The organism is Enterococcus moraviensis ATCC BAA-383, assembly GCF_000407445.1.
GTDB lineage: Bacteria > Bacillota > Bacilli > Lactobacillales > Enterococcaceae > Enterococcus_L > Enterococcus_L moraviensis.
Window position 1 is genome coordinate 230686 of sequence record NZ_ASWB01000004.1, and the last position, 115343, is coordinate 346028.

The 115343-nt window shown below is 35.0% G+C and carries 114 protein-coding genes (2 of these 114 only partly in view); 94 read left to right on the plus strand and 20 right to left on the minus strand.

The window, feature by feature from the left end:
• The 4 genes in view from I586_RS14555 to I586_RS14570 are tightly spaced (at most 17 nt apart) and all read left to right on the plus strand, a layout consistent with a single transcriptional unit that may run on beyond the window.
• Positions 1-981, plus strand: partial view of a metallophosphoesterase family protein gene (locus I586_RS14555; protein WP_010763628.1) — the 3' portion only. 252 nt of this gene lie to the left of the window's left edge; the window shows 981 of its 1233 coding nt (coding positions 253-1233); the start codon falls outside the window, past its left edge; its stop codon occupies positions 979-981.
• Positions 978-3674, plus strand: a complete 2697-nt coding sequence (locus I586_RS14560; RefSeq protein ID WP_010763629.1) for an ATP-binding protein — start codon at positions 978-980, stop codon at positions 3672-3674. Before I586_RS14555 ends, I586_RS14560 begins: the two co-directional genes overlap by 4 nt.
• A gap of 2 nt (positions 3675-3676) precedes the next feature.
• Positions 3677-4621, plus strand: a complete 945-nt coding sequence (locus I586_RS14565; protein ID WP_010763630.1) for a 3'-5' exoribonuclease YhaM family protein — start codon at positions 3677-3679, stop codon at positions 4619-4621.
• Positions 4622-4638: 17 nt separating this feature from the next.
• The gene (locus tag I586_RS14570) at positions 4639-5100 is read left to right on the plus strand and encodes an ASCH domain-containing protein (protein ID WP_010763631.1); all 462 of its coding nucleotides are present in this window, start codon (positions 4639-4641) and stop codon (positions 5098-5100) included.
• Between the two features lie 42 nt (positions 5101-5142).
• Here the strand turns inward: I586_RS14570 and I586_RS14575 are convergent, their stop codons facing one another.
• From I586_RS14575 to I586_RS14585, 3 genes are all read right to left on the minus strand, one after another.
• Positions 5143-6171, minus strand: coding sequence for a peptidylprolyl isomerase (locus I586_RS14575; RefSeq protein WP_010763632.1), 1029 nt, complete (start codon positions 6169-6171; stop codon positions 5143-5145).
• Between the two features lie 301 nt (positions 6172-6472).
• Positions 6473-6814, minus strand: a complete 342-nt coding sequence (locus I586_RS14580; protein ID WP_010763633.1) for a YtxH domain-containing protein — start codon at positions 6812-6814, stop codon at positions 6473-6475.
• The gene (locus I586_RS14585) at positions 6814-7242 is read right to left on the minus strand and encodes an HIT family protein (RefSeq protein WP_010763634.1); all 429 of its coding nucleotides are present in this window, start codon (positions 7240-7242) and stop codon (positions 6814-6816) included. The genes I586_RS14580 and I586_RS14585 overlap by 1 nt, the downstream gene beginning before the upstream one ends.
• A gap of 135 nt (positions 7243-7377) precedes the next feature.
• On the opposite strand from I586_RS14585, the gene I586_RS14590 reads away from it, so the two are divergent.
• The 7 genes from I586_RS14590 to I586_RS14615 all read left to right on the plus strand — a co-directional run bounded on the left by I586_RS14590 (position 7378) and on the right by I586_RS14615 (position 13106).
• Positions 7378-8115, plus strand: coding sequence for an ABC transporter ATP-binding protein (locus I586_RS14590; RefSeq protein ID WP_010763635.1), 738 nt, complete (start codon positions 7378-7380; stop codon positions 8113-8115).
• Between the two features lies 1 nt (position 8116).
• Positions 8117-9334 (plus strand): ABC transporter permease, encoded by a 1218-nt coding sequence (locus tag I586_RS14595; RefSeq protein ID WP_010763636.1) that lies wholly within the window; start codon positions 8117-8119, stop codon positions 9332-9334.
• 2 nt (positions 9335-9336) lie between these two features.
• On the plus strand, positions 9337-10200 hold the full coding sequence (gene dat, locus I586_RS14600) for a D-amino-acid transaminase (RefSeq protein WP_010763637.1): 864 nt from the start codon (positions 9337-9339) through the stop codon (positions 10198-10200).
• 110 nt (positions 10201-10310) lie between these two features.
• A complete protein-coding gene (locus I586_RS14605) occupies positions 10311-11090 on the plus strand; it encodes a phosphotransferase family protein (protein ID WP_010763638.1) in 780 nt (259 codons plus the stop codon).
• Between the two features lie 146 nt (positions 11091-11236).
• Positions 11237-11893 carry a tRNA (guanosine(46)-N7)-methyltransferase TrmB gene (gene trmB / locus I586_RS14610; protein WP_010763639.1) on the plus strand — a complete coding sequence of 219 codons (657 nt, stop codon included), beginning with the start codon at positions 11237-11239 and terminating at the stop codon, positions 11891-11893.
• Positions 11894-12267: 374 nt separating this feature from the next.
• Positions 12268-12435: a P-loop NTPase family protein gene (locus I586_RS17305; RefSeq protein WP_155854786.1), complete on the plus strand. Its 168-nt coding sequence runs from the start codon at positions 12268-12270 to the stop codon at positions 12433-12435.
• A 38-nt stretch (positions 12436-12473) separates the two neighbouring features.
• Positions 12474-13106 carry a TMEM175 family protein gene (locus I586_RS14615; RefSeq protein WP_010763640.1) on the plus strand — a complete coding sequence of 211 codons (633 nt, stop codon included), beginning with the start codon at positions 12474-12476 and terminating at the stop codon, positions 13104-13106.
• Positions 13107-13160: 54 nt separating this feature from the next.
• On the opposite strand, the gene I586_RS14620 is transcribed toward I586_RS14615, so the two are convergent.
• Positions 13161-13502, minus strand: a complete 342-nt coding sequence (locus tag I586_RS14620) for a PepSY domain-containing protein (RefSeq protein WP_010763641.1) — start codon at positions 13500-13502, stop codon at positions 13161-13163.
• Between the two features lie 252 nt (positions 13503-13754).
• On the opposite strand from I586_RS14620, the gene pepA reads away from it, so the two are divergent.
• The 4 genes from pepA (at position 13755) to ytpR (ending at position 16493) form a co-directional block, all read left to right on the plus strand.
• Entirely contained in the window at positions 13755-14831 is a 1077-nt protein-coding gene (gene pepA / locus I586_RS14625) for a glutamyl aminopeptidase (RefSeq protein WP_010763642.1), read from the plus strand.
• Between the two features lie 10 nt (positions 14832-14841).
• A complete protein-coding gene (locus I586_RS14630; protein ID WP_010763643.1) occupies positions 14842-15156 on the plus strand; it encodes a thioredoxin family protein in 315 nt (104 codons plus the stop codon).
• Between the two features lie 54 nt (positions 15157-15210).
• Positions 15211-15681, plus strand: a complete 471-nt coding sequence (locus I586_RS14635) for a universal stress protein (protein WP_034702639.1) — start codon at positions 15211-15213, stop codon at positions 15679-15681.
• A 194-nt stretch (positions 15682-15875) separates the two neighbouring features.
• Positions 15876-16493: a YtpR family tRNA-binding protein gene (gene ytpR / locus I586_RS14640; protein WP_010763645.1), complete on the plus strand. Its 618-nt coding sequence runs from the start codon at positions 15876-15878 to the stop codon at positions 16491-16493.
• A 53-nt stretch (positions 16494-16546) separates the two neighbouring features.
• Here the strand turns inward: ytpR and I586_RS14645 are convergent, their stop codons facing one another.
• Together I586_RS14645 and I586_RS14650 are read right to left on the minus strand one after the other, a co-directional pair.
• Positions 16547-16831: a hypothetical protein gene (locus I586_RS14645; RefSeq protein ID WP_010763646.1), complete on the minus strand. Its 285-nt coding sequence runs from the start codon at positions 16829-16831 to the stop codon at positions 16547-16549.
• A 141-nt stretch (positions 16832-16972) separates the two neighbouring features.
• Positions 16973-18283, minus strand: a complete 1311-nt coding sequence (locus I586_RS14650; protein ID WP_010763647.1) for a S1C family serine protease — start codon at positions 18281-18283, stop codon at positions 16973-16975.
• Positions 18284-18705: 422 nt separating this feature from the next.
• Between I586_RS14650 and rlmH the strand changes: the two genes are divergently transcribed.
• From rlmH to I586_RS14705, 12 genes are all read left to right on the plus strand, one after another.
• Positions 18706-19185 (plus strand): 23S rRNA (pseudouridine(1915)-N(3))-methyltransferase RlmH, encoded by a 480-nt coding sequence (gene rlmH, locus I586_RS14655; protein ID WP_010763648.1) that lies wholly within the window; start codon positions 18706-18708, stop codon positions 19183-19185.
• A gap of 25 nt (positions 19186-19210) precedes the next feature.
• On the plus strand, positions 19211-19663 hold the full coding sequence (locus I586_RS14660) for a hypothetical protein (protein WP_010763649.1): 453 nt from the start codon (positions 19211-19213) through the stop codon (positions 19661-19663).
• 359 nt (positions 19664-20022) lie between these two features.
• The gene (locus I586_RS17310) at positions 20023-20187 is read left to right on the plus strand and encodes a hypothetical protein (RefSeq protein WP_010763650.1); all 165 of its coding nucleotides are present in this window, start codon (positions 20023-20025) and stop codon (positions 20185-20187) included.
• A 299-nt stretch (positions 20188-20486) separates the two neighbouring features.
• On the plus strand, positions 20487-20948 hold the full coding sequence (locus tag I586_RS14665; protein ID WP_010763652.1) for a DUF1310 family protein: 462 nt from the start codon (positions 20487-20489) through the stop codon (positions 20946-20948).
• Positions 20932-21162, plus strand: coding sequence for a hypothetical protein (locus I586_RS14670; protein ID WP_010763653.1), 231 nt, complete (start codon positions 20932-20934; stop codon positions 21160-21162). The genes I586_RS14665 and I586_RS14670 overlap by 17 nt, the downstream gene beginning before the upstream one ends.
• Before the next feature lie 173 nt (positions 21163-21335).
• Entirely contained in the window at positions 21336-21788 is a 453-nt protein-coding gene (locus tag I586_RS14675; RefSeq protein WP_010763654.1) for a DUF1310 family protein, read from the plus strand.
• Positions 21789-22086: 298 nt separating this feature from the next.
• Positions 22087-22530 (plus strand): DUF1310 family protein, encoded by a 444-nt coding sequence (locus I586_RS14685; RefSeq protein WP_010763656.1) that lies wholly within the window; start codon positions 22087-22089, stop codon positions 22528-22530.
• Positions 22523-23245 carry a DUF2974 domain-containing protein gene (locus tag I586_RS17495; RefSeq protein ID WP_010763657.1) on the plus strand — a complete coding sequence of 241 codons (723 nt, stop codon included), beginning with the start codon at positions 22523-22525 and terminating at the stop codon, positions 23243-23245. Before I586_RS14685 ends, I586_RS17495 begins: the two co-directional genes overlap by 8 nt.
• A gap of 57 nt (positions 23246-23302) precedes the next feature.
• Positions 23303-23809, plus strand: a complete 507-nt coding sequence (locus I586_RS17500; protein ID WP_244147891.1) for a hypothetical protein — start codon at positions 23303-23305, stop codon at positions 23807-23809.
• A 13-nt stretch (positions 23810-23822) separates the two neighbouring features.
• Positions 23823-24146 carry a hypothetical protein gene (locus tag I586_RS14695; RefSeq protein WP_010763659.1) on the plus strand — a complete coding sequence of 108 codons (324 nt, stop codon included), beginning with the start codon at positions 23823-23825 and terminating at the stop codon, positions 24144-24146.
• A 3-nt stretch (positions 24147-24149) separates the two neighbouring features.
• Positions 24150-24428, plus strand: coding sequence for a hypothetical protein (locus I586_RS14700; protein ID WP_010763660.1), 279 nt, complete (start codon positions 24150-24152; stop codon positions 24426-24428).
• Between the two features lie 69 nt (positions 24429-24497).
• Positions 24498-24743 carry a hypothetical protein gene (locus I586_RS14705; protein WP_010763661.1) on the plus strand — a complete coding sequence of 82 codons (246 nt, stop codon included), beginning with the start codon at positions 24498-24500 and terminating at the stop codon, positions 24741-24743.
• A gap of 334 nt (positions 24744-25077) precedes the next feature.
• Here the strand turns inward: I586_RS14705 and I586_RS14710 are convergent, their stop codons facing one another.
• Positions 25078-25869, minus strand: coding sequence for a helix-turn-helix domain-containing protein (locus tag I586_RS14710; protein WP_010763662.1), 792 nt, complete (start codon positions 25867-25869; stop codon positions 25078-25080).
• An 88-nt stretch (positions 25870-25957) separates the two neighbouring features.
• Here I586_RS14710 and I586_RS14715 point away from each other — a divergent pair, with 88 nt between their 5' ends.
• Positions 25958-28132 carry an alpha-galactosidase gene (locus tag I586_RS14715; RefSeq protein ID WP_010763663.1) on the plus strand — a complete coding sequence of 725 codons (2175 nt, stop codon included), beginning with the start codon at positions 25958-25960 and terminating at the stop codon, positions 28130-28132.
• A 52-nt stretch (positions 28133-28184) separates the two neighbouring features.
• Here the strand turns inward: I586_RS14715 and I586_RS14720 are convergent, their stop codons facing one another.
• Both I586_RS14720 and I586_RS14725 read right to left on the minus strand, forming a co-directional pair.
• Complete coding sequence (locus I586_RS14720) at positions 28185-29798, minus strand: glycoside hydrolase family 13 protein (protein ID WP_010763664.1); 1614 nt, start codon at positions 29796-29798, stop codon at positions 28185-28187.
• The gene (locus I586_RS14725; RefSeq protein ID WP_010763665.1) at positions 29788-31749 is read right to left on the minus strand and encodes a sucrose-specific PTS transporter subunit IIBC; all 1962 of its coding nucleotides are present in this window, start codon (positions 31747-31749) and stop codon (positions 29788-29790) included. The genes I586_RS14720 and I586_RS14725 overlap by 11 nt, the downstream gene beginning before the upstream one ends.
• Positions 31750-32002: 253 nt before the next feature.
• Between I586_RS14725 and I586_RS14730 the strand changes: the two genes are divergently transcribed.
• From I586_RS14730 to I586_RS14775, 10 genes are all read left to right on the plus strand, one after another.
• Positions 32003-33484, plus strand: a complete 1482-nt coding sequence (locus I586_RS14730) for a sucrose-6-phosphate hydrolase (protein WP_010763666.1) — start codon at positions 32003-32005, stop codon at positions 33482-33484.
• Between the two features lie 13 nt (positions 33485-33497).
• A complete protein-coding gene (locus I586_RS14735; protein WP_010763667.1) occupies positions 33498-34481 on the plus strand; it encodes a LacI family DNA-binding transcriptional regulator in 984 nt (327 codons plus the stop codon).
• Positions 34482-34502: 21 nt separating this feature from the next.
• Positions 34503-35375 (plus strand): ROK family protein, encoded by an 873-nt coding sequence (locus tag I586_RS14740; protein ID WP_010763668.1) that lies wholly within the window; start codon positions 34503-34505, stop codon positions 35373-35375.
• 339 nt (positions 35376-35714) lie between these two features.
• A complete protein-coding gene (locus I586_RS14745; protein ID WP_010763669.1) occupies positions 35715-37484 on the plus strand; it encodes a hypothetical protein in 1770 nt (589 codons plus the stop codon).
• 233 nt (positions 37485-37717) lie between these two features.
• Positions 37718-38647 (plus strand): ROK family protein, encoded by a 930-nt coding sequence (locus I586_RS14750; protein ID WP_010763670.1) that lies wholly within the window; start codon positions 37718-37720, stop codon positions 38645-38647.
• Between the two features lie 48 nt (positions 38648-38695).
• Positions 38696-39451 carry a MurR/RpiR family transcriptional regulator gene (locus I586_RS14755; protein ID WP_010763671.1) on the plus strand — a complete coding sequence of 252 codons (756 nt, stop codon included), beginning with the start codon at positions 38696-38698 and terminating at the stop codon, positions 39449-39451.
• A 196-nt stretch (positions 39452-39647) separates the two neighbouring features.
• Positions 39648-40958 (plus strand): PTS sugar transporter subunit IIC, encoded by a 1311-nt coding sequence (locus tag I586_RS14760; RefSeq protein ID WP_010763672.1) that lies wholly within the window; start codon positions 39648-39650, stop codon positions 40956-40958.
• A gap of 31 nt (positions 40959-40989) precedes the next feature.
• The gene (locus tag I586_RS14765) at positions 40990-42429 is read left to right on the plus strand and encodes a 6-phospho-beta-glucosidase (RefSeq protein ID WP_010763673.1); all 1440 of its coding nucleotides are present in this window, start codon (positions 40990-40992) and stop codon (positions 42427-42429) included.
• Between the two features lie 248 nt (positions 42430-42677).
• Positions 42678-43274, plus strand: coding sequence for a PTS sugar transporter subunit IIA (locus tag I586_RS14770; protein WP_010763674.1), 597 nt, complete (start codon positions 42678-42680; stop codon positions 43272-43274).
• Between the two features lie 61 nt (positions 43275-43335).
• A complete protein-coding gene (locus I586_RS14775; protein ID WP_010763675.1) occupies positions 43336-43521 on the plus strand; it encodes a hypothetical protein in 186 nt (61 codons plus the stop codon).
• A gap of 106 nt (positions 43522-43627) precedes the next feature.
• Here I586_RS14775 and I586_RS14780 read toward each other — a convergent pair whose 3' ends face one another.
• Complete coding sequence (locus tag I586_RS14780; RefSeq protein WP_010763676.1) at positions 43628-44518, minus strand: tyrosine-type recombinase/integrase; 891 nt, start codon at positions 44516-44518, stop codon at positions 43628-43630.
• Positions 44519-44608: 90 nt separating this feature from the next.
• On the opposite strand from I586_RS14780, the gene I586_RS17315 reads away from it, so the two are divergent.
• Complete coding sequence (locus I586_RS17315) at positions 44609-45316, plus strand: class I SAM-dependent methyltransferase (RefSeq protein ID WP_010763677.1); 708 nt, start codon at positions 44609-44611, stop codon at positions 45314-45316.
• Here the strand turns inward: I586_RS17315 and I586_RS14790 are convergent.
• Positions 45311-46315: a hypothetical protein gene (locus I586_RS14790; protein WP_010763678.1), complete on the minus strand. Its 1005-nt coding sequence runs from the start codon at positions 46313-46315 to the stop codon at positions 45311-45313. The two genes, I586_RS17315 and I586_RS14790, sit on opposite strands and share 6 nt — an antisense overlap.
• Positions 46316-46759: 444 nt before the next feature.
• On the opposite strand from I586_RS14790, the gene I586_RS14795 reads away from it, so the two are divergent.
• The 32 genes from I586_RS14795 to I586_RS14945 all read left to right on the plus strand — a co-directional run bounded on the left by I586_RS14795 (position 46760) and on the right by I586_RS14945 (position 80508).
• Positions 46760-47182: a hypothetical protein gene (locus I586_RS14795; protein WP_010763679.1), complete on the plus strand. Its 423-nt coding sequence runs from the start codon at positions 46760-46762 to the stop codon at positions 47180-47182.
• Between the two features lie 24 nt (positions 47183-47206).
• The gene (locus I586_RS14800; RefSeq protein WP_010763680.1) at positions 47207-47509 is read left to right on the plus strand and encodes a hypothetical protein; all 303 of its coding nucleotides are present in this window, start codon (positions 47207-47209) and stop codon (positions 47507-47509) included.
• A 9-nt stretch (positions 47510-47518) separates the two neighbouring features.
• Complete coding sequence (locus I586_RS14805) at positions 47519-48193, plus strand: DUF5081 family protein (RefSeq protein ID WP_010763681.1); 675 nt, start codon at positions 47519-47521, stop codon at positions 48191-48193.
• Positions 48183-48479 (plus strand): hypothetical protein, encoded by a 297-nt coding sequence (locus tag I586_RS14810; protein ID WP_010763682.1) that lies wholly within the window; start codon positions 48183-48185, stop codon positions 48477-48479. Before I586_RS14805 ends, I586_RS14810 begins: the two co-directional genes overlap by 11 nt.
• A gap of 31 nt (positions 48480-48510) precedes the next feature.
• Positions 48511-49719, plus strand: a complete 1209-nt coding sequence (locus tag I586_RS17005; protein WP_016249984.1) for a pre-toxin TG domain-containing protein — start codon at positions 48511-48513, stop codon at positions 49717-49719.
• A gap of 19 nt (positions 49720-49738) precedes the next feature.
• Positions 49739-50128 carry a hypothetical protein gene (locus I586_RS14820; protein WP_010763685.1) on the plus strand — a complete coding sequence of 130 codons (390 nt, stop codon included), beginning with the start codon at positions 49739-49741 and terminating at the stop codon, positions 50126-50128.
• A gap of 547 nt (positions 50129-50675) precedes the next feature.
• Positions 50676-51086 carry a deaminase domain-containing protein gene (locus tag I586_RS14825; RefSeq protein ID WP_010763686.1) on the plus strand — a complete coding sequence of 137 codons (411 nt, stop codon included), beginning with the start codon at positions 50676-50678 and terminating at the stop codon, positions 51084-51086.
• Positions 51087-51104: 18 nt separating this feature from the next.
• Complete coding sequence (locus I586_RS14830) at positions 51105-51503, plus strand: hypothetical protein (protein WP_010763687.1); 399 nt, start codon at positions 51105-51107, stop codon at positions 51501-51503.
• 269 nt (positions 51504-51772) lie between these two features.
• Positions 51773-52051: a hypothetical protein gene (locus I586_RS14835; protein WP_010763688.1), complete on the plus strand. Its 279-nt coding sequence runs from the start codon at positions 51773-51775 to the stop codon at positions 52049-52051.
• A gap of 176 nt (positions 52052-52227) precedes the next feature.
• Entirely contained in the window at positions 52228-53229 is a 1002-nt protein-coding gene (locus I586_RS14840; protein ID WP_010763689.1) for a pre-toxin TG domain-containing protein, read from the plus strand.
• A 2-nt stretch (positions 53230-53231) separates the two neighbouring features.
• Complete coding sequence (locus tag I586_RS14845) at positions 53232-53705, plus strand: DUF2247 family protein (protein WP_010763690.1); 474 nt, start codon at positions 53232-53234, stop codon at positions 53703-53705.
• Between the two features lie 351 nt (positions 53706-54056).
• Positions 54057-54521, plus strand: a complete 465-nt coding sequence (locus I586_RS14850; RefSeq protein WP_139242695.1) for a hypothetical protein — start codon at positions 54057-54059, stop codon at positions 54519-54521.
• A gap of 35 nt (positions 54522-54556) precedes the next feature.
• Complete coding sequence (locus tag I586_RS14855; RefSeq protein ID WP_010763692.1) at positions 54557-54781, plus strand: hypothetical protein; 225 nt, start codon at positions 54557-54559, stop codon at positions 54779-54781.
• Between the two features lie 281 nt (positions 54782-55062).
• Positions 55063-55338 (plus strand): hypothetical protein, encoded by a 276-nt coding sequence (locus tag I586_RS14860; protein ID WP_010763693.1) that lies wholly within the window; start codon positions 55063-55065, stop codon positions 55336-55338.
• Positions 55339-55347: 9 nt separating this feature from the next.
• The gene (locus I586_RS14865) at positions 55348-55836 is read left to right on the plus strand and encodes a hypothetical protein (RefSeq protein WP_010763694.1); all 489 of its coding nucleotides are present in this window, start codon (positions 55348-55350) and stop codon (positions 55834-55836) included.
• A 193-nt stretch (positions 55837-56029) separates the two neighbouring features.
• On the plus strand, positions 56030-56206 hold the full coding sequence (locus tag I586_RS17320; RefSeq protein WP_155854787.1) for a hypothetical protein: 177 nt from the start codon (positions 56030-56032) through the stop codon (positions 56204-56206).
• Between the two features lie 799 nt (positions 56207-57005).
• Entirely contained in the window at positions 57006-59417 is a 2412-nt protein-coding gene (locus I586_RS14870) for a J domain-containing protein (protein WP_010763695.1), read from the plus strand.
• A gap of 76 nt (positions 59418-59493) precedes the next feature.
• Positions 59494-60705: a TPM domain-containing protein gene (locus tag I586_RS14875; RefSeq protein WP_010763696.1), complete on the plus strand. Its 1212-nt coding sequence runs from the start codon at positions 59494-59496 to the stop codon at positions 60703-60705.
• A gap of 64 nt (positions 60706-60769) precedes the next feature.
• Positions 60770-62329 (plus strand): hypothetical protein, encoded by a 1560-nt coding sequence (locus I586_RS14880; protein ID WP_010763697.1) that lies wholly within the window; start codon positions 60770-60772, stop codon positions 62327-62329.
• 412 nt (positions 62330-62741) lie between these two features.
• On the plus strand, positions 62742-64685 hold the full coding sequence (locus tag I586_RS14885) for a BglG family transcription antiterminator (RefSeq protein WP_010763698.1): 1944 nt from the start codon (positions 62742-62744) through the stop codon (positions 64683-64685).
• Positions 64666-65145 (plus strand): PTS sugar transporter subunit IIA, encoded by a 480-nt coding sequence (locus I586_RS14890; RefSeq protein ID WP_425250070.1) that lies wholly within the window; start codon positions 64666-64668, stop codon positions 65143-65145. The genes I586_RS14885 and I586_RS14890 overlap by 20 nt, the downstream gene beginning before the upstream one ends.
• Before the next feature lie 21 nt (positions 65146-65166).
• On the plus strand, positions 65167-65496 hold the full coding sequence (locus I586_RS14895; RefSeq protein ID WP_010763700.1) for a PTS fructose transporter subunit IIB: 330 nt from the start codon (positions 65167-65169) through the stop codon (positions 65494-65496).
• A 25-nt stretch (positions 65497-65521) separates the two neighbouring features.
• Complete coding sequence (locus I586_RS14900; protein WP_010763701.1) at positions 65522-66586, plus strand: PTS fructose transporter subunit IIC; 1065 nt, start codon at positions 65522-65524, stop codon at positions 66584-66586.
• Positions 66587-66624: 38 nt separating this feature from the next.
• Positions 66625-67893 (plus strand): class II D-tagatose-bisphosphate aldolase non-catalytic subunit, encoded by a 1269-nt coding sequence (locus I586_RS14905; protein ID WP_010763702.1) that lies wholly within the window; start codon positions 66625-66627, stop codon positions 67891-67893.
• A gap of 134 nt (positions 67894-68027) precedes the next feature.
• Positions 68028-68732 carry an HAD family hydrolase gene (locus tag I586_RS14910; protein ID WP_010763703.1) on the plus strand — a complete coding sequence of 235 codons (705 nt, stop codon included), beginning with the start codon at positions 68028-68030 and terminating at the stop codon, positions 68730-68732.
• A 422-nt stretch (positions 68733-69154) separates the two neighbouring features.
• Entirely contained in the window at positions 69155-70045 is an 891-nt protein-coding gene (locus tag I586_RS14915) for a helix-turn-helix domain-containing protein (RefSeq protein ID WP_010763704.1), read from the plus strand.
• 386 nt (positions 70046-70431) lie between these two features.
• Complete coding sequence (locus I586_RS14920; protein ID WP_010763705.1) at positions 70432-72783, plus strand: DEAD/DEAH box helicase; 2352 nt, start codon at positions 70432-70434, stop codon at positions 72781-72783.
• A gap of 280 nt (positions 72784-73063) precedes the next feature.
• The gene (locus I586_RS14925) at positions 73064-74815 is read left to right on the plus strand and encodes a hypothetical protein (RefSeq protein ID WP_010763706.1); all 1752 of its coding nucleotides are present in this window, start codon (positions 73064-73066) and stop codon (positions 74813-74815) included.
• A 223-nt stretch (positions 74816-75038) separates the two neighbouring features.
• Positions 75039-76466 carry a 6-phospho-beta-glucosidase gene (locus I586_RS14930; RefSeq protein WP_010763707.1) on the plus strand — a complete coding sequence of 476 codons (1428 nt, stop codon included), beginning with the start codon at positions 75039-75041 and terminating at the stop codon, positions 76464-76466.
• A 46-nt stretch (positions 76467-76512) separates the two neighbouring features.
• Positions 76513-77349, plus strand: coding sequence for a BglG family transcription antiterminator LicT (gene licT, locus I586_RS14935; protein ID WP_010763708.1), 837 nt, complete (start codon positions 76513-76515; stop codon positions 77347-77349).
• Positions 77350-77442: 93 nt separating this feature from the next.
• Positions 77443-79368 (plus strand): beta-glucoside-specific PTS transporter subunit IIABC, encoded by a 1926-nt coding sequence (locus I586_RS14940; protein WP_010763709.1) that lies wholly within the window; start codon positions 77443-77445, stop codon positions 79366-79368.
• Positions 79369-79998: 630 nt separating this feature from the next.
• Positions 79999-80508 (plus strand): DinB family protein, encoded by a 510-nt coding sequence (locus I586_RS14945; RefSeq protein ID WP_010763710.1) that lies wholly within the window; start codon positions 79999-80001, stop codon positions 80506-80508.
• Between the two features lie 69 nt (positions 80509-80577).
• On the opposite strand, the gene I586_RS14950 is transcribed toward I586_RS14945, so the two are convergent.
• The gene (locus I586_RS14950) at positions 80578-81588 is read right to left on the minus strand and encodes a LacI family DNA-binding transcriptional regulator (RefSeq protein ID WP_010763711.1); all 1011 of its coding nucleotides are present in this window, start codon (positions 81586-81588) and stop codon (positions 80578-80580) included.
• Between the two features lie 210 nt (positions 81589-81798).
• Between I586_RS14950 and rpe the strand changes: the two genes are divergently transcribed.
• The 5 genes from rpe (at position 81799) to I586_RS14975 (ending at position 86273) form a co-directional block, all read left to right on the plus strand.
• Positions 81799-82446 carry a ribulose-phosphate 3-epimerase gene (rpe, locus tag I586_RS14955; RefSeq protein WP_010763712.1) on the plus strand — a complete coding sequence of 216 codons (648 nt, stop codon included), beginning with the start codon at positions 81799-81801 and terminating at the stop codon, positions 82444-82446.
• Between the two features lie 53 nt (positions 82447-82499).
• On the plus strand, positions 82500-82937 hold the full coding sequence (gene rpiB, locus I586_RS14960) for a ribose 5-phosphate isomerase B (RefSeq protein WP_010763713.1): 438 nt from the start codon (positions 82500-82502) through the stop codon (positions 82935-82937).
• A gap of 126 nt (positions 82938-83063) precedes the next feature.
• The gene (locus tag I586_RS14965; protein ID WP_010763714.1) at positions 83064-83990 is read left to right on the plus strand and encodes a sugar phosphate isomerase/epimerase family protein; all 927 of its coding nucleotides are present in this window, start codon (positions 83064-83066) and stop codon (positions 83988-83990) included.
• Between the two features lie 50 nt (positions 83991-84040).
• Positions 84041-85414 (plus strand): PTS transporter subunit EIIC, encoded by a 1374-nt coding sequence (locus tag I586_RS14970; protein ID WP_010763715.1) that lies wholly within the window; start codon positions 84041-84043, stop codon positions 85412-85414.
• Between the two features lie 121 nt (positions 85415-85535).
• Positions 85536-86273, plus strand: a complete 738-nt coding sequence (locus tag I586_RS14975; RefSeq protein WP_010763716.1) for a DeoR/GlpR family DNA-binding transcription regulator — start codon at positions 85536-85538, stop codon at positions 86271-86273.
• Between the two features lie 91 nt (positions 86274-86364).
• On the opposite strand, the gene I586_RS14980 is transcribed toward I586_RS14975, so the two are convergent.
• The 3 genes from I586_RS14980 to I586_RS14990 form a co-directional block, all read right to left on the minus strand.
• The gene (locus I586_RS14980; protein WP_010763717.1) at positions 86365-87135 is read right to left on the minus strand and encodes an ABC transporter permease; all 771 of its coding nucleotides are present in this window, start codon (positions 87133-87135) and stop codon (positions 86365-86367) included.
• A gap of 76 nt (positions 87136-87211) precedes the next feature.
• A complete protein-coding gene (locus tag I586_RS14985; RefSeq protein WP_010763718.1) occupies positions 87212-88165 on the minus strand; it encodes an ABC transporter ATP-binding protein in 954 nt (317 codons plus the stop codon).
• Positions 88166-88492 carry an ArsR/SmtB family transcription factor gene (locus I586_RS14990; RefSeq protein ID WP_010763719.1) on the minus strand — a complete coding sequence of 109 codons (327 nt, stop codon included), beginning with the start codon at positions 88490-88492 and terminating at the stop codon, positions 88166-88168.
• 236 nt (positions 88493-88728) lie between these two features.
• Here I586_RS14990 and truA point away from each other — a divergent pair, with 236 nt between their 5' ends.
• Both truA and I586_RS15000 read left to right on the plus strand, forming a co-directional pair.
• On the plus strand, positions 88729-89466 hold the full coding sequence (gene truA, locus I586_RS14995) for a tRNA pseudouridine(38-40) synthase TruA (protein ID WP_010763720.1): 738 nt from the start codon (positions 88729-88731) through the stop codon (positions 89464-89466).
• Between the two features lie 301 nt (positions 89467-89767).
• The gene (locus tag I586_RS15000; RefSeq protein WP_010763721.1) at positions 89768-92767 is read left to right on the plus strand and encodes an LTA synthase family protein; all 3000 of its coding nucleotides are present in this window, start codon (positions 89768-89770) and stop codon (positions 92765-92767) included.
• A 114-nt stretch (positions 92768-92881) separates the two neighbouring features.
• Here the strand turns inward: I586_RS15000 and I586_RS15005 are convergent, their stop codons facing one another.
• Positions 92882-93757 (minus strand): alpha/beta hydrolase, encoded by an 876-nt coding sequence (locus tag I586_RS15005; protein WP_010763722.1) that lies wholly within the window; start codon positions 93755-93757, stop codon positions 92882-92884.
• 233 nt (positions 93758-93990) lie between these two features.
• Between I586_RS15005 and I586_RS15010 the strand changes: the two genes are divergently transcribed.
• The 9 genes from I586_RS15010 to I586_RS15050 all read left to right on the plus strand — a co-directional run bounded on the left by I586_RS15010 (position 93991) and on the right by I586_RS15050 (position 101837).
• Positions 93991-94650: a DUF998 domain-containing protein gene (locus I586_RS15010; protein WP_010763723.1), complete on the plus strand. Its 660-nt coding sequence runs from the start codon at positions 93991-93993 to the stop codon at positions 94648-94650.
• A 177-nt stretch (positions 94651-94827) separates the two neighbouring features.
• Positions 94828-95217, plus strand: a complete 390-nt coding sequence (locus I586_RS15015; protein WP_010763724.1) for a DUF1307 domain-containing protein — start codon at positions 94828-94830, stop codon at positions 95215-95217.
• 200 nt (positions 95218-95417) lie between these two features.
• A complete protein-coding gene (locus I586_RS17010; protein ID WP_010763725.1) occupies positions 95418-96383 on the plus strand; it encodes a DUF4767 domain-containing protein in 966 nt (321 codons plus the stop codon).
• Positions 96384-96566: 183 nt separating this feature from the next.
• Positions 96567-97487, plus strand: coding sequence for a phosphatase PAP2 family protein (locus tag I586_RS15025; protein ID WP_010763726.1), 921 nt, complete (start codon positions 96567-96569; stop codon positions 97485-97487).
• A gap of 205 nt (positions 97488-97692) precedes the next feature.
• Positions 97693-99006, plus strand: a complete 1314-nt coding sequence (locus I586_RS15030) for an NCS2 family permease (protein ID WP_010763727.1) — start codon at positions 97693-97695, stop codon at positions 99004-99006.
• Between the two features lie 145 nt (positions 99007-99151).
• Positions 99152-99520: a MarR family winged helix-turn-helix transcriptional regulator gene (locus tag I586_RS15035; protein ID WP_010763728.1), complete on the plus strand. Its 369-nt coding sequence runs from the start codon at positions 99152-99154 to the stop codon at positions 99518-99520.
• An 85-nt stretch (positions 99521-99605) separates the two neighbouring features.
• Complete coding sequence (locus I586_RS15040; protein WP_010763729.1) at positions 99606-100709, plus strand: NADH-dependent flavin oxidoreductase; 1104 nt, start codon at positions 99606-99608, stop codon at positions 100707-100709.
• A 227-nt stretch (positions 100710-100936) separates the two neighbouring features.
• Entirely contained in the window at positions 100937-101212 is a 276-nt protein-coding gene (locus I586_RS15045) for a hypothetical protein (RefSeq protein WP_010763730.1), read from the plus strand.
• A gap of 142 nt (positions 101213-101354) precedes the next feature.
• On the plus strand, positions 101355-101837 hold the full coding sequence (locus I586_RS15050) for a GNAT family N-acetyltransferase (RefSeq protein WP_010763731.1): 483 nt from the start codon (positions 101355-101357) through the stop codon (positions 101835-101837).
• 14 nt (positions 101838-101851) lie between these two features.
• On the opposite strand, the gene I586_RS15055 is transcribed toward I586_RS15050, so the two are convergent.
• Both I586_RS15055 and I586_RS15060 read right to left on the minus strand, forming a co-directional pair.
• A complete protein-coding gene (locus tag I586_RS15055) occupies positions 101852-102877 on the minus strand; it encodes a YdcF family protein (RefSeq protein ID WP_010763732.1) in 1026 nt (341 codons plus the stop codon).
• Between the two features lie 105 nt (positions 102878-102982).
• On the minus strand, positions 102983-103579 hold the full coding sequence (locus I586_RS15060; RefSeq protein ID WP_010763733.1) for a lipoprotein BA_5634 family protein: 597 nt from the start codon (positions 103577-103579) through the stop codon (positions 102983-102985).
• A 201-nt stretch (positions 103580-103780) separates the two neighbouring features.
• Between I586_RS15060 and I586_RS15065 the strand changes: the two genes are divergently transcribed.
• On the plus strand, positions 103781-104998 hold the full coding sequence (locus tag I586_RS15065) for a DUF998 domain-containing protein (protein ID WP_010763734.1): 1218 nt from the start codon (positions 103781-103783) through the stop codon (positions 104996-104998).
• Between the two features lie 73 nt (positions 104999-105071).
• On the opposite strand, the gene I586_RS15070 is transcribed toward I586_RS15065, so the two are convergent.
• Positions 105072-105929 (minus strand): sce7725 family protein, encoded by an 858-nt coding sequence (locus I586_RS15070; RefSeq protein ID WP_010763735.1) that lies wholly within the window; start codon positions 105927-105929, stop codon positions 105072-105074.
• Positions 105929-106600, minus strand: a complete 672-nt coding sequence (locus I586_RS15075) for a hypothetical protein (protein WP_010763736.1) — start codon at positions 106598-106600, stop codon at positions 105929-105931. Before I586_RS15075 ends, I586_RS15070 begins: the two co-directional genes overlap by 1 nt.
• A gap of 387 nt (positions 106601-106987) precedes the next feature.
• Between I586_RS15075 and I586_RS15080 the strand changes: the two genes are divergently transcribed.
• The 6 genes from I586_RS15080 to I586_RS15105 form a co-directional block, all read left to right on the plus strand.
• Entirely contained in the window at positions 106988-111430 is a 4443-nt protein-coding gene (locus I586_RS15080; protein ID WP_010763737.1) for a bacterial Ig-like domain-containing protein, read from the plus strand.
• Positions 111431-111533: 103 nt separating this feature from the next.
• Complete coding sequence (locus I586_RS15085; protein ID WP_010763738.1) at positions 111534-112145, plus strand: bacterial Ig-like domain-containing protein; 612 nt, start codon at positions 111534-111536, stop codon at positions 112143-112145.
• Positions 112146-113573, plus strand: a complete 1428-nt coding sequence (locus I586_RS15090) for a helix-turn-helix domain-containing protein (RefSeq protein WP_010763739.1) — start codon at positions 112146-112148, stop codon at positions 113571-113573.
• A gap of 646 nt (positions 113574-114219) precedes the next feature.
• The gene (locus tag I586_RS15095; protein ID WP_010763741.1) at positions 114220-114543 is read left to right on the plus strand and encodes a nitrous oxide-stimulated promoter family protein; all 324 of its coding nucleotides are present in this window, start codon (positions 114220-114222) and stop codon (positions 114541-114543) included.
• Complete coding sequence (locus tag I586_RS15100) at positions 114540-114938, plus strand: YbaN family protein (protein ID WP_010763742.1); 399 nt, start codon at positions 114540-114542, stop codon at positions 114936-114938. Before I586_RS15095 ends, I586_RS15100 begins: the two co-directional genes overlap by 4 nt.
• A protein-coding gene (locus tag I586_RS15105; protein WP_010763743.1) for an ABC transporter ATP-binding protein/permease crosses the window boundary here: on the plus strand, positions 114931-115343 show its 5' portion. Its footprint extends 1306 nt past the window's final position; only the first 413 of its 1719 coding nucleotides appear in the window; it begins with the start codon at positions 114931-114933; its stop codon lies beyond the right edge, outside the window. The genes I586_RS15100 and I586_RS15105 overlap by 8 nt, the downstream gene beginning before the upstream one ends.

The window sequence follows — 115343 nt, forward strand, 5'->3', positions numbered from 1 at the left end:
CCTGTGTTCATGTCCTTTGGCAATCATGATTACTATGTAGCAGAACGTTATTGGTTTGATTTTCCAAAAAATATGTTTCTTTTTCAGAAAGAACAAGTTGAGACGCATTATTTTATGACGAAAAACCAGGAGAAAGTAGCTGTTTCTGGATTTAGTTATGAACATCCATGGATCAATACAGATAAGTTAACAGAGTTTCCTGTAAAAGATCCTGCTGCAGACCTACATATTGGCATGTATCATGGCGATACGACGAATAATGGGCAACAGAATTATGCTCCGTTTTCATTTAGCGAAATGAAAACAAAAGGCTATGACTATTGGGCGTTAGGCCATATTCATCAACCCCAAGTTGTGAGTGCGGATCCTTTGATCGTGTATCCTGGAACACCACAAGGCCATACAAAAAAAGAGCGAACAGTACAAGGCGTTGCGATTGTATCAGTTGAATCTGGTCATGCAACTGTTCGATTTGAACCGGTAGCCCAAATTACTTGGCAGACAGAGCAATATTCAATGAGTCAAGCTAGAAATTTACAAGAAGTACTAAGCCTGTTAACCAAATTATTGTTGGAAAATCGATTGGATCAAGACCAGGTAGTGTTAAAGCAGATTCAATTGACGGATATTGATCAGTTGGGTGAAGAATTCCAGATATCATATGAAAATGGCGAATTACTTCAATACTTACAAACTATGTTACTTCAGAAAACAAATGAGTCTCTCTTTTTATTTCAAGTAGAAGTTTTGTCCGATGATGTTGAAAAAAAAGTCAGGATCAATGCTGCGCCGGAACTGTTAAATCAGCTGGAGAAGAATTATTTGCAGGCCGATATATTTTCAAATACGTTACAAGAATTAATGCAAAATCCGTTGTTCTCTTCTGTTGTTTCACTAAACGAAGAATGGCGTGGGCAGACGCTCAAGCAAGCTGACCAAAAAATACAAGAAGATTTTGTTATTCAGGAGGATCAGTTATGAGACTCATTTCAATAGAAATTGTTGGCTTTGGCAAATGGCAGCAACGTAAAATCGAGTTTACACCTAAAAACCAATTACTATTTGGCGCTAATGAAGCAGGAAAGTCAACGATTTATCAATTTATTCAAGCAATCCTTTTTGGGTTTCCTGCTAAAGGAAAACGAAAAAAAGATTACCAACCTAAGAATGGTGGAGCCTACGGAGGACGTTTATGGTTTTCTCATCCTGTATATGGAGAAGTACAGGTAGAACGTTTTAAGGGGCAAAATAAAGGACAAGCAAAGGTTTATTTTAACGATCAGATTGGCGATGAAAAGACATTAGAGAAGATGCTTCACCCACTGACGAAAGAGCTGTTTCAGTCCGTGTTCACCTTCCAACAAGAGCAGCTCAGCCAATTGGAAAAGTTAAATGAAGAAGAACTACAAACCTCCTTACTTTCGTTAGGGTTATCTGGAAGCCAGCAGCTGTTGGTTAGCAGAGAAGACTATTTTAAAAAGGCACAAGCGATTTATAAAGGGAAAGGTAGTCAACCACCGTTAAATCAAAAATTGAACGACTATCAAGCATTACAAAAGCGTATTAATGAAAAAGAATTGCACGAACGTCCTTTCCAGCAATTGTCTATGGAACTTGTGGATACGCAACAACAGATAGTGGAGAAGCGTCAAGCAGCACATGAGATGAAGACTCAATTGGCACTTGTTGAAAAACAAGTTATGAATTTACCATTATACGAAGAGCTGCAAGCAATCGATCAATCAAACATAACGAATGTATTAAGACCAGATGAACAAGAAAACTTACTTTCTATTTATCAGCAACATCGTTTTTTAAGTGAAGAGTTAACGCGTTTGAATCAAAGTATTGCGGCACAAAGTGACACGGAAGAGCAATCAGATGATTACCAGTTTTATTTAAAGGAAGAAGAGCATATCCAACAATTACTTAATCAACGATATGACATTGACAAGCTACTTTCTGAAATCAATTGGATGACGCAATCGTTACAGCAAAATCTAGAAGAGATGACGCCTTTAGAGAAACAATGGGGGTGGAACGCGAAAACACCGCCGCAACTGACCTTTGAGGAACAAACAGTCAACGAAATGAAAGATGAAATCGTTACACGAACAGTTAAGTTGCAAACGATGCAGACTGATTTGCAGATGCTAGAAGAAGAGATTTCGACACGAGAAGAAAATCTAAGTACATTTGAAACAATCAATAAGGAAATGTTTCGGAAAAATCACCGACAAACGAAGAAAACAATCAATTGGTTTTTTTGTGGAATTGCAGGGATTATTCTACTCTTGAGTTTCTTTTTACCTGTACCACTTCGGTATGGAATGCTTGTTTTAGGTGTTGGTTTTTTGGCTGGGGGATTATTACCGCTGTTTTATCAACCAAAAGATGCGTATGCGAATGAAAAGCGACAGTGGCAGGAGAAATTATCTCAGTTGGACTATTTAAACGATCAGCTGCTAAAAATAAAAAACGAAATCAAAACGATCCGAGAAGAAGAAAAGGAAATGTCTCGATATATTGCTGAAAAAGTAACTGAAAATCATTTAGGACGAATGGATCAAGTTGATTTTTGGTTGACACATCGAACAGATATTACACGCTATTTGATTTTACTAAATACAAACCAAGAACTTGAGCATCAATTAAAAGAAGACCAAGATCGTGTAGCCGAGCTAGCCAAACAGACTGAACGCTATACAGCGAGATTGCCTATTGCTGGAACGTCATTAGCAGAACGAATACGTGTACTCAGTAATTTTGCTGATAGGATGGAAAAAGTTCGTTTTGCTCAAGAATATCAGGCAGATGCCTATTCACGACAATCGATTCGCGAAGTCAAAGAAAAACAACAACAAGTAATGGAACAAGCTAAACCATTGTTACAACGGTTCCAAATAGCATCCATAAACGAAATACCAATTAAAATCCAAAGCTATCAAGAAAGTACAGCAAATCAAAAGCGAAAACAAGAACTACAGACAATGTTGGTCGGTCTATATTCAGAGTCTAGTGATACGAAAAAACTACCAGCTATGCAAATAGAATTAACACAACAACTTAATGAAATAGAAAACACGATTCAACAATTACAGGAAAAAGAACAAAAAATTCTTTATCAACGTCAACAAATGCTGGCGGATGGTACATTGGATGAACTTTATCAAGAACAAGCCGAACTAAAAACTGAGATTGAAGAACTTGGAATAGAATGGTCGGCCTATCAGCTAGCTGGTCAGTTACTGATGGATCTATTAACAGAATTGTCAGAGAAGCAACTACCTAACTTGTTGAAAAAAGCGACGGATTATTTCAAACTTTTGACACAAAGTAAGTATCGGGGGATTCAACTAGAAGAAAGCCAATTGATTGTGATTCGTGAAGATCAACAACGTTTTATGCTACATGAATTATCTACTGGTACAAGGGATCAAGTGATCATGGCTGTTCGTTTTGCTTTTCTTTCTCTGCAGGAGCAACATAGTTTATGTCCGATTATGATCGATGATGGTTGGCTGCATTATGATAGCCAAAGAAAAGAACAATTAGCACAATTATTTGCTGTTTTTTCTGAACATCAACAAGTCATTTGTTTTTCTTCAGACCAAGAAATGGTAAGCTATTATAAAGAATTGAAACAACCAATTATGGAACTAGAAGGAGCATAAGTATGAAAAAAATCCGTGAATTAACTGTAGATGAAACGTTTGAATTGTTTCTATTAATCAAAAATGCAGATGTGCGCATTGCAAAAAATGGCAAAAAATTTATTGCATTCACTTTCCAAGACACGTCAGGTACCATTGATGGGAAATATTGGGATGCTTCAGAGGAAGAAATCAGTCGCTTCACACCGGGAAATGTCATTCTCTTGAATGGAAAGAGAGAAGTGTACCAAGGAAATCCACAAGTAAAAATCATTCATATGCGTGTGGCTCGTCCAGATGAACCAAGTCAACCAACGTTATACATGGAACGTGCACCATTAAAACGTGAAGATATGGTGGAAGAAATCAACCAAACTGTGTTTGACATCACCAATGCACATTGGCAAAGAATCGTCCGTTATTTGCTCACACAATACCAAAAAGAATTTTTTGACTATCCTGCAGCTAAAAGAAACCATCATGCATTTGCAAATGGGTTAGCGTATCATACGGTATCTATGCTTCGTTTAGGTAAAGCGATTTGTAAAGAATATACTGAGCTGAATGCGGCATTATTGTATTCGGGAATCATCTTACATGATTTGGGGAAAGTAAAGGAACTTTCTGGTGCCATGACGACTGAATATACGCTGTCTGGGAATTTGATTGGTCATTTAGTTCTTGTGGATGAAGAAATTACCAAAGCTTGTATTGCATTGAAAATTGATGAAAATGACGAAGATGTAATCGTGTTACGTCATATGGTTTTAGCCCATCATGGTTTGTTAGAATATGGTTCGCCAGTTCGTCCGAGAATCATGGAAGCAGAGGTATTACATCAAATTGACAATATCGATGCATCGATCCAAATGATGCTAGGATCAGTCCGCCAAACAGAACCAGGACAATATACAGATCGAATCTTCGGATTGGATAATAGAAGTTTTTATGTCCCAAAAGATATTTAAAGGTTTAGGAGATAAGTATGAATCAATCAGCGATAGAGTTATGGTCACGATACAAAAAGGAATCTGATCTCACGCATGATCACTATGAAGCTTGGGCTTTCGGTAATTCGCCTGAAATGGCTGATGAGCTACTAGCGCATGTTTTGAACGGTGAAAAGACGGGCACATCCTCGTTACATATGTTGTATGAGTTAGATTTAGAAGAAGAAAAAATGCCCGAAGTTGGAAACTATAGTGTGCTTTTAGATGGAAAAGAGCAAGCACAAGCCGTTATCTGTACAAAAGTAGTAGATATACTACCTTATTCGCAAATATCAGAAGTGCACGGCTATCTTGAAGGTGAAGGTGATCGATCATTAAACTATTGGCGTCATGTACATCAGCCTTTTTTTGAGCAAGAGCTAAAGAAATATGATTTAACATTTTCAGAAGATATGTTGATCGTATATGAGTTGTTCGAAGTTGTTTTTGAAAAATAGTGTAAAAAAAAGAGATGACTAGTCATCTCTTTTTCTATTTGATTATTTAGAAGATTCTTCTGTTTTACTTGAAGATTCTTCTGTTTTGCTTGATGAATCTTTAGATTCTTTTTCTTTAGAAGATGATTCTTTTTCTTCTTTCTTAGAAGAGTCACTTGATTTAGAAGAATCTTTTGTTTCAACTAAACCAGCTAAGACATCTTTGAACGCATCATCTTTGATTTTAACGTTTGCTTCAGTTAAGACTTCAGAAGTTACTTTTTGAGTAAATTCTTGATCTGTTAATTTTGTTTCTTCAGCAATTTTTTTCAACTCTTTTTTGTAAGGAGCCATGTCGTTGCCTTTTTCTTTATTTTTCACCATTTTTACAATAGTGAATGTTGATTGGTAACCAGTAGCATCTGTTGCTTGGATTGGTTCAGAAACTTCACCATCTTTTAATTTAAATGCTGCTTCTTTTACAGCTACTGCAACTGTTTCAGATTGAGAATCAAATTTAATTTTGCCGCCATCTTTTGAAGTAGTTGTATCTGTTGATTTTTCTTTAGCGATTTTTGCAAAGTCGCCGCCGTCATTCAATTGTTTTTTGATTTCTTTTGCTTCATCTTCAGTAGCAACTTGGATAACTTGTGCTTCTACTTCTGGATGGAAAGATGCCCAAGCAGTTTTTAGATCTTCATCAGTAATTTTGATGTGCGCTTTAAGTCCAGCTTGATAAGCAAGGCTTTGTTTGATTTGTTCTTTGTAGCTCTTTTCTGTAAGGCCAGCTTGTTTAAGTTGATCTACAAATACGCCGCCTTGTTCTTCAATACTTTTCTTCGTTTCATCGAATTTAGCTTGAACTTCTTTATCAGAAACGTCTTTACCATATTTTTGATCAAATACTTTGAAGATGATCATTTGTTGAACAGTTTGTTGGCTTTGTTGGCTTGTTTTTGTTTGGTTGTAAAAATCATCAACAGTGATTGTTCCACCTTTCATTGTTGCGATGTCTTGTGAACCACCTGTACAAGCAGCTAAAGCAAATACGCTGAACAGACCTGCTGCAGCTAAGATTAATTTTTTCTTCATTCTTTTAAGCACTCCTAAGATTATTTTATTTTTTATTATGTAGAAATTAATTCTCACGGTTATAACTATACCACACTATGTTTCATAAAAGAAATACGTAAGTAATAGTTTCAAAGAATTTTCGAATTTAGGACACAATTTCATCTATAAAACTGAGGAATTCTAAAAAACATCGTTTTTATTACACATTTAAATGATGAAATGAACGAGTTTTACTATTTAAAAAAAGGATAATTATTTGAGAAAAATAAAAAATAAGGGATAAAATATAATAAGGCTGGATTTTATCCCTCACAAAAAATTATTTTTTTTCAGGCATTTCTGGTAATTCTGCTTGAATTTTTTCAACTTGTTCTTGAATTTGATCTAGTCTTGGCTCCGCTTGGAACATAAAGTTTTCGACGTCTCGGTTAATGCCCTCAATAAATGGATCAACATAGATATCAGCTGCTTCTTGTAAGGCTTGCGCAGATGCTTTAAACTGATCTAATTTATCGTTAAAATCTTCTTTTAAATCTGACCAATCTTCTAATTCATCAACAAATTTTTGCCGAGTGGCTTTCCCACTTCTTGGGGCGAAGAGTAATCCGCTAGCAGCACCAACGACTGCACCAAATAAAATACCTTTAGAAAATTTTCCCATTATTGTTCCACCTGCTTCATAATTTTTTCTGCTATTTCCTGCATTTCTTCTGAAGCGTATACGCCTTGATTGTTGCCAAAATGGATAGAAAAATCGTCCGACTTGCCATAGCGCGGGATCAAGTGGATATGAGAATGGAAAACAGATTGATAGGCTAATTCTTTATTATTATTGATAATATTTAATCCTTGTATTTCTGGAAAAGCTTTTTCTAAGGCGCGTGCTACTTTAGGCACTCGCGCAAACACTTCGCCAGCTAATGCTGGTTCGTATTCAAAGATGTCTGTCACATGTTCTTTAGGAACAAGTAAGGTATGTCCTTTTGTTACTTGAGTAATGTCTAAAAAAGCATAAACCTTGTCATCTTCATAAACTTTATAACTTGGAATATCTTGATTGACGATCTTACAAAAAATACAATCTGTCATGGTGTCCCTTCTTTCTTTTTACTGTTTCTTTTACTTTACCATACCTTGAAATTTATTTGGGAGGAAAAGTTCATGAAACCTTCAAAAAGTTCGTGGTATAATAGATTCACGATAAAAATAGTTGGAGGTATAGGAATGAGTTTAGTAATTGAACATTTAACAGGCGGCTACGGTCATATTCCTGTTTTAAAAGATATTAATTTTGAAGTGAAATCTGGTGAGATGGTTGGCCTGATTGGCTTGAATGGAGCCGGTAAAAGTACGACGATCAAAAATGTGATTGGTTTATTAACACCGCAGAAAGGGAAAATTTCAATTGATGGGGAAACGTTGAGACAACAACCTGAAAGTTACCGTAAAAAGATTGGTTACATCCCTGAAACACCTTCTCTATATGAAGAATTAACATTACGAGAACATATCGAAATCACTGCTATGGCGTATGATATCCCGATAGAAGAAGCCTTTAAGCGAGCTGATACGTTATTAAAGACATTCCGGCTAGAAAATAAATTAGACTGGTTTCCTGCTAATTTTTCTAAAGGAATGAAACAAAAAGTGATGGTTTTATGTGCATTCTTGATTGAACCTAGTTTATATATTATTGACGAACCCTTTTTAGGATTGGACCCATTAGCGATCCATGCATTGTTGGAATTGATGGATGAAATGCGTAATCAAGGGGCCGCGATTTTAATGTCGACACATATTTTGGCAACTGCCGAACGCTATTGCGACCGTTTTGTAGTTTTACATGATGGAGAAGTTCGAGCTGTTGGCTCTATGGAGGAACTGCGTGAAGAGTTCAGTTTACCAGGTTCTTCTTTGGATGATATTTATATCGCATTAACAAAAGAAGAAAAGGTGGGTTAATATGTCTGGATTTTTTGGCATTCGTTTAGCACGCCATTTGAAAAAAATGATGAAGTATATGCGCTATGTTTTTAACGATCATTTTATTTTGGTTTGTGTCTTTTTACTAGGGGGATTAGGTTTTTATTATTCTCAAGTATTAAAGACATTACCAGAAAATTTTGTTTGGGGAAGACCAATCATTTTAGTTCTTTGGCTAGTGTTGTTGCAAATCGGTCGTATCGCGACTTTAGCGGAAGAAGCAGATAAGGTATTTATCTTACCTAAAGAGCCAGAGATGAATAGTTATTTAAACCGTTCGATGCGTTATTCATTTTGGCTACCATTAGTGATGTTGTTCTTAATGGGCGGTATGTCAATGCCGTTGGTGGTTGTATCAACGGGATGGGCATTTTCAACGTTTAGTTACTTCATTGTCATGTTGGGGATTTTAAAGGTCAGCCATTTGCGCTTGCAAAAATACGAGTTGTATCAAGTTTCTTCAAAAGAATATTATCAATGGTTTGTGTTGTGGCTCGTTACAAGTTTAGTTGCAATTGCTCTTAGTTTATATGTGGCACCGATAGTAGGACCACTAGTCGCTATCGTACAAGCGTTGTTTTTCTTCCTAGTATTGAACAAAAAAGAACAAAACGTATCATTGGACTGGGAACGGATGGTTCAAAAGGAAAAAAATCGGCTACATCGCATCTATCAATTTATTCATTTGTTTACAGATGTCCCAGAGATTTCTAGTAGTGTTAAGCGTCGTAAATTTCTTGATCCATTGTTGAGTAAAATTAAAAAAACAACCCAAAATACTTACCTGTATCTGTATGCCCGCAGCTTTTTAAGAGGCTCTGAATATAGTGGCTTGTTTGTTCGTCTAGTATTAGTGGGTGGCGTGGTTTTATTTTTCCTAGAAGAATTTTGGATTTCGATGGGGGTTTCGGTTCTGTTCATTTATTTGATTGGATTTCAGTTGATTCCGATATATACGCAATTTGATTACATGGTGATGACGCACTTATACCCTGTAGCGAATGGACAAAAGAAACAAGCGGTGAGTAAGCTTGTAACGATTTTATTATTTGTAGCGGCAGCATTGTTTAGCGTATTTGTTTTGATTGCTCTCCCAGATGTGAAAGAAGGATTATTAGTCGTTTTAGTGTTGGCTGTAGAAGTTATATTATTTGCTAAGTTTTATGTTCCGTATCGTTTGAAGAAAATGGAGGCGTAATGATGCATATTTTATGGAATAATCAGATTGTTGAGCGTGAACAAGTAAAAATCGATATAGAAGATCGAGGCTATCAGTATGGAGATGGCTTGTATGAAGTAGTTCGTGTATACAATGGTCACTTGTATATGATGGAAGAACATTTGAATCGTTTATGGAGCGGTGCTGAAAAAATCAGAATGACGCTACCGTTCTCAAAAGAAGAAGTAACAACCAATTTAAAAAAATTGGTAGAAATTGAAGGAATCAAAGAAGGAAAACTCTATTTTCAAGTCACAAGAGGTATCGATTCACCGAGAAATCATGCATTGCCAGACCCAGAAAAAGTCAAAGGCGTTTTAACGGCTAATATTAGACCATATGAACGTCCTGTAGCGAAAATGGAAGAAGGAATCACAGTTGCTGTAGTTCCTGATACACGTTGGTTACATTGCGATATAAAGTCATTAAGTTTATTGGGCAATGTGTTATCACTAGATGAAGCTCGTCGCAAAGGGTTTGATGATGCTGTTCTTGTTCGGGATGGTAAAGTGACCGAAGCTTCAGCGGCTAATTTTTGGGTTGTCAAAGAGGGAACAGTGTATACTCATCCAGATGGTAATTTGATTTTACCTGGCATCACTAAAATGAAAATTATAGAACTAGCAAAAGAATTAGGAATTCCAGTCAAAGAAGAAGCTGTTGCTGAAGAAGAACTATTTACAGCAGACGAATGTTTTGTATCAGGTTCATTAACGGAGCTTGTACCTGTTGTAAAAGTGAACGATCATATCGTTGGAACAGGAAAACCTGGAAAAATCACAAAACAGCTGTTAAATGCCTACATCGCAAGTGTTGAGAACGTGTGCGGAGCTTCGGAAATCTAATAATGGTGTGAAAAGAACAAGAGAGATGCTTGACGTTGAACGCTATGGAAGCTAAAATGATACTTACTGTAAATAATTATTAGAAGTTGTTAGGATAGGAGATAATTTCCATGGCATTTCAGTTGGATAAGGAATGGCGCTTGCAGCCAATAAAAGGCGCAACTGGCCAAACTTTCATGGGTATACGTGCGACTGAAAGAGTATTTATTAAAAGAAATACTTCTCCTCTTTTGGCTGCATTGTCTAAAGAAGGAATTGCCCCTAAGCTAGTTTGGACAAAACGAACAGTGACAGGCGATATTTTAACGGCACAAGAATGGCTAGACGGCCAAGTACTTAAAGCCCAAGAAATCGGTCAAAGAAATGATGTTGTGGATGTCCTTTATCATTTACACCATTCACATATGCTGAAAAGCATGCTGGGAAAAATCGGCGGTCAGATCCAGACACCTGCAATGATGCTTCAAGCGTACGGCGAGCGATTGCCTATAGAACTTCAAAATAATTCGTATCTTGCTAGAGTGTATCGTTATCTGCAAGAAAATATACCAAATTACTCTATTCATAATTATATGGTCGTCCATGGTGATGTTAATCACCGTAATTGGATCGTATCGAATAATTATCTGTATTTAGTTGACTGGGATTCAGTGATGATTGCTGACCCTGCGCTTGATTTAGGAATGTTGTTAGGACACTATGTTCCGCGGGCAAGCTGGAATAAATGGCTATTATCTTATGGCATGCGCCCAAGTGAGGAAGCGTTGACGCGAATCAAGTGGTATGCGTTATTCAATTTTTTACAAGAAATTCTCCGCCATTACCAATCAGGTGAAAAACGAGAAATGAACGCTGAAATTTTGAAGTTGAAACAAGCTTTTGGGTATTAAAGAGACGAGGAAAGAGCGTAGGTTCTTCTCTTCCCGTCGTTTACTTGAATAATAGAGGGCAGCGAGTCTCAGACAAAACGTAAATTAGTTTTGTCTCGGTCTCTCTACCCTCTTAAAATTTGCGATAAAGAAAGGAAACAGAAACTATGAGAATGAGAAAAAGACCTGGAGCAGCTGAATTGCTGGCTAACCATCCAGAATTAGTCGTAGATGAGCCAGAAAAATGGCAAGGGCGTTGGGCGGAACGTTTTGGGAACAATCACCCTATCCATATTGAAATCGGTTCTGGTAAGGGGCAATTTGTCGTTGGAATGGCAAAAGTACATCCAGAAATCAATTATATTGGGATTGATATGCAATTAAGTGTTCTTTCAATTGCGTTAGAAAAAGCGCTGGAAGAGGAATTACCCAATTTACAATTGCTTCATGTCAATGGAGAAGAGTTGACACAATATTTCGCAGAAAATGAAGTGGATCAAATTTATTTAAACTTTTCTGATCCGTGGCCAAAAACAAGACATGAAAAACGTCGTTTAACATTCAAAACCTTTTTAGCTACAGATGAAAAAATTCTAAAACCGAATGGCGAAATTCATTTTAAAACAGATAATCGTGGCCTGTTTGAGTACTCATTAAGCAGTTTTTCAAAATATGGTATGATCTTAGAACAAGTTTGGTTAGATTTACATGCGAGTGATTATGAAGGCAATATCATGACGGAATACGAAGCCAAGTTTTCGGCAAAAGGACAACCAATCTATCGTGTAGAAGCAAGATTTCAGGCTGAAACACAGGATAAATAGAATGAATTGAATATGGAAAAACTACCCATCTAACACAGTTATTTCGATGGGTAGTTTTTTTAGTGAAATAAAACAGGTACCTACATATTTTTGTTGACATTTAAAACAGGTACCTTTATAATTAATTTTATAAGGTACCTGTTTTAAATGGAGCGAACGGATAAAAATATAGTAGGAGATGATTTTCATGATAGCTTGTCTATTTTTGATTTATGACTTTTATAAAAAATATCAAGTATCCAATAAACTAAGACCAATGGCATGTAGTTGATAAGAGAAATAGAAACTAAAAATGTTGATTATGGATAAAAGAACAACAACTAAAGATACACGAACAGAAATACTCACACAAAAACAATGAGCCTCCGTAGTTAGTGGGGAGAACGAGTTTTGTCAGTGAACATCGTTTGTCGACGATTTATGATCCAGACAAAATCGTCTTCATGAATCATGGAGATGAAATTGACTCAAAAGAGCATCCAGAACTGCTAACAGCTGGAGATGTGTATTCGGATCGTTATAATAGCCGATATTTAAACTGATATAGCTTCATTAGAAATAGAAAAAAGATAGGAGTAATATGAAATTAGCCGATGAAAAATTAAGAATCGAATTGTTTAGTGATGCGGTTATCGCAATCGTTATTACAATTGCAGCTTTGGAAATTCCAATTCCTCATGATGGTAATTATAGCCAATTTATAGAAAGTTTGGTTACTTTTGCAATTAGCTTTTTTATCATCGCAAGTTATTGGAACGACCATCGCAAGCTATTTGAACAAATAAAAAAGAGCAATGAACGCTTTGTTCTTAGAAATACCTGTTTCCTTTTTTCCCTTGTTTTGATTCCGGTCTTTACGAAGTGGTCGATGGAAGCGGCAGATAAGCAGCTTCCAATGCTCGCTTACGGAGTATTGTTGATGTTTATTAATGCAACATTTAGTGGTTTATTTATCGCGGGGATTCCATTAGCAAAAGAACTAACAGAAGAGGATGGCTATTTAAAAAAACTGTATCAAAATCGTGATCGTATCTATTATTTAGCAATTCTTTTGGTAATGGGTATCGGTTATTTTATCCCACAACTAGCATTACTTTTATTTATTGGATTGCCGATTGTCAGTTACTTCTTAAAAATGAACTTTGATGGTAAATTTGAAGAAAAACAGCCGATAGGGCATAGAAGAAACAACCGACGTAAGAAAATGAGATAGGTACAAAAAGAACAGTTGAAACGAAACTCTGAGTTGTCGTTTCAACTGTTCTTTTTAATCTTTGATACGATTTACATCAATCACTGTCCCGGTATAGGCATCAGCAGTAAATTCATATTGCACCATGATCCCATCTTCTAATCGTGAGATCCCACCATTGTAAGTTTTGGAGTGAATGGCAAATTTCCTTAACGGTTTTTTCTCAAATTCAATCCATGATCCTTCGATCGGACCTTCTTTTAAAAATGCATCTTTAACGTTTTCTAAAACCAAATCAGCATCTAATGTCCTTTTCTTTTGATACCATAAAGTTGAAGCAATCCCGCTCAATATGCCAAGACTCACACCGATTGCCAAGCCACCTTTAAAATAGCTTAATTCATTTTCTTCATTCATGGGGAATAACCTCCGCGTATTTTCAAATGTTTGCCAAAAAAACTTAGGCTTTAACTCTATTCTAACACATTGTATGAAAATATCGAAAAACAAAAAACGTGGGCAATTGAAAAAATTTGCGTTATAATGAATGTGAAATCATATGAAAGGAGTATCTGCCGTTTTTGTTTAAAAATCATGTTATTTTTTACAAAAAAGAACGGTTGAACCTGAAGAAAGTCGTAAACAGGCGAACTGGCAGATAATACAACAATGGAAGAAAAAACTTTTCAACGCATCAAAGAACTAACAGAACTACAAGGAACAAGCGGATTTGAAGATGATATTCGTGCGTATATGAAAAAAAATATGGCACCATTAGTAGACGAGATTCAATATGATGGTTTAGGTGGGATTTTTGGTCTAAAAAGAGCAAAAGAACAAGATGCGCCACGCGTTATGGTTGCCGCTCACATGGACGAAGTTGGTTTTATGTTGACACAGATTAAAGATAATGGATTATTCCAAGTGGTTCCTTTAGGTGGTTGGAATCCCTATGTCGTCTCAGCACAACGTTTTACATTAAAAACAAGTAAAGGCAATTATCCATGTATTTCTTCTTCAGTTCCGCCACACTTATTACGTGGAACAGGCGGTCAAAAACAACTAGAAGTAACGGATGTGTTATTTGATGCAGGTTTTGAATCTAAAGAAGAAGCAGAAAGCTTCGGCGTTCGCCCAGGTGATTCGATCGTACCTCAAACAGAAACGATCAAAACGGCTAATGGCAAAAATATCATTAGTAAATCATGGGATAATCGCTACGGTTGTACTTTAGTATTGGAAGCATTAGAGGCATTACAAAACGAACAATTAGGCCACACATTAATTGCGGGTGCTAATGTTCAAGAAGAAGTTGGCTTACGTGGTTCTAAACCTTCTGTTCATAAATTTAATCCTGATCTATTCTTTGCAGTGGATTGTTCAGCAGCAGATGATATCCAAACGAAAAAAGGCACATACGGTCATTTAGGTGAAGGAACATTATTACGTATTTACGATCCAGGAATGATCACATTACCTCGTGTACGTGAATATTTATTAGACACAGCAGCAACACATAACATTCCTTACCAATATTTTGTTTCTAAAGGTGGAACGGATGCAGGTGCTGCCCATACAACAAATAATGGTGTACCAAGTACTGTGATCGGCGTTTGCGGACGTTATATCCATACACACCAAACGATGTTTAACATCAAAGACTTTGAAGCAGCTCGTGAGATGTTGATTCAAGTCCTAAAAGGATTGGATAAAACAACGGTTAACACAATCATTTACGGAAAGTAGAGGATAGTTTATGATTATTCCAACTTCTTATGAAGAACTAGCAAGCTATGTAAAACAAGATAAAAGTGTTTTTTTCTTCACTGCAGATTGGTGTGGCGACTGCCGTTTTATCAAACCGGTGATGCCTGAACTCGAAGCAGAATTTCCAAAATTTCGTTTTGTTGAAGTAGACCGTGATAAATTTATGGACCTTGCTTCTGAATGGAATATTTTTGGTATTCCGAGTTTTGTAGTCACAGATCAAGGCAAAGAATTAGGTCGCTTGGTCAATAAAGAGCGTAAAACAAAAGAAGAAATTTCATCATTTTTAAACAGTATTAGCTGAAAACAAGACAATACTAGCAAACTGATTCAAGAGAGAAAATAAAACAATCGGGAGATGAGTACTGTGTTAACACAAACCTATAAAAATATTTTAGTTGGTGTAGATGGCAGTGATCAAGCAAATTTAGCTTACGAACAAGCGATTGAAGTAGCTAAAAGAAATAATGGACGTGTAATCGTCGCCCATATTATAGAAAATAAAGCCTACGCAATGATGGGTTATTCTTCTTTAAATGATAGTTTATTAGATCAAGAAACAGAAAATGCTAAAGAATTACTCGATGATTGCAAAGAATATGCAAAAAGCGTAGATTTTACGCAGGTCGAAACAGTTGTAACTTATGGTTCGGCAAAAGACGTGATGTGCCAAGATTTACCTAAGAAATATGAAGTTGATTTGATCATGGTAGGTCAGTCAGGATTAAATGCCGTAGAGCGCTTAATGATTGGTAGTGTCAGCAGCTACATCATACGTCATGCACCGTGTGATGTTTTGATCGTTCATCCTGAGCTAAATGAAAAATAGATGACGCATGTAAAATAGGTGAAGCAAGGCGTAACCGTTTTGTTTCACCTATTTTTTCTGGATAAAGCGAGTATAAGAAAAAATGTCATGCAGTTGATCTGTTTTTTTGTTAAGATAGGACAGGAGATATCGTGCATGGAAAGGTTTTTACGCAAGTATCTTGGAAAATGAGAAAAATGGAGTGAGGAAAAGAAATGATTTTTGCTTATAATAAGGAACATGTCGGCGATGTCTTGATGGTCATCGTGTCTGATGATAAAGGGCTAGATAATCAAGTAGAACGTAAAGGAAATGTAGCACGAGTAAGTGTTGTAGAAGATGATCAAACCGTTGCTTGGAATATCTTTGAAGCATCTGCCGTTTTAGGTGATATAAAAGGCGTTGGTCAAATAGAATTAACAGATGAGCAATTGACTAAAGTGAATGAGGAACTTGCTAGAGCTGGATTTTCAGAAACATTAGTTAATGAAACGGATCCAAAAATCGTTATTGGGTTTGTAAAATCTTGTAAAAAACACCCAGATTCAGATCATTTATCGATCACTCAAACAGAAGTGAATAATGGTGAAGTGCTGCAAATCGTTTGTGGTGCACCAAATATCAAAGCAGGACAAAAAGTAGTTGTCGCAAAGCCAGGTGCTATGATGCCAGATGGATTAATGATTTGGCCGGGCATTTTACGCGGCGTTGAAAGCTTTGGGATGATCTGCTCGGCAGGAGAATTACGTTTGCCGGATGCACCTGCCAAAAAAGGAATTTTGGAATTACCATTTGATGCAGTAGTTGGGGATGCCTTTCCTGTAGGGAAATAAAAATAGAAAGCCGCAGCAACTCTGAAATTGGGTTTGCTGCGGCTTTTAGTATATTAGTCACCATTATATTCGGCAAAACTTGGACTAGTTGAGCGAACTTGATTTTGTTCCTCTTCGTCTAATGCAGTAAATAAGGTGCTATCATTTAAAAAGGTATTCCAATCAGCATACATCATTGCATTTAAAGCATCCACAGAACTGTGGCCTAAAACTTCAGTATTTATACCTTCATCCGTAATAAAATGACCATTTTTATCATGCTTAGCTTTTTTCAATTCGTCTAAATCATGTTTTTTACCAAATAATTTATCCCATTCCTCACGCAACTTATGAGTCATAGCGAATCCCTCTTTCTAAATTTTTATTTACCCTTAGTGTATAATAGAATTATATTTATTGCTCGTATAAAGGAATCTTTTAAAGAAAAGCGAGGCGATACTTTCTGATTAGAAGAAAGTATCACCTCGCCTTTTTTGGATCTATGGATTTTGTGAATTGTTTGAATTTTGTTTAAGTGCAGATTGATCGATCGTTAAATCAACAGTGACAGTTTGCTCTTTGCCATCACGATAGAACGTTACTTTCATTTTGTCTCCGACTTTTTTCTTGTAAAGAGTGCTTTGTAAATCAGTTACAGACTCAATATCTTTGTCGTCGATTTTCGTAATCACATCATATCGTTCGATTCCTGCTTTATCTGCTGGTGTAGCTGTTTGAACTGTGCGAACAAGGACACCCATTTGGACAGATTCAGGTAGCTTCAAGATTTCTTTTCTTTGTTGTGTTGAGACGTTGGTTAATTCTTCCATTGAAATACCTAAAGCTGGACGAGTAACTTTTCCGTCTTTTTCTAATTGATTAATGATATTTACAACGTCATTACTTGGAATGGCAAAGCCCATTCCTTCAACGCTGACTTGGCTTTCTGATTGGACGATTTTAACAGAGTTGATCCCAATTACTTGTCCTTCGATGTTTACTAAAGGACCACCTGAGTTACCAGGATTGATTGCTGCGTCTGTTTGAATCGCATTGATGTTGATTGCTTGACCATTATTTTCATTTTGGATATTTCTGTTTAATGAAGAAATGATCCCTTGTGTTACTGAATTCGCATAAGCTGAACCTAATGGAGAACCGATCGCTAAAGCAGGTTCTCCGATTTTCAAGTTATCAGAATTACCAAATTCAGCAATTGAATCTACTTTATCAGAAGAAATCTTGATTACGGCAAGGTCAGTATAAGAATCTGTACCAACTAATTCGCCTTCAACTTTAGTCCCGTCGTGTAAAACAACTTCTAATCCTTTAGCTTGATCTACCACGTGATTATTTGTGACTACGTAAGCAGTTTTACCATCTTTTTTGTAGATAACGCCACTACCTTCACTAGCAGCTTGTAAGTCACTACCATCAGACTCAGCCTCATCAGAGCCACTACCATCATTTCCGCCAAAGATACTGCCGAAACCACTAGCATCGCTGTTTTGACTAGGGCTTTGTAAATTGATAACAGAAACAACAGAATCTTTCACTTTATCCACAGCCTTCGTAACATCACTATTTACGTCTAAACTAACATTGGTTACTTTCGTATCCCCTTTATTATCTTTTACCGAATTTGTTGTTGTGCTTGAATTAGATGAGGATGGATTTTGGCCCATGATAGCATACGCACCACCAAAAGCAAGTGCACCACCAAGTAAGCCCCCAACTAAACCAATCCCAAATTTCTTGAACAAGCTGTTTTGTTTTTTATCTGAATTAGGTGTAACATCTTTTTTTTGCATACAAGCAACCTCCTATTTAATTATCATTATTTATTATATTTAGTATAGTCTTTCAAGACACCTTTAGTCTACCTAATAGCTTTGAATTTTTTATGAACAAGTTTGGGAGAAAAACAGATACAAATCATGAAAAATCGGATTATAGAAATACTTATACACATGAAAGTGTGAAAAACTTTTGAAAAACAGAGGAAAAGTGCTGTGAAAAAGTTATCCACAAAATGTGGATAATGTGGATAAATAAATGGGAATATGTGTTTGTATCTCGAAATACTATGAAATAAAGGAAAAATAGACATCAACCTGTGGATAAGTCTGTGCATATGTGCATAACTTTGTGGGAAAGTATGTGGAAGAGTCAAAACATTCATGATAAACTTGTTAACAAGTGAAACAATTAAATCGAAAGAGACGTGAATCTGTTGAAAATAAAAATTATTACTGTGGGAAAACTGAAAGAGAAATATCTAGTTCAAGGAATCAATGAATATTTAAAACGTCTACAAAGCTATGCAAAAGTTGAAGTCATTGAAGTGGCAGATGAAAAAGCACCAGAAAATTTAAGTGACGCAGAGATGCTACAAGTTAAAGGAAAAGAAGGCGAACGAATTTTAGCCAAAATCAATGATCAAGATCATGTTTTTGCGCTCGCAATCAATGGAAAACAGTTCAGTAGCGAGGATTTTTCAAAGGAGATCGAACAACTTGGGATCAACGGTAAAAGCCAGTTGGCCTTTGTAATCGGGGGTTCACTTGGATTGAGTGATGCAGTGCTGAAAAGAAGTCAACAACAGATGTCATTTGGAAAGTTGACTTATCCACATCAGTTGATGCGGTTGGTTTTGGTAGAGCAGATTTATCGAGGATTTCGGATTATGCGAGGGGAACCGTATCATAAATAGGGATATTTTTTGGAAAGGATGACTAATGGATAAACGTATATACAAGACGATGGACTATATTTCATTTAACGATATGACTATCACAGATGCTTTATTTCAAAATCATGTACTTATAATTAAGTTTGATGGAGTATATTGCTTTTTAGAAAATAATAATGAGAAGGGGGTCTTTGTATCTAACGGTCAACAAAAATTAGTTATAACTGTTAGAAATATTTTGAATTGGCATGACTGGGAGAATGAACGTCAAAGTACTGATGATTTCTCTGTTCTTAATGGTAAAACCTTTTTAGCTTTAGAAAGTAAGGAAGAAAAAAAGATCAAACTAATTTATAGTATAGGCGAAATCGAAATAGAGATAACAGAGATTTTTTCTGAAATACTGCTTACGGATCTGTATTGGTATAGAGGACTGGATGCTGAAGAGAGAAAATATATGAATCTACCAATCTCCTCGTTACCAGTTTCATTTTTTTGAAATTTGGTAAATATAGATGACGGTATTTTTTATTAAAGTTAAAAATAGAATCAACTAGCCTATTTGATAGAGAGGATTACTTCTCTATTAAAAAATAAATTTATATTATAATCATGGAGCCTAATCATCTAAGTGTGATTAGGCTATTTTGTGTCCAAAGAAAAGAGATAGGATAGTTAAAACCAGAGAAATCGTTATATCATGAAAGAAGTGACATAGAAACCAAACTGACGTATTTACGAGACTTTGAATATAACCATAACGTCAAGCGATTAAGATCACTCTTCTAGCTATTATGCAGTTTTATGAATCTAAGCGCTATGCTACAATTATCTTACTTTTACTTTAAGGAGAAATAAATGAAACCCAAAAAAAGCATAGTTCTAGCTATAATAATTTTCGTAGTAATTGGAGGAGCATGGTATATGAAAAGAGAAAAAGATTTAGCCGAGTTACATGATATTCAAACAGATTTAGCTAATTATTTGTATAACAACATAGAACATTATCAAAAAAGTATATGATATTGTTCTTGACACCATTGACACGAACAAAGACAGTTTAAAGATAGATTAAGCACCTTGGAAAAATAGGATGCAAGCGATGGCTGTGGCAGAAATTAAAGACGAGTATAAAAATAAAGTGGATGCCGATTTAAAAATAGTACCTGGTTATCCAGAAAAATAAAGCCCACCAATCCTGCGATTGGTGGGCTACTTGTATTAACGTGAATGATGTCTGTAAGATAGTTAAATAAAAAATGTATTCTTTTTCGAAAGTATGATATAATTTACTTTAGAAAAATAATTTTGAGGTGTCTTAGATGGAAAATGATAAAAAAGAGAATGAACGAGCACTCTCTGAGATAAAAAAAATCAAAAAAAGGACGTTTTCTTCTATTTTAGGAATATTTTTAGTGATTGTTATAGGAATAGGAGGAAAAGTGTATATGGATAACAACCGATTCAATGATGAAATGATGAACATAGTAAAGAGTGATCAGGCAAGAAAAATTTTTGAAGAAGGGTTAAAAAATTTAGACTCGAAAGCATTAACAACAGATGGCACTATTCAATCTTACGAAGTGGATTATAATAGCATTGAACATAATCCGATGGGGGGAATCATGAATAAACTTATTATTAATAAAAATGAAAAGCTTTATGTACGTGTTACTTTGTCAAAGAATTCTAATAACGAATTAGAAGAAAGTGGAGGAGGAGTATCTAGAGATTTAAGAGAATTATTAGACAAGGAGATAAAGGTCGATGGTGAAAACAGATAAAGAAAATGTTGAACTCGCTAAACAAGAGTATGACCAATATGAAGTTGGAGAGACTGTTACTATTGGTAAAGGGGACAGAAAAAAAACAATAGGCTACGTATCAAAAGTAGTAAATAATAAAAAAACAGGAGAACAAGCGTTTATCATCACTGACGGAGATCCTAAAGTACAAAAACCGTCTGAAGTGAATTGTATGAAGGCTCTACAAGCCTAGAGAAAATAGGCGGTCAGGCAAGAGAAGTGAAGCGTGATTGGTGGGATAACGATAAGCAAATCTTAAGTAATATTGAGAAAAGTTATAAGAACCCTAATACTATATTTGATCTACCAAACAAATTAGAAGAATGTCATAGTTTACTTATGAAAGATAATTTTGAGGTGTCTTAGATGGAAAATGATAAAAAAGAGAATGCACGAGCACTCTCTGAGGTAAAAAAAATCAAAACAAGGACGTTTTATTCTATTTTAGGAATATTTTTATTGATTGTTATAGTAATAGGAGGAAAAGTGTATATGGATAACAAACGATTCAATGATGAAATGGTGAATGTAGTGAAGAGTAGTCAAGCAAAACAAATAATTGAAGACGGATTGAAAAATTTAGATTCTAATGCGTTGACATCAGAGGGAGTTATAAAGTCATACGATATAGAGTATGAAAGTATTGAACATAATTCTATGGGTGGGATTAATGGTAGATTATATATAAATAATACAAAAAAATTGTATGCTACGTTCATTTTAGATGTTGATTCTGAAGGGAATTTAAATAGAAATCATGGAATTTCAAGTTATTCGTCTGAATTAGATAATATGTTAAAGGAGAAAAATAACGGGTAAAGCATATACAGATGATGAACGTGTTCAAATAGCAAAAAAGAGTATGATAATTTGAATGAGAATGATCCAGTGACCATTAATAACGGAGAAACAATAGGTTATGTATCAAGGCTCTACAAGTCCAGAGAAAATAAGCAGTCAAGCAGGAGAAGTAAAGCATGATTGGTGGGATAATAATAAGGAAATTTTAAATAATGTCAAAAATAGTTATAATAGGCCTAATACTATATTTGATCCGACAAACAAATCGCAAGTATGTTATAGTTTACTTATGGAAAAAAATTTTGAGGTGTCTTAGATGGGAAATGATAAAAAAGAGAATGCACGAGCACTCTCTGAGATAAAAAAAATCAAAAAAAGGACGCTTTATTCTATTTTAGGAATATTTTTAGTGATTGTTATAGGTGTAGGAGGGAAAGTGTATATGGATAACAAACGATTCAATGATGAAATGGTCAATGTGGTGAAGAGTGGTCAGGCAAAGAAAGAAATAGAAGTAGGGTTAAAAAACTTGGATTCAAAAGCTTTAACACCAGAGGGAATTATCAAATCCTATGAAATAGATTATGAGAGTATAGAGCACAATCCTATGGGTGCTATTATGTTTGATGTGATTATTAATAAAGATGATGAACTTGTTGCTCAATTTGATTTAAATAATCACTCAAATACATTAGAAGTTGGTGGAATTGTACTATCAGAAAAGTTATCAGGTTTAATTGACGGGGTGACATATGACTAATTATACAGATGAAGAACGTAAACTTATTGCAGAACAAGAATATAAAGATTTAGAGATTAATAAAAAAGTAACAATTAATAAAGGGAAAACATCAATAGGCTATGTATCAAAAATAGTAAATAATAAAAAAACAGGAGAACAAGCGTTTATCATTACAGACGGCGATCCAAAAGTACAAAAACCATCTGAAGTAAAGAATGTAACTGTACTGTATCAAGGCTCTACAAGTCCAGAGAAAATAAGCAGTCAAGCAGGAGAAGTAAAGCGTGATTGGTGGGATAATAATAAGGAAATTTTAAGTAATATTGAGAAAAGTTTTAAGAAACCGAATACTATATTCGATCCGACAGTACAAATGAAATCTTCTGCTAAAACGCTAAATAAGGCGATGGGCAAGTATTCAAATGCTCGTTTTGATGTGTATGGGCATTCTCAAGCATCTTCAAATGCTCAATATGCTTTAGGCGCATTGGATTCACAAGATAAGTTAGACCGAGTGAATGGTGCTTTTCTTTATCAAGGACCGAATGCTTACTGTATGATGACAGAAAAACAACGAAAGCGAGTGGCTCAGTTAAAAGACCGTATCTTTAATTTCGTAGATGAAAAAGATATTGTGCCTATTGGCTATAGACATACAGATTGGAACATTAAATTGCGACATGTAGGAATGCTTATTTTTGTTGATTCAAAGAAAAAAGGAATGATTGATTAACATATGTGGGGTGGGTATCAGTTTAAGAACGGAAACCTACAAGTAACGAAGGAATCGTTGGTACAATTCCAACAAGCAAAACATGCGCATAATATGTTGATTATGCGTGATCAGTTGAAGAACTTGGAACAATTAAAGAAGAAATTTACAGCAAGTGGTGGCGGTTTGTCATCTAGTGAACAAATTTATTTAGATGATAGTCAAGCCTTAGCGGTTGTGAGCCATGCTTCCTCAGAATTTGAAACCGCGATGTTATCAGTTGTGATGGTGTATCATACAGGCATACAAAACGCAGAAAAATTATGGACAGAAACGTTAACGGATGCTCGATCGATTGGGACTGATTTATCTGAAGGAGAAATCAAATCTGCCTTAGCGGAAGGTGGTTGTACAGAACAAAGTATTGTGACAGAACCCGTGAATGAGTATAAAAAAAAGATAAATAAAGCCAAAAAAATGTCTGAAAAATTCCAACAGTTAGCACAAGAAATACGAAGTAAAATCAATGAGCTTGTTCAAAGAGACAAAGAATTAGCGAACCAATTAAAAGGGCTTGTTTCATAGAGGGGAAATAAAAATGACTACAGATACAGAAGAAGAATTATTCCGAAATTATCAGAGTGCTAGAGTAGAGTTGGAGGAGCAAGAAGATAGAGTCAAAGAATATATCCGAAATGGAGAGGATTATACGCAAGAATTGTTGCATCAAGTACGACAAGTAGTGGGAAAAAGAGAGCGTTCTATGGATTCGTTAATGGATATGCAACGAGAATTACAACGCAATGAAGCGAATTACTTAGAAGAATTAATTCAGGAACGAAAAATTTTGATTCAACAACAAGACGAAGCGGAATATGATTATCGAAAGAAACATCAAGAATTAATCCTAAAGGAGGACTAAAAGGTGTCAAAAGAAGCAAAAGAACGGGAGCAAAAAGCACGAGAAAAAGCGTTCCGAAAAGAAAGTCAAAAAATAGCGCTACGTGGACTTGGGAAAAGTGCAAGTAGCCAAATGAACACGGATAAAGAATCAGTCAAAACAAAAGGAGAAAAAGGGATGAGCGAAGCATCTACGATGATTGGCTCAACAGGAAGCTCCTTTCAAGAATCAGTGAAAGGTCAATTTAGTAAAAAGGTAACGCAAGTATTTGAGGAACAAAAACAAACGTTAGATTCTTTTTAATAGGTATTTTCCCGAAAGTTCATTACTCCTGCGATAATCGGTATAGAATAAACAGTAAAGGAGTAACAAATGAAAAAAGTTTTTCTTCTAAGCCAAGTATTATTTGCTATTAATATAATTATACTCATAATCATACCTGCAATTTTTTTAATTCTTTTTAATATTTTTCCTAATCTGGATTCAAGCGAAAATGGATTAGGTGCCTATCCGTTGGCGTGTTTTATATGGGGGATTGCTGGACTGATGCTAACTATTCCATTTGCCGTGGTTATGGCAATTACATACGCTATTTATAAAAAGTATAACAACCATTGAAAAAGCTGGCTCTGTTTGGTATCTTGAGTAAACTGATGTATCTAGCTCAAAAATAATTATATAGTATATCTATGAGATCAATCATCTTAATCGATGATTGGGCTATTTTTGTGTTTTAAAGAGGGATAAAATGTTTAATAACAAAGAAAATCGTTACATCACGAGAGGAGTGAACGAACAAGTACCAAAAGAAATCCAACTCTATTGCTAGCAATTAATCAACAAAAAAAGAAGTGAAACTGAAATAGAATTAGACTATTTAAAAATAGAGTACTACTTTGGGCAGTTATATTAAGCATTTCGCAATCTAACTTGATTGAAAATAAACTATGTCTTAATAGTAGCGTGATTTTCTATTTTTATACTCACTAGGAGAAATTCCCATTTCTTTTTTAAATACTTTACTAAAATAGTTTCCTGTAGAAAAACCAACTGATTTTGCGACAATATCCACTGCGTTATCTTCCCATAATAGCGATAATGAATGAAGGATGCGCACTTTTTTTAAATAGTGTATTGGTGGCGAGTTATAAGCTACTTCGAATTGCCGAATCAATTTGTATTTTGAGAGTTCGTATTTTTCAGATAAAAACTCTAGGCTAATGTCTTCGAAATAGTGTTCATCAATATATTTTTTTACAGTCTCGATAATATCTGTTTTTTGTTGGGTTTCTTTTTGCACCTCTTCTTTAATATCTAAAAAAAGTGAAAATGCAGCTTTAGCATTTTGTGTAACCGTTAATTCCTGTGTTTTTACATCAAGAATAAATCTTCGTAACAGTTCAATGAATGTCTCTGATAATTCAACAATGGTAATCGATGTATCTAACCATTGCAGCATACTTCCTGAAAACTCTACAAATAGAAAGTGCCAATCTTCACCAAAATAGCGATAATTTCCAGGAATCTTAGCAAAAAAGGCTTTATTTTGTGTTAAGGTAACGGTTTTGTCTCCTATTTGTATAAATCCTTGCCCTCTTAATGTCACTTGCAAAACAATTAGTTGTTCTTTTCGATTACGTGCATCCCAATCATAATGAATACTTCCTTGGCCGACACCAATGCCTCGGATGAGTGGTAAATGTCGGTCATCGATGTAATGGAATTGACGTACAAAATTCTGCAATTTATTACCCTCCATGAAATAATTTCTTCTTGTTACTTCTGATTATACTCGATATCATGAATATAATAAAAGAAGAGGGATGATAAATATGTCGATCTATTTTGATGCAGCACAGAATTTTTTTCACCTAAGCAATAATGAAATCAGTTATATCATTGGTATCGAAAAAGAACAATATCTTACCCATAGATATTTTGGTCCTCGTTTGGCAGAGTATCATCAAGTCAATCAGCTGCAAATGATCGATCGCGGTTTTGCTACGAATCCAATCAGTGAAGAACGTACTTTTTCGCTAAACACGCTACCACTTGAAACGAGTACGCAAGGTAACTTAGATTATCGAGTGAGTAATTATCAGTTTCGGAATATAGACGGACATTGTATTACTAATTTTGTGTATGATCATTTTGAAATTTCAGAAGGCAAGCGACCTTTAGAAGGTCTCCCTTCACTGAGGGGAGACCAAGGACAAACCTTAGCAATTTATCTTGTAGATTCTATCCAGTCACTTGAAATGGTGTTGTATTATACGATATATGAAGATCTTCCTGTCATTACACGTAGCGTATCATATACAAACAATGGGACACAGATAGTCTATATAGAAAATGCTGGTTCGATGCTCTTAGATTTTCCCCGTTGTGACTTTGACTTACTAACACTTAACGGGGCGCATACAAATGAAGCAACAATCCATCGCCAAGCTCTCCATCCTGGTATACAAAAAATCGCATCGACCAGAGGAACGAGCAGTCCGCAGCATCATCCGTTCTTAGGGCTTGCTGATCGGTATACAAATGAAGATCAAGGGGATGTTTATGGTTTTCATTTTATTTATAGTGGAAATTTTGTTGCTCAAGCTGAAGTAGAACAGTATGGAAGCACACGGGTTCAAATCGGAATCAATCCAGAGACATTTGAATGGAAATTGTCACCTGGAACAACTTTTCAAACGCCAGAAGTTGTGTTGAATTTTAGTAGGCAAGGATTTAATCAACTTTCTCAGACGTTTCATACGTTATACCAAACCTATCTGATTCCTAAGCAATGGCAACAGGAGGAACGTCCCGTATTACTTAATTCTTGGGAAGGGAATTATTTTGATTTTACTGAAGAGGACTTGATTCGCCAAGCTCAATTAGCGAGTACATTAGGGATTGAATTATTTGTTTTAGATGACGGGTGGTTTGGACAACGTGCAGATGATACAACTTCTTTAGGCGATTGGTATGTGAACAACGCAAAACTTCCAAATGGGATCGAGCATCTTGCGGATGTTATTCACCAACAAAAGATGAAATTTGGTTTATGGTTTGAGCCAGAAATGATTTCTGTAAAAAGTCGTTTGTTTGAAAGACATCCAGAATGGAGTTTACAGGTTCCAAATTACCCACAAACACAGGGGAGACAACAGCTGGTCTTAAATTTAAGTTTGCCAGAAGTACAAGATCACCTCATTCAAATGCTGACAGCGTATCTGTCATCAAATAAAATCGATTATATAAAATGGGATATGAATCGACATTTAACGGAAGTGGGTAGCTTTCTTTTACCTCATGATCAGCAAAAAGAAGTTAGCCATCGTTATGTCTTAGGACTGTATCGTATTCTATCTGAAGTAACAGAACGATTTCCCAAAGTCCTTTTTGAAAATTGCTCTAGTGGTGGAGGTCGATTTGATCCAGGAATGGTTGCTTATATGCCTCAAACTTGGGCAAGTGATAACACAGATGCGCTATGTCGCTCGAAAATCCAATATGGTTATAGCTATCTGTATCCGCCGATTATGATGGGGGCTCATGTTTCGGATAGTCCTAATCATCAAGTAGGGCGAAATACTCCCTTAGAAAGTCGATTTTTAATTGCAATGAGTGGAAACTTTGGCTACGAATTAGCAATCGAGAAACAAACGCCGCAAGAACTCGAAATGATAAAAGAGCAAATTATATTTTATAAAAAGCATCGTAAACTGTTACAGTTTGGTCAATTCTATCGTTTAAAAGAACTTGATGCGTCTTATTCTACTGCTTGGCTATTTAAAAACGAAACAGAAGCGCTTCTTGTCTATTCCAATGGACTAGCTCAACCAGCACAAACGGTTCAATACTTAAAAACAAAATATCTTGAGGAATCAACTCTTTATAAGGATACGAATACAGGGGAAATATATAGTGGTAGTGAATTAAATCATGCCGGTATTCTTGTACCGAGGATCAAAGGGGATTTCAATTGTTTCTATATTCATTGGACTGTTTTTAGGTAAATGATACATTAAAACGATCCACTACGGCAAACTGCTGTAGTGGATCGTTTTGTTAATTTAGTAAAACAGCATAGGCTTCGTAAGGGAGAAGGGTTTGACTAATTTCTTTTTCATAATTATGAATCAGGATTTCTTTGATTTGTTGTGTTGCATCCAATAAGAATTGATCTGGCTTCTCGGAAAAATTGACGACAACTAATAATTTTTGTCCTTGATACTTACGAATATAGGCCAATACTGCTGTGTCTCCAGTTGAAATACTCTCAAATGTTCCTTCTGTAATCACTGGTAATTCTTTTCGGAGTTGAATCAGTTTTTTATACGTATAAAATAAGGAGTTTGGATCATCTAAAGCGGCTGCTACGTTGATTTCACTTGAATCTCCTACAGGTAACCAAGGAATACCAGTTGTAAAGCCCCCTTGCTTAGAATTATCCCACTGCATCGGATGGCGTGCGTTATCACGTCCTTTGGCATTGATAGAGGTAATGATTTCCTCTTCTGTATAGCCTAAAGTGATGCGTTCATCATACATTCTACGACTTTCAATATCATCGACTTCATTGATGGATGTAATTGGATGATTGATCATCCCGATTTCTTCACCTTGGTAAATATAAGGAGTTCCTTGAAGAAAATAAAGATAGATAGCTAACATTTTACCACTAAGCACCCTGTACTCTTGATCATTGCCCCAACGAGAAATGATTCGTGGCAAATCGTGATTATTCCAAAATAGGGAGTTCCAGCCTTTATCAGTTAATTCAGTTTGCCATTTAGAAAAAACATGATGTAGTTCTTGTGGATCAAGTTTTTTTAGATCCCATTTTCGTTTGCCCGGTTGTTTATCCAAATTGATATGCTCAAATTGGAAAACCATCGATAATTCATTTCTGTCCTCGTCAGAATAAAGCTGAGCAATTTCGGGTGTCGCGCCCCATGTCTCGCCGACTGTGACCAAATCATATTCTCCAAAGGTATTTTGGTTCATTTCCTGTAATAGTTCATGGAGTTTTGGTCCATTTTTAGTAATGAATTGGTCGGGTTCTTTTCCAATTAAATCAATAACATCTAGACGAAATCCGCCTACTCCTTTTTCAATCCAGTAATTCATCATACGATAAATTTCGTAGCGCATCGTTTTATTTTCCCAATTTAAGTCAGGTTGCTCTTTGGCGTGTAAGTGAAGATAATATTCTCCAAGTTCTGGAACCAATGTCCAAGCAGAACCGCCGAAGTTTGACTGCAGGGTGTTCGGCGGTCGTCCGTCAACGCCCCTTCTCCAAATATAGAAATCATGAAACTCGCTCTTTGGATCGTGAAGCGCGGATTGAAACCACGGATGTTCAGAGGACGTATGATTGACGACTAAGTCCATGATGATCTTGATATTCCTCTTTTTGGCTTCTTCAATTAGTGTGTCCATATCCTTCATTGTTCCATAATCTAGATTGATCGCTTGATAATCACTGATATCATAGCCATTATCTTCATTAGGGGATTGATATACAGGACTTAACCAGATTGCTTCTATTCCTAGAAAAGCAAGATAATCTAACCGTTGAATAATTCCAGGAAGATCCCCGATGCCATCTGCGTTCGTATCTTGAAAGCTACGTGGATAGACTTGATAGATCGTTGCTTTTTTCCACCAATTAGTTTTCATAACGCACACTCAATGCTAGTAGATCTTGGTTTCCATCGGCACTTAATGTGTCAATTACTTCAACGGCTTCATAGTCGTTCGTATTGGTCACGATCATCATCACTGTTGGGTCAAAGCCGGCTTGTTTGACAGCGTCTAAATCGACTGTTCCTAAGATATCCCCTTTTTTCACTAAGTCTCCATATTTTTTAGTCGTTTCAAAGAATTCTCCATTTAATTTTACCGTATCGATCCCAATATGGATCAGGACTTCTGCACCATGGGTTGTTTTTAATCCATACGCATGTTTTGAATCGTATACGACCGTTAATTCCCCATCGGCTGGGGCGTAAATAATCCCTTTTTCTGGAATTACCGCAATGCCTTTCCCCATCATTTCTTGTGCAAAGACAGGATCGTTGACTTCTTTTAAAGCAATAGGTGTGCCTTTGACTGGTGCAGCTAAGATTTCATCTTGAACCGCGATCACTTCCGCTTCAGGATCTTCATTGATTGCAACCGCAACTTCACCTGCACTAGTGTCATCATCTGCAAATACAGCCATATGACGTTTACCATAAGCATATGTCGTAACGAAACCAACTAAAATGCTGATGACGATCCCAATCATGAAATAAGGAATTGATTTTGGTGCGATTGAAATGAATCCGATCACACTTGCAGGGCCCATTGCAACGGATAAAACATGAAATGCACCGATAAATACACAAGCAACTGCTGAAGCAATCATACCGCAGATAAATGGAAATTTAAGTTTTAAATTGACCCCAAAAATTGCTGGTTCCGTAATTCCTAGCATCGCTGAAATACTTGCTGAGGTCGCTAAACTTTTTTGTTTTTTATTTTTAGTTAATAACATAATGGCAAGTGTTGCTGCACCTTGACCAACGTTTGCCATAGAGGCAACTGGGAAAATGAAGGAACCGCCAGTGCGTGCAACATCTGCTAACAAGGTAGTCTCAATTGCTGGAAAACTTTGATGTAGTCCTGTAATAACAATTGGTGAATAAAACAGTCCGAATACACCTAAACCAATTGCTCCTGTTGTATTATACAACCAAACAAGTCCATCAGTTAAACCATCTGAAACGATTCTCATCACAGGTCCCACAACGATAAAGGTTAAAAATCCAGTAATAATAATGGCTAGCATTGGGGTGAAAGTAAAATCAAATGCATTTGGAATGCGTTTGTGGAAGAATTTTTCTAAGGTTGCTAAAAGCCAAGCAACCACTAATACTGGCAATACAGAACCTTGATAACCTGCTTGGGCAACGTTCATCCCAAAGATATGCCAATAATTCATACTGCCTTCCGCAATTGCATTCGCCACACCATAACCATTAACTAAATCAGGCATAACCATCGCCATTCCAATGGCAGCACCTAGATAAGGATTACCACCAAAGCGTTTGGTTGCAGAAAATCCAACTAAGATAGGTAAAAAGGCAAAAGGAGCAGAGGCCAACAAATTAATGATGCTAGCAACATCCGTTACAGCTGGAAACATTTCTACAACGGATTGCGGGCCAAACAAATGTTGTGCAGTTAACACATTATTCAAGGCCATCAATAAACCACCCGCAACTAAAGCAGGAACAATCGGAACAAAAATATCAGATAATACTTTAATAAAGGCCATAATTGGATTGTTCTTCTTACCGTTTGCCGCGACTGCTTTCAAATCAGCGGTGGATGCTTCTTTGACATTCGTTATTTTTATCAGTTCATCATAGACATTGTTGACATCACCAGCCCCAATAATGATTTGAAACTGGTCATTAGCTTCAAAGGTTCCTTTAACAGCATCATTATTGTCTAAAGCTTTTTGATCCACCTTACTTGAATCTTTTAAAACTAACCTTAGTCGTGTCGCACAATGCGCTGCAGCTTGAATGTTGTCTTCGCCGAGTGCTTGCTTGATTTCCTCTGCTACTTTTTTGTAATCCATTCTCGTTCCTCCTAAATGTCATTTAAGCGATTTCAATAGAAGTGGCCATCTTGTGTATGAAAGATAGAAATGAAATCGCTTTTTCACATCCAAAGTATACCATTTTTTATAAAATTGTCAAACGTATAACAATAATTAAAATCCCTTATTAAAGGGGAAAATACATTTTTTTATTATGGATTGATTAACGTTTGACATTGTGTGTTTTTAAAGCTAAACTATATGCAAGAATACGCTTACGAGGAGAGTACATATGTCTGTAAAAAAAGCTTGGACAAAAGAAGAACGTTATCGTCCATATCAAGAATGGGATAAAACGCACGTGGCCTTATTGAAAGAGAAAATTGTTAATTCTAAATGGCGTTTTGGGTATCATATCCAGCCAAATACTGGCTTACTAAATGATCCAAATGGTTTTTCATATTTTAATAATCAATGGCATGTTTTTTATCAATCCTACCCAATGGGAGCCGTTCATGGGTTAAAATCTTGGTATCATCTGACATCCGATAATTTAGTGGATTGGAAAGAAGAAGGGACGAAAGTATTTCCAGATAGTTTGTATGATAGTCATGGTGTTTATTCGGGGTCTGCTTTGCCTGTTTCGGACCAGTTGTTTCTTGCTTATACAGGAAATGTTCGTGATGAAGAGTGGGTTCGCCATTCCTATCAGTTAGGTGCCTGGATGGATGACTCTGGAACCGTTCGGAAAATCGAAACGCCACTGATTACTGAACCACCGGCAGGTTACACATCTGAATTTAGAGACCCCCAAGTGTTCCGTTCCGATGATGAGTACTTGATGGTCATAGGTGCTCAAAATGAGGCTGAAAAAGGAAAGATTCTTACTTATCAGAGTTCTGATTTGCTTACATGGCAGTGCAAGGGTGAATTAGAGTTTACCGATAAAGAAATGGGTTTTATGATTGAATGTCCTAATTTACTAGTAACGAAAGATGCTACATTACTTATTTTTTGTCCTCAAGGTTTAGAACCAGCTATTTGTTCTTATGGAAATATTTATCCTAATACTTATGTGATTGGGGATTCTTACGATAGCGAATCGAATCGTTTGATTCAGCCTACTGCATTAAAAAATCTAGATGAAGGGTTTGATGTATACGCTACACAAGCCTTTCAAGCACCAAATAACCGTTTATTGTCTATTAGTTGGGTAGGTTTACCAGAAATTGAGTATCCAACAGATCAAGAAGAATGGGCTCATTGTTTAAGTAGTGTAAAAGAGCTACTTATAAAAGATAAAAAATTGTATCAACGTCCTGTCGTAGAAATGAAACAATTACGTGAAGGTGAAGCGATTGAGTTCAACCAAGATTCTGATTCTTTTTTTGAAACAGACACAAATCAGTATGAATTAATGCTATCATTTGACCCGCTTTCCTGTGGAACGCTTACTTTGTGTACGAATAAAGAACAAAATAAAGGATTAAGGATTAATTTTGACTCGCAACATGGTAAAATAACGATAGACCGTAGTCAAGCTGGTGCTGTTTTTGGAGAAGAATATGGATTTGTCCGATCGTTTTCTGTTGAACAAAAGCCTTTGGAACTACAAATCTTTGTAGATTCTTCGATTGTTGAAGTCTTCGTCAATGAAGGTGAAAAAGTAGCAACAATGCGAGTATTTCCAGAAACACATCAGACAGGAGTCTATCTAGATTGTGATGGAGGCTATCAAGGGAAATTATGGCAACTGCGGAAAACTAACCAATAAAGGATGAATGAACATGGTTGTCAAACTAACAGATGTAGCAAAGAAAGCTGGTGTTTCTCCTACTACTGTTTCTCGTGTTATTAATAATTATGGGTCCTTAAGCCAAAAAACGATTGATAAAGTAAATTTGGCAATGAAAGAGCTGAATTATCAACCAAATTCTTTAGCTCGCTCCTTACAAGGAAAAAATACACAACTGATTGGATTGATTTTTCCAACTGTTGCCAATCCTTTTTTTGGTGAGCTCGTTGAAAGAATCGAAGGAAAACTATTTGACTTAGGCTACCGTGTTATTTTGTGCGATAGTGCTAATAATAAAGAAAAAGAGCGTCATTATATTAATATGCTTGCTGCGAATAAAGTAGATGGGATCATAGCTGGTGCTCATAACTTAGGAATTACCGAATATGAAGATATCGAGCTTCCCATTGTTTCTTTTGACCGTTATTTAGCTGACAATATTCCAATCATTGGCAGTGATAATTTTCAAGGGGGCTATCTAGCTACTGAAACATTATTTGTCAAAGGTGCTCGAAAAATTGCGATTCTTACAGGATCACAAGAATCCAATTCGCCTACAAATTTTCGTTTAAATGGGTATTTAAGTTTCTTAGAGAAACACGAATTAGAACCTAAAATTTTTCAGATTCAAACAACGGCTAGATCAACAACGTTGAAAAATTTAGAAATCAAACATATTTTAGAAACAGAAGAAATTGACAGTTTGTTTTGTACAGATGATTTAACGGCTATCCTAGCATACAATCAATGTCAGCAGTTGAAGATAGATGTTCCTGAACAAATCAAGATCATTGGGTATGATGGAACCAAATTCATTCAAAATTATTTTCCTCAACTATCAACGATTGCCCAACCAATGGCTGATTATGCAGATATTTTAGTAGATTTGTTGTTACAACGAATCCAAAATCCAGAAAAAAAACTTGAAAAAAATTACCTACTACCGGTAAAACTAATTCAAGGTCAAACAACATAACCCTTAAAAGGAGTGAACAATATGTTATACGGTGCAATCGAGGCTGGAGGCACGAAATTTGTTTGTGCAGTAGGAAATGAAAACTTAGAAATAATTGAGCGTGTATCGTTTCCTACAGAAACACCTGAAAAAACGATGCGCTCTGTGATTGATTTTTTCAAGAAATTTGAAACCCTCTCAACGATCGGAGTCGGATCATTTGGTCCAATCGATGTTAAACGAGAGTCTGAAACGTACGGCTATATTACATCTACACCGAAACTTGCATGGAAGAATTTTGATTTTGTTGGGTACTTAAAAGACCAGTTAGCTAACATTTCTGTTGCTTGGACAACGGATGTAAATGCGGCTTGTTATGGGGAATATATTGCGGGATGCGGTAAAGGCTTATCAAATGTAGTGTATTATACTATTGGAACGGGCGTTGGTGGTGGTGCTTTAGTAGATGGGCAATTCGTTGAAGGCTTTAGCCATCCCGAAATGGGCCATGCGATGGTTCGACGGCATCCTGAGGATACATTTATCGGTAGTTGTCCGTACCACAAAGACTGTTTGGAAGGATTGGCTGCAGGACCTGCCATCGAGAAAAGAACAGGTACTAAAGGTCAGGATTTACCTCCTGAAGATGCATCATGGGATATTGAAGCATACTACATTGCACAATGTGCGTACAATACAACCTTACTTTTTTCCCCACAAATAATTATTTTTGGCGGTGGGGTTATGAAGCAAGAACAATTAAGAAAAAAAGTCCAAGAACAATTCGCTAAGCTCATGAATGATTATGTGAAGTATCCAGATTTATCGACTTATATCGTTACCCCTCAATTGGGGGATAATGCTGGCGTGATTGGTTGTCTCGCTTTAGCAAAGGATTTATATTTGCAAGCTTAATCAAAGGTGACAAAGAAGAAGCCATTATAGATTATCGTTCAATGACTGATAATTTAATCGATGTTTGATCTTTTTTTCATATTATTGATTTGACAGTCTATCCAACTATTATTCACTTCTAATACGCAGAGTAATATCATAACTAGGAATATTTTTAGAAATCTCGCCATAAATATACTAAATAATAAATGAAAAATGATACACTTACAATCAGATCAAGATTACAACAATAGACATTGTAAGTAAAAATACAATCTTGTATAATAAAATGAATCAGAAAAGCTACTTCTACTCCTTAGTAGAAGTACTTTTTTTATCTAAGTTTAAAGGAGGAAAAGTATGTTTTTAAATTTTATCGGGCTAACGTTATTTTTTGGTATAGGGATATTAGTTGCAAATGGTCTTAGTTTAATGATCACAAAAGGGAAAAACATTAAAAAAATCATTGTGTTAGTAGTGCTTGAGCTACTCTTGTTGGGCAGTTTCTTATTTATTGCCTTACCTAGCAAAACACTATCAACTATTTTATGGATCAACCTAATAGGAGCGGTACTTGCAAGTAGTTTGTTAGTGGCAAGTCGCTCTCTCAGTCAAGCTTCCAATAAAATCTTGCACAAAGGGCATAAAACGACCGTGACAAATGGAGTGAATGATTGGTCTGGGCGTGTATTGGGTATTAGTATTGCTGCGATGGTTTTATTATTTATTGTTAGTTCTGTAACGAAGGTAACGGCGATTGATGCTGTCTACCAAACGATTCCGTTAAAGACTGAAGAGAAAGCAGAAGTTTTAACCTCTACCAAAGAAACACCGATTGCTATTGCACCAAAAACAGCAAAACGTAAAATGTTACAAAAGTTCTCAGTGATTCCAAACTCCAATATGTTTACATTGGATGGGATTACGGCGCAAGTTGTGAATGGGGAATACGTCTATGTTGCGACAGTGGAATTTAATGGATTTTTCAAATGGTCAAAATTAGGAGCAGTTCCTGGCTACTTCATTATTAGCGCAACGGATATTAATGCTCAGCCAACATTTGTAGAAAAACCGATCATTTACACACCTTCAGCTTATTTTGGGAAAGATGCTGCACGTAAAATTTATGCTGCTTATCCTGATTACGCGGCTACTGGGAAAATCAATTTGGAAATCGATGAAGAGGGGAATCCTTTTTATATCCAAACCTTATATAAAGAATACGGTGTTTCTGGTCGAATGAATTATAACGAATTTAAAACAGCTATTTTAAATGCCACAACGGGTGAAGTGAAAGTCTATGACAGCAAAGATGCGCCTAAATTTGTCGATGCGCCAATCACTAGTTCTGCTGCCAACAGTATCAATGAATACTTTGGTCGTTATAGTCAAGGCTGGTGGAATCAAACAATGTTTGGTGCTAAAAAAGATGTTAAAATCCCAACGGAAAACGGTATCTATGCATCAGGACAAATCACGCCGATGATGAATAAAGAAGGCAGTCAATTGTTGTATTTTACGGACTTTACAAGTGGAGATGAGGATCAAGATTCTGCTTTAGGTTATTCACTGATTAATGCCAGAACAGGTCAAGTAACTTATTATCGTGATACAAAAGTAGGGATCATGGATAGTGACGGTGCTATTTCGATTGCAGCGAAAATTTATCCAGAGAAAAAATGGAAAGCCAGTATGCCAGTGCTATATAATATCGATGGTGTTCCAACTTGGATTGTTTCTTTAATGGACAGTAAAGGGATTTTCAAAAAATATGTGTATGTGAATGCCGTTGATAATGATATTGTGGTAGATGCTGATGCAGCCCAAAATGCATTGGATGCTTACCGAATTGAATTAGCAACAAAAGGTAGTAATAATACAAGTAGTGAAGCAGCTAATTTAAAAGAAATCAAAGGAAGTGTTTCTCGTGTAACGATCGTTGCAAGTGAAGCACAAACCGTTGTCTCCTTTTTGTTGGAAAATGATAAAACCATCTATAGTGTGACAACGAATAACAGTCCAATGGCTCTTTTCCTGAAAGAAGGAGATAAGGTGGCGTTCAAAGCGGCTGTTACAGTAGATGCAAAAGCTGCTAGTATTGAAAATTTTGTGATAGAAGGACTAGAATAGCATTATAGAGAAGTTTGCCAAATCTAGAGGAATAACAGTCCTCTAGGTTATTTTGATAGATAAATGAAACCAATTTATTATTTAGTATTAACTGAATACAGCTGTTAAACAATTTGGATTGATACAAAGAGATTTAGAAAGGAAAAAAATCCATAACAAGATATGATACAATACTTCTCAAATGAAGGCGTTATCTTTAATTCTTCAAATAAATAATAGAGGAAGTTGAATTTATGTATGTAGGATTTGATATAGGCGGAACGACCATTAAATATGGTGTTTTGGATGAATGTGGTACTATTTTAGAAAAAGGAAGTATTGAGACAAAATATGAACCAAGTGCATTTTATGCAAATCTCCTAAAAATCATTGAAGAAGCACAAAGAAATTATCAAATAAATGGAATTGGTATAAGTGCTCCAGGAATCGTGCAAAAAGATGGGTTTATGCTAACTGCTGGAGCCATCAAACCATTATATGGCGAAAACTTCAAACAAAAACTTGAGGAATTAACGGGGCTGCCTGTTACTGTTGAAAATGATGCAAATGCAGTTGCTATAGCAGAAAAATGGATTGGCAATGCAATTGATTTGGAGAATTATTTGTGTTTAGTTCTAGGTACTGGAGTTGGTGGTGGAATCGTCATTAACGGGAAAGTATATCGTGGAGCTCATGGTATGGCTGGGGAATTTGGTTGGATGATGATCGACAAATTGCCGGAAACGGGTAATCTTGAGGCAGTTTCGATTAATAGACGAGCTTCTGTCGTCGACGGTCTTGTTCGTTTGTATAATGAAGCGCGGCAAAGTGAGGACGAAACAGCTGTGCCTGTTCGAGATGCAAGGGAGATATTTACCTTAGCTGAAAGTGGTGACGAACGTGCAATAGAAATGACGAAACAATTTTATGTGGATCTTTCAGTCGGTCTGGTAAATTTAATTAGTTGTTTTGATCCAGAAGTGATTCTGATTGGCGGCGGTGTGAGTGCGAATGAACATTTTCATAGAGAGCTTCAAAAAACGTTGGCAGAAGTAGAAAAGAATCATGCAGCTATCAATTATTTAAGAGGAAAGACTATTGCACCTGTTAGACCAACCAAATTAAAAAATGACGCAGGACTTATCGGAGCAGTTTATCAAGTACATCAAGTTGTCAGCAAGTAAATTTTTTATGGTATAATTTTCTTAGCGAATTAAAGGAGATTAACATAAATGGCGATATTTGATTATCTGAAATTAAACGATCTATCCTCTGTGGAACAAGAAATTTATCGATTTGTTGTGAATAACCTAGATAAAATCCCTTATATGCGTGTTCGAGATATTGCGGACGGTGCTCACGTGTCGTCAACCTCTGTTTTTCGCTTTGTTCAGAAAATAGGGTTTCATTCTTTTCCAGAGTTTCGTTTTTATATTAAATCTCATTTAGATAATGTTCGCCAAGCAGAGAATAAAAAACATATTGGCATTGAAGAGCGAGTGAACTCCCTTAATATGGAAATTTTTCATCCCGATGTAGAATATCAAATAAAAAAGATGGCACAAGAGTTACGAGATAGTGACCTGATATTGTTTATGGGAATGGGCGCTTCTGGTGCAATCGCACAGTATATAGCTAGAAAATTAGCGAGCTTAGGTTATTTATCCATCAGTTTGGATGATCTGACCTATCCTATTCGTAGTTTTTTACGCAAAGATCAAAAAAATGTCATCGTATTTTTAAGTGTCTCTGGTGAAACAAAAGAATTGGTAGAAGTAATTGCGGGTTTACAAGATAAGAACAGTGTCAAAAAGTATTGTATTACGCTAAACAAGAAAAGTACGCTAGCTCAACTTTGTGACTACTCTATTGAGTATGAAATCAAAGAAGAACGCAAAGATATTTTTCTGGATTTGACTAGTCAGTTACCAGCGATTGCAATCTTGGAAACACTGATCAGCTATCTTAAAGACTTTCGTAATGATTAAATCAACTATAGTACAGCAAATTAACTAGAGGGGAAAACGTACTTTAGTTAATTTTTTTTGTCTAAAATATGGAACGACTTGTTCCGTACAAGGAATTTGTTCTATTTCCCAAGAATTTATTTTTAAAAAGGAGGCGCTTACTTTTTTTCGGATTAATTTATGTATAATACGTTTATAAATGAAAGGAGTTTTATCTATGCAAAAATTTAATGACATCATTGATCGTTCATTAGTACCGATTGCGACAAAGTTAAATAATCAACGTCACATCGCAGCGGTTCGAGATGCGTTTATGTTGATTTTTCCATTAACGATTTCTGCGTCACTGGTTATTCTAGTTAACAACATTTTATTTTCAAATGACAGTTTTGTCGTGCAATTATTACGTTTATCTAGTGTTTTTCCAAATTTAGAAGACGCTCAACAGGTTTTGTCCTCTGTGGCAAATGGAACAATCAATATCATGAGTATTTTTATCACGTATCTTGTGGCTCAAATCTTAGCAAAACATTTTGAAGCTGATTCAACTTTGGTCGGGTTAACAAGTATTGCAAGTTTTATGATCTTATATCCTAAACCTTTTAATGCAGACGATATGAATGTGATCAGTACACAATACTTAGGAGCGCAAGGCTTGTTTGTTGCGATGATCGTTGGTTGTTTAGTAGGGGAGTTTTTACCAAAGTTATTCAAAGTAAAACGTCTACAAATTAAAATGCCAGAAATGGTTCCGCCAGCGGTTTCTCGTTCCTTTTCAAGTATGATTCCAATCGTTATTGTAGTGGGGATTTCAGCAATTATAAACTTTTTAGTATTGATGATTGCACCTGAAGGGGTGAACGAACTTATCTATAAAGGAATTCAAAGTCCATTACGTGATCTTGGTGGAAATGTTGTTGGAGTAATGTTATTAGCCTTTATTCAAACATTGCTATTTTCTATCGGTATTCATGGTCCAAATACGTTAAATGCTGTTCGTTCTGCTATTTTTACAGAGCAAGATTTAGCTAATCTGGATTTTATCAATAAAGGTGGTTCACTTTGGGATGTTCCTTACAAAGAAACATGGGGAATTCTAAATGATATGTTTGCGAATATGGGTGGCACGGGGATGACAATGGGCTTAATCATCGCGATTTTTATTGCATCACGACGACCTGAACAAAGAGAAATTGCGAAGATGTCATTAGTTCCAGGGATTTTTCAAATTAATGAGCCCATTATATTTGGGTTACCAATTGTTTTAAATCCACTATTGATCGTTCCGTTTATATTGGTTCCAATGGTTAATATCATGATTGGTTATTTTGTTACGGTGGTATGGCCGATTATGCCGTCACCCGCAATAGGTGTTCCATGGACCACACCTGGGATTATTAACTTATTCTTAGGGACAGGTGGAAATATTGTTGCAGTTTTAGTAGGCGTCATTTGTTTGGCAGTGTCTGTTTGTATCTATTTACCATTCGTTATTGCCTCTAATCGTGCACAGAAGATAGATTTATAAACGAAGTATTTTTGATTGAAGGAGCTTGGTTATGACGAATAAAATAGCAGAAAATTTTTTATGGGGCGGTGCGATTGCAGCCCATCAGGCGGAAGGGGCTTGGAATATAGATGGTAGAGGGCCTAGTACCGCTGACGTGATGACCGCCGGCGGAAATGGTATCCCTCGGAAAATAACGAAAGGGGTTTTGGATGGAGAATACTATCCAAACCATGAAGCGATTGACTTCTATCATCATTATAAAGAGGATATACAACTGTTTAAAGAATTAGGCTTGAACTGTTTGAGAACGTCTATTTCTTGGAGCCGTATTTTTCCTAAAGGAATCGAAGAAGAGCCAAATGAAGCAGGTCTATTATACTATGATCGTTTGTTTGATGAATTACTAAAAAATGGTATTGAACCTGTTATTACCCTATCACATTTCGAAATGCCTTATTACATTTACGAAAAATTTGGAGGGTTTGCCAACAAACAAGTTATCCCCTTATTTGTAAAATTCGCTAAGTGTGTGTTTGAACGGTATAAAGATAAAGTAACTTACTGGATGACATTTAATGAAATCAATAATCAAGCGGATGGACAAGAGCCCCTTCATGTTTGGACGAATTCAGCGATGATTATTGAAGATGAAGACAAAAAAGAAGAACTTGTTTTTCAAGCGGGAATCAACGAATTGATTGCTAGTGCCGCCGCTGTGATCGAAGGGAAAAAAATAAATCCTCAATTCCAAATTGGTTGTATGATGGCGTATGTTCCAGTTTATCCGTACTCGTGTAATCCTGAGGATATGATGGCCTCTGTTAAAGCGAATGAGCGAAGATTTTTCTATAATGATATCCATGCTCGAGGAAAAATCCCAACCTATGCGACAAAATATTGGGAACGGAAAAACTACAACATAGCTATTAGTGAGAGTGAATTAGCTATTTTGAAAGAAGGAACGGTCGATTATATCGGCTTTAGTTATTATATGTCTGGTACGATTTCCACGCTTAAAGATGTCGAAGGGATGCAGACAGAAGATATTCCGAATGCAAAAATAGTAAAAAATCCATATATAAGTGTGTCTGACTGGGGTTGGCCAATCGATGAAGTGGGCTTACGCTATGTTTTGAATACCGTTTATCAACGCTATGATCTACCATTGTTTATTGTAGAAAATGGCTTTGGTGCGTATGATAAATTAACGAAAGAAAATACCGTCCATGACGACTATCGGATCGACTATTTGGGTAAGCATATTGAACAAATGAAAAAAGCCATCATAGAAGATGGTGTTCCAGTTATTGGGTATACGCCTTGGGGAATCATCGATATCGTTAGTTTTGGTAGTGGGGAAATGGAAAAAAGATACGGTATGATTTATGTGGACAAGGATAACGAAGGAAAGGGAACACTTCAACGTTTGAAAAAAGACTCATTTTACTGGTATCAGAAAGTGATTGAAACGAATGGTGAAGAGGTTTAAGTGTTAAGTAACGAACTATCTTTTCGTATTTAAGCGCAGTAAGATGATCAATAGATTGTTAAAAATAAAAGACAACGGTATCTCATTTTCGTAGAAACCGTTGTTTTTTTAGATGAATTCAGAATAATTAAATGAGTTATATGGCAATAGTAGTTGCTTTTACTTCAACTTTATCTCTTATGTGTTTTTCCATTAAGCAGACTTCATAAAAGAGCACCCTAGTTGGTGCAAAATCCGTAGATACTTTAATGAAATTTTATTCTACTTTCTTAGTGGTTTCAGCAGAGATTGCTTTTGTCGCTACTTTTGCCATTCAATGGTATTTAGGCTTTGATGATATTGAAAATGACAACGAAATATTAAGCAAAAAGGCGGAGTCTAAAAAAGTTGAGTCAATTCAAGAAATTTATAGCCCACTTAACGGAACGGTTATTCCATTATCTGAATTTCCAGATCCTGTATTTGCCAATGAAATGATGGGAAAAGGTGTAGCCATTTTACCCAAGGAGAATAAAGTCTATTCTCCTGTTGTTGGAAAAGTGGTAAGTATTTTTGAAACAAAACATGCTATCGGAATTGAGGATAGTAATGGGGTAGAAGTGTTGATTCATATTGGCTTAAATACAGTTGAGCTGAAAGGAAAGTATTTTGAATTGTTTGTTCAGGTCGGAGATTCGATTAAAATGGGGGATACATTAGCCCATTTTGATAGAGAAGAAATCGAAAAAGAAGGATATTCAATGATCACGCCTATAATTATTACAAATTCAGCTGATTATCAAGAAGTTTTAGTAGTAGCTAAAGGAGAAATTCAACCGGGGATACCGCTGATAACTGTGTACTAAAAGGAATTATATCATTTATTTGTAATGACCAATCATCTTAAATGGTGGTTGGTCTATTTTAATGTTAGGAGGTGAAAATAAGAAAGTCTATTATTATATAGCGAATAATGGTGTTGATGCAACTACTGGTACTGAGAATGCTATAAGTTTTGGAGAAGTAAATATAGATGATATGTGGAAATCGCAGTCTAATATTAACGATTTTGGTACAGTAAATAAAATTGTAAACAATATCATTATGGAGTAGAATAGCAGTCCTTATTCTATAAAACCGTATTTGTTGAAAAAAGAAGTGAGATAAATATATAAATAGAAATTAGGATAATTGCGCATTTACAATTACCCTAATTTCTTTACGAGTTGTTTCTAAAACCATAGAGAGTAAGAACTTTCTGTTTCCGCGTAGAAGAAACACTTGTGTAAATTTCCGTTGTAGAGATATTGGAATGTCCTAAAAGTTCTTGAATATCTCTTAAGTTAGCACCATTATTCAATAATTGAGTTGCAAAACTGTGACGTAAATAGTGAGGAGTAGATAAAGAATTAATTTGAGATAAATATCTATATTTTTTGTAGATATTTGAAATTCCAAAGATAGATAAGCGATTACCATATTTATTTAAGAAGAAAGAATCTTCATTGGGCGAAGGGGTATACTCTTTGCGACAAAACAAATAATCATTGATTATTTGTTTTGATATATCAGTGGTTAAAAAAAGTATTCTCTCTTTGTTATTTTTACCATGAATAATTAAATCGCCATTATTATAGTCGCTCAAATTGATATTACTGATTTCGCTAATTCGAAGACCTAAATTAATCATTATCTCGATGATTGCTTTATCTCTTAAGTGATCACGTCTTTTTTTATCAGACGAGGGCAGGTAGTCATTAACGCTACTAGTTAATCGACGGAGTTCGAGCACACTTAGTGTTTTGGGCAATCTTTTTTCTTTACGTATAGCTATAGTAGGTAAGGCCATGAGTTGTAAATTCTCTTGATCAGTTAAAAAATTCCAAAACATTTTTATTGTAATCAATTTTCTTTTTTTTGTGTTGGACTTATAGTTGTTTGTTTGAATTAAAAAATCAGTATAATTAACAAAACAATCATCAATTGTACCATTAGTTGGATCATAGTGATTTGTAAGTTGATTTAAATCAGTTGTATATGCACGAATTGTTTTAGGCGAAAGGTTTTGCATTTTTTTATAAATAATAAATCTATTGATATAGTTTTTCATAGGTTCTCCTTATTGAAAGTTGGTATTTTTTACAAAATATATGATATAATAAAACTACTAATAATACGCAATTATTTGGAGGTTTTTTATTTGAAAAAAATTGATACAGAAAAAGTGAAACAATTTTATGAAGAAGTTAATGACGTTTGGCAAAAAGATAAATGGTATACATATTCAAGAAAAATTATTGAAAAATTTATACTTAATCAAAATATACCAACTAACCACTATATTTTGAATGCAGGTTCTGGAGGAAGTGTCTATAATTTATCAAACAAAATGGAACATTTAGACTTAGCTGAAAACAAAATCAACATTTTTCCAAATTATACCGTGGGAAGTATTGAAAACACAATATATCCAGATAATAGTTTTGATTGTGTCATTTGTGTAGGTAGCGTCCTCAATTACACAGATGCATTAGCAAGTATTTCCGAAATATCTAGAGTTCTAAAAAGGAATGGACAACTTATATTAGAATTTGAGAGTAGTTGGGGATTTGAGCACCTTAAAACAAAAGCCTATAAAAAGGATGCTGAAATATTGGATTTAAAATATTATAATTCATATCATAAACAGTGGGTTTATTCGCCTTCTTACATTGAAAATATTTTAAATAGTTATGGCTTTAAAATTACTATGGACAAAAAATTTCATATACTTAGCTCATTACACTTTAGGTTTTCTCAAAATGAAAACAAGGCAGCATATTTTGATAAATTTGACTCTCTCTTAGAAAAAATTCCTTATTTTAAAAATCATTCAGATAACCTAATAATATCAGCTATAAAGTTATAATTTATTTTTGCTTTTTCCAATTAAAATGGAAACTATTGGTGCGAATATTATCGTGAGAACACTTCCTACTATTGAATTAATTTCACTCATTTTTATACCAAGATAATCAAGTAGTTTGTTCATACCAAATATCAGTCCAACCCCAATTGTTAGTCCCATGATTACAAACAAGAAGATTTTTTTATTAGAAATGTTTTCTTCTGATGGAAGAAGCTTACTTGTATTTTCACTGTAATCTTTGTTTTTTAAACTACCATAGTTAGAATATTCAATATGCACTTTAGGATTGTTCTTCGTAGATTTTTCTATTTCTATCAAGTTCTTAGCGGTTTTTTCTTCAAATTTATTGGACAAGTTATCACTATTAAAAATTTTAAACCATTCAACTGAATAAGAATAAACACTTTTCACTATTTGTATATATGTTTGCCGTGAAAGTGTAGGAACATTGTCATCTGCTTGTATGTATAATTTTGCTTCAAATGAACTTTCAAAGTTATCAAAACCAATTTGTAGAGTATGATATAAAGCTTTTAATTCACCAAAGTTTTCTAAATACAAAAGTTTTCTAAAAAATCTACTTTCCTTGTCCACATTTTTTCCATTGTCTTTATTACTAATTTCAACTATCCAGTATGCAACATCTAGAGGTAGTTCAGAAATAAAGGTTTGCAATAAATTTAAGTAGGTTAAAAACGATACATTATTACGAATAGAATTTTCAATAGCAATATACTCAATCAAAATACTTTTCGAGTCTTCTAAGTACGATAAAATTGCTAGACCACTAACTTTATCACTATACTTCAGAATAAACCCCAATACTTTAAAATCTTCTTTTTCTTCATTTTCAAGCATCTTCGTGATTTCATTAGAATCTGTTTTTATTTCACGAGGAGTAACCATATTGTATATTTTTAGAGCTTCTATATAGTCTCGGCTATTTGTTTTACTGATTCCTGTAATTGAAAAATTAATTGAAATAGTTCTATTTTCCACTTTAAAACCTCCAAATAATTGCGTATTATTTGGAGGTTTTAAATTAATTTAGATTTTAGAAAACTATCATTCACTTCTGATACACAGAACTGTATCATAAATAAGGAAATTTTTTGAAAAGAAGGTATTCAGGTGAGTAATAGGTGCGATTTTCTGAAATTCATTATGAAAAGATGAGTTTCACTCTTAAGGAGTAGAAAAAAAAAATTTAATAATAAAAAAAGAGGTTGAATTGAAAAATAATATCGGTTGAATAAAAGAGCACCTAAAAAGATGTTTCTGTTAAAGAATACATTTTAGGTGTTCTTTTCTATGTCCTGATAAACAGAAAGTGCAATAACGTTATTGAAAAATCTTGTTTGCGTATCAGCCTGTTATTGTTATTAGTCATTAGGTTTGGTAAACTTTAAATTATAACCTGACTTTATGTAAAGGAGTAAATACATGTTTTTTACCAGTGAATTTCTAGAAAAGAAGCAGAAATATACCACACTTAAAACAGAATTATCGACTGCTTTAACAGAACATTCTTCCTATTTAGAGCAATTGGAAACTACGATCTCTTCAGCTGAGGGAAAGTTTACTAGTATTTCTACCGCAGACGGAATTCCGAATCAAGATACGTTAAATAAAATAAACGAACTGATATATGAACTACAGATAGTAAGTAAAAAAATAAAAAGTCGAAATGACAGTATCTCAGATGGTGTTGCTGCAGCAGAAAAAAAAGCGAAGGACTATGGAGAGCGTTATACGGCAGAGAAGAAGCGTGAAGATGATTATCGTCAAGAAATAGCGAGAAAAACACAAGAAAATATACGGAAACAACAAGAAGCACTTGAAAACAACAAAATTATCCCAAGATAGTTAGAGTGAGGAGGCAACACACGAATGAGTAATGTTGAGATAAAATCAGGCGATCTCTCTGAAGTGATCAGTAGTGCATCGAAAGCAGAAAGTGCAATGCGTGCTTCTCTGGATGTAGCGAAAGCTCTTGTTTCTAGCAGCAGTGGCTATGATCAGACATGGACAGGTGAATCGAAAGATAGCTATCTGATGTATTTAGGAATCGTTAAACAATACCATGAAGACTTAGCGAAATGCGTGAAGAGTTATAAAAAAGCGGTCACAGAACTACAAAAGGACATTGATTCGTTTGATTCGTCGGAAATGGGCGAAATACGAGGGATTTAGGAGGAAACTATGACCATTTTTTCTGAAGAAGAGTTAGTAGTATTAGCCGATATGGTGGGACAAGTGGAACTATTTGGTGTGCCACAACTAACGGCCTATCGCTTAAACCACACGACAGTTGTTCCGAAAGGCATCGAGCAGTTGGAAAAGAAAGAGCTGTTAGCAGAAGGAAAACTAACCAAAAAAGGCTATTTGGTTGCTTCGTTGATTGAGCGCTATGGGCAATCGGAAACCTATATCTGTTTAGATAAAACGTACTATGTCGCTACAGGCGAGCAAGCGATCGTTTTAAAAAGAGAAGAAGAGGGCTACCAATTGACCATTCAAGAACCAGAAACCCTTTTAGGACAATGGCTTGTGGAGTATTCTATTTTGCGCAGAAAAGGCACAGAAGAGGAAAAGGAATTTCGTTCAAGACGAGCGCGACTAACTTTAGAAGAGTTGCAAAAACAAGGAATTGAGGCGGCAGTCGTTCTAGGCAGCATTCAGAAGCAGGAAAAGAACTTGGCTAAATCTGAATATGCTTTGTTATTGTCTCAAGGGACGTTGTATCGATTGGATAGTGAGCAATTAAAAAAAGTCAGTCAGTTTTGGGTCAATAAATGGCTAGTTGACCAACTAAAAATTCCTTATGAAGGACCAAAAGATAAAACAGAAGGGTTGGCGAATTGGTTTGGCAGATAAAATCACGGTAGATCCTGGTGAGTTATCCGATATTACAAGTAAGATTCAAAGCGTTATTAGCGAATTAGAATCATCCTATAGTTCCTTACAAACTATCACAGGAAGTGAGTATTATGTGGAAGGAATGGCGCAAGGACAAGTCGCACTGTTCAATGTTGTAACAGTTCGCATGGAAGAATTGATTTCCCACTACGCTCGATTAGGAGAGTATGTGACCTATGCAGGAGAAACCTTTGTGGAATTGGATCAATCGGTCAGTAGCGACATAAAGTCAAAGGAGAAATAATAGTTAGTAGCTTTAGGAAATGAGGGTAGGTATGAAAGATGTAAAGTTTAAATCAGGTGACTGGAATTCGTTGGTAAATGGTGTGAATTCCTTACAAGATCTGGATATTGTGACATTAGTTCGAGAACTTGGGACGATTACTACCAATGCTAAAGACTCCTGTGATCTATACGATGTAGACAATGCTATCTATATACAATCAATGGATGGTGTACTAGTGGATGATTTAGATGAGAGAATAGCGAAGTTAGCGCAAAAAACATTCACGATCCAAGATACACTTCCAGCGGATATCGATCAGCCGTTTTATGATTCTATGGATTCTTTGATAGAGAAGTTAAGCAACATGAACATCATGGGCTATGAGACAATGGCGAGAGGTTCATTCTCTAACGGAGTAAATAGTGCAGGAGTCGCCATGCCTAAAATGAAAGTGACGTTAGAAGATCTTTTAGGCAATAGTTCTCCCCTAACGGACTATCTTCGTGTAGAATATAATCAGATGAAGCAACAAATCGGTGATGTCAGTTTTGAAGACTATAAGAATATGGCTTTTGCAGATAATTCCTTTGATTATTATTCTAGGAATGAAGAAATAAGAGACCTAGCAGTGACCCTAGTGATAAATGGTGCAGTTCTAGTGATCGGAGGAACGTTGCCATGGCCGCTAATGGTAGCATTAGGACTGACATCCGGTGGAAAGAATATTAGTGATGCATGGCGAGGAAAAGATCTGTTTACAGGGAAGAAACTTTCTACAGGAGATCGTATCTTACGAGGGTTATCAGGAGTTGCCGATGTAGCATTAGCGGGATATGGAACGTATAAAGGGCTTAGACCACGAAAAGGAACAACGAAGGTTGTTGTTTCGGATAAAGGTAGTGGGGCTAATAAGCTGTTAAAACCTGATTTATTAGATGAGCTTTCAAAAAGTGGTGTAAAGTATAATCCAGATGATGTGATTATGGTTGGAAAAGATTCTTCAGGTAAATTACTTTGGCTAGAAAAAGGAAATGATAAAGCAGGATTAAAGCACATTATTAATGGGCATGTAGAAGATTTCAATGCCAAAGGTATTCAAGATATTCCCAACTTTTTACAGGATACTTTAAAAATAAATCCTATAAAACAAGGAACAGGACCTAAAGGACCATATTCAGTTTATGTTATTGATGGACAAAAATATACTTTGGCATATGGGAATAATGGATTTATAGTTTCTTTTTATCCAAGTAAATAATTAAACAAGGAGGATACTCATGTACAAACTACTTTCTATAGAAGAATCAGTTGCAACAAGAAATTTAGAATTGAAAAATTTGAATACAAATACAATTGATTTATGTTTTGATGATGCAGCTGTAACCAGTTTTAAAAATTTTGATTTTATGGAAATCAATGAAATATACGATTGTAAAATTTATCTTTTTGGTGAATTAGATGATGCTGGTGAGAATTTAAAGTATATTAAAGATGTAGCGATTGGGAGTAGAGATTTATCAGAAGTAGCAAACGAAAAAGGAGATGTGTACTATATTGACAAAATTTCTGTAAGTAAATTTATCAATGCAGAAAAAGCATTGAATTACAAGTACACTAGAAAAGATATCATTCAAGTGAATAATGTTGTACATCCAGACTTTGAATAGAAATTATTTTTTAACTAAAAAAATTTACTTTATCATACGATTGGTGTTGGGGAGCAAAACCTTGACTAGTAAGCAGAATCTCACCAATCAAGTTGTCAATAGCTAACCAAAGCTAATTGTGTTTATTGAACAAAAATTCAGAGGACTTTTCTAGTCTTTTCGAATATTTATTCAATGTACAGTAATTTAAGCTAGAAAAATGTGAAACTATTGAAACGGTATTAGTGTGGAAACAACCACTGATACCGTTTTTTCGTGTATCAAAAAATTAAAGGAGTGAAGAAGAGGAGGAAATCTATTTGCATAGGAGAAACTTTCTACAGGAGATCGTATTTTACGAGGATTATCAGGAGTTGCCGATGTAGCCTTAGCGGGGTATGGAACGTATAAAGGGCTTAGACCGCGAAAAGGAACAACGAAGGTTGTTGTTTCAGAGAAAGCTAGTGGGGCTAATGTTGGTAAGAACTTACAAAATCAATCAAAAAATCTGAGAAATAATCTAGATGATTTTATAAAAAACTACAAAAATTCTGATGAATACCTAAACTTGTCTAATTCCCAAAGAAAAATAGTTAATCGTAAATTAGATAGATTAGGAAAAGGAAATGTTGCAACAGCTGAAGTTGATATTCCTGGATTAAAAAAAGATTTTAAAGCTCATAGCCAAGTACATTCTAATGATTCATTAGGATACATGGACGATTTTTCAATTGCACCAAGCGAAAAAGATAGAGTTTTAAAAAATTATGTTGAAGATGGTTATCCAAGATATAATGATACAGAAGCTAAAATATTAGAAGATATAGCGTCTAAGATAAAAGATCCTAATATAAAAGGAGAAATTAATCTGTTTTCAGAATTAGATTGTTGTCAAAGTTGTACAAATTTGATACTAGAGTTTAGAAAAAAATATCCTAATATTAAGATAAATGTAATAACAAATAATACTTTGAAATAAATGAAGGGAGTTTTTATCTTGAAAGAAAATTTACCAACTTATGATGATATAGTTGAGGCTGTTCAACTAGATTTGGATGAATATGTTAATGAAGATGGGCTAACTATTGCGCAAGCAAGTGCAAAAATTCTTGAAGAAGAGTGGCAAGATATTAATGAAGATGAATGTGTAAAATATTCATATCTGCTTACTTTAGCATTAGATGGAATTAAACAAAAACAACTTTCTGATTTTTTGTATGACAAACTTGAATTTTATGGTAATAACATTCTAAAAATGGATAACAATGAATCAAGTCAATTAAAGCAAGATTTTCTAACATATCAAGAGAAACTAAAAGAACAAAATTTTGATATGATAGAAACTAATGTTAATACTAAGTCAAGAGTTGATTACATTCTTAATCAAAATCAGTAAAATAAAAAGGCACTTTACTATCTGATTGGCGTCGGATAGTAAAGCCTTGAATAGTAAGCACAATCTTACTAATCAAGTTGCCAGTAGCTAACCAAAGCTAGCTGTATTTATTGTACAAAAATTTAAGAGACTTTTCTAGTCTTTTTGAATGTTCATTAATTGTACAGTAATTTCAGCTAGACAATGTAAAAGTTATTGAAACGGTATTAGTGAGGAAATAACCACTGATACCGTTTTTTTGTGTATCAACAATTAAAGGAGTGAAGAAAATGATTCAAACAGAAAATAAGCAACTAATCAAAGAAATCAGTCACCAAGATATTTACGCACTTTATGATGTATGTGAACAACTTCAATCATGGCAAGAAGTGTTATCAGTTCTAGAAAAGTTCTTCAAAGACGAAAACAGACCCGTCAACAAGCAACAAATCGCCAGAAAATATTATGCCTGTTCACAAGTTTTCATGCTGTTTTACCTAGATTTTAAACAAACCATGCAAAAGATGGAAAAACAATTGTTAGAGTTGCGAAGCAAGAAAAAGGTTTAGAAATCTTTCACTGTTATTTTGCTAGATTCTGAGGGTGGAAAAAGAAGAATTTAGAAGAGCCGATTCAAGTGGTAAAGCAAACGGTGGGCATGTTATGCTAAAAAGCTCGAGGAACTAGCCAAAGTGATAGCTATTTTGTGAGTTCCTCGGGCACTTATAAAAGCACATGCCTACTAATGAAAGTCAATGGCGATGGAATCGACGAAGTGAACCATTTACTTTTATTAGAGTGTTATTCAGTGGGTGGATTGACAACAATATCCATGGATGGTGTACTTACGGATGATTTAGATGAGAGAATAGCGAAATTAGCGCAAAAAACATTTACGATTCAAGATACACTTCCTGCGGATGACGCCATGCCTAAAATGAAAGTGACGTTAGAAGATCTTTTAGGCAATAGTCCTCCCCTAACGGACTATCTTCGTGTAGAATATAATCAGATGAAGCAACAAATCGGTGATGTCAGTTTTGAAGACTATAAGAATATGGCTTTTGCAGATAATTCCTTTGATTATTATTCTAGGAATGAAGAAATAAGAGACCTAGCAGTGACCCTAGTGATAAATGGTGCAGTTCTAGTGATCGGAGGAACGTTGCCATGGCCGCTAATGGTAGCATTAGGACTGACATCTGGCGGGAAAAATATCAGTGATGCGTGGCGAGGAAAAGATCTGTTTACAGGGAAGAAACTTTCTACAGGAGATCGTATCTTACGAGGGTTATCAGGAGTTGCCGATGTAGCATTAGCGGGATATGGAACTTATAAAGGGATTAAACCTGTGAAGGGCACGAAGAATGTTGTAGTTTCAGATAAAGCTAGTGGGGCTGAACCATCTTCAAAGGATTTATCTCAATTTGAAAATCTGAAGGGAGAGTATGCTTCCAAAGAAATACCTAATGCAGATAGGGTTGGTAGTGGTCTGAAAGAAGATCCCGGTCATAGAGCTGCAAGCTTTATAACAGAAGAACAACTGGCTAATGGAAGAGTCACAAGTTTTACTGGTGGTGATGGTAAGTCCTATTCAGTACTTCAAACACAAGGTAATTTTAATGGGTTGGATGGGATATATGAATATGTTTTGGATACAACTGGAAAAATAACTCATCAGAGATTTATTGAAGGTGGCAAAATCACAGGTTTTCCAAATCAAAAAGTGCCTAAAGGAGGTTATTAGATTTGAGCAAAAAATACGATTTTTTTGAATTTTCTCAAGCAAAAATTAAATGGACTTGGCAGGAATTATTATTTGGAATGGAAGACAAAATAATCGGACGAGAAGATATCATAAATTATGCTACACATATTCTCAATGAAGGAATTTTAGGATTTGATTTAGTTCTAAAAGTAGCAATTGCCGATGAATATGAGGACATTCTACCATACATCCATGAATTAATTAATTTAGAGACTTTTGAGGGAAACAGTATTATACAAGATAAATGGAGATATGTAATTTTAAAAGAACTTCATAATAAAAAATCTGATTATGATAATTTTAACGAAAAAGTTGAAGAAATTTATGCAGATTTTGATTATCCAGAAGACATGGCAGGGTTTATTGGATATATGCCATCAATAGATGGAAAAAGCATGGAAGAATCTTGGCAAGAATATTTAAACAAAGCTAAAGAAAATTTTAAATCTATATAAAAACATTATCTGATTAGTGTTGAATAGTGACTAGTAAGTATTCATCTGCTAGTCTTTAATATGCTATTTTGCTAGATTCTGAGGGTGAAGTAGAATAGGTTTGAAAGAACAAATTCAAATACTGAAGCAAACGGTGGGCATGTTATGCTAAAAAGGCTCGAGGGACAAATCAAGGTACTAGCTATTTCATGAGTTCCTCGGGTACTATCAAAAACACATGCCCAATAAAGAAAGTCAATAGCGACGTTAGGAGAGCTTAACGGTCTATTGACTTTCTTTATAGTGTTTTACGGATTAGAAGAGTCGTTTCTATTCTTCTCTATTTCTTCTGCTTCTTTTAGAAATTGTCGTATGACAAGTACCTTAATAACTTCTATTTCATCCTCTGTTATATTAAATTTCTCTTTCCCAACTTCAAAAATAGTATTCATATTTTACATTAGTGAACCCGATAGTTCTTTAGCTTCCTATAAAGGGCTTAAACCTGTGAAGGGAACGAAGAATGTTGTAGTTTCAGATAAAGCCAATGGGGCTAAAGATGTTATTAAAAATAACTTAGGCAAAGAAATAGATATAACTCCCTCTAAAGCTCATACTAAGGTCAATAAAAATCCGGGTCCATTTGGTGAACCTAACAGTAGTGTAGATATTTTAGATTCTAAAGGAGAACTTACTACAAGACGGTTTTATGATGAAACAGGAAAAGCTGTACGTGATGTTGATATGACAAATAATGGTAATCCCAAACAACATCCTGAGTACCCTCACGAACATAAGTGGAAGTACGACTCTAATGGAAAACCTAGTAGAGAATAAAAAATATATATTTGGAGTATGGAGGTTTATAGATTATGGACTATAAAGAAATGGAAGAAAGCATAGGTTATGGAGAAGAATACAATTTTTATTATAAGGACAAAGAATTTTGGATTAGTCAAAATCCTGATGGGAATTACTTAACTGAAGTTGATGGAGAAACTCAAGAGTTTAAAAACTCAGAAGATTTGCTGAATAATGCACGAATAAATGGGAAATCTATTCGTGAGATTTGGGAAGAAATAAAAGATCAGTTTTAAATAAAAGGCACTTTACTATCTGATTGTAGTCGGATAGTAAAAAGCGAGCACTCACTAATCAAGCTGACTATAGCTAGCTGTATTTATTGTACAAAATTCAAGGTTAAAACAAAGAAACGATTGAATTCTATCGTTTCTTTGTTTGCTTTTATACATGTGATATTTCCCGCCCCGGGAAAACCAGTGGGGCTGATGTTCCAAAACCTAATGTTGGAGTTGTGTAGTCAAGAGTAAATTTAGCAGAAAATCCGACTAGATTTAGCCCATCAAAAAATGCGGGGATGAAGCATGTCAGAGATAGACATTACAATCCTTCGAAAAATGCAGGACAGTTTACAATTCCTGAGTCAGATTTAAAAAATATACTGCAATCAAAACCAGTTGTAAATACACCTGTAAAGCAGATAGAATCTGGAGGGGTTGAAAGAGTAATAGATATAGGTAAAAATGTTGGCACTGTTAAACCTAGCTTAGGTGGTCAACCAACAACATGGATAAAGGTTATCACGGATAAAGCAGGTAATATAATTACTACCTATCCTGTACCCAAACCTTAGGAGGAGACTATGAAAGAAGATATTTTAGCAATTTATAAAAAATTTGAAATCAATAATTTGGACATGTTCTTTGATAACCTTATTGAGTATGTGAACAAGTATTATCCTGTGTTTTCAAAATATACATCTATAGATTACCTAGATGCAATAACTAGAGTTGATTCTGCAGGTTTAATTCTAGGGCATTCTGATGACAATTTTGAAATAGCTATCCCATTTTATACAAATAAGGTTATAGAGGGTTTAAGTGAAGAAGAACTTTCTAATCAAGTCTCATCATTGATATGGGATTTAAGTGCATACATGACGGAAGAGTTATGTCCTAGCTGTAACGATAGTAATTTACGATTAACAACAATAGTTAGTAAAGAGGATATATTAGTTAAATTTTGCGATGAATGTTTGTATACGGGAATTAGAAATGAACATGTAGAAATTGAAGAAGATCTTGTTCCAGCACCAAAGAAGAAGATAGAAGTATATTTAAGTGAAAGATAAGGAAAATACTATGAACATTGTATTGCTTGTAACTCGCTAATTTAGTTTTTTCTCCGCTATTTTGCTAGATTCTGAGGGTGAAGTAGGAAAGACTTGAAAAAACAAATTCAAAAGCTAAAGTAAACGATGGACATGTTATACTGACAAGGCTCGAGGGACAAATCAAGGTACTACTTATTCTGAAATATAAAGAATGGTACAACGATTTGGTGAAAACAATGAGCCTATGGAATGGGCAAGACGTGAACTATCACGTCTTGAAAATAATTTTTTCTCAGAATTAGACAGTGAGAAACGAACCCTTTCATTAAAAGAAGAGGAAACAGAACAAGTCTATCGTAAAAAACTTCAAGAACAAACTAAACTGTAAAAGGAGTATGATTACGTGTTAGAAGCAATCGAAAAACTGTTAAAAGAATATAAAAAGAATTTACAAAAAATGAGCGCTCAAGCTGCTGCAATGGCACTTGTTTAACAGAAAGATAGTCTTGTGAAAAAAAAACAAAAAAATCAAGAGAAACGGAATCAGAAAGTGCAAAAAGGTCCATCACTTCTGCAACAAGCGGTCTAGGAGAAACAGTAAAAGGGCAGTTTGGAAAGAAAGTAACACAAGTGCTAGATGAACAAGAAAAAATGCTAGATAAATTTTAATTAGAATAAAAAAAGGTGACGCAAAAAAACTCAGAGATGAGTGTGTTCTATCTGAGAATAGTGAAGCCAATATCATGAAGGGAAACAAATGTATCTAGCACAAAAACAGTTGTATATTCTATCTACGAAGATCAATCATCTTACTCGATAGTTGGTCTATTTTTGTGTTTCAAAGCAGATAACGCACCTATTTTATCGTTCAGGTTAAAATCATCAATAAGCCTAAATTATCAATATTTTTTTAAAAAATAAAATAATATGACGAAAGCTAAAATATTCCTATGGTATAATTTTATTGATTCATTTTATAACAAAGAGCGTCATATTTGGCTGGTTTAGAATAATAAACATAAATTAAGTCATTAAGTAGCGATGGGAAACTAGATTTTTTTTGAGGTAAAGGCGATATAAAAATAAATCCAAAAGCTGATAGTATAGCCGAAAGAAGCCCTTGAAAAAGTAAATTGACTCAACTAAATACTAAAAGGAAAATCAAAATTTAAAGGTGATACGTGCAAATGAATCCATGGGAAGTTTTAGACATTGACTATACAAAAGATACTAGGAAAATAAAGAAAGCTTATTCTAAAAAGTTGAAATTGATTTTTCCTGATGAACAACCAGAAGAATTTCAGACATTGAAAATGGCCTTTGATATGGCTTTAGCTATAGCCATAGCTTCTACTGCTGAGAATGAGACCATTCTTATAGAGAAAGAAAAGGAAGTAGAACCAGATAGAGCTACCGAAGAACAAACTGGGGAGCAAGAGAATCTTAGTATGCTTGTTATTCCTTTTTCGACACAGCTACAACTAGTTTTGGGTGAAAAAGATTATTTTTATAATTTAACTCACTGGGAGCGGTTAGTACAACAAGTCAATGAATGGTCTATTGATGAATTTATGGCAAATTCGTATAGTATTCAAGTGTTTCTAGCCGATTACTATAAAATTATATCAAAGGAAATTATTCATTTTTTAGTTCACACGTTTGATTTATTAAATCTTCGAGATGAAATAGGTCAAGGAAATTATGTATATCGAGATTTTGTAAACGTAAAATATCAACTATATAATGTTCCGCCATTTTCATTTGAAATCGCTAAAGATATTGGAGCGAGTCGTCGAGAAGAATATTTCAATTTACGCTATTCTATTTATTGTATGCTTGAAAGTGATGCAAATGTTGAGTTGATTGAGAAGAAATTAGATAGAGCGAAGCTTATTATTTCTGATGACAAGGATCTTTCAAATTTGTATGTACTGACTATTTTAAAAATGTATCACGGCGATATCAAAAATAAGTTGGTTTTAACTAAACTTGAAAACGTCCTACTATCTACTGAAGACGGGCAAAAAAATGAGACAACAGAATTTTTAAAAGAGTATATCCACGCTTTGAAGAAAAATCAAGCTAGTCAAGTAGTTCAAGAAACGATTACCTGGAAGAAGTCGCAATTGATTATTCCGCAAAAACTCTACTACTTATTGGAAGGGTATATCTTTTTCTTCAATAATGAATACGGAAAAGCTTTTGATATATGGATACAGCTTCCCATACAAGAAATAATTTATTTGGATGCTCCTTTAAAGGGAATGAAGAAACAGTTATGGATTACACATAAACAAGAATATTTGAACCTACAAAATAAAATTAAAAAGAGTAAGCAAAAGGAAGAAAAGGGTAACCAATCTTCTAAAATAATCATCATCAGTTCACTTATTCTAATAGCTATTTTTTTCATAATTATTGTATTTAATCATACTAGGTCTAATAATACATACACAATCTCAAAAACGGACCTTCTTGAACAGCTATCTAGTTCGCTAGAAGAGAAGGAAGATAAATATGTAGAAAAAGAGTTAAACAAGGAATTAATTGAACGAACATTTGTTGAGGCTTTTTACTTATCCGATCAAGTAGAGAAGCAGGAACAGTTTCAGGTAGATTATATGGATGACAATATTTCAATCAAAGAGGCATCACCATTAAATGCTCAACCAAAATTTGAAGACGCTGTATTAAGCGATTTTACAATCAAGAAAAAGGAATCTACTGGGTTAACAATCCTCTATTATCGTGATGAGCCTATTGTTTTACTCAGTATAAATGAGTACAACCAAAAAATAGATAGAATATACGGAGAAGGCTGGGACAGAATTGAGAATTTTACGCCGGTAAATTTTGATGATCTGGGTCTCCCATTTGATTCAGTAGCGGAAAGATTTATTTACACTTTCTATATTTCAGACAGCCAGTTATTAAAAGACATTTTTAAGCTTAATTTTACTTACGATGATGGATTAAGAAAACAAATGACTGATTTTTCACTAGCTAATTCTTATGCAAATAGTTCTATGTCAGATTTCTCTTTTATCTCAAAGGAAAAAGAAGATAATGAGATCTCGGAAATTGTCTATATTCGTTATAAAGACCGCCCGTTTTGTACGCTTAGATTTTATTCTGGAGAGAATGGACCATCAATTAATGGAGTCGTTGGTGATAGTTGGAATTTCCAAGGACAGAATTATTATGCGCCTATTAAAGTTGTTAATTATGAAGAGGCAGTCAAAATTTTTATTCGATATCTATTATTTTCAAGTGAAAAACAAGAAAATCTAGCAAAGTATGATGAGTATTTTAGCGACAATATTCGTTCATTAGTAAATGATCGGTTATCATTGGATATTCCTAAAAACTTAATAAACACAGATGTCTATATGGATATGGAAAAAACTAGTGACGTAATCGGTAAAGGGCCAATATTATTTTTGAGAAACGGCTATGATGTAAGTTTGATTTTTACCTTTGACGATTTAGGACGGTTAGACCATGTTTATGGTGATGGCTGGGAAGAAGGTGAAAAATTAGAGATAGAAGGGAAATATACGAGATATATTAACAGTACGCGAGTTATTTTAGAGCAGTAGCCTAACTTTTTCGTGCCATTTTTTAGTTGAGGAAAAATAAATAATATAGAGTAGTATGAAATTTAGGGGAGAATAAATGAAAAAAGCGAAAAAAGCGAAACGTTCAGTTTCACTAAATTGGTATAAGCGTTATAAGAAGCGTTTTAATGCCCTGTACATTTTTGCGTGGATTAGCTTAGCTATAGGCATTTTGTTTTCTATTTTGCTATGCTTTTTAGTGTTATTAGGCGTAAAAAATTATAACAACTCAAAAGAACAGATCACTGAATTAACCAAAGAACGCTCAGCACTTAGAGCAGAAATTCAAGCTTCAGCAACAAATGATCAATTGAAAAAATTTGAGCAAACTCAAGCAAGTTTAATAAGTGGCTGGACGAATAGTGAAGATAATTATAAAGTAGAAGTGGCTGGTAAAAAGTTAGTAATTAACCAAAATAATATCTTTGTTTCTGATAATGCAAACATATTGAAAGCGGACACTAAAAAGAAAATTTATCAGATCAATAAAGAATTCTCACAATTTAACGAAGGGCAACAATTAATGATCGTAACAATTCAGTCACTCCCTAAGTATACGACGATCGAGTCATTTGCATCAGATGTTTTTAATCAATTAGGAGTCGGCCAAGCAGATAAGAATAACGGTGTTTTGTATATAATGTCAATTGATGAGCGTAAAACTAGAATAGAAGTGGGCTATGGCTTGGAATCTACAATGACAGATGCGCAAGCAGGCGCCATACTTGATGATGAAGATACGATAGCGGATTTTAAAGATGAAGCGTATGATCAAGGCGTTAATCGTATTCTAGATCAATTGTATACTCAAATTGGTTCTATTACACCTGAACTTGATTTGGAAATAAAGAATATCGAAGAACATTTAGGGAATACGAAAGTTGCAATTATTGTCTTACTTGCTTGTATAGTGATTTGCTTAATAAGTGGCGTGTTATTTTTGAGACAAACGAAGAAAATAAAGCAACAAATGAATCAATTATCGGATAAAGAAATCTATTGTTTATATCTTGCCTCTCCTATTCTTATTTTCACACTTCGTGGACTGAAAGCGATGATCGATACTGGGCAAGTCATGTCTAAACATGCAGGTGCTAAGCGTAAAGGGGCAAATGTCTTAGTAGGAAATCGTTTGTATAGTGGTAGTGGTCATATCATTACACGAGATTACGATTCGTATAGTTCGTCTTCTTCTAGTGGCGGCGGCTCTTCGAGTGATTCATTTGGTGGCGGTTCATCTGGAGGAGGAGGCGCTTCAGGTGGCTGGTGATGCACAATTTTTTTGTTAGAATAAAAGAATTACTTATACTTGAATGAGGTCAATGGAGGATGAAATGAAGAAAAAAGGGTATGTTTTAGGTTTAGTTATACTGTTAAGTATTTTTGTTAGTGGTTGTACCAGTAAAGAAGAGGCTGAACAGTCTGCTGATAAAGAAAAACGAATCAAAAAAGCGGAAAAATCATTAGCAGAGCGTCCAATTGTTTATATGTCCAATAATTTTATGGGACTAATGGACGATAAAGGGACTATTTTAATGGATGGAGAAAAAGGGCTGGTAAAAGAAATTAATGCGTTCGCTAATAGCACATTGATGGAATATACCACAACTATGTCCGATGTGTTGTATGTTAATACAGATAGCTATCAAATTTTTCCTGAAAACCCAGAATTTAGAATCCCAAATTGGGCGTTTAAAAATAGTAAATATGGAAGCTATAATGATCCGGAACTAAATAAATTTGGTATTGTCTTGAATGATGGAACACTTGTAAAAGAAGCGAAAGACATGCCAGATGGTATATCAGAACTTATTTTTAGAAATGCTCGTTTTGCTCATGTCCATTTCAAAGGCGATACCGAGGGCTTAATGAATAATGAAGGCAAGATGTTATTAAAAGGAATTGAAAGCTTTGATTATCTGGAAGAAGAAGGAATTGACAGTACGGTAGCTGTTGTTAAAATCGATGGAAGTTATGGCATTGTTCACGAAAAGAAAGGGTTGATTTTTTCACCAGACGAAGCAAAAAAATTGGAAATAACAGAAATTTTTCCCTATGCCCAACGTTCAGCAGCTATCTATAAAACAGAAGAAGGCAAGTATGGTTTAATTGATCAAGAAGGAGATGTCATCTATGAAGAGGAAGAACCGTTGTTGTTTAACTCTATTTCATCTTTCTCTGAAAAGGGTCTTGCTTTAGCTAGATCTTATGGTGATGACCTTATTATTAATGAAGCTGGCGAAGTGGTGTCTGTAGTCGCTGATGAGGTAGAAGAGGATATTTCTGCTGTTGATGGCTTTTTAAAAGATAATACTATTTTAGTGAGAATTGGAAATTTGCATGAAGGAAAATATGGCTTAATGAACGAAAAATTCGAGTTGGTCGAAACGTTTTCAGGCAAGTATTACAGGTCCCCTTTTTATCTTGGTAATGGGTTGTTCTCTGTTCAAGGACAGGGTGAAGATGCTTTTCCAGCTATTATAAATAGTTCTGAAAAGAAGATTTTTTCTGAAACAGAGAGTCAAACAAAAGACATTTATATGTTTAGTGAATTTACAGATTCTGGATTATCTATTTTTCGTACAAAGAATCATGATGAAGGTTTGGTGAATCAAAAAGGTAAGATTCTTATGGAAGCAATCGAAGGATCAGAAATTGAGATAGAGAAAATGCAAAATATCTATCAAGTATCTAAAAGTTTGCCTAGGAAAATGCCAACGAAGTATTACTATGACAAGGATGGAGAGTTATTCTATCAAAAAAAAGAGGACGAACAGATATTTTTATCCAAAGGACTAATTATGATCGTAAAACCAAATGGAAAGACAGTTGTTCATGATGAAAATGGTTATTTGATCAAAACAATCGAAGCGAAAACAGATAAAGGGGAATAAATTCAAACTCTATTTATCTCAATCAAGATCAATCATCTTAATCGGTGGTTGATCTATTTTTGTATTTAAAAAAATGTAAACTACGTGTAACACCAGTACTAGCGTAGAGAAGAGAGTGATAATCGACAATCCATTTATACTATAATAGAACTAAAAAATAATAAGGAAGGCTATATGTACGTTGATTGACACAGTAGTACTTGAGGCTCAGGTATTCTTTTTTTGATTTAGTGGAGCGCTAGAAAGTTAAGCCAAATAAAAAAATCATTAGTACAAGACATTGCAACAAGTTCTTGAAAAGAATTGTCATATAAAAAAGTAAGCGCTACCGATATAATCAAAAGTGTAAAAGATGGTAGTGCTTACATTTTTAGATTTCAGAGATGAATTAACCTAAGAACGGAGGGAAAGTATGGAATTGATACAGAGACAATCACTTCTTGCTTCATTACTAATAAAACAGAATGGTTTTCAAACAGTTAAGTACTATGCAAACCAATTAAACATTTCTGAAAGAACGATACATTCTGATTTAAAAGTTGTAGAGAGGTATCTCTTGCAAGAAGGGTATCAAGTAGAAAAAAGACCTGGTATTGGGATTAGCATAAAAAGAAGTGTTGAAATCCCGCAGAAAAAAAATGAGGTGTTAGAAAAAAACATATACTCTACAGCAGGTAGGCGAGAAAAAATTATTCAATTACTACTATTTGAAAATCAAACGGTGACATTTGAATTATTATCAGAGATGTTTTTGATCAGTAAAAGTTCTATCAATAATGATTTTAAGTTTATAAAACAACTACTTACAACTGGAAACACAGTAAAAATTGTTAGTGACTCAAAGGGAACGAGGTTGTCTGGACCAGAAAAAGAGCTGCAAAAAGCCTATCTTGAGTTTAATCGTTATTTAACAGAAGGGGAAAATAATTTATTTGAACCAAATGATGAAAAGAAAGAGGCATTGCTTACTCAGTACTATGGAGAGGATATCGTTCGAGTGTGTACACGGGTTCTTTATGGGTATATCAAAAGCGATGTGACTGTAATAGCAGAGCATTATGTTTCAAATGTGCTAAATATGATGATTATTTTAGTCTATCGGGTTAAAGCGGGGCATCATATTGAAGGCTTAGAAGAACCTGAACCTGAAAATGAGCATGTCTTTTTTGAGAAAAGTGCGCAAGAGATGTTGAATAAAATATCATTGCGACTAAATCTTGAATTTACTCGCAATGACATTGAATATTTATCAACGTATTTAATTTCAAATCGTTTTGAACCTTTACCAACGAAAAAAAAATACCATAGGATTGTGTCAACTATTATTGAAAAGGTAAGTAAGTCGCTCAAAATAGATTTTATTAAAGACCAGAAATTAAAGGAGCAGTTAATGCTGCACATCCCTCCGATGATTTATAGATTACGAGAAGGCGTTCAAACCAATAACCCATTTATTTACCAAATAAAGAATGAGTTTACGGTTATGTTTAACTCTATATGGGTTATTTTAAGTGAATATGAAGAAGAATTAGAAGTCACTTTTAACGAGGATGAAATAGGGTTTTTAACAATTTATTTTCAGTCTGCAATTGAGCGAGCAAAGCTAAGTAAGAAAATTTTGATCGTATGTCCAACAGGAATAGCCACCTCAGAGTTACTTTTAAACCGAATCAAAAATATTCTACCTTCTTTTGACATGATTGAAGTGGCATCAATTAAAGAAGTAGACGCACTTGATTTAGCACAAATCGATTTGATTATCTCCACTGTGCAGTTAAATCGATTGGATAAAAAGGTTGTTGTTGTTTCACCACTGTTGAGTGATCAAGATATAAAGAACATTACAGCCGCTTATAATGAACAGTTTATTTTCTTAAAGGAGTATGAGGATGGAGCGATAAAGGAATTAAATAATCTTAGTCCTTATTTATTAGAAGAATTTGTCTTTTGGAATGAGAATTTCAAGACAAAAAATGAGCTGCTAAAAGAAATTGGCAAGAGACTTAAAGAAGCGGATATTGTCACAGAAAAATTTGTTGAAAGTACGATGAACCGAGAAAGACTTGGTGGGACGGACTTGCCGACAGGAGCTGCTATACCTCATGGTAACCCTAAGTATGTTAACAAAACAGTGATTGCGGTTGTGAAAAATAAAAAGTATATCAAATGGAATGAACACTCTGTAAAACTAGTCATGATTGTTTGTATTGCTGAAAAAGATATACAAGAAATTAAAGGAATATTATCTGATATCTACCAAATAGTAGAAAGTAAAGAACGATTGAATCAGTTTGAAGAATTTACAAAAAAAGAAGTGTTAAGTCAAAAGATAGGATGTGAGACTCTTGAAGGATAGTGCAAGTGATGTGATTAGAGAAGACATGATTTTACTGCAGACAAATTTTGACACAAGGGATGATGCATTACGTGCATTAGTCCAAATGGCAGATGAAACTGGATTGATTTCGGAAAAGGAAGTTTTTCTAAAATCTGTATTGAATCGGGAAGAAGAAATGCCTACTGCAATTGGGTATCAAATTGCTATTCCACATGGGAAAAGTGAGGTAGTGAGAACGCCTTTTATTGGTTTTTTACAGACAAAAGAGGAATTTATTTGGACTGATGGGCACGAGGAACAAGTGAAACTTGTCTTTCTAATCGGTGTGCCAGCTGAGAATGAAAATAATATCCATTTAAAATTTATCTCACAGCTCAGTAAAAAACTGTTAGATGAGGAATTTAGAATACAATTACTAGAAGAAAAAAATCAACAAAATGTCTTTAAGCTGCTACGTTCAATCAAAGCAGCAAGCTGAAAAAGAATAGGAGGAAATAAGATGAAAGTTGTAGCAGTAACCGCGTGTCCAACAGGAGTAGCGCACACGTATATGGCACAAGAGGCAATTGAAAAAGAGTGTAAAAAAAGAGGGTATGAGGTACAAGTAGAAACACAAGGAAGTATGGGGATCGAAAATGAGTTAGAGCAAGAAGATGTTGATGCTGCAGATGTGGTCATTTTAGCCGTTGCAATAGGAATCGAAGGGGAAGAGCGTTTCGATGAAAAAACAGATGAAGGAAAAGTATTGCAAATAGATCCAGCAGACGCAATCAAACATCCTGTTGAGGTGTTAGACAAGGCTGAAAAATTATTTAAAGCATCTGAATAAATCAAAATAGAGGAGATGACTCGGAATGAAAAAGGAAAATAAGTTTTTTAAAGATCTACAAAAAGCTTTTAATACGGGTGTATCATTCATGCTGCCTGCTGTTGTCGTTGGCGGGATTTTCTTAGCAGTAGCATTAGCGACAGGGAAAGCGACAGATTCAGGAATGGAGATCACCAACCCCTTTATGCAAAATCTAAATGATTTGGGTGCTGCTGGTTTTGCCATGATGATTCCATTACTTTCTGGTTATATTGCAAATTCACTTGCAGGAAAACCAGCCTTAGCACCAGCGATGATTTTAGGATTTGTTGCAAACAACCCAATTGGAGAAGGTCAAGTAAAGACAGGTTTCTTGGGTGCCATGATCATGGGGGTAGCGGTTGGTTATTTTGTTCGTTGGTGTAAAACGTGGAAAGTTCCAGCAACGATTCGAACTATTATGCCGATTTTGATTGTGCCAGTTCTAACAACATTTGTTTTAGGAATGATCTACATCTATATTATTGCAGTGCCAATTGGTGCTGGGATGGATTGGTTAGTAAAAGTATTAGGAGAAATGCAAGGTGGTAGTGCGATTATTCTAGGTCTTATTATTGGTGCGATGACCGCAATAGATATGGGAGGACCAATCAATAAAACAGCAACTGCTTTTACGTTAGCATTAATGTCTGAAGGGGTTTATGGGCCTAATGGCGCACATCGAATTGCCGTAGCAATTCCTCCTTTGGCGATGGCTATCTCTACCTTTATTGATCGTAAGAAATATACAGCAGAAGATAAAGATCTTGGGATTTCTGCCTTTTTTATGGGACTGATTGGGATTACAGAAGGAGCGATTCCTTTCGCTGTAAAAGATATAAAACGAGTATTACCGGCAATTATTATCGGTAGTGCAGTTGGTGGTGCATTAGGGATGGCCAATGGTGTAGAAGCGTTGGTTCCTCACGGAGGATTAATTATTTTACCTGTTGTTAATGGAAAACTTTGGTACGTGTTATCCATGCTGATTGGGACCTTGATATCTGTAGCAATTCTACATTTTACAAAACCAAATTTAGATGAAGAAAACAAAATGAAAGCAGAAAAATAGTACAAACTAAAAGAATGGAATTGGAGATGGCAAATATAATGGGAAAATTACCAATAAAAAAAGTAGTAGAAAGCTTATTAGAACTGCAAAAAACAGGAGAAAGTGCAACGCTGTTAGGAATTGGGCCTATGTCAAAAAATTGTGTTCAAGCAACACTTGAGCTATCCAAAGAAGATGATTATCCAGTGATGTTTATTGCCAGTCGAAATCAGGTCGATGCAGATGAACTTGGCGGGGGCTATGTTAATGGCTGGAACCAGTTTACCTTTGCTAAAGCAGTAGAAGAGGTAGCAGAAGAAATTGGGTATGACAATTTCTATTACATGTGTCGTGATCATGGTGGACCTTGGCAGCGAGATCAGGAAAGAAATGACCACTTACCAACAGAAAAAGCAATGGAGTTAGGAAGAAAATCTTATGTAGCAGATATTGAAGCAGGCTTCGATTTACTGATGATCGATCCTACAAAAGATCCTTTTGAAGTGGGGAAAGTCATTCCATTAGAAACCGTATTGAATCGTACAGTAGAATTGATTGAATTTTGTGAAACTGAACGAAAAGCACGAAATTTACCAGAAATTGGTTATGAAGTAGGAACAGAGGAGACCAATGGAGGGTTAACCTCTACAGAAACATACGAAACCTTTATTCTACAATTGAAAGAAGCGTTAGAAAAACGTGGATTACCAATGCCAACATTTATAGTTGGACAAACAGGAACACTGACAAGAAAAACAGAACAAGTTGGTACGTTCAATTTTAAAAACGCTTATGATTTAGCACAAATGGCAAAAGGCTATGGTGTTGGATTGAAGGAACATAATGGTGACTATCTAGATGACGTAACCTTGTTAGAGCATATTCCTTCTGAAATTACCGCAACAAATGTTGCGCCACAATATGGAACAGAAGAAACGCGTGCCTATTTAAATCTTGCAGCAGTAGAAGCAAAATTGGTGGAAAATGGTCTTGTAACAGAGCCGTCTAAGATAAGAGAGGTTTTACTTGTACATGCAATTAAGAGTGAACGCTGGAGAAAGTGGATGGTAGGGGATCAAAAAGAATTGACTGTTGCCGAAATTATGCAAGATAAGGCACTGTCAGATGAAATTCTTGATATCGCTGGACATTACACGTTCAATGATGATGAAGTGAAAAACGAAATCGCAACACTTTACGCAAATCTTGAAAAACATAATATTCATGGACAACGCTATGTTATTGATCATATCAAGCGTCCGATTAGAGACTATGCGGAATGTTACAATCTAAAAGGAGTAACGACTCGGATTAAACAATTAGGCTAAAAGAATAAGGCGAGCTAAAAAGTACGTTTGTATGAAGTAGATTCGTTTTTGGATAAAGCAAAATGTGTCCTGTTTTGTTTTATCCTTTTTTGCCTATTTTAGAGCCAACACGTAACAGAGTTAGGAGGAAGAACGTGTATAATTTTATTTTTGATGTGGATGATACGTTATATGATCAATTAGAGCCGTTTAAGAAGGCGTTTCAAGAAAATTTTTCACCTAAGAAAGTCATTTCTATAGAAGCTTTGTATCGTTATAGTCGCAAATTCAGTGATGAGGTTTTTGAACAATCGCAACAAGGAAGGATTTCTATGGATGAAATGTATATCTACCGTCTTACAAAGGCTTTTAATGAGTTTGATATTTCAATTCAGCCAAAACAAGCCTTAGCTTTTCAAAAAGATTATGCCGCTTTTCAAGATGAAATCACTTTACTTCCAGATATGGAGAAAACATTGAATTACTGTACAAGGAAGCAACTGACCGTTGGGATTATTACAAATGGCCCTTCTAAGCATCAACGAAATAAAATCAAAAATTTGAATTTGACTCATTGGATAAACCCAAAGCATATATTCGTTTCGGGAGAGTTGAAAATGGCAAAGCCGGATAAAAAGCTTTTTCATTACGTTGAAAGTCAGATGAAATTAGAACCCCAAAAGACATTTTACACTGGTGATTCCTATAGAAATGATGTGCTTGGAGCGAAAGAGGCAGGGTGGAAAGCGATTTGGTACAATCAACGTGGCCACTCTATAAAAAATAAGGAAAGCCAGCCTGATTTCATTGTGGGAAAAGAGCAGAAAGTCTATGATTTAGTGAGAAGTTTAGTAGAATAATTTAGGATGAATAGAAGCGATACTAGTTAAAAATTTTCTGAGTTAAAAAGTTTGTTCGGAAATTTCATTCGTCAGTAAAAGATAACAAAAAAATAGTTTGCCTATGATCTCTTGATGAAAGAATAGTACAGAATAAGTCTATTCATTATCCTGCTAGTATGAATAAAATCGCTATTACCGTTCCTTAACTTAAATAGCCCCTTGCATCAATAAAGAGACAAAGGGCTATTTTTAAAATAACTAGATCGTTATTTCAGGTGAGTGTTACTTAGTAAAAATTAAATATTGACCCAAATAAAAACTGACATAGCAACTGCAGTAGCAACTGTAAGCATAGCGATCCCTCCTTTCAAAAATAGACTATTTCGAACATTTTATATGTAATAATGTGCTATACTTGTACAAAAGGGAGTGGAGCTAGAATGAATGTAGAAGAAGCACTTTATTTTTTTAGGAAAAATAAAAATTTAAAGCAAAAAGATGTTCTTACGCATACTGATACTTCGGTCTATTCTAAAATCGAGACAGGAAAAAAGATTTTAAGATTTTCTGAGTTAACAGATATTTTAGAGCGTTTCTCTATTCCGTTAGAAGAATTTTCAGAATACTTAGAAGACAGTCTAGAACAAAAAAAATATCGTAAACTATTTAAACAATGTGGTCATAACCCAACTGATAACGCAAGTAAACTTGAGTTACTTGATTATTATAGCCAATTAACATTTTCTAAAGAAATGCATCTTAGAGAAATGGCAAATTTTGTTGGCATAAAAACATTATTCTCCAATTTTTGGAAAGAAATCTCCCCTTTGAGTAAAGCAGAGTTAAACCAAATTTATGAACTTTTAATGGAAAAGGAGTATTTTTTTCAGTATGATTACGCAGTATTGTCTAATACAATTTTTCTATTTAATGATAATCAAATCAAGAGTCTTGCCAAAAAAGCTTTACCGGTTAAAGATATTGAAGTCAGAAATGTAGAAACAACAGAATTCATCAAAAATATGATCAATAATTTAATCACAACGTTACTACGTAAAAAGGAATATGAAGAATGTCTTTATTATTTGAAATTAGCCACTACGAAAGAAAGAAATCATACGTTTGATTATAAATTGGTCATTCAGTATTTGAAAAATTTAACAAGCTATTTAATGACTGGTGACGATAGTTATAAAGAACATATTTTTGATTATATCCATTTGTTAAATAGGCTTGGAGAACAGCAATTTGCGAAAAGTATTGAGCTAGAAGTCAGCTCTATTATTTCGGAGAATAAAGATATTCCTATCTTTATTCAAGCTGATCTGTAATGTAGGACTTCCGAAAGTGTTAAATAAGACTTTTGAAATGATTTTTTCTTCTTTTTGTCATTTTAAACGCACTATTAGCATACCACATTATTAATGTTTTGTTTCATTTAAATTGTAAATAATGGGAGTTTATATTCGTAATTTCTCTAATTTCTAATGATTTAGTCGATAATACATCCTGAATGGCACTTGTTTGAGTGCTTTTTTTACGCTATGTATTTACTCATTCATTAAATTGGAAGCACCTGAACAAGTTTTTGAAAGAGGAAAACTTTTAGTAATTGGTAGATGATGCATAGGGATCACAAGATAAGCTACTCTTTTTACTCTAGAAAAGATATAATTTATTACGTACGCATGCATCATGGTAATAGATTGGAGCGTTTATGGAGTTAAGAAGCTTTCAAAAAAAGATAATAGATGAAATTGAACTGTATTTAAAAGATACAACGATTCATGTCGTGGCGCCACCAGGAGCTGGTAAGACTGTTTTAGGCGTTGAAATAATCAAAAAGTTAGATAAGCAAACGTTGATTTTGGTTCCTTCGTTGGTTCTAAAAAATCAATGGTTGAATTATTTAAGAGATAATTTTGGTGTAGAGCATGTTTCTCAACGTTTATCTGATCATAAAAAAATAACCATTACAACGTATCAAGAATTTCATTTGCAGGGGGAATCGATCAAAAGGGCTTCATATGCGTTTATTATTTTAGATGAAGCGCATCATTTGAAAAGAACATGGGCAGAAGAAATCATCTCGTTTAGAGAAGAAAATCAAGCTATTCAAAGTCTATCACTGACAGCTACACCACCATATGATGCGACTACTATTGAGTGGAAAAGATATTTGGCGTTAAATGGTGCGATAGATATCGACATTCCAGCACCAGAATTAATCAAAGAAGATGTCTTGGTTCCCTATCAAGATTATGTCTATTTAATTCCAGAATCTCAAGAAAATGAAGAGGCATTTTTTGATTTTTTGCAACAGCAAAATGAGATTGTTTACGCAATGATGAATGATGCTGAAGTCACAGAGTATTTATTAGGACTAGCTTTCATTCAGTATCCGTTGGAAAATGAGTCATTCATTTATGAAAATTTTGATACGTATCTCAGTGTTTTGCTGTATCTGTATGACCAAGATTTTGAATTATCAAACGAGCACTGGGAAGTACTAGGGATCAAAAATTATAAAAGGAAAGTACGGCTACCACAGCAAACAAAAGAAAACATAAAGACACTGTATCGGTTTCTATATGAGCTGAATCCAAATCTTAGTATTTTTGAGTATTTAACACAGAATAAATGGCTTTTCCAAAATAAATTATCCCTATTTCCTGCATATAAAGATAATAAAAAGTATCGTTCTATCCCGCTAAAAAAAGAAAGTATTGCCAAAATATTAATCAAAGAAGAAGCATTTTTAGGTGAAAATCTGTGTAGTGTCGTATTTATGGATAGAATCAAAATAGAGACGCTTTTTGGTCAAGAATCGTATCTTGAGTTTGGTGTAGCGCCATTATTTCTTTATTTAAAAGAGTTGATCAACCCAACAACGAATTTAGCTGTAATTTGTGGTAAATTTTGTCTGTTGTCTAATAGTGTAGCGTTGAAACTATTCCCTGAATTACATTTTAGTGAGTTAGAAATGGATCCAAACTATTCGTTTATTTCGTTGACAGATGAAAATCGCAATCAAATTCTTACGGGCGTAACACAAGCATTGAATCAAAAGAAAATCAATCTATTGATCGGTACGGTGAGCTTTTTAGGAGAAGGGTGGGATTGTCCCGCACTAAATACAGTGATTTTAGCAAATACATCGGGTTCCTATGTGCAAACACAACAGCTTAGAGGTAGAGGACTACGTAAATCACCTGAAAAATCATTTGTAAATATTTGGCATATTGCGACTGTTTATAAAACTATCGCATTAGAAGAACAGCTAGAATTCCAGTATATAGCGAAACGATTATCTTTTATAGAAGGCTTTAATAAGCTAGAAAGTGTAGCGAAAATCAGTACAGGAATTGAACGTTTTGAATTACCGTTAAAAATTACTGAAGAAAGTATCAATAGTTATAATGCGAATAATTTTTTTCTGGCACAAAGAAGAGACGCACTAAAAGAAGACTGGCATAAAGCTATATCAAAAGGGACACATCAATCAATGCCATTGATAATGAAACCATTAAAAAATAAAGAGTATCGCATAAATGACCTTAAAGAAAATCATTCGCCAGTGAAGAAAAATTTCTATGATTCTATTTTTAATAGTTTATTTTTTAGAAATTTTCGAATTCGGCGTTCTTGGAAAAAATATTGTACGCAATTAGAGCGATTAATCAATGGAGTATTTCTTCTATTGATGGAAGATGGGGTAATTTCAAAAGAGAGTCGTTTACGGATTCAAAAAGAGGATACGCTGTTTTCCTGTAAACTAGATAACGCAAGCTTCAATGCGAATACACTCTTTAATCAATACGTTTTAGAAGTGATGGAAGATATAGACAAACCAAGATATTTATTGAAACTGAATCGAATTTACTTCTCTGTTCCAAGCTATTTTAGCAAAAATAAAAAAGATGTCTTGCGTCTAGTTGATTCCCTAAACGGACTGTCGAAGAAACAATCCATTTATTATACGAAGAATTCACAAGGACGAAAAGCGCTGATCGAAGCCTATATACAGCAAAATAGTCGAGAAGTTATAGAAGAAAAGATTTGGGATTGAAAATTATACAAGTAAACAATAGTAATTAGCACATAACTTATTTTTGTTGCATTTTTACCTAATATTGTTTAATATTTTACTATAAGTAAAATATTTATTCGTGATTAATTATATATTTTTCCTTAGTTATTCTAATTCTAGGAAAATTACGTTTATTGATAGTAGCTATATTAGAATAGTTTAATAGATTTTAATAAAATTATATTATTTAAAAATTAGTATGTAAAATCTTATACAAGAGATGGTACTTGCAGGTATATTAATACGAAAGGAATTTATCATGGAAGAAAAATTAAATTTGTTGTCAAAAGATGAAAAATTTGTAAGTAAAATGAATAAAGCATTTGTTATGACAAATAGTGATACTGATATATCAGAATTTGATAAGAAAAGTAATACTGATGATCTCTCACAGTTATATGTTGATATTAATGGTCATCTAGAGAGCTTAGTTGCAAAAAGTAGCAGATCAAGTGGTGTAGTCTCGGGGTTACGCGGAACTGGAAAAACTCATTTAATGCTTTTGGCTAGAGAAAAAGTGAACAATGATAATGATTCCTTTTGCTTTTATCTTAATTTAAAAGGAATTGTTTTTCCAGAAAATTCCAATCAAGAAATAACTAATAAGGTTTTTAGTATTAAAATGTATGAAGCAATATCAAACCAATTAATTGATTATTTCAATAAAAAAGAGCATAAAATTTGGGAAATTCTAGAAAAAAATAAAGTGAAAAAAAAGATAATTGAAACTGTAAATTTTATAGGTAAATGTAAATTCGAAGCGAGCATCGGAAATTTTACAATTAATGATAGTGAAAAAATTTCTATAGAAAAAGAAGAAACACTTGAGTACATCAATACATCTCTCAGTAAATTAAGTTCAGAACTGGGCTTAGAAAATGGTTTTATAATTAATTTAGAACAGAACGAAAAAGAAGTATCTAGAAATTTGGACAAAGTTATAACTAATGGGGATTTAAAGAAATTTTTGGACATATCATCATTTAAAAATAATATGATAAGATTAATGGAAATATTGGGGAAAAAAACTTTTACATTTTACTTGGACGATTGGGAGAAACTAAAAAATAAAAATATTTTTTTACAAGAGCAACTATCTCGTTACATTGATACAATAATTGGAAATCCAGTATATGTGTGGATTGGAATAGTACCAGGGCGAGGCGATCTTCATGGGTTAACTCATGGATCTGACTTACAACATCGTATAGACTTAGACTCTGATTTGATTTTTGAAAAGTCTAAATCAGAAGGGACTAAATGCATTAAATATTTCACTGAACTTGTTAATAAAAGATTGCATTTTTTGTTAGAAAACCAAAGTATAGATATTTCTACATTGCTAACTAGTCCCAATTTATTATTGTTAGTACATGCATCTATGGGGAATTCTAGAGATTTTTTAAATATGTTATCTAATTCATGGGATAGTTATATATCTTCTAACAAAGCTTCAAAAGGTCGAACATTTGCAAGAATAAGTAAAGAAATGATTATTGAAGCTATTGAAAGTATTGGTGCTCAAAAGAAGGAGAATATTGTTAGTAAACCTGAAGTAATGGACGTTTGGAATGATATTAAAGAATTTTGTTTGGAGAAAGAGTACAGCCATTTTGCTATAGAAAATACTTTTGAAAATAATCAAATTACTCGAAAAGAATGGTTTGAGGAGTTGATCTATCAAAGAATAATACACTTCAGAAAAGCGAATATATCAAAGAAAGATACATCTGCAAGTGATTTGAATATATATGCAATTAATTATAGTATGATTTACGATAGGGTGAGTGGCAGAGGCAAAAAGCTTGATTTTGTAGTTGATTCTGATACTGTACATAACAAAATTCGAAGGTATATTTATAATCCTAAATTGATATTTTCCAAAATTGAGACCGAGCAAGGAAAAATAATTAATTGTTTGAAATGTGATTCCATTGTAAGCAAAGAAAGAAGTGAATTTATGTGGAATCAAAAAAAATGTCCAAATTGTGGAGCTGATTTACCCATATAATCTCCAAGAAAACTTCCTCACAAGTTTTCTTGTTTATCTTAAAAAGATATGCTATTATAAAAGTGCTTTCAAAAGAAAATATAAAAAGTAATAAATGGCATAGTCATTGTTTTATTAAATGAAAACAAGCTAGACCCATTTGTCGACTAAGTTTCGTGGCGATTAGACACGTTTATTTAGTTGTACAAATGGGTCTTTTAATTTTATCAGGAGGAATGAGGATATGGGATTACAAAAAGATTTTTTATGGGGTGGCGCAACCGCTGCTAATCAAGTTGAGGGAGGCTATGATCAAGGAGGGCGAGGCCTAGCTAATGTAGATTTACTTCCGTTTGGGAAGGATAGAGAGGCTGTGATGGCTGGGGAGTTGCCGATGTTAAGCTTTGACAAAGACCATTATTATCCAGCTCAAAAAGGAATTGATATGTATCATCATTATAAAGAAGATATTGCTTTATTCGCTGAAATGGGCTTTAAAGTCTATCGCTTTTCAATTGCGTGGACACGAATTTTTCCATTGGGAGACGAGGCAAAACCGAATGAAGAAGGATTACTTTTTTACGAACAGCTGATTGACGAATGTTTAAAATATGATATAAAACCTTTAGTAACGATCTGTCATTTTGATTGTCCGATTCATTTAGTAAAGGAATATGGTGGCTGGAAAAATCGTAAAATGATTGATTTTTATCTGCATTATGCTGAAACGTTGTTTGAACGATTTAAAGGGAAGGTGTATCATTGGATTACATTTAACGAGATCAACATGTTGTTACATGCACCTTTTATGGCGGCTGGGCTAGTGTTTGAAGAAGGGGAGGATCGTGAGCAAGTTAAATTTACGGCAGCTCATTATGAATTGGTTGCAAGTGCATTAGCGACAAAACGAGGAAAAGAAATCGATGACAAGAATCTTATCGGTTGTATGTTGGCAGCAGGAGATAATTATCCTAATACACCGAATCCAGAAGATATCATGGCTGCAAAATTAGTGGATAGAGAGAGTTTCTTTTTTACAGATGTGCAAGTTCGCGGTTATTATCCAGCATATGCATTAAAAGAATTAGCAAGAAAAAATATTCAATTGGACATCACAGAAGAAGACAAACAGATATTACAGCAAAATACCGTAGACTATTTGACCTTTTCTTATTATTCCTCATCCGTTGCCAGTGGGGATCCAAAAGTAAATGAATTGCGTGAGGGGAACCTATTTCCAACACTGAAAAACCCGTATTTAGATGCCAGCGAATGGGGATGGCAAATTGATCCATTGGGGCTACGTATTACAATGAATACATTGTATGACCGATATCAGTGCCCGTTGTTTATCGTTGAAAATGGGTTGGGAGCTGTTGATGTTAAGGCGGAAAATGGTGTTGTAGAAGATGACTATCGAATCGATTATCTTGGAAAACATATGAAAGAAATGATTGCTGCAGTCGAGCTTGATGGAGTGGAATTATTAGGGTATACCTCATGGGGCTGTATTGATTTAGTTAGCGCCAGTACAGGAGAAATGAAGAAAAGATATGGTTTTATCTATGTAGATGCGGAAAATGAAGGACAAGGAACCTTTAAACGCTCTAAAAAGCGATCATTTGAGTGGTATCGACAAGTCATCGAAAGCAACGGTGACTGTTTAAAATAGTAAGAATGTTGACGAAAGTGTAATGAGTAAAAGTGAGGAAAGTACGATGGAAATTAAACGAGTGCTTAATAATAATGCGGCAATAACGATCGATCAGTCAGGTTCAGAAATTATTGTGTTAGGAAAAGGTATCGCTTTTCAAAAACAGAAAGGTGATCTACTTGAAGATCAAAAGATAGAGAAAATTTTTCATTTATCTAATTCGGATGTTTTTCTTAGATTTCAAGAACTTTTGACGGAGATTCCTTTAGAATATATGAATTTGAGCGACGAGATCATTACGATGGCGAAGTCTGAGTTAGGAAAAAAATTGAACGATAGTATCTATGTCTCCTTTAGTGATCATTTGTATAATTCTGTTAAACGATTTAAAGAAGGTATTGTGATTAAAAATGCGTTACTGTGGGATATTCGCCGCTTTTATCCTGTGGAATACAAAATAGCTGTCAAAGCCTTAGAACGAATCCAAGAGACATTGGATTTACGTTTGCCAGAAGATGAAGCTGGGTTTATTGCACTACATTTCGTAAATGCGGAGGACTTGGAAGCAAATCAAGATTCGTATCAAGTGACAAAAATCATGCAGGAAATCAGTAATATTGTCCGTTATTATTTTAAAATCGAATTTGATGAAGAATCGCTCTATTATTATCGTTTCATTACTCATTTAAAATTTTTTGCGCAACGATTGACGAGTCACAAGTTGCATAGTGACAAAAATGAAGAAGGACTCGTTGACGTCGTGAAGATTCGCTTTCAAACGGCGTATGCTTGTGTTGAAAAAGTAAGTGAACATATTGAACGAAACTACCAATATGTTTTAACCGATGAAGAAAAGTTATATCTCACGATCCATATCCATCGTGTTGTTTATAAAGATTGAGAAGAGTAAGGAGGAAGCAGTTAAATTTTTTATTGGATAGTGACATTAAGTTGGCTAGACCTTCATTTTAATTGATAATGGAGGAATAAGAAAATGGGGAAATATGAACAATTAGCAGCAAGAATTGTCGAAGAAGTCGGCGGAAAAGAAAACGTATCTGGGTTAACACATTGCGTAACAAGACTGCGTTTTAACTTAAAGGATGAAAGTAAAGCAAATGATGAAGTAATCAAAAATCTCGATGGTGTGGTCACGGTAATGAAAAGTGGCGGACAATATCAAGTCGTTATTGGAAATCATGTAGCAGATGTGTATAGTGATGTTTTGCCTATTATTGGCGAAATATCCCAAGAGAAAACAGCGGATCAACAAGAAAAAGGCTCTGTATTTGATCGTTTCATCAATGTTATTTCGGGCATTTTTCAACCAGTATTAGGTCTAATGTCAGCAGCGGGTATGTTAAAAGGATTGAATATTTTATTTAGTGTAATGGGACTTTATTCCGATACAAGTGGCGTGTATATCTTTTTATCAGGGATTTCAGATGCTTTATTTATGTATTTACCTGTTATTTTAGGGTATACTGCAGCTAAAAAATTCAATTTGAAACCTTTGATGGGAGTCTTGTTAGGCTTAGCGCTTTGTTATCCTGCCCTACAATTAGGCACGTTAGCAGAAGCGGGTAAACCACTGTATATGTTATTTGAAGGAACAGTCTTTCAGTCTCCTGTCTATCTAGATATTTTGGGAATTCCACTAATCAGTGTAGATTATACATCGACGGTTATACCGATTATTATTATCGTGTATTTTGCTTCTTACTGTCAAAAATTATTTGATCGTGTGATTCCGGATGTAGTTAAATTCTTTGTTGCACCGATGTTGACGATGGTTGTTGCATTGACAATTGGCTTTTTGGTGATTGGTCCATTAGCGACTTTTGGGTCTAATTTGATTGCAGAAGGTGTTATTGCGGTTAGAAGTTTCAGTCCGATGATTTCGGGGGCTTTAGTAGGTTTCTTCTGGCAAATCTTAGTTATTTTTGGTTTGCATTGGGGCATTATCCCAATCTACATCAACAATATTATGACAGTGGGCTATGATAATGTGATGATGCCGTTTTTTGCCACAACATTTGCTCAAACAGCAGTCGTATTCGCTATGATGATCAAAACGAAAGATAAGCAACTAAAAAGAATTGCGTTTCCATCTGTCATTTCTGGTATTTTCGGAATCACAGAACCAGCAATTTACGGGATTACGTTACCGAGAAAAACGCCATTTATTATTAGTTGTATTGCCTCTGGGATTGCTGGAGCGTATTATGGTTTTGCGAATTTGAGAGAATATATTTTTGGTGGAATGGGTATTTTTGAGTTTCCAGCAATGATCAATCCAGAAACACATGGAACAAGTGATATTGTTGTAGGAATCATCGGTATTTGTATTGCAGTACCGATCGCCTTGATTTTAACCTTTATTTTTTATAAGGATCCTGAAGAGGTGTTAGAAACAAGCACTATTCAAACTGATGCGCTAGATTCTGAACCGATTTTAGCAGTGAAACAAATGACTGTTTATAGTCCGCTTACTGGGGATGTGATTCCTCAAGAAAAAATTGAAGACGTAGCTTTCTCACAAGGTTTGTTAGGAAAAGGGGTAGGCATTTATCCTTCGATTGGGGAAGTTGTTGCACCGTTTGATGGAACTTTAGTAACGCTCTTCCCAACGAAACACGCATTAGGAATTGTTTCAGACGATGGCTTAGAATTGTTGATCCATGTAGGCTTGAATACCGTTCAGTTGGAGGGAAAACATTTCACCAGCTATGTGGAACAAGGGCAAGTAGTGAAAAAAGGGCAGCGTCTATTAAGCTTTGATATAGAGGCGATTGAGGCAGCAGGTTTTAGCGTAGAAGTACCGATTATTGTCACGAATACACCTGATTATGAAGATATCGTTGTAACGACAGAAAAAGAGATTCAAAAAGAGGCATTTCTTTTCTCGGCGTTAACCTAAATGAAAGATCAATACAAAAGTAGTTAACTCTGGTGAGCATTTAAGGTCTGTTCCATATTAAGTTTTATTCAAAATTATTTCTTTTATTAAAAATGAGTGAAATCAATTTTGTTGCAAATACCTCAGTGAGTACGAATTTACAAGGTTGATTTGATCTTTAGTACTCGTTACGTAATTCAGATACGGTCGATGTTGTGTAAATGAAGAGATTCGATGAGATTGTGAATGGTTATCGATTCATTACGAATAACACAGCAAGAAAAATTGTCGAGATAAATCTAGTAAAAGCAGAATCAGTTTATTAGTATGACGAAAAACTCCTCAGTACAGCGTAAAAAAGTTGTGCCGAGGAGTTTTTAATTTATTTTTGCTGTAACCAATTCATAGCTGACTTCAAAGGATTCGATAGTTGTTTTTTATTTTTCATTTAAAGTAGCTATAGTAAGCGAAGGAAGATCATCAGATTGAACATCTAAGATTCCCATAAAAATTTGAGCTGTATCTAACGTAAAGATGAGGCAAAAATGTTCTGATTCGTTGCTGTTGTATCAAGATAAGCGTAAACTAGTAATAGAACATGTAATTTTGTTGACGTTGGGTTTTACGAAAAGTGAAAAGGAGCGAACTAAAATGAAAATCACACAATTATCTATCGATACGTTAAAGAGAGCACAAGAACGTTTTGAAGAAACACTTGACCAGATGAGCGTAGAGGAAGCAAATACCATGCCAAATCCCTTAATCAAATCGGTTACTTGGTTGATTTGGCATACAGCAAGAGAGCTTGATTATCAAGTGGCTGAGCTTAATGGAACTAAGCCGTTATGGTTAGAAGCTGGATGGAGTGGAAAATTTGGACTTGCTTTACCTGATGATACTCAAGATTGGCAGCATACTCCAGAAGAAGCGGCTAAGGTGGTCGTAATGGACAAAAACTTGCTTTTAGATTATCTAACGGCAAGTGTTGATTTTACGAATGACTATTTAGAAAAGTTGAACGAAGCAAGTCTTATCGATGTTGTGGATACGAACTGGACACCAGTTGTAACCCGTCAGACTCGAATCGTTTCGGCTATTGATGATGCAGTGATGCATTCTGGACAAGCTGTTTATACAAGAAGATTGGTTATTGGGAAATAAGAATGAGTTCTAACAAGCATTAAAAAGAGAGGGTCTATCTAATTTTTACTAGATAGACCCTCTCTTTTTTTAGGATTTTTTACTTGATTCTCTTAAAACCAACGAAACAGGAACCACGATTTGTCTACCTAGTTCCCCTTTTTTATTAATCAATTCTAACAATGATTCCACTGCATGATTCGCAATCAACTCTGTATTTTGTTTTACGGATGAAAGCGTGGGCGCTGTGTATTTACCAGTAGCCGTATCGTCAAAACCAATCAATTTTATTTTTTGTGGTACCTGGATATGATGTTTCTTTAAGCGAAGCATTAACTCTAAAGCGATCAGGTCATTGATGGAAAAAATCCCATCAGTACTTGGATTTTTCTTGAGAAAAGTAAGAAGATCTTGTTCAAAATCACTACTTTCAATATCGATGGAAAGCAAATGGTGTTTAGCATTGAACGTAATACTATTTTTCTTTAATGCGTCCTTAAATCCCTTCAATCGTTCTTTTGCACTGGTTGATTTTTGATTATGCATCGCGATAACAGGATGTTGGCAGCCTTTGTGAATCAACTCTTCAGCACTTTCAAAGGCACCCTGATAATGATTAGAGGAGATAAAAACAGTATCCTCTTTCTTTTTAGGCTCTCGATCAATACAGAGATAAGGGATTTTCTTTTCTGCACTAGACGAAGTAAATTCAAACGCCTCGGCTCCTGAAATAACGATCAATCCATCCACGCCTTTTCCTTCTAAAATACGTAAATAAGCAAGCTCCTTTTCTGAACTTCTAGACGTATTGCAAATAATGGTGGAATAGCCTTTCGCAAATAAAATCTCTTCTAAACGCTGCACAACATCAGAAAAGAAATAGTTGCTTATATCTGGGACTAAGATGCCAATTGTAAACGATTTGTTCATACGTAAGTTTTTAGCACTGTAATTCATTTTGTAGCCAGTTTCGTCAATGACCTTCAAGACTTTTTTTCTAGTTTCTTCAGAAAAGCGGCCATTATCATTAATAACCCTAGAAACAGTTGCTACAGAAACCCCTGCGATTTCAGCGATGTCTTTGATAGAATAGTTTTTCATAGCTCATTTCCTCTTGAGTAATCGTTCTCTTTTTTCTTTGATATTTACTCACATTTTCTCATAAAAAACGATTAAACACAAATTTTTAAAGCGAATTGTGGTTGACATGGGAAAAAAATGGTGCTATATTATCCGTAAACAAAGGTAAACGATTACCCATATATTTTTTTACTCTTTGAGTAATCGTTATCTCAAAAAGGAGGAGAAACGATGACGAAATTATTATGTCCATCAATGATGTGTGCTGATTTTTCAAATCTGAAAGAAGATACTCAAAAACTAGATCAAGCTGGCATTGATATTTTCCATATGGATTTTATGGATGGGCGTTTTGTTCCAAATTTTGGAATGGGCTTACAAGATTTTGAATTGGTCCGCTCTGTGACGGAGAAACCGCTAGATGTTCATCTCATGATTGAAGAACCAAGTAAGTATGTTGAGAAATTTGCTGATCTTGGTGCAGATATCATTTATATTCATCCAGAAGCAGACCAACAGGTTACACGAACATTGGACACGATTCACCAAAAAGGAAAAAAAGCTGGGATTGCAATTAATCCAGGCACATCTGTTGAAATGATCCAAGAATTATTGCCATTAGTCGACTATGTAATGGTGATGACCGTCAATCCAGGATTTGCTGGTCAAAAATATTTAGCGTATACAGATCCTAAAATAGAAAAATTAGTAGCGTTATCCAAGACATATGAGTATAAAGTAATGGTAGATGGGGCGATTTCACCAGAAAAAGTTGAACAACTAAGCAAAAAAGGCGTAACTGGTTTTATATTGGGGACATCTGCTTTATTTGGAAAAACTGAATCATATGAGGAAATACTTATGCAATTAAGGAAATAATACGATGAGCTGCATCAATCATTTCAGCTTTTCATAATAGGAGGAGTCGTTGTATGAAATTAGCAATAGGTAGCGACCATGTTGGCTTTGAATTAAAACCAATTATTATAGAGTATGTAAAAGAATTAGGGCATGAAATCGAAGATTTTGGTAGCTTTTCAGCAGAGCGAACGGATTACCCTCGTTACGGGAAAAAAGTAGCTGAAGAAGTTGCTGCTGGGCATTTCGATGGTGGAATTTTAATTTGCGGTACAGGCGTTGGCATCTCGATTTCAGCAAATAAAGTAAACGGCATTCGTGCAGTCGTTTGTAGTGAACCCTACTCAGCAATACTTTCTAAAGAGCATAACAACACAAATATTCTAGCATTTGGCTCTCGAGTGGTTGGTAGTGAGCTTGCGAAGATGATTGTAAAAGAATGGTTGGAAGCGACATTTGAAGGCGGAAGACATGCTAGAAGAGTAGAGATGATACAACAAATGGAACATTAAAAGGGGTATTCGCTCCCATTTTTTGAACTTTTGTGATAAAAAATGGAATAAAATGAAAAATAATGATTGATAATGAAAAAAAGAAATGCTATTATGGAGGTGTAAAAGAGAAAAGGAGGAATAAAAATGAAGTTAGCGACAAGAATCAATTCATTTTTACCGAAATTTAATAATGATGTAGAAAAAGTTCTACAAGAATTTAATCGTCTAGGTTTGTCACATGTTGATTTCAATTATCCAGAACATGTAGAAGGTGTTCCCGCTGAAAAGATGAAAGAGTGTTTAGAAAAAAATAATTTACTCGCGAATGGTGTGGCATTACGTTTCAGAAGTGAATTCATCAATGGCGAATTAGGAAACGCCGATCAGAGGGTTTCTAGTAAGGCTGTACAATTATGTAAAGAAGCCTGTGACTATTGTCGTGAAGTAGGCGGAGAAGTAGTAACGATCTGGTTAGGTTTTGATGGTTTTGACTATTCTTTTCAAATCGACTATGAAAAAGTTTGGAACCAAATCAAACAATGTATGATCGAAATTGCAGATTATGCACCGGATTTAAAAATCAGTATTGAGTATAAACCATTTCAACCTAGAGCGTATGCCTTTTTAGATAGCTTTGGAGTAGCGTTATCAATGATTCATGAGGTTGGTCGTGACAATTTGGGGATTACCTTGGATTATTGCCATATGTTAATGAAACACGAAAATCCTGCATATGGTGCTAGTATTTTAGGGAGTCGGAAAAAATTATTTGGGGTTCATTTAAATGATGGTTACGGCTTGAATGATGATGGATTGATGATCGGCACCAGTACCTTGATTAAGACAATCGAATTTATCTATTATACAAAATTACACAATTATGCGCATGCAGTTTATTTCGATACATTCCCGATCATAGAAGATCCAGTGGAAGAATGTGAAAGAAATATCAAGATGATCAAAAAGATCGACTCGATCATTGAGCGATTAGGGATGGATTATATTGCAGATGTGATTAAACAAAATAGTGCTGTAAAAGTAAGTGATTTAGTATTAGAAATCTTAGCCTAAGATTTCTAATACCTTGTTAAAAGAGCAAAAAATACGGGGAGTGAATGAAGATGGATTTCAAATTAGCAGCAAAAGAAATTTTAGAAAATGTTGGCGGTCCTGATAATCTGGCGAATATGACCCATTGTGCTACGCGATTGAGGTTAACGCTGAAAGATTCTTCTAAAGCAAATGATGAGGCAGTGAAAGAAATCGATGGTGTTGTTAATGTTGTCAATAAAGCAGGACAATATCAAATTTTGATTGGAACAGAAGTACCCAAATTGTATGATGAATTTGAAGCACTGGTTACAGGGGAAGATGGTAGTGCCCAAGTAAACAATAGTGGAGAAAGTTCTGGCAATATCATAAGTACCATTTTTTCAGCTATTTCGGCAATTTTTGCGCCATTATTACCTGCGTTAGCTGGTTCAGGTATTTTACGAGGACTATTGATTTTAGCCGTACAAACAGGAATCTTATCAGAAAATAGCGGAACATACAGTATCTTAAATGTTGCATCAATGAGTGTCTTTTATTTTTCACCTGTATTGTTAGCGTTTACTTCTGCTAGAAGATTTGGTGCTAGTCCCTATTTATCAGCATTGATCGGTGCGGCATTACTAAATCCAGAATTTATTGCCTTAATGGGAGATACTGGGAATGGCGCAACAACAAGCTTTTTGAAAATTCCTGTTGTCTTGATGAATTACAATTCCACAGTTGTTCCGATTATTCTTTCAATTTGGGCATTTTCTTATCTGTATAAGTTTTTGGATAAAAAAGTTCCAGAAACATTAAAACTAGTAGTCGTGCCATTGATTTCTTTAGCGGTAATGATTCCGTTAACGATTATTGTGATTGGTCCAATCGGGGTTTATAGTGGTGAAGCAGTGGCTCAAGTGGTCAACTGGTTGATCGAACGTAGTAGTATTTTAACAGGTGTATTGATCGGTGGTGGTTGGAGCGTACTTGTAAGTCTTGGGATTCATTGGGCAGTTAATCCAATCATGATCAATAACGTTTCAACGTATGGATTTGACTACATTGTCCCATTTACCTTTGCTTGTAACTTCGCAGTAATTGGTACAACGATTGGTGTCTATTTAAAAGCAAGAAATAATAAATTACGTAGTTTTGCCGTAACAGGCTTTGTAACAATCGCGCTTTCCGCTATTATTGAACCGACTCTTTTTGGACTATTAGTGAAAAACAAAAAATTATTTTTAGCACAAATCATTGGTGGTGCTGTCGGTGGTGCCTACTTAGGATTAACCAAAGTCGTAACAAATGCCTTTGTTTTTGGGAGTGTAACAACATTTCCTGCATTTGTAACAGATAATGCGTCAAACTTTATTCAAGCAATGATCGGACTCGCTATTTCACTTGTTGTGTCAGCTATTTTGGCTTATATGTTTACGGATAGAGAAGAAATGTTGTCATAAATTAAAAAGAACTTCTTATAATTTCGTTTATTTCATTACTATTTATTCGGATTTATGGTATTTTAAGAATGAACATTCTTCTTGAAAGCATTAGTAATGAAAAAAGCGAAAGGGGTTTCTTATGATTCCATATGTTCGACAAGAGAAAATTATAGAGATACTAGAAACTAGAGAGCTGATCAGAATAGAGGAATTACAAAAGTTGATACCAGAAGTATCAATATCGACTCTTAGACGTGACTTAAAAGAATTAGAAAGTTTAAATAAAGTGCAGACTCTTTCAGGCGGAGCCGTCAAGATTTCGTCGAGTGTCTCCGAATTACCTATGTCAACAAAATCTAGTTTGCAGACAAAAGAAAAACTGTATATAGCCGAACTGGCAGCCCGTGAAGTTGTTGCTGGAGAAACGATTTATTTAGATTCAGGTTCTACATGTACTGCTTTGTTAACAGAGTTACTTAAAAAGCAGATTCGGATCATTACGACGAATACAGATGTTCTTAGGTTGACGGGAGAGTTTGAGGCAGAGATTACGATTTTAGGTGGAACGTACGATCCTAAAATTTCCTCTTTAAGTGGTCCCTTAGCAGAAGCAAATATTCAAAAATATGTCTTTGATAAAGCATTCTTAGGCGCAAATGGTATCGATTTGAAATTTGGCGTAACCACACCCAATTTGGTGGAAGCCATCAAGAAAAAAACGGTGATCGACCATGCAAAAAAAGCATTTCTATTATGTGATAGTTCTAAATTTCATAAGACATCTGCTGTTAAATCGTTCGATTTAAACGAAGTGATTTTGATTACGAATAAAGCAGATTCAGATTTGAGTAAAGAAATGACTATTATTTCTAAATGAAGAAATACAAAATGAAGCACGTCTCTATTTTTTTTAGAGACGTGCTTCATTATATTTCAATAAAATTCAAAAATACTCATTTAAAGCAGAATCAACTTCTTAATCCACGTCCTCGATCAATCAAATACCAACAAACAGCATAAAGTACTGAGATAAAAAGAATCAAAATGACCATAGAAAAGAGGATCGGTACGTCGATTGTTCCAAGGAAACCATATCTAAATCCCGAGATCATATAAACGATGGGATTGATTTTTGAAATGGTTTGCCAAATAGGTGGTAACATAGATATCGCGTAAAAAACACCACCAAGGTATGTTAATGGTTGTAACACGAAAGTAGGAACAATGGATACATCATCAAAAGACTGCGCAAAAATCCCGTTTAACAAACCTGCTAATGAAAATAAAATAGCTGTCATAAGAAGAGTGATGATCACGATCGACCATGAATAAACGTGAAGTGGGACAAAAAATAGAGAAATCATTGTCACGAGAGTTCCCACTAAAACACTTCTCCCTAAGCCACCAAAGACAAATCCCCAAATAATAATGTGGGTGGGAACAGGTGCAACGAGTAATTCTTCAATGTTTTTCTGGAACTTTTGTGAGAAAAACGAGGAAGAAACGTTTGCGTAAGAACTTGTGATCACAGACATCATGATCAGCCCAGGGACGATAAATTCCATATAGGAAAATCCATCCATTTGACCAATCCGTCCGCCGATCAGATTTCCGAAAATAACAAAGTATAATGACGTCGTAATAACTGGTGGTACCAACGTTTGAACCCAGATCCGCAAATAGCGGTTTGTTTCTTTTACTGCAAGACTTCTTAAAGCCGTGAAATATAACTTAAACATGTTTAATCTCCTTATTTCTATTAAAGTACTGGTTTTTCAAAAGAAAAATCGGTCTGATAAGATAGCGTATCTCCTTTTACTGCTTTGATTCTTGAGCGGTCGAATGAGCATCCACGTGACGTTTTTCTTCTGTGATTTTTAGAAACAGTTCTTCTAAACGATTTGATTTGTTACGAAGAGAGAGAACTTTGATGCCTTGTTTTGTCAGTTGGTCAAATAATTCATTGATTCCTTGATCACGCTCAACTTCTACAACAAGTGTCCGTTCATCTTCAAAACTACTGTTATACCCAATGATTTCAGGTTGTTTCTCAAAATCTTCTAAATCAAAAATAAACGTTTCAAATTGTAGTTTCGCTAGAAGTGTTTTCATGCTAGTGTTTTCAATTAGTTCACCCGATTGGATGATCCCGATATTTCGACAAAGCATTTCTGCTTCTTCAAGATAATGAGTGGTTAGGATAATGGTGGTGCCATTTGCATTTAATTCTCTTAGAAAATCCCACATTTCTCGTCGTAACTCAATGTCCACTCCTGCTGTAGGCTCATCTAAAATAAGAAGACGAGGTTCATGCATCAACGCACGAGCAATCATTAATCTTCGTTTCATCCCGCCAGAAAGCATCCGTGCGCGCACATTCCGTTTTTCCCATAGATCCGATTGTTTCAGATATTTTTCGCTTCGTTTTAGTGCTTCTTTTCGTGAAACACCATAATAACCAGCTTGATTGACAACGATTTGTTCGACGGTTTCAAAGGGGTTGAAATTGAATTCTTGAGGGACTAATCCAATTTGTTGTTTTGCAAGGACCAAATCATTATCAAGATCATAACCAAAAACATTTACTTGTCCTGAAGTCTTATTGACCAGTGAGGTGATTATACCGATCGTAGTGGATTTACCAGCACCATTTGGCCCAAGTAAGGCATAAAAATCGCCCTCTTCTACGGTTAAATTAATTCCCTTTAACGCTTCGACACCTGTTGCGTATACTTTTTTTAGATCTTTTATTTCTAGTGCATAAGTCATTTAATTGCGATCTCCTTTTGTTTCTTTAGTATTCTGGCAAAGACAATCTTCTCCGCTATCCGAAAGTAATTGCACCATAGAAGCCATAAAATCTCTTACAAATTCTTCTTTTAACGTGTAGTGATGCCATTGGCCTTGCTTGTTTACAGAAACAATCCCAGCACTTTCTAAAACTTTCATATGATGTGAAAGAGTCGGCTGCGTAAAATCAAAATGTCTCAGTACATCACAAGCACACATGCTACTATATGAAAGTAAATCGATGATTTTCATTCGGTTAGGATCGGCCATAGCTTTGAGTACTAAAGAAATTTTTTTGTAATCCATTTCGATTCCTCCTGAATATAGATGGACGTCTATATAGAATATAGATGAACGTGAATATAATGTCAAGTAAATCTATTATAAAAAAGTGACATGAAATAGACTAAATAAGAACAATTGGCTAGTTGAAGTATAAAGCGACGATACTTCATCATACGCAGTAATACTGTTATAATAGAAGCTAAGATAAATAGAATCAACGAAAAAATTGTGTTTTTAAGAGGAGTAAGTAAAAAAATATGAGAAACATTAAGTTAACGATCGAATATGATGGCACTAGATACCTTGGCTGGCAAAGACTTGGGGATTCGGATAAAACGATTCAAGGGAAAATCGAAAATATTTTAACCCAAATGACACGGACCAAAATTGAAATCATTGGTTCTGGCCGAACGGATGCTGGCACGCATGCAAGAGGACAGATCGCCAATTTCAAAACGGAGAGTAAAATAGTTTTACCAGAGATGATTGAATTTCTAAACCGTTATCTGCCACAAGATATCGTTGTAAAAAAAGCAGAGGAAGTTCCTGAACGATTCCATGCTCGATACAATGCTAAAGGGAAACAATATAGCTATTTTATTTGGAATGATGTGATACCTTCTGCCTTTGAGCGTAATTATAGTTTTCATTACTCTGAAACACTTAATTTTGAGTTGATGAATGAGGCATGTCGTAAATTGACTGGAACCCATGATTTTATTGGTTTTTCTTCTCTCAAAAAGACAAAAAAATCGACGACCCGGACGATTGATAAACTCTCAATTCGAAAAGAAGGGAATCTAATTCATTTTACCTTTGTTGGAGATGGTTTCTTACATAAAATGGTTAGAATCTTGATGGGCACACTTTTGGAAATCGGGTCAGGAACATTGCCACTAGATGTTATTGATGAAGTATTTGAAAGTAAAATCAGGAGTGAGGCAGGAATGACCTTACCTGCGCAAGGGCTATTTTTAGATGAAGTTTATTATTGAGTTTTGAAAGATATATAAGAAGACACATAAAAAGACCAATCATTCTACTAGCTGATTGGTCTTTTTGCTGATTTTATCTATTGATGCACCTTAATCAGTGAAAAGTATGATTTTCCAAAAAGCTAGACATTGAAAAGTCGTTAATTTAGGGAATAACCAGCTTTAGTTTAAGAGGAGAGGTGAACAGCTTAAAACCTTAAAATATGCTGATATTCGTGATTTACGTCGATTGATTTATGTTATACTAGCAGAGGTATGAAATAAATACAGTGTTAGATTTAATGAAAAGGGAGCTTTTGTAGTGAAAGAAAAGTCATTAAGGCTGAATTATGTTCCAATTATTATAGCCTGTTTATTTATGGTGGTTCAAAGGGTGTTGCAATCTGCAACGGTTGTTCCAGAGTATGGTAGTTACCTAAGTCGTTTTTATCTTTATCAAGTGATGAATACCATTGTGATGGTGGGGGTAAATATTTTCCCGCTTTATCTCGGATTCAATTCAGAAAAGATCAAAGAGAAGAACGTGTTTAAAAACATTAGCCGATACTATTTAATGTATATTGGTACCTATTTTTTAGTAAATATTTTGTTCTATGTTCTTAAAAATGCATTGAATATGCGGGACTATTGGTCTATTTTTTTTCCAATCAGTCAAAATCACTATGGTTATGCCGTTTCTTGCGTGCTGGCCTTGTTATGTTTACCGAATATCGTGAGGTGGTTGGATACAACTTCCGATCAACAGATAAAAAGTGGGGTAATGCTTACTTCGTTCTTATTTGTAATACTGCCAACTTTGTTTAATAAAGATATTTGGGTTGTACAAGGTGGAAAAAATAGTGTCTGGATTTTTTATTTGTTCTTTGTTGGGTATGCGCTGAAAAGATTAGCGCTAATTCAAAAAGTACGTTGGCCGTTTCTTCATTTGATTTTTAGCATTAGTTTGTTAGTTGGGTCTATTTTTGTCATGACCAAGATTTCCATGTTTATGCATGGTGATGTATCGACGGCAACACGTTTTTGTGTACCATTTTCAGTGTTTGGGATGTATTATACGTTGAGTTTATTTGCAACTTTATCCCGTATGAAAAAACTTAGATTGAAAGTATCAGCTTCAATGATTGCCACGACGTTGATAAGTACTCAAGTTGCAATCAATTCACCTGTTGCGACTTATTTTGTTGGCACTTTTTATAAAAAGCCATACGAAAATTCAGGTGCTCAGTGGTTAAAAGCAATCGTAATCTTCTCGATTCTATGGCTGAGTGCGTCAATTTTATTAATCATCATTAATGTGTTAGCACAAAAAACAATGGTGTTTAAATGGTTGGAAAGGTCGTTAAGAATCGATTCACTGGATGCGTTGAAGAACAAGATTTCTAGTGTGCTAAAATGGCTCTCACAAAAAAGAAGGCTTGTTTTTGCAGCAATCTTCTTTTATGTTTTTACGATCATCCAGATGTTTTTGATTTCTGAATCTCAAATCAATATAAGTGTATCCGATACTGTTAACTCGTATGCGTTTATTTTATTGAAACGACAAGCGCCAATTGTATTGAATGTTTTGATTATTATGTTGTTTTTCTTGTTTGTATTCGTTCTTACGAATCGATTTTGGCATTCCTTTATTTTGACAGTGATGCTTGATTTGTTGATAACGATCACCAACTATCTGAAGATTTCATTACGTGAAGAACCATTATTGCCAGCGGATTTAAAAATGCTGACAGGGATCAAAGAAATTCTTGATATGGTTAATCCGTTTATTATTCTTATCGGAGTGATCGTCGTCGTTCTATTAGCAATATCCAGCTATTTATTAGAGCGCAGAACAAGACAACGGTATGATTTAAAACCAAATGGGAAAAAAAGAGTAACGGTTATGATGATTATTCTCGTGTTTTTTTCCAGTCTCTTTTTTGTCAATCATAAAAATTCACCCTCTTACTTAATGTTCAATCTTTTCAGAGTGAATCGCTATTTTTATAATCAAAAATTAGGTGCTCAAATAAATGGACCAATCGTCCAGTTTTTGAATAATATCGATATTAAGGTTATGGAGCGACCAGCAGATTATTCTGAAGCGACAATCAAAGAGATTATGAAAAAGTATGATCAAGAAGCGAACGCCATTAATAGCAATCGATTAGACTGGGCGGACAATGAAACGGTTATTTTCAATCTAAGTGAAAGTTTCAGTGATCCTATGCGAGTGCCTAATTTGACTATCGAGAAAGATCCGATTCCGTATATTCGTCAAACAATGAAGAAAAATACGAGCGGCTGGATGTTGTCAAATGGTTACGGTGGTGGAACGGCAAATATGGAGTGGAGTTCATTAACAAGTTTGGACATCAGTAATCTTTCGCCAACTCTCCCAACGCCATATACCCAATTAGTGGAAAAACAGATGGTTTCTCCTAATATCACAAATCTGTTTGATGAAAGTATAGCGATCCATCCTTATGTTGCGACGCTTTATAATCGGAAAAAAGTATTCGCCAAGTTCGGTTTTGATAAATTCTACTATTTAGATAGTCCAAATGAACTGACTTATCAAGATAAAATCGATGAACATATTTATATTTCCGATGCTTCTGCTTATAAAGAAACCTTAGAGAAAATAAACGATAATCTGGATAAAAAACAATTTATTCAAGTATCTACGATGCAAAACCATATGCCGTATAAAGAAAATTACTATCATGCAAATGATTATTCATTTAGCGGCACAGCTGTTGTGAAAGACCGACAACCAGAATTAAACACGTTTATGCAAGGGATTCATTACACGGATGAAGCTGTAGAAGAGTTTATACAAGAGTTGGACAAGATTGAAAAACCGATTACGTTTGTCTTTTATGGAGACCATTTACCTTCAATTTATAGTGGCAATAATATGAGTAAATATGGTTTAGTTCAGCATGAAACGGATTATTTTATTTATAGCAATCGTTATAGTCGAGAACGAAGTAAAAAGCTAGATAAAAAAATTGTTTCTCCATATAATTTCCCAGCATTGGCTTTAGAGCAAGCGAATATTAAAGTAACGCCATTTTATGCGTTGATGACAAAAATTACGAATGACGTGTTGGCCTCTACGACAGATCCTTCAGCGAGTATATCTAATAATTATAATGGTCAAAAAATCTTTGTTACGGATAAAAATGAAACCATAACAGAAGATAAATTGACAAATAAGCAAAAAGAAATACTGCAGGATTATCGCTTGATCCAATATGATTTAACAGCTGGTGAAGAGTATGCATCTGCATGGGCAGTACAATCACTGAATGAATAAAATAGTGCTTAACGAAACATGAAAAAAAGCTCGTATGTCGATTGATCATACGAGCTGTTTTTTTAGTTTATCAAGTGTCTTTCCGTAATGTTACTGAGCGCTATCAATCAGTTTTTAGGCAAGAAAGTCTTTGAAAAAAGCCATTTCCTCATCATTGCATTGTTTGGCAATATCACTTTTTTGATTTAAATGAAAGACATGTCCTAATTCAGAATAATCTGGACTTGCATAGAGTTGGCAATGTGCTTTAACGCCTTTTTCGTTCAATAAATCTGTCAGTGGTTGAGCAAGATCCTTTAAAAAGTCATGCGTAGCAGTTGTAACAAAAGCAGGTGGAAAGTTGGCTGTGATGTAGGCTTCTACTGGAAATTGCTTTTCAAGAGTAGGTGTGATTGTTTCACCAAAGTAATATGAAAAGTCTTGATTGATAGGGGTATCTTGTCCAATAAAATAAGCGCCACAATTCAAAGCCACTGCTTTAAAATGAACAGTAGCAACCGGAAATGAAAAGTTTTGTGCGTAAGTTGAGTTGCTCGTTAACGTGGCGTATTGTTCTGCCAATTGAGCTCCAGCGCTATCGCCAACCAAAAAGAGATGATCAAGATCAACGTAATAATTTTCCACATTTTCGATTAGCCAATTCATCAGAGTGTTTGTATCTTCTAAAGGTGCTGGATAGTGATGTTTTGGGGCTAAGCGATAATTAAAATTTACAACAGTAAAACCTTGTGTTGCTAAATACATCGTATAAAAACGATACAGCTCTTTATCCCCATAAAAGAACCCACCACCATGAATATTGATGATCGTTGGCAAGCAAGTATTTGTGCCTTTGGGATAATAGAGATCAAATGTATTTTCAACACCATGAGGTCCATAAGATAGGTTCTTGAACATTTCGAGTGTATCTGGTTCAGTCAAACCCGCATCACGCTGTTCATCGCTTGCTCTTATTTGACTGCGCATGGTTGGGATATCAAAATTTTGCATAATTATTGTCCTCCTAATGAAGTATGTCTTATAATTCTATTACGATTGGCAGTAGATATGCAAGCGGTTACTGTTAGGATTAGTAAAATAATTTTTTTATAAAAGTTAAAATAAAAAACTGAGAGATAACAAACTTTTGTTCATTGAAAGGATAAAACGTACTAAATTCTTTTATACACGCGTATAATTGGAATAGCAGAATAGACGACATTTTTTTGCATAGGAGGTTAACAATGACTATTCTTAAAAGATATGGCATTCATTTTTTATTAGTAGGGGCAATCAGTGATTTTTTAACCCCTTATATTTTGGGCTTTTTTTATCCTAAGATGAATCAAGGAACGATGGTGATCAGCGTATTTGGTGATGTAGATAGTCCAGTTAGAGAGGCTTTTTTAGTTTGGTCAGTGGTGTCAGGTGTCTTTTTTGTCTTTGCAATACCAGCAGTCTATCAAGCATTCAGTGATACGTCTCCTATAATAGCTAGTCTACTTGCCTTAGCGATTGGAGCGTATGGTATAGGAGATTGTATTTTTACAGGATTATTCAGTATCAATACTGAGCAAGCAACATGGAATTTATCGACGTGGATTCATAATATTGGGTCTGGTTTAGGCTATGTAGGCTTTTTATTCTTCCCATTTATTTTGTATGTATTCTATCAGAAACAGGGGCAAAGGGAATACAGTAATCGATATTTGATACTGTCGCTAGTTAGCTTCTTTTTTGCTACGATGTACGGATTAGCCAGAATTCCAGTAATCAATCAGTTCCCATTACTCAACCAAATTGGACTTTGTCAAAGAGTTAGTTTTATCTTTAATTATTTACCGATAGTCTTTTTTGCACTAAATCAAATGAAACATGAACAAGTTAGGCGTGTAAAAAATTGAAAGAACTCGGCGTTTTCGTGGATACAATCATTGCTGCTTATCTTTTGAAAAATGACTATACTTTCTTATAGAAAAATAATCTCGGAAATATCCTTTAGATATGTATTAATTATCTCGTTTTGTTTTAACGGAAGAATTGATATAATGTAAAATGTAATTAAAATTTAGGAGGACAACATGAAAAAATTTCTAGGGGTATTTTCAGTATTGGTAATGGTATTTGTTTTAAGTGGATGTGGTGGAAAGGCCGAAACAGATACATTCACACAATCGCCTATGGCAGGAACGGATGTTTCAATCACTATTGAGCACAAAGGGGATAAAGTAACGAAAGTATCTTGTAAAGCTGTTTTTGATAATGAAAAATTATTCATTACAGATGAAGACATGGCGAAACAAGTAGCAGACGCATTTGAGAAATCTTCGAATTTGAAGGATTCTAAAATGAAGTATACAGACAAAGAAACCGTGATCACCTATGAGGCGCCAGAAAATAGCGTGAAAACAGGTACTAGTTTTAAAGAGGGCGAAAAACAATTAACAGATATGGGCTTTAAGAAAAAATAATCTTAAATTCAGTATGTCTATAAAAAAAGAAGGAATCGTGGGTGAGAAATCGAACCCACGATTTTTTTATGTTAACATCATCCAATCCCCAATAAAACAAGCTTTAGATGAAATAAACGTACAACAAAGCTTGTCATGAAGAGAAGAGTAATAGATAATGGAGATAGGAGAAATGAAACTTATAAAAGGAGTGTACACGTATGAAAAAGATAATCATTGTGATGAGTTCGTTTTTCATCATTGGTTTGGTAACGGGATGTTCAAATGAGAAAAACGGAACTTCAGCGACGAGTGAGGTTACCGAAACAACAACCAGTAACAAAAAACAATCTGAATACGATGCAGCAATGTCAAAAGGGAAAGAAGCGATTGTTGATAAAGATAGTTCGAAAGCGATAGGCGCATTTCAACTAGCTTTGGAATATAAAAAGGATAGTAAAGAGGCGAAGAAGATGATAGAACAAGTCACGTTATATCAAGAAGCCGTTTCTTTAAAAGAAGAGAAAGACTATTCGAATGCTTTAAAAAAATTGTCAGAATTAGGCATGTCTAAAGAGGGATCAATTTCTCTAAAAAGATATGGAAAAGAACTGACCGATGAAATAAACAAGGAGCGAGCTAAAGAACGAGCTACGAAACGTGAAGCAAGTAAAAAAGAAGCAGAGAAAACGGCTGAGACCACAACGCAAACGAAAGAGACACCAGCACTAACGCCAGCACCGACACCAACACCCGCGCCCGCTGCAACTACTTTATGGAGTCACCAAAAAAGATTGGAACTATTTTCGTTCATGCAAAGTTGGGGGAGTGTGATGGGACAAACGTATTTAGAATACGCTCCAGGGACGGAAGCGGATTGGTATGGATATAGTTTCCCAAGCGTTTTGTCTAATAATAATATCGCTGTTGGAGGAAGCCAAGCAACGCTGCAATGGTCTACAGATGGAAATAGCCGCGATATTTATAACGTTGTCGCTATCTATTCAGATATCGCTACGACAGATAAGTTAAAAAGACATTTGTATCTGTTTACCATTTTAAATGGGCAACCGATTGTATTAGTAACAATGCAAAATCAAGGGAATAATGAAAATATGATTTACTTTGATCAGTCACAAAATGCAGATTTGAACAATGGATTTGCTACTATCGTAGGGAATGGATAGAAATGTATCCTAGCTAAAATAGTCAAAATAATATTGTTTAGGTTTTAGGATAAACTCATTGAGTTTTATCCTAAAACCTTTTTTCATTCATACCTTTACTTAATTTTAACTAAATCTATACGAGTATCATATAATAACGCAACAATCTTTTTTTACAATTGAAAGTAGATAGGAGGTTTATTAATGAATGTTATAAAAGAAAAAAGAGAGTTAGTAACACTTGGATGTTTAGGGATGTTGTTATTGGTTGGTGGACTATGGGATAAACAAATCAGTCAAGGACTGATGAATCAGGGGTCGATAGTGGGTACTTTTTTTCAAAATTATGGCTTGATTTTTCCAGGAATTATTATTTTTATGGCCACTCAAATTTTTATGTACTATGCGAAAAAAAGTGATTTATCCAGTTTTTCTAAGGGAAGTATCTATGTTCTTGCCATTGTGGCAGGAGGCTATCAAATCTGGCAAATGATCAAAATCATGCTTTTTTACACAGTAACTTCGCTAAACAACAGACAACATAATCAGCCACTTGGCGCTGCGAATAATGATGGTGGTGGGGCAATCCATTTTCCACAATGGTTTTTCCCAGCTTTAGTCCTACTTTCTTTACTGACTTTTGCGATAGGATGTGTCTTGTGTAATCGTTGGCTGAAAGAAAAAACGCTTCAGGAAATGAATGGGTTAGTCGTTGTTGGATTAGGTGCTATCGTTGCAGTTTATACGGCGAATACGATTGTAGATGTGATGAAAGGACTTTGGGGAAGGCTACGCCCTTATGAACTACAAAATAATTGGTCAGAGTTTACAAGTTGGTTCAAGATCAATGGAGTAAACGGACACAAATCCTTTCCGTCAGGACATTCCGAACAAGCGTGGTTAGCCTTGTATTTACCACTGTTTGTTACCCCGACAAAGAAAGCTAAACGGCAGAAAATAACCATTTTAGCAAGTGTATTTGGCTGTTTAGTCGCTTGGTCAAGAGTTAGGATCGGGGCTCATTTTTTGAGTGATGTTGTGGTTGGGTCTATGATTGCTATTTTTGTAGTATATGTTGTATCACGTCTTTTGAAGCAACGATTAGATGGAGAAAAATTAATCTAACAGTCTAGGAATTGAATAGTGAAATGACAGGTGCTCTTAGCAAAGAAAGCCTGTCATTTTTTTATTCAAAAAGTGGTACAAGCCGGTACAGTTCAATCTTATTGTTTACTTATTCCCTTCTTTATTATATGATTGAACACGTTGTTTACGTAATAAAATGCAATTTTATGAACAATTTATTATTCAGTTTTTAGGAGGATATCAAGTGAAAGAAAAAATTATTTCCTATTTTGAAATCGATCAATTAAATACGACGGTTAAACGTGAGTTTTTAGCTGGATTTACAACGTTTATTTCAATGGCGTATATTTTATTTGTAAACCCAACAGTTTTGGGCGCATCCGGAATGGATGAAGGAGCTGTTTTTACAGCAACAGCACTAGCTAGCGCATTAGGGTGTATTTTGATGGGGATTTTTGCGAAATATCCAATCGCAACAGCACCAGCTTTGGGGATCAATGCCTTTTTTGCTTATTCAGTTTGTGTTGGAATGGGGATTCCTTGGGAGACTGCGTTAGCCGGTGTTTTTGTCGCGTCATTGATTTTTATTTTGATTACCGTATTCAAACTACGTGAATTGATCATTGATGCCATTCCAGCAGATTTAAAATTTGCTATCTCAGGCGGAATCGGTCTATTCATCGCATTTCTAGGTCTAAGTGAAGGGGGAATCATTGTTTCTAATGAATCAACATTGGTTGCTTTAGGCCCCTTGAATGTTGGAACGACCTGGCTGACTATTTTTGGTCTAATAATTACGGCGATCATGATGGTACGTCGTGTTCCAGGTGGTATTTTTATTGGAATGACTGCGACGACTATTTTAGGATTAGTAACGGGTTTGATTGATATGCCAACTAAAATCGTTTCAGCTGCACCTAGTCTTAAACCGACTTTTTTAGTTGCATTAAAACATGTTGGAGACATAAATTCTCTACAGTTATGGGTCGTTGTGTTGACATTTTTATTAGTGACGTTCTTTGATACGGCTGGAACACTCGTTGGTTTAGCGAATCAAGCAGGCTTTATGAAAGACAACAAAATGCCTCGTGTTGGAAAAGCATTAGCCGCAGATTCTACAGCGATGTTAGCAGGTTCTCTTTTAGGAACTTCTCCTGTGGGCGCGTATGTAGAATCATCTGCAGGTATTGCGGTGGGTGGACGTTCTGGATTGACAGCTGTGACAACAGGCTTATTCTTCGTTGTGGGCTTGTTTTTCTCTCCATTGCTTTCAGTTGTCACATCACAAGTAACTGCACCAGCGCTAATTGTTGTAGGTGTATTGATGGCGCAATCACTTAGTCAAATCAAATGGAAAGAAATGGAAATTGCCATTCCTTCTTTCTTGATTTTGTTAGGCATGCCATTAACGTACAGTATCTCTGATGGGATTGCACTTGGCTTTATCTTTTATCCAATTACAATGATCGCTGCAAAACGTGGCAAAGAAGTATCACCGATCATGTATGCATTATTCTTTGTCTTCGTAGGATTTATGTGGATTTTAAACGCGAATTAAACGTTGAATAATAAAGAATCAAAAGTCATGGGACTACAATTCCATGGCTTTTATGTTACGAGTGAGGTTTTAAAATTTTGACTTTTCTACCAAAAACAAGCAAAATGTAACTAGTTGAAGAGAAGAGTCTGGGAGGGATGAGTAAATGGAAACACCTCTTATATCGCAATGGCTGGATTCTGTAAAAAAGCAGTCTATTGTTGAAAAAAAATTAGAAGAAATGTTAAAGCAAAAGAATCAACTTACTACAAGTGAATATTATGCCTTATACCAATTGAAACAAAATGGTTGTCATATGCGACTGAACGATTTAGGGAGCTATTTGTGTTTGAGTCAAAGTGCCTTATCTCGTTTGATCAAAAGATTGGAAGACAGAAGCCCTTCTGTGATTGAAAGAAAAAATTGTTCAGATGATAAACGTGGTGTATATGTTGATTTGACTGATGAAGGTACAAAACTGTTGGCCTCAGTTGAACAAGAAGTGGATGCCATTTTAAAAGAGTATTTTAGTTAAAAGGCTAATGAGTTGCTTTTTAGTCTTTTATTCTTTATTATCTATTTATATGCATGCGCATGCATGTTAAAGAGGAGGAAATTTGATGAGTAATTTAGATTCAGGTTTAACGTTTAAAAGAGGACTACACTTAAAGAATAGACTAGTTGTTGCACCGATGACGACAAAGATGTCTTTTTTTGACGGTGTTGTAACAAATGATGAAATAGACTATTATGCATTACGAACGGGTGAAGTAGGTGCATTTATTACTGCAGCAGCGAATGTTCATGAAGGAGGCAAAGGCTGGGATGGAGAGTTAGGTGTCTATGACGATCGGTTTATTCCAGGTCTTGCTAAGTTAGCGGCTGCTATTAAAAAAAATCATACAAAAGCGATTCTACAAATTTTTCATGGTGGACGTATGACAGATTCGAAAGTATTACAAGGCGTACAACCTGTCGCACCAAGTGCTGTAGCGGCTGAACGTCCAGATGCACAAACACCAAGAGAGCTAAAGGAAACAGAGATCATTGAGATCTTAGAAAGCTTCAAACAAGCAACAAAACGAGCCATCAAAGCAGGTTTTGATGGTGTAGAAATACATGGAGCAAATACCTATTTGATCCAACAATTTTTCTCTCCACATTCTAATAGACGAACAGATGAGTGGGGTGGCTCGTTAGAGAAACGTTTTAAGTTCATTAATGATTTGGTTGATGGTATTACAGCAGTCGTTGATCAATCAGGCGTCAAAGAGTTTGTTGTAGGCTATCGTTTTTCACCAGAGGAATATGAAAATCCAGGGATTCGTTTAAGCGATACGCTATTTTTAGTAGATCAATTGTCTAATAAACCGTTAGATTATTTACATTTGTCAATGAGTAATTATAAAAACCATTCCGTTAGTGATGAGTTTAAAGGAAAACCAATTATCGACTATATCAAAGAAATGATCAATGGTCGACTTCCACTGATTGGTGTCGGGGATATTAGAACTAGTGCTGATGTAAAAGAAGTATTGGCAACAGCTGATTTAGCAGCCGTTGGTCGCGCAATATTAATTGATCCACATTGGGCACAAAAAGTGTTAGATGGACAAGATCACTTAATAAGAACAGAACTTTCTCACTATGACCGAGATGAATTACGAATCAGCAATGGCGTTTGGGGATTTTTAGAAGGCATGATGCCAGAGCGTCTGAAATAAACGATTCTTCATTCAAAAATGAGCCTATAAGTAAGCAATTACTTATAGGTTCTTTTTTTGAATGAAACGTATTAAATAAAACGATCCATCATGAATTGAAGCGATTATCAGTTTAATTTATAAAGAGAAATCGAAAATAAGTTGTTTATTATCCAAATATCTAGTACAATTTCATTATAAAGAAAAATATTTTTTTGGTCTAAAAAATTATTAGGAGGTAGGGCGTAATGAGTAAAAATTATCTGAATTATGTAGGTGAAATCATCACAGATGTTGAATACCATGGATTAGGGGAACCAGAAGGTTTTTTGGAAGTTCATATGGATGTAGAATTACCATTTAGACTGTACTGTAGAATGGGAGATGAGGATTGGGAAGAAGTGACAGAGCAAGGACGCCTAGCACTGATCGAGCAATTACAAGATAAAAAATCAAAGTTTTCTAAAAGTGATTATCGTTTTTACACATTGGATTTCTATCTTGCCAGTTTAGGTGGCTTATAAGGTTTGACCCAAAATGAAAGCGCTTGATAATCGAGCGTCTTACAATAAATAAACGCCTTTTATGACATGATAAGGGGCGTTTATTTGTATTTACTTTAAACGATAAGAGTGGGTACAATAGAGTAAAAAGACGAGGTGCAAAATGACACTGAAAATAGAGAAAGTTGATGTAACAAATCTAGATTTACTAAAGTTGATCGATGAATTAAATGCTTTTTTCGATCAAGAGTGGGGAACGGAAGTAGCCAAAGGGTATCAAAATCACCATAACTTAACTGAAATGGCCTGTGCAGTGGTTGCTTACGAGGGAGATACGGCAGTCGGTTGTGGCTGTTGGAAACTTTTAGATGAACAAATACCAGAAATAAAACGTATGTATGTAAAACAAAACAGTCGAAATAACGGGACAGCTGGGGCAATCATTCAACTATTAGAAGCGGATATACTGGGAAAAGGCTATCAACAAGTGGTTTTAGAAACGGGCAAGGAAATGGTGAACGCCATTCGTTTTTATGAAAAACAAGGGTATCAGATGATTCCGAATTATGGGGAGTTTGTTGGTGATGAACGTTGTGTATGTATGAAAAAAACACTAAAAGAAGGATCAACGAACCAATCGTCATGATCCTTCCTTTAGTGTTATATAGGCAATACGCTCCAAATAACTGAAATCAAACAAATTAAAATCATCGATACTGTAAACCACTTGTACTGTGTTAATAAAGCGATATACTCGCGAATAAGTGCAGTTGGTAAAAAATACAAAGCAGTGGGAGCGCCAATACCTTCGGCTTTTAAATGTGCCTTTCTTGCGTATAAAGCGCCTCTTAGCACATGGTAATTGTTTGTTGAGAATAAAACGGTAGGCGTATGGTCTTTAATTTTCCAATCGTCAAAAATAATCTTTTTTGAAAAAGTCATATTTTCAAAAGTTGTTGTAGATTGATCTTCTACTAGAATTTGAGCTTCTGGGATTTGCTGTGATAGTAAGTATTTTTTCATGGCAAACGCTTCTGAGACAGGCTCATCTGCACCTTGTCCACCGCTAACAACAATCTTTGCATTGGGATTTTTATGATAATATTCGATTGCTTTGTCTAAGCGACTTTTAAGTAACGGAGGAACTTCTTCACTTCTGATACCAGACCCCAAAGTAATGATATAATCTACCTTTTTCTTACTAGGAATCATTTGATACATCCACGAATAAAATAAGTAACACGTAAACAGAAAAGAAAAAAGTAAATCACTCAACAAGACAAACATTAAAAAGGAGAATAGCCACACCGAGATATGGTGTGTTCCTACAGATAATAAATAGAAAAATAAAGGTATCGTGATAAGAAGATTAACACCTAGTAGTGCTGAAAGTTTCGCGGTAACACTCCGCCCTTCTTTTGTCTGCATGGTATGTGTATTGAAAATAAAAAAGGCACATATACCCAAAAATATCAGAGGAAATAATGCATAAACAATAAGAATGACTAAAGTGGAACTAGTTGCAGAAATCTCGCCTAATTTTATCAATCCCATCATTAATAAAATCAACGTAAGGAACAGGCCGCCAAATGCAAAACTCATACCTCCAAAAAAACTTCTCCGCTCTTTTAGTAAAATAATGACTCCGACAATAATAAAAATACAAGGAACAATAGCCAGTTGCATGTTATCTAACTCTCCTTCACCAAATAAATAGGATGGAACAAAAGCACATACTTTTATTCCATCTTTTATAAAAATTTTGTAAGAGTAGACAGTGTTGTATTTTGGTTAATCTCTACTCTCGTTATATAGTTGACACATTTCTAATTTATTATAATTGATTAAGGCTTTAGATGCATCTGTTTTGACTTTTAAGACACCTAAGTGAACGGCAGAGCCAGTAAATTCACTGTATTGCGTATCTGGAAGGATGAATATACTCGTAACGTAAGCGGAAGACTCACCTAATGTCGCGTACTCATGAACCATTGAAGGAAATGCTTTATTTGCTTCGTCTGTGATCAAAGGGGATTCCTCTTTTGAGAAGAACGTTGTTTCATTTTCGGAAATGTGTTTTATCGATTCAAATGAATAATCATTTTTTGATTTGGTCACTTTTTGGAAGCCATTAAGCGCCATAACTTTTTTTGCATCTGTTACATTCAATACAAGCATTTTGGATTTTTCGACCCATTTTCCCTCCACAGTAACAGCTTTTTCGATATCTTTTTTCTGTGAGTTGAGTGCATCATTTACCTTTGTCCCATCTTTATCTAAAACGATTATGCCGTAGACCGGTTTATGGCGAAACGTATTATACAGGAGCAGTCCCCCCGTAGACAAAATGACTAGACTTAAAATAGAAATTATAATTTTTTTTAACATGAAAACTCTCCTTTTGTAAGCTATTTAACGTTAGTATATAAAAGAAATAAAATAGCAACCATCGATTAAAGACTATAAAAACGAACAATAATGAAAGATAAAGAACAGTGTGTGTTGGGATTTTATCACTAAAGCTTGCTTTTAAGCGCAAGAAATCTATAATGTTTATGAGATGGTACGTTAAGTCTAAGGGGGATAGGTATGGAAGAAAAACAATTTAGTATAACAATACCTGAAAAAATAGTAGAAGAGTTTGATTTAGAAAATGAAGAAGAAGTCATTTTAAGCATCAAAGATCAAAAAATAGTAATTGAGCCGAAAAAGAAAGTCGCTGGAAACCAGACGTTGTCATTACGATGGTTTTTGATTCCAACAACGGTGATCAGTCTGTTATTTTTAGGATACCTCATCTATACTGATAAGAGTCAAATTGCCTTGGTGGGAGCCTATTCAATTGCAAATTTTGTTCTGTCGTTTGGTGTATTGAGTGGGGTGTTTAGTTTCTTAGTTTTTTTTGTCAAAGGGAAAAGAAATCAAATCACCACGCAATCAAAAGATATCTATTGGCGAAATTTTCCTACGATTTTATTATCATTCATTGTCATTTTAGTCTTTTCTTTGTTAGTTTTTTTCAAAGTGATCGGGCTGGTTTTTATAGGGGCAACATTTGATCGCTATACTGCGACGCTGTTGTTTTTCGTATTTGTGGGATTGGTCAATTACTTCATGATTTATTCAGCGTTATCGATCACACCAGCTAAATTAACTAATTTGTTGATTTTTGTCATTATCGGTGGTGTTCTATTGGCGATGATCACAAATAAAGATTATCAGTGGTGGCAATTTAATTTTAGCTTTTTAGGAACAATTGAAGCGAAAAGTAGCTGGCAATTCAATTTAACGTTGATGTTCTCTTCTTTATTGATGGTTGCTTTGATCGACGGGCTATTCGTAGAATTGCAAAAAGCGATTCCACACAGTAAAAGATTAACGATACTAAGAATTCTTTTGACATTGACAGCTTTGGATCTTGGGGCAGTAGGATTATTTCCATACACTGAAACTGGCCCGTTTCAAGGAGTGCATAATCAAGTTGCAGGTTATCTCGTTTATTTAATCGTTGCTTTAATCGTAGGGATCAAGTGGTTATTACCCAATGTAACGAAAGAATTTTTATCTATCTCTTATATGATTGCCGCAACATTGGTCGTGGTTGTAGTCTTATTTCAATGGACAAGTTATCTGTCATTGACTGCGTTTGAGCTATTGGCTTTTATGTTAGCATTCAGTTGGATTGTGTTGTTACTTCAAAACTTGCAAAAAATGGCACAAAATCTCAATAATAGTTTTCTAGTTAAAATTAAATTAAATCCAAAAAAGCAGGTAGTTGAGACAAAAGAGGACACTTCTGGAAAATAAGTGACTGTATCAAGTGGGCTAAAACAAAAGAAAGCAAACTGTAACGTTAAACGTTAGAGTCTGCTTTCTTTTGTTATCTATCAAGATAACGCGACATAAGTTCCATATGATGCATTACTGCAGCTTTTCGCATAACGCCCATACCAGGGAATTTATCAGTTGAAACAGCTTCAAGAAGTACTTCAATGCCTAATGTTACGGTTTCTCCACATAATTTAGTTTTCCATTCGTTCACTTCATTCATCAGTTCAAAAAATTTATCCTTTTGAGTAGGTAGGTCTTCGCTAGAAAGAAAATGGTGGATGCGTAAATGATCCCCCTCGAAATAGACGAAATGCAAACTCAACATTTTTGAAGGATAGCTGTGTTCGTAATAGATTCGACTGTCGATAGAAAAATCACTAAACCCAACAAACCCGCTTTTTTTGTAGGTCAAGTGAGTATCTGAAAAGAATTCATCCGCACATTCTTGATAGAAACTTGATTTAGGTAGTCTGGTGAAGGGATCTTGCGAAATGATTTTAGACCCTTTGATTTTTTGGAGTAAACGGAACTCTTTTGGTACTAGAACCTTCGTTTGATTGGTTTGCCAATCACTTTCTAGTGCAGGTGTTGAATGCCCAATCACAAATAATTGTGGCTCTTGTTCCACTGTTTCAATAGGCTGTTCAACGATCATTGCTTTATCTAAAGATAATGAATTTAGGTAAAGAAGTCCATCTTCTGTTAAAAAATCGCCCGCCTGAGGATTTTGTACAAGATAGAACGGTTGGTTTTCCCTTTGAAATACATGAATAAATTTTTTTAGAGCATTAGAATTTTTAACAGGTTCAATAATTGGAAACAGTTGAGTGGATAAACGATGTTGTTCTACTAAGGTCGTCAAGGCGAATAAGTCAAATTGTTTTCCGCGAAAATAAGGATAGTACATTATTTTTCCTCCAAAAGACGTCGCTCCAATTCAAAATAAGCTTCACGAGTTGCGTCTAATTCATTTTTTAAAGCTTCGACTGCTTGCGCACAACAATCTTCTACGAAACGATCATAAAAATTTACGCCTCCGCCAAACAAGTCATAATCTGGTTGTCTCTTTTTCAATTCTTTATAAAGTTGATCCGTTGAAAATGCGCGTAGACCACGTGCTGTTTGCTTCGCTTTGCCAACTTCACGAGCTTGAGAAGTGATTAAACGAAAAAGTAGTTCTTGTTCATTCACTAAAAGCGGCTGCCTTTGCGGTTTTTTCTCTATTGTGAAGTATCCTGGTAATAGTTGATCTTCCGTAGAAAGATACTGATGGTAGACCATCACACCAATATGGCTTGGTATTTCTTCTTTTACTTTGGTAAAAAGAGCAGCAGGTAATACAAAATAGTTATAATTTCCAATAAAAGATAATTTTGCTTTTGAGCGGAAATCCGCTTTGCTAGCTTTTAATTCATAACATCGCCATTCAAATTGTTTTTCATTGGTTAGACGACAACTTAGTGTATCAACAATGCCTTGCTCCTCAGGCATCGTGACTTCTTCTACTACTATATCCCCATTCTCTCGACAATAATAATAAAGAACTTCTTCCATTTGAGTTGTTAATGACGTTTTCATGCTGAACTCCTTTTTTCTGTTTCTTATACTATAAAACGTATGTTCGTAAAAATAAAGTGTTTTTTCTTCTTTCCTGTTTAAAAACGGAAGATGATTAAATGATGAATGAGGGATAATTAGTTTGTAGAATAATTTAATGACCGATTAAAAAATATAATTTTAATATCTATAATAAAAATATCGAATATAGAACGTTTTATTAAAAAGGAAATCCATAACTTTGATCATCATAATTCGCTGTATGTCTTGATAAGGGTCGTTGCTTACTCATTAATAACAAGAAGTATGTTTTTATTTTTTATTAAAATATAAAAAAATAAACATTATAAAGTTTAAAAAAGTATATTATATAAATGGATAAAAATATTATTAAAAAGGAGCTTGCTCATGAAAAAGAGAAAATTACATATATTTATGCTTGCGATATTACTTGCACAAAGTCTTAGCCCAACTGTAAGTGCATTTGCCACGACAACTACGGAGGACGACTCTCAAACTGAACAAACCGCTGATACATCAGCAGAATCAGAAACGAGTGTGTCAAATGATGAAGTAGAACAAGCGACAGAAAATCAAGAAACGAAGATCAGCGAATCAGCTGAAAGTCATAATCCAACTATAGAGAGTGGAGCTAAACCGTTAGAAACAACGGAACCGTCAACTTCTGTAAGCGCACCTGATGCTACTGTGAAAAAAGTAGAGACGAAATCAGCAATTGAAGATGAAATCTTAGCAAATCTGACAATCACGAATATGGGCGGCGTTGAATATAGCCAAAGTTCTTTAAATAGAGTCCTAAATTCAACACCAGTAATGGTAAAACTAAATTTTGTGGTTGAAGACAAAGACTATGCGCCGGGTTCAGTCTATACTATGACGTTACCTGATCATCTTGGGTATTCAGATATCAGCGGCGAAGTGGCAAACGTTGGTGCTTTGTGGTCAGTCAATGCACAAAGTAAGACAGTAACGATCACATTCAATCAGCGTGTTACAGAGACACAATTTAATTTAGATCTGAAAAGTTATGTGTATTCTGATGCAGAACCATTAGTGACCGTTAAAACAACAGGTCAAACCATTAATCAATACAATTTTGATTTATATGAAGATGTGGCTCCTATCAAATATGAAGAAGTGACTAATAAGTATGGGATCAAAGGAAATATTTATTATAACTTGGATAGAGAATTGTCTGGTAGCCAAACGCTAGAATTAGGAATGTCTGCTTCACCAGGTGCAACATTTTTTAATACCTCTACAGAGCAAATCGGTGTTTCTTCATACGATGTAGATATCAACGGAAATATCATTCCAGGCTCACAGCAGATTTTAGTGAAGGATCAAGACTACACTCTTGATGAAGACACTGCCTATCGAGGTGCAGTTACGATTACGAATATGGACAAACAAAAAGCATATGCCTTATCCGTTGATCGTGCGTTGGCGTTACAAAATGTTTCAAATTATTCCTATAGTTTTTATAATCGTTATCCTACAACAAAATTAGGGTCCGTTACGTTGAATCGTACAACTGGACAGTATGGTGGACTTGAGTTTATAGCAAAAACAAGTAAAGACCAAAAATCATTAAAAGAAGCTTCATTAGCGTCACTTCAAGGAGCAAGCTTGCAAGAAAAAGGAAATTACTATATTAATATTTATGATTTTCCTACACAAACGAAAACAGGAGAACAAATCATTTTAGAAAGTAAAAATGGACAAAAAATCGACGATTATAAAGTTTCAGCGATTGATATAGACTATCAGCAAGTTCAAATCACGGACTTCTTTGATGTGAAAAAAGAAGACAATAAACTGATTCTGACAGCAACGAAAGATAGTTTTTTAAAAATAAGAGCAGATAAGCTTGTCGTTCCATTTGAGCAAAAAGACATAGACATTGTTTTGAGTACGCCGGTGGTCAACGGAGGAAAAGAAATAATGTTGGTATCAGATCAATACTTACAGCCAATCTCAATCATTAACCCTAATAATGTAGAAACCGCTTGGGGTAATTATGAGGCAAACGGTGCCTATATGGGCGATACAACGATTGCAATCGAAGGGAGCGAAAAGACTCCTGTAAAAAATGCAACGATCAAAATCGAGCATCCAAGCTATCTGAAGTTAAGAGAACCCAAAGGAGACTACTCTTATTATAAATTAAATAAAGACTATACTATAACGCCTGTTGCTGGGGGCACAGTAATCAAATTCACGACGCCAGTTACCCATTCGTTCAATCTTGATTTAGGGTTTAATTATGTACCAGATAGTTTAGAAAAAAATAAAAGTATTCCAATCGATACACTTCCAGTGACGTTGAGTACAGATGATTTTACAGCGGTAGATACAACCGTTAGAACCGGGAGAAAACAATATTCAGAGCGGACACTGCAAGGAAGTAAAAATCAATTTCTAATCAATGCTAGAAATGACTCGTTTGATTCATTGAGCGTAACAACTAAAATTCCAGACGGTGCGGATGTAGTGTTTGATATTTATGATGTTTCAAATGATCAGGTAGACTCGATTTACCCTCAGTATTGGGATCGTGGACAGTATTTTGACAAACCATTAGCGCCAACTAGTGCAGCCTATCCTAAGATCACCTTTGATGAAGCCACAAATAGCTATAAATTTGATTTTGGCAAAACATCGAAACGCTACATTATAGAATACAAGTATGCGAATGGCTGGATCGATACTAAAGCGATCACTGTGACAGGAAGTGCTACTGAACCACTTTATGGCGATCAGGTAATGAGCGCATTTGTTTCCGTGAATAATGAAGGGACAGAGATTTTATCGGCAACCCAAACTAGCCATGAAACACTAAAAAACGTAACGAAAAATGAAGTGAAAACAAAAAATATCAATAATGAGACACGTAAAGTTAAAAATCCAACCTTTGAACTTGCGACGAAAGGTACAACAAATGCTGGAATTGATTTAAATTCAATCTCCGTATCAAATGTGCCGCAAGATGCTTATACGATTAAACAAACAGCAACAGGTGCCCAAATCATTTTCGAAAATTATACGCTAACACAAGATGTGACGATCACCTACAATACGATTTCTAAAAATGCAGGGCAAGTATATACAGAAACAATCATTAGCGCTGATAATTTGGATAAGATGACAGAAGCTCGTAGAACAGTTACGACAACGCCAATTGTTTTGAGATTTTCTGATGGAGACGCAGAAGGAATCGTATATTTGGCGCAAGCACAATTTCACACGTATAATGAAAATAACCAAGCAATCAATATACCAAATGTCCCATTTGAGCTCATCGATAATGTGACAAATAATCAAACAGAGTTTACGACAGATGAAAATGGGGAATATCAATTTGATGCGATCATGTCAGGTGATTACACAATAAGAGTAACGAATATCCCAGAAGGATATACGGTTGCTGACGAGTATATCAATGGGAAAACGATCAAATTGACAAAAGGCTCGAATAACATCGAAATCCCACTTGTAGAAAAAACTGATTTAAGTAGTGTTAGCGCAAAAGACTCAACAATTTTCTTAGGAACAACTTGGAAACCAGAAGATAACTTTACTGGTGCTACAGACAAAGACGGCAACTCAGTTACGTTTGACCAGATAAGCGTAGTGGGAACAGTCGATACTAATAAAATTGGTGATTACAAGATTACGTATCAGAATCAAGGGAAAGAAGCTGAAGCAATCGTTTCTGTTGTAGATAATCAAGCTACTTTAGCTGTCAAAAATTCTACTATTTATGTAGGTGATGCATGGCAAGAAGCGGATAACTTTGTATCGGCAACAGATGAGAACGGGAAGGCTGTGCCAATTGAAGAGATCACTGTAAGTGGAGTCGTGGATACGACAAAAGAGGGTGTTTATCCTGTGACATATAGCTTTGGCCAAGAAGTAGCAGAGGCTAAAATCACAGTATTACCAAATCAAACGACCGTTTTCGGAAAAGATTCTACCATTGCTGTCGGGACTAACTGGACACCTAAAGATAATTTTGTATCGGCCACCGATAAAACAGGGAAAACAGTAGCATTCGATCAAATCAAAGTGACTGAAAATGTTGATACGACAAAAGTTGGCGATTACGACGTTGAATACGACAATCAAGGTCAAAAGCACCAAGTAATCGTACATGTAGTTGCAAATCAAGAAACACTTGCAGTGAGAGATTCAACGATTTATGTAGGTGATTCTTGGCAAGAAGCAGACAACTTTGTCTCTGCAACTGACAAATACGGAAAAAATGTTCCTATTCAAGATGTTACAGTAACGGGAAATGTAGATACGACAAAACCTGCAGTTTATGAAGTTGTTTATGGATCAGGCAAGTTAAAAGAAACAGCTAAAATTACAGTAAAAGCCGACCAATCAACACTAATCGTCAAAGATTCAACGATTTATGTAGGAGATGACTGGAAGAGCGCAGATAACTTTGTCTCAGCAACAGATCGTGATGGTAAAGATATTTCATTTGAAAAAGTAGAAGTCACAGGAAGCGTTGAAACGAAAGAAAAAGGCGAATACCACGTAACCTACACAACTAAAACAGATGAAAAAATAGAACCAAGTAGAACGAAAAAAGTGAAAAATACTGAGACTCAACTAACAGCTACAGCCAAAATCACTGTACTTGAAAAAAATGCAGCGAAACCAAATCAGAACCAAACCCATATTTCTAAAACAACCAAACAAGCAAACTACCCGAAAACAGGCGAAAATGACAATCATTCTCTTCGCTTGGTAGGCGTATTAGCTATAGCGATCACACTAACAGTCGTGATTCGACTAAGAAAACGAAGAACAGATTAACTTAACGATAGTAAGAATTTGGGCTAGAACAGAAGCAATGTTGAACGTGCTTTTGTTCAGGCCTTTCTTCAATTTTATTGAACTTTAGGGGGCAAACGACTAGGTGAAAAATAAACCATTTATAGTAGGGACAGCCTTACTCTTTTCGTCAGCACTTTTTCTGCATTTTGAAACGTTTTATGGAGCAGAAGCAACAACTCCAGGAAAGTACAAAATGACCTATGAAGTAGATGGAAAAACTGAGACTGCTATAGTTGAAGTAAAGGAAAATCAAACGGAACTTCTTTTGAAAGATGTCACTATTGAACAAAATGAAAGCTGGTCACCGTTAGACAATGTGGTGTCGTTAAAGGATAAAACAGGTGCGCCATTGAATATCAACGAGGTCACAATCAAAACAAATGTAAATAATCAAGAAGCAGGGATGTATTTTGTAAAGTTTTCATATGAAAACTACAGTTCTGTTGCGAAAGTATCGGTCAGCCACTTGGCAAAACCATCGCGCAAAAATAGAGCAACAAATCAAATGAATTATTATGAGCCAGACGAAAAACAAATCAAAATCATTTTGAATGATGAATTGATGAAAAATGAACCTGCTAAAAAAAGGATGGACGAAACCATTTCAGGAGGAGCAGAGAGTGGTTCCGCAGGTTTTGGAAGTATGTTAAGTTTCCTGTCAGGTACACTTCTGTATGGAACAAGGAGAGTTTAAATGGATTTCTTGTTATTAGACGATCGAGCAAATTTAAAGCTATCAATTATTCGGAAATTAGAACAACACTACTCATTTTCAGAGCGTAAAGATAGTTTATGTGAACAACTACATATCTCTCAATACCTTTTAGAACGAAGTATCATAGAAATAAATGAGGATTTAAAAAGATTTGAATTGATCAATGAAATGGAATTGATTGAACAAAATAATGAAATTATTCTATTTCAAGAATCTCAAATATCGTCAAGTATTGTTGAGGAAAGGTATTTAAAGTATTCATTAGAATTTACATTGTTACAAACAATATTTTTCAATCAGTTTACTTCAATCAAAAAATACGGAGAAAAACAAGGAATGAGCCGGACTGTCGTGTATAAAATCGTGGACAGAATTCGCCAAGAGCTAGCGCAATATGATATAAAATTATCTAAAACATTTCAGCTAATTGGGAATGAAATGATTATTCGTCAGTATTTTAGTATGTTGTACTATCGAATTTATAAGGACTCTGATGAGCTGTATAATCAATCCGATATTCTATCAGTCAATGAATTGCTTTCTGCGATTCGATTGCAATGTGAAGAGGCAACTAATTTTTATCTTTTTAAACACTATGTATTTGTTATGTTGGAGAGAGTAAAGCGCAAACAAAATTACTTTTTACCGAGTGATTTCAAGTCCGCAGATTTTGACAAAGAAAAGTTTATTTATCAAACAATCGAACGATGGGCAAATCATACACTGCAAGGAACCAACCGAGAAAGGGAAGTTGAAATACGTGGGATGCTCAGGCAATTAGGGGTTTATCGAATGGAGTTTTGTGATCTTGAAAATGTAAGGGTCAAAAAATATGCATCCCAGTTGAAAGAACAATTTCTCTTGTACCCAGAGTTAATGCTAACAGGTCAGGAGTTTTGGGACAGCATAAATATGACGATCTATCAGCATACATTCATTACACCATTGATCGATCTTACATTACGAGTAATTGATTTGGATTTTTTTTATGAGCGCTATCCACTTGTTTTTGATATTTGCCAGACATTTATCTATCAATTAAAAAAGGATGAATTCACGTTTAGTAAAAAATCACTCTTCTTCAATTTATTACTGGTCGTTTCTCAACAATATGATCAAGAAAGCGAAAAAAGTACGATCAATATTCATGTGAATTTTACGCAAGGGGAAAAATACAATCAATTTATCCAATCACAAATTCTGATTTTTGATTCCTTTAGCATAAATTTTCAGCCTGTCGTACATCCAAATACAGACTTGATTGTTTCAGACTATCTTCCCAAAACAACATTTTCAGCACGAAGCTTGATTTGGTTAGCGCCTCCTAGAGCAAGTGATTGGCGTAATTTTGGAAATGAGATTGTGGAAATCAATAAAAAGCTGCAACTAAATAAAAAACGAATGTAATGTTATTTAGTAAGCGAGTGAGAAAAAGTACAGTAGACTTTTTCTCACTCATTTTTTCTATATAGAGAAAGACCTAGAAAATAATACGATCCATGATTTCAGAGATAAATGTTGTTACCAAAGCATATAAATTACCATGCGTTTTAAATTTTTTAGTTGTTTTTTCTTTGTTCATTGTAACCCTCCTTTAGGTATAACGTAATAATAAACGAATTAAGAAAAAGACAACATCGATAAAGAATGTTTTTTTATTACAGTTTTGAAATATTGAAAGAAACAGGAATTGGAAAATTGAAAAGTTACGCATGTTATTTTTTAAAGGGATATAAGGATAGAAGAAGAAAGGCTACTGATAATCATTCTCAACTACTCTATCATGTGTTATACTGAACAAGATGAAGTAGAAGAAACAGTTGCTTCTAAACTCTAGAAAAAGGCAAACACTAAAGCACCTCAGTTAGTATTTGCTATTTTTCTATCAGAGCTAAATGAGCCTGTTACGCTTTTAACTATCTAGCTACACAGGCTATCTCTTCGGAAAAAAGACAAATAATAAATGAGGTAAAAAACACCTCAGTTAATATTTGCTATTTTTCTATCAGAGCTAAACGAGCCTGTTACGCTTTTAAATTTGGAGGTTATTCAATTGAGGCAAAGGAATTCTGGTCCTATTATTTTGGAAGAGATTCGTTTAATGGAGGTTATGATTCGAGTTTATTATCATAAGCAAGAGGATGAGCTGATCCCAGAAGATAGGATGTTGAATTATGCAAGGACACGCTTGGAATTTTGTCAGTTTGGAGAGCGCAAAACCACTTGTCAAAAATGTCCTGTTCATTGTTACCAACCTAAATATAGAGAACAAATGAAAAAAATCATGCGTTATTCGGGGCCGCGGATGTTGTTCAAACATCCGATTTTGACATTTAAGCATGCGTATCGAGGATTGACAAGGAGTGTTGAAAGATGAAGAGATGGTTATTTATTGTATTAGGATCAGTGATGTTTGCTTTAGGAACGTTAGGCATCTTTTTGCCATTCTTACCGACAACTGTTTTTTATTTGTTGACGGGATTTTTCTGGATAAGAAGTTCGGATAAGTTGCATCAAAAATTTACAGGCTCACAAGGTTATCAAAAATATGTTCAAGAAGCTTTAGTGAAGAAAAAAATAACAACAAAAGGAATGATTCGCATGTTCATGATGTTGTTAATTGTTTTTTTGATACCTGCAGTAATAGTGAATAACTTAGTCATGCGCGTTACTCTGGCTGTCGTTTATGTAGCGCATGTCATCGGGTTGACTTGGTATTTAAAAGGAAAGAAAGAAAAAACGGTATCTGATATAGGTGATATAAATGATTGATAAAAGACTGTTTCGTTTAACAGATAAAACCAATCTGTTTAAATTAGTGATCGCACGACTTTTAAATCTTGTGTTGTCAATTTTTATGTGGTTAACGATTGCTAAGCAATTGGCCAATTATTTAAATAGTGGGAAGGTAGACGACAAGAGACTGGTTGTAGTATTGATAGGGGTATTGCTTTTTAAAATCCTGTTGACGAAATGGATGGAACAATTGACCTACCAAGCCTCTTCAGAGCTTAGATTAGCAATGAGAAAAGCGGTGATGGAAAAGGCCTTTCGACTAGGAAACGGACAAGGACAGCTATCTGCAGCTTCACTTGCACAACTATCTGTAGATGGAATCGAACAATTAGAGATTTATTATGCTCGCTTTTTACCGCAATTATTTTATTGTTTATTTGC

What these genes read in the sequence shown, in the direction of transcription:
- I586_RS14560 (WP_010763629.1), top strand. Translation starts at nt 978, where the DNA reads ATGAGACTCATTTCAATAGAAATTGTTGGCTTTGGCAAATGGCAGCAA.
- I586_RS14565 (WP_010763630.1), top strand. Translation starts at nt 3,677, where the DNA reads ATGAAAAAAATCCGTGAATTAACTGTAGATGAAACGTTTGAATTGTTT.
- I586_RS14570 (WP_010763631.1), top strand. Translation starts at nt 4,639, where the DNA reads ATGAATCAATCAGCGATAGAGTTATGGTCACGATACAAAAAGGAATCT.
- I586_RS14575 (WP_010763632.1), bottom strand. Translation starts at nt 6,171, where the DNA reads ATGAAGAAAAAATTAATCTTAGCTGCAGCAGGTCTGTTCAGCGTATTT.
- I586_RS14580 (WP_010763633.1), bottom strand. Translation starts at nt 6,814, where the DNA reads ATGGGAAAATTTTCTAAAGGTATTTTATTTGGTGCAGTCGTTGGTGCT.
- I586_RS14585 (WP_010763634.1), bottom strand. Translation starts at nt 7,242, where the DNA reads ATGACAGATTGTATTTTTTGTAAGATCGTCAATCAAGATATTCCAAGT.
- I586_RS14590 (WP_010763635.1), top strand. Translation starts at nt 7,378, where the DNA reads ATGAGTTTAGTAATTGAACATTTAACAGGCGGCTACGGTCATATTCCT.
- I586_RS14595 (WP_010763636.1), top strand. Translation starts at nt 8,117, where the DNA reads ATGTCTGGATTTTTTGGCATTCGTTTAGCACGCCATTTGAAAAAAATG.
- dat (WP_010763637.1), top strand. Translation starts at nt 9,337, where the DNA reads ATGCATATTTTATGGAATAATCAGATTGTTGAGCGTGAACAAGTAAAA.
- I586_RS14605 (WP_010763638.1), top strand. Translation starts at nt 10,311, where the DNA reads ATGGCATTTCAGTTGGATAAGGAATGGCGCTTGCAGCCAATAAAAGGC.
- trmB (WP_010763639.1), top strand. Translation starts at nt 11,237, where the DNA reads ATGAGAATGAGAAAAAGACCTGGAGCAGCTGAATTGCTGGCTAACCAT.
- I586_RS14615 (WP_010763640.1), top strand. Translation starts at nt 12,474, where the DNA reads ATGAAATTAGCCGATGAAAAATTAAGAATCGAATTGTTTAGTGATGCG.
- I586_RS14620 (WP_010763641.1), bottom strand. Translation starts at nt 13,502, where the DNA reads ATGAATGAAGAAAATGAATTAAGCTATTTTAAAGGTGGCTTGGCAATC.
- pepA (WP_010763642.1), top strand. Translation starts at nt 13,755, where the DNA reads ATGGAAGAAAAAACTTTTCAACGCATCAAAGAACTAACAGAACTACAA.
- I586_RS14630 (WP_010763643.1), top strand. Translation starts at nt 14,842, where the DNA reads ATGATTATTCCAACTTCTTATGAAGAACTAGCAAGCTATGTAAAACAA.
- I586_RS14635 (WP_034702639.1), top strand. Translation starts at nt 15,211, where the DNA reads ATGAGTACTGTGTTAACACAAACCTATAAAAATATTTTAGTTGGTGTA.
- ytpR (WP_010763645.1), top strand. Translation starts at nt 15,876, where the DNA reads ATGATTTTTGCTTATAATAAGGAACATGTCGGCGATGTCTTGATGGTC.
- I586_RS14645 (WP_010763646.1), bottom strand. Translation starts at nt 16,831, where the DNA reads ATGACTCATAAGTTGCGTGAGGAATGGGATAAATTATTTGGTAAAAAA.
- I586_RS14650 (WP_010763647.1), bottom strand. Translation starts at nt 18,283, where the DNA reads ATGCAAAAAAAAGATGTTACACCTAATTCAGATAAAAAACAAAACAGC.
- I586_RS14660 (WP_010763649.1), top strand. Translation starts at nt 19,211, where the DNA reads ATGGATAAACGTATATACAAGACGATGGACTATATTTCATTTAACGAT.
- I586_RS17310 (WP_010763650.1), top strand. Translation starts at nt 20,023, where the DNA reads ATGAAACCCAAAAAAAGCATAGTTCTAGCTATAATAATTTTCGTAGTA.
- I586_RS14665 (WP_010763652.1), top strand. Translation starts at nt 20,487, where the DNA reads ATGGAAAATGATAAAAAAGAGAATGAACGAGCACTCTCTGAGATAAAA.
- I586_RS14670 (WP_010763653.1), top strand. Translation starts at nt 20,932, where the DNA reads ATGGTGAAAACAGATAAAGAAAATGTTGAACTCGCTAAACAAGAGTAT.
- I586_RS14675 (WP_010763654.1), top strand. Translation starts at nt 21,336, where the DNA reads ATGGAAAATGATAAAAAAGAGAATGCACGAGCACTCTCTGAGGTAAAA.
- I586_RS14685 (WP_010763656.1), top strand. Translation starts at nt 22,087, where the DNA reads ATGGGAAATGATAAAAAAGAGAATGCACGAGCACTCTCTGAGATAAAA.
- I586_RS17495 (WP_010763657.1), top strand. Translation starts at nt 22,523, where the DNA reads ATGACTAATTATACAGATGAAGAACGTAAACTTATTGCAGAACAAGAA.
- I586_RS14695 (WP_010763659.1), top strand. Translation starts at nt 23,823, where the DNA reads ATGACTACAGATACAGAAGAAGAATTATTCCGAAATTATCAGAGTGCT.
- I586_RS14705 (WP_010763661.1), top strand. Translation starts at nt 24,498, where the DNA reads ATGAAAAAAGTTTTTCTTCTAAGCCAAGTATTATTTGCTATTAATATA.
- I586_RS14715 (WP_010763663.1), top strand. Translation starts at nt 25,958, where the DNA reads ATGTCGATCTATTTTGATGCAGCACAGAATTTTTTTCACCTAAGCAAT.
- I586_RS14720 (WP_010763664.1), bottom strand. Translation starts at nt 29,798, where the DNA reads ATGAAAACTAATTGGTGGAAAAAAGCAACGATCTATCAAGTCTATCCA.
- I586_RS14725 (WP_010763665.1), bottom strand. Translation starts at nt 31,749, where the DNA reads ATGGATTACAAAAAAGTAGCAGAGGAAATCAAGCAAGCACTCGGCGAA.
- I586_RS14730 (WP_010763666.1), top strand. Translation starts at nt 32,003, where the DNA reads ATGTCTGTAAAAAAAGCTTGGACAAAAGAAGAACGTTATCGTCCATAT.
- I586_RS14735 (WP_010763667.1), top strand. Translation starts at nt 33,498, where the DNA reads ATGGTTGTCAAACTAACAGATGTAGCAAAGAAAGCTGGTGTTTCTCCT.
- I586_RS14740 (WP_010763668.1), top strand. Translation starts at nt 34,503, where the DNA reads ATGTTATACGGTGCAATCGAGGCTGGAGGCACGAAATTTGTTTGTGCA.
- I586_RS14745 (WP_010763669.1), top strand. Translation starts at nt 35,715, where the DNA reads ATGTTTTTAAATTTTATCGGGCTAACGTTATTTTTTGGTATAGGGATA.
- I586_RS14750 (WP_010763670.1), top strand. Translation starts at nt 37,718, where the DNA reads ATGTATGTAGGATTTGATATAGGCGGAACGACCATTAAATATGGTGTT.
- I586_RS14755 (WP_010763671.1), top strand. Translation starts at nt 38,696, where the DNA reads ATGGCGATATTTGATTATCTGAAATTAAACGATCTATCCTCTGTGGAA.
- I586_RS14760 (WP_010763672.1), top strand. Translation starts at nt 39,648, where the DNA reads ATGCAAAAATTTAATGACATCATTGATCGTTCATTAGTACCGATTGCG.
- I586_RS14765 (WP_010763673.1), top strand. Translation starts at nt 40,990, where the DNA reads ATGACGAATAAAATAGCAGAAAATTTTTTATGGGGCGGTGCGATTGCA.
- I586_RS14770 (WP_010763674.1), top strand. Translation starts at nt 42,678, where the DNA reads ATGAAATTTTATTCTACTTTCTTAGTGGTTTCAGCAGAGATTGCTTTT.
- I586_RS14775 (WP_010763675.1), top strand. Translation starts at nt 43,336, where the DNA reads ATGTTAGGAGGTGAAAATAAGAAAGTCTATTATTATATAGCGAATAAT.
- I586_RS14780 (WP_010763676.1), bottom strand. Translation starts at nt 44,518, where the DNA reads ATGAAAAACTATATCAATAGATTTATTATTTATAAAAAAATGCAAAAC.
- I586_RS14795 (WP_010763679.1), top strand. Translation starts at nt 46,760, where the DNA reads ATGTTTTTTACCAGTGAATTTCTAGAAAAGAAGCAGAAATATACCACA.
- I586_RS14800 (WP_010763680.1), top strand. Translation starts at nt 47,207, where the DNA reads ATGAGTAATGTTGAGATAAAATCAGGCGATCTCTCTGAAGTGATCAGT.
- I586_RS14805 (WP_010763681.1), top strand. Translation starts at nt 47,519, where the DNA reads ATGACCATTTTTTCTGAAGAAGAGTTAGTAGTATTAGCCGATATGGTG.
- I586_RS17005 (WP_016249984.1), top strand. Translation starts at nt 48,511, where the DNA reads ATGAAAGATGTAAAGTTTAAATCAGGTGACTGGAATTCGTTGGTAAAT.
- I586_RS14820 (WP_010763685.1), top strand. Translation starts at nt 49,739, where the DNA reads ATGTACAAACTACTTTCTATAGAAGAATCAGTTGCAACAAGAAATTTA.
- I586_RS14835 (WP_010763688.1), top strand. Translation starts at nt 51,773, where the DNA reads ATGATTCAAACAGAAAATAAGCAACTAATCAAAGAAATCAGTCACCAA.
- I586_RS14840 (WP_010763689.1), top strand. Translation starts at nt 52,228, where the DNA reads ATGAAAGTCAATGGCGATGGAATCGACGAAGTGAACCATTTACTTTTA.
- I586_RS14850 (WP_139242695.1), top strand. Translation starts at nt 54,057, where the DNA reads ATGACAAGTACCTTAATAACTTCTATTTCATCCTCTGTTATATTAAAT.
- I586_RS14855 (WP_010763692.1), top strand. Translation starts at nt 54,557, where the DNA reads ATGGACTATAAAGAAATGGAAGAAAGCATAGGTTATGGAGAAGAATAC.
- I586_RS14860 (WP_010763693.1), top strand. Translation starts at nt 55,063, where the DNA reads ATGAAGCATGTCAGAGATAGACATTACAATCCTTCGAAAAATGCAGGA.
- I586_RS14865 (WP_010763694.1), top strand. Translation starts at nt 55,348, where the DNA reads ATGAAAGAAGATATTTTAGCAATTTATAAAAAATTTGAAATCAATAAT.
- I586_RS17320 (WP_155854787.1), top strand. Translation starts at nt 56,030, where the DNA reads ATGGTACAACGATTTGGTGAAAACAATGAGCCTATGGAATGGGCAAGA.
- I586_RS14870 (WP_010763695.1), top strand. Translation starts at nt 57,006, where the DNA reads ATGAATCCATGGGAAGTTTTAGACATTGACTATACAAAAGATACTAGG.
- I586_RS14875 (WP_010763696.1), top strand. Translation starts at nt 59,494, where the DNA reads ATGAAAAAAGCGAAAAAAGCGAAACGTTCAGTTTCACTAAATTGGTAT.
- I586_RS14880 (WP_010763697.1), top strand. Translation starts at nt 60,770, where the DNA reads ATGAAGAAAAAAGGGTATGTTTTAGGTTTAGTTATACTGTTAAGTATT.
- I586_RS14885 (WP_010763698.1), top strand. Translation starts at nt 62,742, where the DNA reads ATGGAATTGATACAGAGACAATCACTTCTTGCTTCATTACTAATAAAA.
- I586_RS14895 (WP_010763700.1), top strand. Translation starts at nt 65,167, where the DNA reads ATGAAAGTTGTAGCAGTAACCGCGTGTCCAACAGGAGTAGCGCACACG.
- I586_RS14900 (WP_010763701.1), top strand. Translation starts at nt 65,522, where the DNA reads ATGAAAAAGGAAAATAAGTTTTTTAAAGATCTACAAAAAGCTTTTAAT.
- I586_RS14905 (WP_010763702.1), top strand. Translation starts at nt 66,625, where the DNA reads ATGGGAAAATTACCAATAAAAAAAGTAGTAGAAAGCTTATTAGAACTG.
- I586_RS14915 (WP_010763704.1), top strand. Translation starts at nt 69,155, where the DNA reads ATGAATGTAGAAGAAGCACTTTATTTTTTTAGGAAAAATAAAAATTTA.
- I586_RS14920 (WP_010763705.1), top strand. Translation starts at nt 70,432, where the DNA reads ATGGAGTTAAGAAGCTTTCAAAAAAAGATAATAGATGAAATTGAACTG.
- I586_RS14925 (WP_010763706.1), top strand. Translation starts at nt 73,064, where the DNA reads ATGGAAGAAAAATTAAATTTGTTGTCAAAAGATGAAAAATTTGTAAGT.
- I586_RS14930 (WP_010763707.1), top strand. Translation starts at nt 75,039, where the DNA reads ATGGGATTACAAAAAGATTTTTTATGGGGTGGCGCAACCGCTGCTAAT.
- licT (WP_010763708.1), top strand. Translation starts at nt 76,513, where the DNA reads ATGGAAATTAAACGAGTGCTTAATAATAATGCGGCAATAACGATCGAT.
- I586_RS14940 (WP_010763709.1), top strand. Translation starts at nt 77,443, where the DNA reads ATGGGGAAATATGAACAATTAGCAGCAAGAATTGTCGAAGAAGTCGGC.
- I586_RS14945 (WP_010763710.1), top strand. Translation starts at nt 79,999, where the DNA reads ATGAAAATCACACAATTATCTATCGATACGTTAAAGAGAGCACAAGAA.
- I586_RS14950 (WP_010763711.1), bottom strand. Translation starts at nt 81,588, where the DNA reads ATGAAAAACTATTCTATCAAAGACATCGCTGAAATCGCAGGGGTTTCT.
- rpe (WP_010763712.1), top strand. Translation starts at nt 81,799, where the DNA reads ATGACGAAATTATTATGTCCATCAATGATGTGTGCTGATTTTTCAAAT.
- rpiB (WP_010763713.1), top strand. Translation starts at nt 82,500, where the DNA reads ATGAAATTAGCAATAGGTAGCGACCATGTTGGCTTTGAATTAAAACCA.
- I586_RS14965 (WP_010763714.1), top strand. Translation starts at nt 83,064, where the DNA reads ATGAAGTTAGCGACAAGAATCAATTCATTTTTACCGAAATTTAATAAT.
- I586_RS14970 (WP_010763715.1), top strand. Translation starts at nt 84,041, where the DNA reads ATGGATTTCAAATTAGCAGCAAAAGAAATTTTAGAAAATGTTGGCGGT.
- I586_RS14975 (WP_010763716.1), top strand. Translation starts at nt 85,536, where the DNA reads ATGATTCCATATGTTCGACAAGAGAAAATTATAGAGATACTAGAAACT.
- I586_RS14980 (WP_010763717.1), bottom strand. Translation starts at nt 87,135, where the DNA reads ATGTTTAAGTTATATTTCACGGCTTTAAGAAGTCTTGCAGTAAAAGAA.
- I586_RS14985 (WP_010763718.1), bottom strand. Translation starts at nt 88,165, where the DNA reads ATGACTTATGCACTAGAAATAAAAGATCTAAAAAAAGTATACGCAACA.
- I586_RS14990 (WP_010763719.1), bottom strand. Translation starts at nt 88,492, where the DNA reads ATGGATTACAAAAAAATTTCTTTAGTACTCAAAGCTATGGCCGATCCT.
- truA (WP_010763720.1), top strand. Translation starts at nt 88,729, where the DNA reads ATGAGAAACATTAAGTTAACGATCGAATATGATGGCACTAGATACCTT.
- I586_RS15005 (WP_010763722.1), bottom strand. Translation starts at nt 93,757, where the DNA reads ATGCAAAATTTTGATATCCCAACCATGCGCAGTCAAATAAGAGCAAGC.
- I586_RS15010 (WP_010763723.1), top strand. Translation starts at nt 93,991, where the DNA reads ATGACTATTCTTAAAAGATATGGCATTCATTTTTTATTAGTAGGGGCA.
- I586_RS15015 (WP_010763724.1), top strand. Translation starts at nt 94,828, where the DNA reads ATGAAAAAATTTCTAGGGGTATTTTCAGTATTGGTAATGGTATTTGTT.
- I586_RS17010 (WP_010763725.1), top strand. Translation starts at nt 95,418, where the DNA reads ATGAAAAAGATAATCATTGTGATGAGTTCGTTTTTCATCATTGGTTTG.
- I586_RS15025 (WP_010763726.1), top strand. Translation starts at nt 96,567, where the DNA reads ATGAATGTTATAAAAGAAAAAAGAGAGTTAGTAACACTTGGATGTTTA.
- I586_RS15035 (WP_010763728.1), top strand. Translation starts at nt 99,152, where the DNA reads ATGGAAACACCTCTTATATCGCAATGGCTGGATTCTGTAAAAAAGCAG.
- I586_RS15040 (WP_010763729.1), top strand. Translation starts at nt 99,606, where the DNA reads ATGAGTAATTTAGATTCAGGTTTAACGTTTAAAAGAGGACTACACTTA.
- I586_RS15045 (WP_010763730.1), top strand. Translation starts at nt 100,937, where the DNA reads ATGAGTAAAAATTATCTGAATTATGTAGGTGAAATCATCACAGATGTT.
- I586_RS15050 (WP_010763731.1), top strand. Translation starts at nt 101,355, where the DNA reads ATGACACTGAAAATAGAGAAAGTTGATGTAACAAATCTAGATTTACTA.
- I586_RS15055 (WP_010763732.1), bottom strand. Translation starts at nt 102,877, where the DNA reads ATGCAACTGGCTATTGTTCCTTGTATTTTTATTATTGTCGGAGTCATT.
- I586_RS15060 (WP_010763733.1), bottom strand. Translation starts at nt 103,579, where the DNA reads ATGTTAAAAAAAATTATAATTTCTATTTTAAGTCTAGTCATTTTGTCT.
- I586_RS15065 (WP_010763734.1), top strand. Translation starts at nt 103,781, where the DNA reads ATGGAAGAAAAACAATTTAGTATAACAATACCTGAAAAAATAGTAGAA.
- I586_RS15070 (WP_010763735.1), bottom strand. Translation starts at nt 105,929, where the DNA reads ATGTACTATCCTTATTTTCGCGGAAAACAATTTGACTTATTCGCCTTG.
- I586_RS15075 (WP_010763736.1), bottom strand. Translation starts at nt 106,600, where the DNA reads ATGAAAACGTCATTAACAACTCAAATGGAAGAAGTTCTTTATTATTAT.
- I586_RS15080 (WP_010763737.1), top strand. Translation starts at nt 106,988, where the DNA reads ATGAAAAAGAGAAAATTACATATATTTATGCTTGCGATATTACTTGCA.
- I586_RS15090 (WP_010763739.1), top strand. Translation starts at nt 112,146, where the DNA reads ATGGATTTCTTGTTATTAGACGATCGAGCAAATTTAAAGCTATCAATT.
- I586_RS15100 (WP_010763742.1), top strand. Translation starts at nt 114,540, where the DNA reads ATGAAGAGATGGTTATTTATTGTATTAGGATCAGTGATGTTTGCTTTA.